The organism is Kitasatospora sp. NPDC096077 (assembly GCF_040303245.1).
Lineage (GTDB): Bacteria > Actinomycetota > Actinomycetes > Streptomycetales > Streptomycetaceae > Kitasatospora.
The window spans coordinates 1-112,479 of sequence record NZ_JBEOSV010000020.1 but is presented as its reverse complement, the minus strand read 5'-3'; the positions used below and the strand labels follow the sequence as shown (position 1 = coordinate 112,479).

Genomic DNA, 112,479 nt, shown 5'->3' with positions numbered 1-112,479 from the left:
GCTGGCCTGGCTGGTCCCCGCGTACGCGTTCGTGCTCGGGTACCTGGGGCCGCTGCTGAAGCTTCCCTCCGGCCTGGACCGGCTCTCCCCCTTCGGCCAGGTGCCCCGACTGCCGGCGGCCCCGATGGACTGGACGCCGCTCGCGGTGCTCACCCTGGTCGCGGCCGCGCTGATCGCCCTGGCCCTGGCCGGGTTCCGGCGCCGGGACGTCGACTAGGAGCTGTCCGGCGGTGCTCCGCGCACTGAGGGATCCACCGGTCGGATGTCTGACGTAGCCGCGGTCGGGGACCGAACGGGTCGACGACGCACCGTCTAGGGTCGCCTCGGAGCCGCTCCGACCCACGCTGGGGGACCACCATGCCCGAACAGCACGACGGAACACCGCCCGCCACCACCACCGCCGACGGCACCTTCAACGAACCCGCCGACATGCAGGGCTACATCGACACCCTCAAGGCGCAGAACGTCAGTGTCATCGAACTCGACACCCTGCTCTCCAACTGGCTCACCGACGCCGAGTTCGCCGCCCACATGGCCGATGTGAAGACCTTCACCGGACTCGCCCACGCGGCCGGCCTCAAGGTCGTCATGTACTACCCGTCGCTCGAACTGATCTCCCCCGGCGGGGAGAAGGGCCGCTCCTTCTACAAGAACGACCAGGGCGGCAGCTGGGTCCAGCGCGACCTCACCGGCAAGCCCAACGTGTTCTACGGCAGCGTGGTGGTCTGGGTCGACCCGGGCGACGAGAGCGTCTGGCTCAGCCCCAACTCGCCCTGGCGGGACTACTACCTGCGGCGGATCAAGGGCGTGGCCGCGACCGGGGTGGACGGCATCTGGCCGGACGTGCCGATCTACTTCGACGGCGTGCTCACCTGGTGCGACGCCTCCAGCTGGGGCGCGGCCGCGTTCAAGGCCGACACCGGCCTGGCGCTGCCGACCGCCGCCGACTGGACCGACCCGGTCTTCCGCCGCTACGTCGAGTGGCGCCACCACAACCTGCTCGGCTTCCAGCTCGACATCGCCGCCGCCGGACGCTCCGTCAACCCCGACCTGGTCACCTTCGTCGAGACGGTCTCGATGGACTACCGCTACGCCACCGCCATCGGCCTGGACGGCGGCTACCTGCGGACGGCCGAGGGCGCGGTCTCCCAGGTCTGGGAGGTGGACATCCTCGGCAACTACGACGGCATGCGGCACGCCACCGCCACCGACTGGACCTGCCTGATCTCGATGTACAAGTACGCCCGCGCCGCCAGCGGCGCCAAGCCCGCCTGGGCGTTCTCCTACGGTTGGCAGGCCGACGACGCCTCGCTGGTGCTGTCCCAGCTGATCGCCACCGGCTGCAACCCGTACGAGGTGAAGACCCCGTTCAAGAACGACACCGTGGACGGGGCGATGCGCGCCCGGATGTACCGCTTCGTCCAGGTCAACCAGCAGAAGCTCTACGACCCGGCCCCCGCCGCCCGGGTCGGCGTCTACCACTCCTCGCCGTCGCGGGACTACGTCTCCCCCGGCGAGGGCAACGGGATGTACGCCAACGCCACGGCCCCGGCCGGGATCGCCGACTGGTGGGGCGGCGACGACCCGCAGATGAGCTGCACCGCGCTGCCCTGGCTCGGCGAGTTCCGCGGCACCGTCAAGGCGCTGGTGTACGCCCACGTGCCCTTCGACACCGTGCCCAGCCCCGGACTGAGCGCCGCCGACCTGGCCCGCTTCGCGGTCCTGCTGCTGCCCAACCTCCAGGCGGTCTCGGACGCCGAGGCCGCCGTGCTGCGCGGCTTCGTCGCGGGCGGCGGGACGATCGTCATCACCGGACCGGCCCCCACCGCCCTGGACGAACTGGGCGGCCGGCGCAGCGAGTTCGCCCTCGCCGACGTCCTCGGCCTGCGCCTGGCCGACCCGCTGCCGGCCAGCAGCCGGAACACCTACGGCAACGGCACCTGCTGGTACGTCCGCGCGCTGCCGGGGCTCAGCTACCTGAGCAGCACCGACCAGGCCTCGGCCGACCAACTGCTCGGCCCGGTACGGCAGTCGGCGCCGCCGACGGTCACCCTGGCCGGGGACCGCCGGATCTTCCTGGACGCCCGGCAGCTCGGCGGCGACACCGTCGTCCACCTGGTGAACTTCACCAACTTCGACGACGCCCCGGCCGACTTCCGCACCACCCCCGCCGACTGCACGCTCTCCTACGCCCTCCCGGCCGGGACGGCCGTCACCGCCGTGACCGTCGCCAGCCCGGACGGCACCGACCCGGCCCCGCGGCCCGTCCCGTACACCGTCACCGGCGGGACGGTCAGCGTGCCGCTGACCGTCGTCCAGTACTCCGTGGTGACCGTCACCGTCGGCTAGGGCCGGCCGGTCCGGATCAGGCGTCGCCTTCCAGCAGGTGCTGGCGCACCTCCTGGAAGGCCCAGGCCCCGCCGGCCGGGCGGGAGAACACCCAGACCAGGTCGAAACGGTCCGGCCAACTGCTCGGCGCCCCGCTCCCGGCGGCGCCGAGCGCCTCGACGATCCGCGGGATCCGGGAGTGCTCCCAGCAGATCAGCACCGGCTGCGCCCCGGTGAGTGCGGCGCCGGCCAGTTCGGACTCCTGGGACTCGGCGTACGTGGTGTCCACGGTCAGCCCGAGCGCGGCGCCCAGCGGGGTGACGGTCTGCCGCATCCGGTGCGCCCCGGCCATCGGGCCCTGGTCGGTGGCGGCGTAGATCCGGGCGGGGGTGCGCAGTCCGGCCGCGGGCGGGCTGAACAGGGTGGGCAGGGCCTTGGCCCGGTCCCAGCCGCGCTGGGTGAGGGACTTGCCGTCGTGCTTGCCGTTCTCGTCCAGTCCGGGCTGGTCGCCGGTGGGCTTCTCGCCGTGCCGGACGATCATCACGAAGGCCGCGCCGCCCGGGTCGCTCGCCCGGGCCGCCGGGGCGTCGGTCTTGTTCTTCTTCTTGCCCGAGGAGCAGCCCGTCAGCGCCAGCGGGGCGGCCAGCATCCCGGTGAGCAGCAGGCGTCGGGTGGGTCGGACGGTCACTCGGCGCCCCGCTCCAGCCGGACCAGGGCGTCGATCGCGACGCCGGTCAGGGCGTTGCGGTGCCCTGGTTCGTCACCGACCGTCCGGTGGACGCGTTCGGCCCGCACGGTGCGCAGGTGGTGGTCGGCGAGGTCGGCGAGGACGTCCTCGGGGGTGAACAGCACGGCCGGGTCCTGCGGGCCGCCGACACCATCGGTGAGGTTGCTGAGATCGTGCCCGATCACCAGCAGGGTGCCGCCGGGGGCGAGGGCCTCGGCGGCGCGGCGCAGAGCCGCCCGGCGGTCCTGGGCGGGGAGTTGGAGGTAGGCGACCAGGACGAGGTCGTAGCCGGTGGCGGGGAGGTCGAAGGCGCGGGCGTCGCCGTGCCGCCAGGTGAGGCGGTCGGCGACCTCGTCGGGCAGTTCGGCGGTGAGCCGTTCGGCGCGTTCCAGGGCGACGGCGGAGAAGTCGAGACCGGTGACCTCCCAGCCCCGGGCGGCCAGCCAGATGGCGTTGCGGCCCTCGCCGGCGGCGAGGTCGAGGGCGTGGCCGGGGGCGCGCCCGGTCAGTTCGTCGACGACCCAGCGGTTGGGCGCGGCACCCCACACCAATTCGCTCGCGGCGTAGCGGTCGTCCCAGCCCTGACTGTCCATGCGCTCCTCCGTTCGGCGGGCCTGTTCCGTCCTGGTCAACCTACCGGTCCACCGCCGTTCCCGGCCCGGGGTGGTCCAGGAGGTGGACACCGCGGACCGGCACCCTTGACGGCGAATATTGGTCCAGTCCAATCTGTTCAGTCGTGACGCGCACGGAGCACCCGGCCGGTCGTGTCCACGCACGGCTCCCGTCCGTACCCGTCCACACCTGTCAACACCCGTCAGCACCGTTCGACCCGCCCGCGCGCCCCCACCGCGCCCGGGCCGGCTCCCCACGGCCCGTCCGGGCCACGCACCGCCGGAACCCCCACACATCCGGAGGACACCCCGCATGCACGACCGCGTCCTGCCCGCACGGCCCGAGCCCGCCGAGGGGCCCGCCGCCCGCCGGGCCACCCGGCGCAGACGGGCCACCGCACTGGCCCTGGCCGCCACGCTGACCACCAGCGGCGCCGCCCTCGCCCTCACCTTCGGCTCCGCCTCCGCCTCCCCCGTCAACCTGCTGGCCAACGGCGACTTCGAGACCGGCACCCTGGCCGGCTGGAGCTGCAGCAACGGCTCGGTCGTCACCACCCCGGTGCACGGCGGGAGTTACGCGCTCAGCGGCGCCGCCTCGGGTTCCGACACCGCGCAGTGCCAGCAGACCGTCGCCGTCCAGCCGAACACCACCTACACCCTGTCCGGTTGGGTGCAGGGCAGCTACGTCTACCTGGGCGCCACCGGGACCGGTGTCAACGCCTCCAGCTGGACGCCCGGCGGGACCGGCTGGAACCAGCTGAGCAGCACCTTCACCACCGGCGCCGGCACCAGCTCGGTCACCGTCTTCACCCACGGCTGGTACGGCACCGGCACCTACTACGCGGACGACCTCAGCCTGACCGGACCGGGCGGACCGACCTCCTCGGGCAGCCCGACGGCCTCGGGCAGTCCCACCGCCTCCACCAGCCCGACGGCCTCGGGCAGCCCGACCGCCACCGGCTCCCCCAGCGGCAGCCCGACCGGGTCCCCCAGCGGCAGCCCGACCGGCAGTCCGACCGGCAGTCCGACCGCGACCGCCACCGCGAGCGGCCCGGCCGGAGACGGCCAGGTCACCACCCCGACCGGCGTCACGGTCAGCAAGGTCACCTCCGGCGCCGTCGTGCTCAACTGGCAGCCCTCCACCCTGAACAGCGGGGACGGCCCGGTCGCCTACAAGGTGTGGTCCAACGGCCAGCTGGTCGCCACCTCGATGGGCACCTCGGTCGCGGTCAGCTCGCTGCTGCCCGGCCAGGGCTACACCTTCAGCGTCCAGGGCTACTCCGGCGGCCACGCCTCCGCCCAGTCCGCCCCGGTGAGCACCACCACCGCCGCCGCGCCCGCCCGACAGCCGGTCCGCGCGGCCTACTTCGACCAGTGGGGGATCTACGAGAACGCGTACTACCCGAAGAACGTCGACACCAGCGGCGCCGCGAACAAGCTGGACGTCGTCCACTACGCCTTCGCCAACATCGACCCCTCCAGGTTCACCTGCTTCCAGACGGTGAAGGCCTCGGACTCGGCCAACGACTCCGACCCCAACGCCGGCGACGGCGCGGGCGACGCCTACGCCGACTACCAGGACGGCTACACCTCCTCGAACAGCGTGGACGGCAGCACCGACGGCTGGGACCAGCCGCTCAAGGGCAACTTCAACCAGCTGCGCCAGCTCAAGGCCAAGTACCCGAACCTGCGCTTCACCATCTCGATCGGCGGCTGGACGTACTCCAAGTACTTCTCGGACGCGGCCGCCACCGACGCCTCCCGGAAGGCCTTCGCCTCCTCCTGCGTCGACATGTTCCTCAAGGGGAACCTGCCGACCGGCGTGGCCGGTGACGCCTCCGGCGGTCCGGCCTCGGCGGCGGGCATCTTCGACGGCATCGACATCGACTGGGAGTACCCGGGCTCGGCGGGCGGCCACACCGGCAACCACTACTCCCCCGCCGACAAGCAGAACTACACCCTGCTACTCAAGGAGTTCCGCACCCAGCTGGACGCGCTGGGCGCCGCCCAGGGCAAGCGCTACCTGCTGAGCGCCGCGCTGCCCAGCGGCCAGGACAAGATCGCCCAGCTGGAGACCGACAAGATCGGCGCCTACCTGGACTACGCCGACGTGATGTCCTACGACATGCACGGCTCCTGGGACGCCAAGGGCCCGACCAACCACCAGGACCCGCTGCACGACAGCCCGGCCGACCCGACCACGCCGATCGCGCCCGGCACCCGCAAGTACAACGTGGACACCACGCTCGCCGCGTACACCACCGGCCTGCCCGAGTACGGCATCCCCGGCGGCTTCCCGGCGAACAAGATCGTGCTCGGCATCCCGTTCTACTGGCGCGGCTGGACGGGCGTCCCGGCCGGCTCGAACTACGGCCTGTACCAGAGCGCGACCGGTCCCACGGCCGCCAAGCCGCTCAGCCAGGAGGCCGGGCTGGCCGCCTGGAAGGAGCTCAACCCGACCGCCGCGCAGACCCATTGGGACCCGGTGACGCAGAGCAGCTGGGTCTACGACGGCACCAACTTCTGGACCGGCGACACCCCGCAGGCCGTCCAGGCGCGCGGGTCCTACGCCAAGGACAAGGGGCTGGGCGGCCTGTTCGCCTTCTCCCTGGAGAACGACGACGCCGCCGGCACCATGCTCAACTCGATGGACGGCAGCCTGCGCTGACGGATCGTCAAGCTCGTGCGCCGGTGGCCCCGTTCGGGGCCACCGGCGCCACCCGTTCCACGGTCGCTCAGCTCTTGAGGTTGAGCGAGGGGAAGAGATCGGTGAACGGTTGGGTGGTGACCGAGACGCTCCGGGCGAACGGATCGTCGAAGTCCCAGATCATGAACAACAGGAAGGCGATCAGCAGGCTGAAGCAGGCCGCCAGGATCAACTCCCTCGGCGTGCACCGGATCTGCAGCGCGAACAGCATGCCGAGGGTCACCACCGCCCCGCCGATCAGCCCGAACCACACCACCCCCGGCATGGTCGGCCCGGCGTTCTGGCCGCGCTGGTTGCGGGCGTCGGAGGCCTGGCTGATCAGGTCGGTCATCGGCTGGTAGGCCTGGGACTCCAGGTCGGAGGCCGGCGGCCGACTGACCACCTCGTTCTGGATCTTGTCCAGCAACTCGGTGCCCTTGTCGGTGATCTCGCCGTGCTTGCCCATGTAGTCCCACTCGACGTTCACCACGTAGGTGACGTAGGCGTCGACATCGGCCCGGACCTGGTCGCGGAACTCGGCCGGGTAGACCACGGCCCGGTCGCTCACCTCCCGCAGCGACTGGGCCTCGCGGAACAGGTCGTCCTGGGCGGCGCCGCGCGCCTCCCAGACACCCGCGATGGCGAGACCGAGGACGATCGCGTAGACCACGCCGATCATCATCGTGATGTACTCGATGACGTCGGGCGTCTCGTCGACGTTCTCCTCGACGCCGGCCCGGCGCCGCAGCACCACCACCGCCAGCACGACGGCGCACGCGGCCAACAGCGCGATGATCAGCATCACCCACTCGGACATGGGAACTCCCTTCTCTGGCTTGGCTTGTGACGTGACAGGGGAAGCCCGTGGCTCGACCGGATCGTCGAGCCCGGGAATCGTCGGAACGTGCGGGCCCGCGAGGGCCCGGGGCCCGTCGGGACCCGGAGGCCGTCAGGACCCGGAACGACCGCGGCCTCGTCCGCCGCCGCGACCCGGGCGCAGCGCGGCCGCCGCGAGAACGCCGGGGACCATGATCAGCAGCAGCGTGGTGGTCGTCGAACCGCCGTGGTGGTGCTGCGCGACGGGCACCGGCTTGGTGGCATGGACCTTGAACACCGGCTGCGGCGCGGGGGTCGGCCAGAGCGGGCTCGGCCGGGCCGGGCTCGGCAGCACCGGACTGGGCGCCACCACCGCTGGGGCCGTGGGCGCGTCGGGCACCGCCGGGACCGGCACCACGGCGGGCGGCGGGGCCTGCGCGACCGGGGCCGCCGGTGCGGCGGGTGCCGGAACTGCGGGCGCTGCCGGGGCCGGGGCGGCCGGCGCGGGGGCGGGGGCCGGGGCTGGCGGCGGAGGTGCCTGCGGCGGTGCCGGGGGTGACGCGGGCGGACTGGGCGCCGGGGTCGGGCTGGGGGGCGCCACGGTCGGGGACGGCGTGGGGGTGGGCGTGGGGCTCGGACTCGGACTCGGACTGTGCGTAGGCGTCGGGGTGGGCGTAGGCGTTGGGGTGGGTGTGGGGCTGTGCGTGGGCGTCGGGGTGGGAGTCGGCGTGGGGCTGTGCGTAGGCGTAGGCGTCGGAGTGGGCGTAGGTGTCGGGGTGGGTGTGGGAGTCGGGGTGGGTGTGGGGCTCGGGCAGGGGTGCGGGTGGTGATGATGGTGGTGATGGTGGTGGTGCCCGCCGTGCTCCTCGTCCGGCCACCCCTCCTCCGGCCGGAGCCCGGCCGTGGCCGAGCCCGAGGGCGCCGCCGGCAGTGGCACCGCCGCGTCCCGGTGGTGGCACGGGTGGTGGTGCTCGTGCGGGGGCCTGGGCCCGTGGTGGCGGCCGATGTCGGGGGCGACGGTCACGCCGACCTGGACGTCCACGTCCACCCCGACGTCCACGTTCCCGCCCGGGCCGACCGTGGTCGACACGTCCGCATCGGTGCACACACAGGTGTCGACGGCCGTGCCGTGCGGCTGTCCGCCGGGGTGCTCGGCGCCGGAGGCGGTGGCGCCACCGACCAGGGCGCACATCGCCACCACACCGACCGCCGCGCCGATCAGCCGCACCCGCCGTCCGGGGGCCGCGCCCCCGCCGCCGTGCCGCGGTATCCGTCGGATTTGCCGGCGCTGCGGCATGGGCTCCACACACCTCTCGGGTCGCCTGGGGAGAGCGGACGGGACTCGGGCTGATCCGTCGACGGAAAGGGGCAACAGCGGTCGGGACCGGATCGGGACCGATCGGGTACGACCGTGTGCGTGCAGACGTGATCAGGCGGACGGCCCACCTGCGGGGGCGGGCCGTCCGTCATCAGGTGAAACGATCTTCGCGCCGCCCGGTTACGGCCTGCGCGCGTTGTTCTGCGGGCTCACGTACCGCACGCTACGGGCTCAAGTGCCGCCCGCGGCGGGCTCAGTGGCGGCGGTGCGCGATCTCGACGTTCTCCAGCACGCCGACCGCGTCCGGCACCAGGATCGCGCAGGAGTAGTAGGCGCTGACCAGGTAGGAGATGATCGCCTTCTCGTCGATCCCCATGAAGCGGACCGAGAGCGAGGGCTGGTACTCGTCCGGCAGCCCGGTCTGGTGCAGGCCGATGACGCCCTGGTTGTCCTCACCGGTACGGATCACCAGGATCGAGCTGGTGTTCTCCTTGGTGATCGGGATCTTGCTGCACGGCAGGATCGGGACGCCGCGCCAGGCCGGCACCTGCTGGCCGCCGAGGTCGACGTGCTGCGGGTAGATGCCCCGGGCGTTGAACTCGCGGCCCATCGCGGCGATGGCCTTGGGGTGGGCCAGCAGGTAGTCGGGGTCACGGCGGCGGTTGAGCAGCTCGTCCAGGTCGTCCGGGGTGGGCGGGCCGGAGTGGGTCTGGATCCGCTGGTCGAAGTCGGCGTTGTGGAGCAGGCCGAACTCCGGGTTGTTGATCATCTCGTGCTCCTGGCGCTCGCGCAGGGCCTCGATGGTCAACCGGAGCTGGTGCTCGGTCTGGTTCATCGGCTGGTTGTACAGGTCGGCGACGCGGGTGTGGATCTTGAGCACGGTCTGCGCGACGCTCAGCTCGTACTCACGCGGCTTGAGCTCGTAGTCCACGAAGGCGCCGGGCAGCTCGTACTCGCCGTGGTGGCCCGCCGACATGGCGATCTCGGCCTCACCGCGCTCGTTCTGCGCCTGCAGCGGCAGGGTCAGGAACTCCTCCAGGTGCGTCTGGAGGCTGGGGGCGTTCTCCCGGATGCGGTCGAAGTCGGCCCGGCTCAGGGTGAGGGCGACGCCGGAGGTGGCGGTCTTCGCGGTGTACTCCCAGACGGCGTCCGGGTTCAGCAGCGCGTCGTCGCCGAAGCGGTCGCCGTCACCGGCCACGCCGACCACGGTCTCGTCACCGTACTTGCCGGTGCCGATCTTGTTGATCTTGCCGTGGGCGATCAGGAAGATCCGGTCGGCCGCCTCGCCCGTGGTGGTGAGCACCTCGCCGGGGCCGAAGTCGCGCTGCTGGCAGCGGTCGGCGAGGGCGGTGAGCACCTCCTCGTCCTCGTAGCCGCGCAGCAGGGCGAGCTCACCCAGCTCCTGCGGGATGACGCGGACCTGGGAGCCGGTCTTGATGAACTCCACCACGCCGTTGCCGACGGTGTAGGTGAGCCGGCGGTTCACCCGGTACGCGCCACCGTGGGCCTCGACCCACGGGAGCACCTTGAGCAGCCAGCGGGAGGTGATCTCCTGCATCTGCGGGGCGGACTTGGTGGTGGTGGCAAGATTGCGGGCAGCTGCCGTCGCAAGGCTCTGCTGCCGGTCCTGCTGTGTCTCCGGGCTCGTGTCCACGGGCATCGGCAGGGTCTCCATTCGTGTGGTCGGATCGCGCGGACAGGGCCGTTCCGCTCCGCCCTGGGCGCGAGCCGCTACGGATCATCAGATCCGCGAACTGGTGGGGAAGTTGGCGAGTTTCGAGAACCGACCGCCATCGCCCGGCGGCCCATCCGGAACCCTAGATCACCAGAACCCGACCGAGGCCGTACGGCGGCCGACTACCCCCCGATAGGGTGAATCTCCGCCCATCCGCCCCCGCGCGCGCCTTCTCACCTGAACATCCGTTCGCGCCCGCCGGGCCGCCCCCGACGGCCTCCCCGACCCGTCGGCGGAACCACCGCCCCGGTCCGCCCTCGCGTCAACCCGCCGCACCGTCCAGCCGCGCAGCCACCGCCCCAGCCGTCGCAGCCGCGCGGCCGCCGCCCCGGCCGTCCCGGGACGCGGACATACGAAAAGGCCCGTCAGGTGCCGGTACGGGGGTGGCCGGCACCTGACGGGTGCATGGGGGCGGCGGCGGCCGGGGCCGCGCCGCGGGCGGGGTCGGCGGGTCAGCAGGCCACCTGGGGGCCGGCGATGCCGAGGATGCCGGAGTTGCTGGCCAGGCCGCCCTTGTACTCGTAGTACAGGTACGAGTACAGGTCGATCCGGACGCCGGGGCCGCAGGCGGAGTCGGGGGCCACGGTGTAGGTGACCGTGAAGCTGCTGCCGGCGCCGGGGGCGAGCGGGACGTCGTAACGGGCGATGCCGCCGTGCACGTTGTCGCTGCAGCCGTTGGTCTGGGTGCCGCAGGCGGTGGCGCTGAACTTGAGCCCCTGCTCCTGGCTGGTCCCGTAGGTCGGCTGGACACTCTGGTAGACGAACTGGATGGGGGTGTCGTACGGGTTGGTGAGCGTCAGGGTCAGCGTGAACTCACCGCCCCGGCCGATGGTCTGACGGTCGGAGACCGCCGTCAGGGGCAGCTGGCCGTCGGCCCGGGCGGGTGCCGCCGACAGCAGCAGGCCGGCGGCGAGGGCCGGGCACACGGCGAGCGCGGCCCGGCTCAGATGTGTTCTGCGCATGACCATGGAGCGTAGGGGTCGGCGCCGCCGGGGTTACCGGGCTCGGGCCCGAGCCGTACCGACACACGAGCGGCGGGCGGACGCCGGTGACCGATCGACCGCGTTCCGCGCCCGGCGGAACCTCCGCTGCCCTATCCTTCGCCCCCACGCGCGGCCGGACCCGCAGCCGGGCGACCGGACCCGCACCCCGCTCAGGCCGGCGGCGGCAGGATGTCGCACAGCGCCCGGATCGCCGCCGGGTAGCCGTGGTCCGGCGGCGTCGCGTAGCCGACCACCAGTCCGTCGACGGCGGGCATCGCCTCCGCGGTGATCGCCGGATGGCGGTAGTCCGCGAGGCCCTCCACGGCCAGACCCCGGTAGACGGCGGCCTTGAGCACGGAGCGTTCGGTGCCCGGGGCCAGCCGCAGCACGGCGTGCAGGCCGGCCGCGATGCCGGACACCTCGACCTGCGGGGCGTGCTCGGCCAGCGCGGCCACCAGCTGGTCCCGGCGGTCCCGGTAGCGGCGGCGCATCCGGCGCACGTGCCGGTCGTAGCCGCCGGAGTCGACGAACTCGGCGAGGGTCAGCTGGTCCAGGGCGCTGGCCCAGCCCTCGCGTTCGCCCTTGGCCGCGAGCACCCGGTCGACCAGGTGCTCCGGCAGCACCAGCCAGCCGAGGCGCAGCGCCGGGCTGAGGCTCTTGCTGGCGCTGCCGAGGTAGACGACCCGGTCGGGGTCCAGCCCCTGGACGGCGCCGACCGGCTGGCGGTCGTAGCGGAACTCCCCGTCGTAGTCGTCCTCCAGGACGAGTCCGCCGTGCCCGCGCGCCCAGTCGATCACGGCGGCGCGGCGCCCGGCGTGCAGCGGGCCGCCGGTCGGGAACTGGTGGGCGGGCGTGAGCAGGACCGTGCGCAGCTCCGGGTGGCGCGCCAACTCCTCGACCCGGGCGCCCTGTTCGTCGATCGGCAGCGGGACGGTCCGGACCCCGGCGGCGGCCAGCAGGCCGCGGTGGAAGCCCAGTCCGTAGGCCTCCACGGCCAGCGGCCCGCGCTCGGCGGGCGGCAGGACGGGCGCGGCGCCGTCGAAGAGCAGCCGCAGCCCGTGGGCGAAGCCGGAGCAGATCACGATCCGGTCGGGGTCGGTGCGCACCCCGCGGGCCCGGGCAAGGTAGTCGGCGAGGACGGTGCGCAGCTCGCGCCGGCCCTGGGGGTCGCCGGGTCCGAAGGCCTCGTTGGGGGCGGCGGTGAGGGCCCGGCGGGCGGCGGCCAGCCAGGCGGTGCGGGGGAAGGAGGAGGCGTCGGGCTGGCCCTGGCGCAGGTCGTGCACGGGTCCGGGCCGGGGCGCGGGGCGGCGGGCCCGGGCGGGCGGGACGGGTGCGGCGCGTTCGGCGACGGTGGTGCCGGAGCCCTGGCGGGCGGTGAGCCAGCCCTCGGCGACGAGTTCGGCGTAGGCCTCGGCGGCCGTGTTGCGGGCCAGGCCGAGGTCGGCGGCCAGGGTCCGGTACGGCGGCAGTCGGGTGCCGGGGGCCAGTCGGCCGCTGCGGATCGCCTCGCGCAGGGCGGCCATCAGCGCGGCGCGGCGGCCGCCGGTGGCGGGCAGGTCGAGGTGGAGGTCGTTGCCGGTCGGGTGGGGCGGCTCGGCGGGGTGCGCGCCCGGCGGTTCCGTCATGGTCACGCACCCTACCCGCCGCTCCGACGCCGCCCGGCGGGCGGGCCCTGGGCCCCTCACCGCCGCCGGGCCGCCGGACCCTACGGGACCACGGTGACCGGCCAGCGGCCCGCCTTGACCAGCCGGACCGCGACCGATCCGATCACCTTGTGCCCGGCCTGTTCGGAGACACCGACCACCACGGCGTCGGCCCGCAGCTCGTCGGCGAGCTTGGCGAGGCCTGTGTAGGGGTCGCCGCGCATGGTGAGGAAGCGCCATTCCACCCGCCAGACCTCGCGCACCCGCTCCTGGGCCTCGCGCAGCGCGGCCAGCAACTCGTCGGCGATCTCCTGGGTGGTCTCCTCCACCGCGGCCCCGGCCAGCGCGGTCGCGGCGCCGAGTATCGGCTGGACGTAGGCCACGGCCAGCACGGCGCCCTGTCGGCGGGCGAGGCCGGCGGCGTAGGCGGTGGCGCGCCAGGAGGAGTCGGAGCCGTCCAGTCCCGCCAGGACCACCTTGGGTCCGTCCGTCCCCAGTTCGAAGCCGGTCGGGGCGACGGCCGTCCCGTGGTCCCCGTCCCCCTGGTGCCACCCGGCCTGCGGGCGGCCCGCGTCGTCGACGGCCCCTGCGTCCGTCGCATCGCTCTCGTTGCTCATGGGCCGAAGGCTATGCCCGCCACCGGGGGTGGTGGCAGCGGGCACTCCGGGTGACGACTGTGGCGCGGGCCACCCGGGCGGGTGCGCGGGGCCGTCGTTCCGGCACCCGGGGTCGGGTGGACCGTCACGCGCTGTCGACGGTGTGCCCGGCCTCACAGCGCCTCCGGGGTGACGGGGGCCACTTCCCTGGGTGGTTTGATCTTGGAAAGAGGTGTAAATCAGGCGAAATTACCTTATTTTCGTGATCGCTACCTGCGGTAACAGGCCTCTGACGTGCACCGACCTGGGAATCCTTGAAACCGCCACGACCTCCCCCGTACCTTCGAACCCGTTGCACCGAGCGACTCCGCTCCGGCCGGGCCACACAGCCCCCGGACAGGAACGGTGCCTGACCACGCGAGCCACGCGTCCACGAAACCGACGGCCCTCCGAGGGCCTGGTTCCGCACGCTCGCAGACCCCCTCCGAAAGGAACCGCATGACCTTCCGTAACGAGACCGCCGCTGCCACCACCACTGCCACCCCGAAGCGCCGCAACCGCGTCCGGATGGCTCTGATGGCCGGGGCGGTCACCGCCCTCCCGGTGGCCGGCCTCGTCGCGGCCACCAGCGCCTCGGCCGCCCCGGCCACCGTCTGGGACAAGGTCGCCCAGTGCGAGGCCACCGGCAACTGGGCTGTGAACTCCGGCAACGGCTTCTACGGCGGCCTGCAGTTCACCTCCAGCACCTGGGCCGCCTTCGGCGGCACCGCCTTCGCCCCGCAGGCGCACCAGGCCTCCAAGGCCCAGCAGATCGCGATCGGCGAGAAGGTCCTCGCCGCCCAGGGCCCCGGCGCCTGGCCGATCTGCTCCGTCAAGGCCGGCCTGGGCAAGTAAGCCCCGCCGCACGCACGCACTCACGCACGAAGCCGCCGCACCCCGAGGGTGCGGCGGCTTCGTCGCGTCACCGGCCGCCCGGCACCGCCCGGATGCAGCTCGGGTACTGCTCGGGTACTGCTCAGGTGCTGCTCAGGTGCTGCTCAGGTGCTGCTCAGACGGCGACCGTACGGCCCAGATGGGCCAGCAGCCGCAGGTGCACCGGGGCGTCCTCGGGGACCAGGGCCTCCGGGCCGAAGACGCCGGGGACCCGGTAGGGCTCGACGCCCAGCTCCCGGATCGCGGCCAGCAGGCCCGCCAGCAGCTCGGGGTCCAGCAGGTTCTCCTGTCCGGTCGCCACCGCCAGGTCGGCGCCGTGCACCGCCAGCTCGGTCAGGTGCACGGTGGCGGCGAACTCCCCCGGCAGCTCACCGATCGCGACGGCGAGGGTGCGGTCGAGCGCCCCGGGCCGGCGCCAGGCCGCCAGGTCGGCCGCCGCCGCGGCCCGGTAGGCGGCCACCGGGTCGTCCCCCAACCAGTCGCCCCCGGGCGCCTTGCCGGGGTCGGTGCCGGTCAACTGGCCGACGTAGCGGCCGATCCCGCCCACCAGGTGGTTCACCAGGGCGGTGACGTCCCACTCCGCGCAGGGGGTGGGCAGCTTCCACTGCTCCGCCCCGATGCCCGCGATCACGACTCCGGTCGTGGCGGCGGCGCGCTCGATCTGCTCGACGACGGGGTGGCGCGGCATGGCGGCGATCTCCGTTTCCTTCTGACGGTCGGTCATGTCGCCGATGATGACAGCCTTTTAGGTCACCCCGTGCCCCGGCCCCGCATCCACCCCGAGGACGGCCGTCGGCCGGTCAGGCCGGTCAGGCCGGTCAGGCCGGTCAGGCCGGTCGATCCGGTCGATCCGGTCAGGCCGGTCGGTCCGGGAGCGGCAGCGGGAGGGCGGGCAGGCCGTCGATGCTGGTGCCCACGTACGGCTTGCGCTCGCAGTAGGCGTTGAACTCCTCCTCGCCCTTGCGGTCGAAGTACTGGGCGTGCAGGTCCCGGTCGGCGCGGTAGTCCATGAACGGCACCGCGTAGCCGCAGGAGTCGCTGACCCGCTCCGCGTGGACCAGCACGATCGCCCGCAGTCCGGCGCCGTCCGCGCCGGGCTCGAAGCGGGCGAACAGCTCGGCGAAGCGCGGGTCGTCGCGGAAGACCGGCTCGCCCCGGCCGTGCACCCGGACCACGGTGGGCGGGCCGTCGAAGGCGCACCACATCAGGGTGATCCGGCCGTTCTCCCGCAGGTGGGCGACGGTTTCGGCCTGTGAGCCGCCGAAGTCCAGGTAGGCGAGGGTGAGTTCGTCGAGGACGGCGAGGGTGCCGGAACGGCCCTTGGGCGACAGGTTGACGTGTCCGTCGGCGGCCAGCGGTGCGGTCGCCACGAAGTAGACGGGCTGGCGTTCGATGAACTGCCGCAGCCGGCCGTCGATGCTTTCGTACTGTTTCCCCATGTCCGCCATTGTGCCCCCGTCTCGCTGAGCGAGAAAGGGATTCCACCCACCGAGACGGACGCCACGCCCGGACGCCGGGCCCGGCCGCTCCGGAGAGGGGAGCCGCCGGGCCCGGCGGGCGCGTCACCGGCTCAGGTAGACGCTGTCCATGAACTCGATGATCTGCTGGTCCGTCAGCCGGTGGCCCTCACGGTGGCCCATCGCCAGGTCGGCCTCGCTGATCATGCCGACCAGCCGCTCGCCGTCGATCACCGGGATGCGCCGGATCTGGTGCTGCTCCATCTTCTTGAGCACCACCTCCATGCTGTCCTCGGCCCGCACGCAGTGCAGGTGCCCGGCCAGTTCGATGGCCGTCATCCGGGCCGGGTCCTTGCCCTCGGCGAGACAGCGCACCACGATGTCGCGGTCGGTGATGATGCCGTGCAGCTTCTGGTCGTCGCCGCAGATCGGCAGCGCGCCCACGTCCTTCTCGCGCATCATCCGCGCGGCCTCGTCCAGGGTCTGGTGGGCGCCGATGCACTGGGCGCCGGTGTGCATGATGTCTCGGGCAGTGGTCACGGGGACTCCTTCGTCGGTGTTACCCCCCGACGGTCCTCCCCCTCGCGGCGCACCGCGGCTGCGCGGGGTGACCGTGCCCTCACCATAGGCACCCGCGCTCCCGCCCGCGACCCCGGGCGCCGATACTGGACCACGTGACCACGCAAGCCACCGGGGCGGTCGACGAGGCCGTCCACGCCCGGCCCGCCGCGGCGCTGCGCCCGTACGTGGCCTGGTACTCGGGCTACCGGCAGCGCGGCCTGGCCCCCGCCGTGCACCGCGGCCTGCCGTCCCCGTACCTGACCTTCATCCTCACCCTGGACGAGCCGCTGGTGATCGTCGGCCACCCCGATCCGGCGCAGCCGCCGGGCAGTTACCCCACGCTGCTCAGCGGCCTGCACACCTCCCCCGCGCTGATCACCCACGAGGGCGCCCAGTCCGGGGTGCAGATCGCCGTGCACCCGCTCGCCGCCCGGGCGCTGTTCGGGCTGCCCGCCGGGGAGTTGGCCGGGATCGACCTCCCGGCGGAGCAGTTGCTCGGGCGGCTCGGCCCGCTCCTGCACGAGCGGCTCCGGGCGGCCGACGGCTGGGCGGAGCGGTTCGCGGTGCTGGACTCGGCGCTGCTGCGGACCGCTCGGCCGTCCGGGCGGGTGCCGCCGGAGGTGGACTGGGCCTGGCGGGCGCTGCGCCGCAGCGGCGGCGCGCTGCCGGTGGCGGAGCTGGCCCGGGAGACCGGGTGGAGCGCCCGGCACCTCCAGGAGCGGTTCCGCCGGGAGACCGGGCTCACCCCGAAGGCGGCCGCCCGGGTGATCCGCTTCGACCGGGCCCGGCACCTGCTCGCGGCCGGGTCGCCGCCGCCCCGGCTGGCGGAACTGGCCGCCCGCTGCGGCTACTTCGACCAGGCGCACCTGGCCCGGGAGTTCCGCGCGCTGGCCGGCGCCGCACCGAGCGCCTGGCTGGCGGCGGAGGGCCCGGAGGAGGGGAAGCTGTTCCCAAACGTCCAAGGCGGGACGGGCGCGGCCGCTGCAGAGTGGGAGGCGTGAGCACCCGAACCGAGGAGTGATCGTCATGGACACCGAGACCCCCGCACCGCAGGTCTGGCCCACCCTGCGCGCCACCGACGCCCGGGCCCTGATCCGCTTCCTGTCGGACGCCTTCGGCTTCCAGGAGGTGGTCAGCTACGGGGAGGGCGACTTCGTCTCCCACGCCGAGCTGGCCTGGCCGGAGGGCGGCGGCGTGATGCTCGGCTCGGTGCGCGAGACCGCGCCGGGCCAGTGGCGCGGCGAGCCGGGCGGCTTCAGCGCGTACGTGGTCACCGCCGACCCGGACGGCGTGCACGCCCGGGCGGTCGCCGCCGGGGCCCGGATCACCACCGGGCTGACCGAGACGGACTACGGCTCGCGGGACTTCGCGGCCACCGACCCGGAGGGCAACCACTGGTACTTCGGCACCTACCCGGGCGCGCCCCGGCCCGCCCCGGCGCCGTAACGCCCGGCCGCGCGCCGTAACGCCCGGCCCCGCGCCGGCCACCGGCCCCGGGGCGGCGAGCGCCGTCCCGGGGCAGACTGGCTGCGGGGGCCACCCCCGGGAGCCTTCGGAGGCCGCCGATGCCACAGCTGACGGTGGACGGACGCACCGTCGCCCTGTCCCACCTCGACAAGGTGTACTACCCGAGCATCGGCACCCCCAAGGGCGAGGTGCTGCGCTACTACGCCGCCGTGCACACCGCCCTGCTCCCCCACCTGCGCGACCGCCCGGTGTCCTTCCTGCGCTGCCCGGACGGCGTCGAGGCGGAGGTGTTCGTCGCCAAGAACGCGCCGCCCGGCACCCCCGACTGGGTGCGCACGGTGGACGTGCCGACCAGCGGCGAGCGGCTGCGCCAGGTGGTCCTGGAGGACGGCGCGGCGCTGCTCGCGCTCGCCAACCTGGGCTGCCTGGAGCTGCACGTCCCGCAGTGGCACGCCGCCGCGCCCGGCCTGGCCGACCGGCTGGTGCTGGACCTCGACCCGGGCGACGGCGCCACCGTCCTGACCTGCCGGGCGGTGGCGCTGCTGCTGCGCGAGCGGCTGGCCGCGGACGGGCTGTCGGCCTGGGTGAAGACCTCCGGTTCCAAGGGGCTGCACCTGCTGGTGCCGATCGAGCCCACGCCCAGCGCCGAGGTCTCCGGCTACGCCAAGGCGCTGGCCGCCGCCCTGGAGACGGCACACCCGGAGCTGGTGGTGCACACCATGGCCAAGGCCCGGCGCCGGGGCCGGGTGCTGGTCGACTGGTCGCAGAACAACGCCAGGAAGACCACCGCCGCCCCCTACACGCTGCGCGCCCGCCCGCTGCCGACGGTCTCCACCCCGCTGTCCTGGGCGGAGCTGGAACGGGCCCGCGGGGAGGCGGAACTGGTCTTCACGCTCGCCGAGTTGCCCGGCCGGCTGGCGGCGCACGGCGACCTGTTCGCACCGCTGCTGGACCCGGCCGAGGCCCGGCCGCTGCCGGCTCTGCCCTCCGCGCCGCCGCCGCTCCGTACCCAGCAGGCTCAGGTGCTGCGGCCACCCGTCGAGGTGATGCGCCCCGCCGCCGTGCACGCCGTCCCGCCCGTCGACGGGCTGGGCGGCGGCGGTGTGCAGTACGAGCTCAAGCTGGACGGCTTCCGCTGCCTCGCCTTCGCCCGCGGCGAGCGCCCGGCGTTCCTGCAAGCCCGCAGCGGCCGCGACCTCGCGCCCGAGTTCCCGCCGATCGCCGCCGCCGTCGCCCGGCTGCCCGAGGGGCTGGTGCTGGACGCCGAGCTGGTCGCCTGGCGGTCCGGCCGGTTCGCCTTCGAGGAACTGCTGCACAGCCGCCGGGCCCGGGCCGCCGCCCCGGACGTCGCACTCGGGCTGATCGCCTTCGACCTGCTCGCACTGCCCGGCCGGGACGTCCGGCGGCTGCCGCTCACCGACCGGCGCCGCCTGCTGCTAGCCGCCCTGGCCGACGTCCCACCGCCGATCCAGCCGGTCCTGGCCACCACCGATCGGGCGGAGGCGCTGGAGTGGATGGCGGGCCTGGCCGACACCGGCGTGGAGGGTCTGGTCTGCAAGGCCGCGGCCTCCCCCTACCGGGCGCAGGGCGCGGGCCGGGTCTGGGTCAAGTACCGGCGCAGCGACACCGTGGACGCCACCGTCCGCGCGCTCACCGGCCCGGCCGCCCGGCCGCACGCCCTGGTGCTCGGCCTGGACGACGGCCGGGTGCTGCTCACCACTCCACGGCTCACCCCGGTCCAGGCCCGCGAGGTCGCCCGGGCCGCCGGACCGCTGCTGGGCCCGCCCGCGGTCGACCCCGACCACGGCGAGGTGCACCCGCTCACCGGCCCGCTGCGCGCCGAGCTGACCCTCACCGGCCGGCCGCCCACGGCCACCTTCGTCCGCCTGCGCGGGGACTGAGCCGCCGGTCCGGGACTGCGGGGCCTGCGGGACGTTCCGGGTCCGCGGGACGTACCGGGTCCGCGGAGTCCGTCCGGCCCGAACGGCCGTGTCACCGCCGCCGCTTCGCCGCCGCGTGGGCGAACTCGGTGACCAGGGTGTCCTCGAACACCGGCAGGTCGGCCGGCCCGCGGCCGGTCACCAGCGGGCCCGGCCCGTCCCGGCAGACGTGCACCTCCTCGTCGACCCAGTGGGCGCCCGCGTTGAGCAGGTCGGTGCGCAGGCTCGGCCAGGAGGTGAGGGTGCGGCCGCGCAGGGCGCCGGCCTCGATCAGCGTCCAGGGCGCGTGGCAGATCGCCGCGACCGGGCGGCCGGCGGCGCAGCAGTCCCGTACGAAGGCGACGGCCGCCCCGTCCAGCCGCAGCAGGTCCGGATTGGCCACGCCGCCGGGCAGCACCAGCCCGTCGTACCCGGCCGGATCCGCCTCGGCGACCAGGCCGTCCACCGCGAAGGTGTCCCCGAGGGCGTGCTGCCGGACGGCCTGGACCCGCCCCGGGGCGGTGGAGAGCAGCCGCGGGGTGCCGCCGGACTCGGCCACCGCCTGCCAGGCCGAGGCCAGTTGGCGCTGCTCGGCGCCGTAGGGGGCGACCAGGAAGGCGATCGTCCGGCCGGTCAGGGTGGTGGACGGCCAGCCCATGGCTCAGTGCCGGCGGGGGACGGTGAGGTTCTCGGCCGACGGCGGGGCGGTGCCCAGCCGGGCCCGCGGGCAGTCCAGGTGGACGCTGCGGTCCAGGTGGTCGATCCGGGCGACCACGCCGACCGGGACGAGTACCCGGGCGCCCGGCACCCAGGGGGCGGCGTCGACCCGCAGGTGGTCGCCGGCATCCTGTTCGACCCGGCCGAGCGGGCCGTCGGTGCCGTGCACCTCGTACCCGACCAGGCTGAGGTCGGCGGCGGGATGGGAGCCCGGACGGTACTCCCACAGGTCAGTGCTCATCGGGTCACCTCACGCCTCCGGGCGGTCCCAGGGCCGACGTTCGCGGCCTTCGCCCCGGTCCTCGCGGCCATCGCCACGGTCCCGGCGCTCACGGCGTCCGGTCCGCCCGCCCGGCCCGCCGGGCTCGGGATCGATGCCGCCGGCGCCGCGCTCCCGGCGCCGCCGCAACAGCACCGCGGCCGCCACCGACGCCGCCACCGTGGCCGCCCAGACCACCCCGAGGGCGGTCAGCACGGCGGTGGTCGGGGTGCGCACGCCGATGGCCACGCACAGCGACGTCATCACCAGCGCGGTCAGCAGCACCCCCGCCGAGACCCGGTGCCCGACGCCGCGCAGCGCGGCCCGGAACCGGTTCGGCGGGTTCGCCCCCATCGTGCTCAACTTCCGGTCGAGACGCGTGTCCTGGCGCAGATCGGACTCGATCTCCTCAAGGAGCCGCCGCTCCCGTCCGCTCAACGCGGGTCCGTCCATCTCGGTCACCTCCGACACTTCGGGTGACGTGCTCGCACCCGGGCGGTTGCCCGGTACGGGCCGGCGTTAACCGTTCCGGGGGCCGCCGGTTGCGGCGGCCACGCGCCCGAAGGCCCGGGGACGGGCGAGCAGGCTGTCGTCCAGGACACGCAGCAGGGCGGCGGCGTCGCGGTGGACCTCCGCCGCGCCGGCCGCCCGCAGCTCCGGACCGGCGTCCCCGCCGGCCTCCAGGGCGACGCAGGGCACCCCGGCCCGGCGCGCCGCCCGTACCTCGCGCACGCTTCCGGCGACGGCCACGGCGTGCGAGGGCACGCCGTCCACCAGCGCCAGCGCGGCCCGTACCGGGTCGTCGCCGGGGGCGGTCACGGTCAGCGCGGGCGCCCCGGCCGGGCCGGGACCGGTCAGCACGACCGTCCAGCCCCGCGCGGCGCACTCGCGCAGCAGCTCGGCGCCGCCGGGCGGCCGGGGCCGCCAGTCGGTACCGAAGAGAGCCGCCGAGATCACCGTCATGGCCACCGCTCCCGCTTCCGTACTCGGGCCGGTGCGCCGCCCTCCGCGGGCCGCGCACCGGATGCGCCCTTCCAGGTTAGGTCGCCGCCCGGCCGGACGCGCTGCCTGCCGCGGACGGCCGCGCGACCGGGCGAAAACCGCTTGGCGGACGGTGCCCGGGCCGGAATACTCCGCTCGTCGATGGGCGGGGCCCGTCGCAGGGGGGAGGACGCGTGGCGGTGTTCGCGTGCGCCGGGTGCGGCGCGGAGCTGACGGCGCCGGTGACGGAGGCGGCCCTGCCGCCGCACGCCCACCGGCACGGCGGGGACCGCTACCTGCCGCCGCTGCTGGAGCCGGGGACCTTCGCCGTCGACCCCGAGCCCTCCGAGCGCCCCTGGCGGCCCTGGGCGGCGGTCACGGCCGCCGAGGCCGCCGCCCAGGGCGTGTACGCACCCGTCCAGGGGTTGTGGAGCGGCCCCGGCGGCGCGGTGCTGCTGGCCCCGGGCGACTCCCGCGGCACCGTGCTGCTGCCCGGGGAGTGCGAGGGCTGCTGCGCCGCGGCCGGCGGCCCGAACCTGGCCTGCCAGCGGTGCGGGCGCACGGTGGGTTCCCGGATCGACGACTGCTACCGGTGGCAGCAGGTGTGGCTCCACCCACGGGCCGTACGGCGTCTCCCGATCGAGGGCCCGGCCCGGCCGGCCGGGGACGGCTGGGCGGTTCCGCCGCTGCCGCCGGTCGAGCCGGACGGCTGGTGGAGCGACCGCTGGCGCGCTGCGGTCGGGACGGCCCTGGCCGAGGTGCTGGCCGCCTCCGGCGGGGAGCCGGTGGCCGTGGCCCCGGGCCTGCTCACCGAGACCTTCGGCCGCACCCTGCACCGGCTGCTCCCGGCCGGTCCCCCGGCCCGGGCCCTGCGCCTGGCCGGGCCTGGCCTCGCCCCCGTCCCGCCCACGGACCTCGCCCTGGTCCCCCGCCACCCGTGGACGGGCGCCGCCTGGCAGCCGCCCGCCGGGCCCGTCACCGTGCCGCTGGACGCCGGGGTGTGGGCGTACCTGGCGTTCCCGCCGCCCCGCCTGACGACCCGGCTGCCCGCCGGGGAGGAGCGCGACGACCCGCTGCCGCCGCACCCGTACCGGCTGTTCGAGCCCGCCCCCGACCTGCTGCTGCACCGCCTCGCCCGGCTCCCCGCCGTCCGGCGGCCCTGGCTGCGGGCGATCTACGATCGCCTCGGCAACCGCGATCACCAGGGCACCCCGGAGGACATCCGATGAGGATCAACCTGACCACCGTGTTCGTCGACGACCAGGACAAGGCGCTGCGCTTCTACACCGAGGTGCTCGGCTTCGTGAGGAAGGAGGACGTCCCGGTCGGCGAGTACCGCTGGCTCACCGTGGTCTCCCCCGAACAGCCCGACGGCACCGAGCTGTTGCTGGAGCCCGACCAGCACCGCGCCGTCGGCCCGTACAAGACGGCCCTGGTCGAGGACGGCATCCCGGCCGCCCAGTTCGCGGTGGACAACGTGCACGCCGAGTACGACCGGCTGCACCGCCTCGGTGTCCGCTTCGCCCAGGAGCCGACGGCCATGGGCCCGGTCACCGTCGCGGTACTGGACGACACCTGCGGCAACCTCATCCAACTCGCCCAGTACCACCGGTAGTCGCCAGAACGAACCAGCCGGGCCAGGCCCCTTCGGCGAGCTGCGGCAGCGCCGACGCGGCGGCCCGCAGCTCGTCCTGCGACGCGGCGAACGGCTCCGGCAGGCCGGCGCCGTGGCACTGCAGCCGCCAGGCGTCGAAGGTCACCCCGTCCGGCCCGGCGGTGTCCACGTCGACCTCGACCCCGTCCGGGCCGGTGAACCGGCAGCCCGCGCCGTGCACCCGGTACAGCCGGCCGCCGACCACCCCGGTCCGCGGGATCCGGCGGCTCCGGGCGAGGTGGAGCCAGTCGGCCAGGGAGGCGGCCGGCGGCCGGTGCCGGCCCAGATCGGCGAGGATCCCGTCGAGGTCCGCGAGGTAGCCGAGGACCAGTCCGCGGGCCGTGGTCACCGGGCGGCGCCGGGCGGCGAGCGCCGGGTCGGCGCCGAGCCGCCAGGCCTCCTCCAGTACCTCGGCGTCGAGTTGGGCCTCCGTGAGTTCGCCGAACTCGTTCTCGTAGTCGTAGTGGAGACCGTCGAAGGGTTCGACCAGCTCCAGCCGGTGCCCGAATGCCTCGTGCAGCAGCGTGGTGAAGCGGCGGGGGGCCAGTTGCCCGGACATCACCCGCCGGGCCAGCGCCCGGACGCCCGCCTCCTCGGTCGCCCGACCGTCCCGTACGGGCCGGGGCAGGCCGAGCTCGGCGCAGGCGGCGTCCAGCAGCTCCGGCAGCCGGTCATCGGCCTCGCCCCGTTCCAGCGCGGCCAGTTCGCCCAGCGCCGGGCCGTCGCGGCCGGCGGCCAGCGCCTCGACGGCGGCGTCGACCACGGCGGCGGCCGGGGCCAGCCGCGCACCCCAGAGGGCGACGGCCTCGTGGAGGTTCCACCAGGGCTGATCGGCAGCGGTCATCCGGTCATGATCGCCCGCCCCGGCACCGCCGTCACCCGGGTTTCCGGCCGCTCCTCAACGTCCGGGCGACGGCGACCAGTTCAGCAGCCGGGCCGGGTTGTCGACGGTGGCGGCGCACAGGGCCGCCGGGTCCAGGTGGGCGGCCGGCCAGGCGAGGCAGTCGGCGTAGGTCCGGCCGTCCTCGTGCCGGGTCCAGGGCCAGTCGCTGCCCCACAGCAGGCGCCGGTGGCCGGCCTCCGCCAGGACCAGGCGCAGCATCCGGGCGGCCCGGCCGGGGGCGCAGCGGTAGGGCGCGGAGACCTTGAGCCACACGTGGTCGCGCCCGGCCAGGTCCACGACCGTGCGGTCGGCCTCCTCGGAGGCCCCGGACGCGCCGGGCAGGCCGAGGTGGTCGATCACCACGGCGGACGGCCAGCTGCGCAGGGCGGGTGCGAGGGCCGTCCACTGGCCGCCCGCCGCGTGCACCTCCACGTGCCGGCCGCGGTCGGCCAGCTGCACGGCCAACTGCCGCCAGTGCGGCCCGGTCAGGTCGGGGACCGGTCGGCCGATCAGGTTGAGCCGGACGCCCGCGACGCCGTCGACGGCGAGCGGGGCGAGGGCCGCCGGGCGGTGCAACCGGTCCTGGTCCAGCACGACGACGGCGCGGAACCGGGTGGGGTGCCGGGCCAGGCAGTCGAGCAGGAAGTCGTTGCGCGCCCCCAGGAAGCTGGGCTGGACGAGGACCGCGCCGCCGATGCCGTGCCGGTCGAGCAGCGCCAGGTAGGCCGCCGGGAGGGCGTCGCGGTCCGGGAGGTAGCGGGGGCGGTCGACGCCCGGCAGGCCGCGGTGGAACACATGGGCGTGGAAGTCCACCGACTCGGCCGTTTCGCAGGTCACTCGGCGATGCTAAGGCCCGCCTGGACCCGCACCTGACGAAGTGTCATATTGGCCACATGTTCGCCGACATACTGACGTGCCCACGATCATATCTGCCAACTCCCGCCATCCGCCGCCCCATCGGCGCCAGGTGAGGAGCGGACATGCGCGAGTGGTACCGCTCGACCTCCCCCGCCGGCCGGCGGGCGTTCTGGACCACCTTCGGCGGCTGGGCGCTGGAGGGCGCCGACGCCCAGATCTACGGCCTGGTGCTGCCGACCCTCACCTCACTGTGGCATCTCACCGGCGGCCAGGGCGGGTTGGCGTCCTCGGCCACCCTGATCAGCACCGCGCTCGGCGGCTGGCTGGCCGGGGCGGCCTCCGACCGCTGGGACCGGGTGGCCGTGCTGCGCTTCACCATCGCCTGGTACGCGGTGGCGACCGCGCTGGTCGGCTTCGCCGACGACTTCCCGTCCCTGCTCACGCTGCGCTGCCTCCAGGGCCTCGGCTTCGGCGGTGAGTGGGCCGCGGGCACGGTGCTGATCAGCGAGTACGTGACCTCCCGGCACCGGGGCCGGGTGCTCGGGGCGGTGCAGAGCGGGTGGGCGGTCGGCTGGGCCTTCACCCTGGCCGCCTACTCGGTGCTGGTCGCCGTCCTGCCGGAGGCCTGGGCGTGGCGGGCGATGTTCTGGCTCGGCGTGCTGCCCGCGCTGCTGGTGCTCGCCCTGCGCCGCGGGATCCCCGACCCCACCGCCGAGCAACGGCGCCGGGAGCCGGCCTCACCGACCGCGATCTTCCGCCCCGGTCTGCTGCGGGTCACCGTGCTCGGCGCCCTGCTGGGGCTCGGCAGCCACGGCGGCTACTACGCCCTGACCACCTTCCTGCCGACCTACCTCCACACCACCCGGCACCTGTCGGTGATGAGCAGCGGCGGGCACCTCACGGTCTTCATCGCCGGCTCGTTCCTCGGCTACCTCGCCTCGGGCCGGCTCTCCGACCGGATCGGCCGCCGCCGCAACGTGCTGGTCTTCGCGGTCGGCTGCCTGGTGACCCTGCTGCCCTACCTGCTGCTGCCGCTCGGCGACCTGGGCACCCTGGTCGCGGGCGCGCCGCTCGGGTTCTTCTCGGCCGGCATCCCCGGCGGGCTGGGCGCGCTGTTCGCCGAGCTGTACCCGACCCGGGTCCGGGGCAGCGGGCAGGGGTTCTGCTACAACCTCGGCCGGGTGGTCAGCGCCGCGTTCCCCGCCCTGGTCGGCCAGCTCTCCGGACGGCTGGGCCTGGCGGCGAGTATCGCGCTGTTCGCCGGGTTCGCCTACGCCCTGGCGGCCGTCGCCGCCGCCTGCCTACCACCCGAGGGCCGGAACCCCGAACCATCCCTCACCCCGGCCCCCGTCGTCACCTCGGGCTGACCTACTTGGGGGCCGAGGCCATGGAGGCGACCGCCTCCGCGACGCTCGCGCGGTAGACGCCCATCTTCGGGTCCAGCACCTTCGCGCCGGCCGGGAGCGGGAAGTTCTGGGTGTTGGCGAGGGGCATGTTGGTGTCGTCGTCGTCGGCCAGCACGTTGACCTCGTTGATGCCGGGGACGGTTCCGGTGGTGGCGCCGCTCGGGTTGACGTCGATCGCCACGTAGGCGTTCTTGCCCGCCGCGACGGTGAACCGCTCGGTGCCGCTGGCCAGGATCGGCTTGAGGTTCTTGCTCTGGTCCTGGGCGGTGGAGTTGCCCAGGTTGACACCCGGGGTGGCGCTCAGGGTGCAGGCGCTGCCGCCGGTGTTCTTCACGTCGATCACGAACTGGGTGGGAGCCCCGGATCGGGGCGTCATGTGGATCGACAGGTTCTGGATGTCGCAGGGGCCGCCGGAGGCGCCGGTTCCACCGGTCGCGCCGCCGTTCCCGCCGGGGCGGCCGGTGCCGGAGGGCTTCGGCGCGTGGGTGGTGGGGTGCGAGCCCGCCGGGGCGCCCGTCGCCGCCGGTGCGGCGGAGGCCGCGCCGGTCGCGGAGGCCGTCGCCCCGGCGACCGGGTCGCTGTTGTCGGGCCCGCAAGCGGTCAGCGCGAGTCCGGCGCCGGCGACGAGGACGGCGGTGGCGAGCAGCGGGCGGCGGTGGCGGACGGACATGACGGCTCCTTGATGTCGACGGGTGAGAGCGGGTGTGGTCGGTGCGAACACACCACAGGACGGTGGACCGACGGGTTTCGGTGCCACCCGGGGCGTCACAATCGCCGGGACATGACAGGGACGGGACTGTGACATTGACTCAGCTTCCGGACCGGCCGGGGGCGGTGGCCGTGCGGGCGGTGGGTGCGGGGGTCGGTGTGTGGGTTACCAGGAGGTGGCGTCGTCCATGGACTGCTGCCAGTAGGTGACCTTGAGGGAGTCGTCGACGTAGACGCCCTTGGCGGGCAGGGCGGGGTGGGCTCCGGTGCCGACGCTCCCGCTCATGGCGGGGCCGGAGAAGTAGACGGTCAGCGAGGTGGCGGTGTAGCCGTGCCCGGCGTTGCCGCCGTCGGTGGAGGAGAGGTTGACGGAGGCGTAGCCGGACTCGCCGGGCTGGAGGGTGACGACGGCCTGGGGCTTGGAGTCGTCGATGACCGGGGGCACGGCCTGGGCCTCGCCGAAGCGCACCGCCGGGTAGCCGTACAGGAAGCACGCCCCGGTACCCGTATTGGTGACGGTCAGCAGCATGTGGTTGACCGGACGGTTCAACGGGGCGGCCGTGGTCTTGGTGTTGCCGCCTTCGCAGGTGCCCGGCTCGGCGGGCTTGGCGGGCTTGGGCGGCGCCGGGATGCGGGTCGGGGCCTTCGGGGCGGTGGTCGGGGCCTTGCCGGTGTCACCGGACGCGCCGTCCCCGGATGCGGCGGCGGACGGCGCGGGGGCCGTCGGTGCGGGGGCCGTCGGCGCGCCGGAGGAGGCGGCCTTGAGCGTCGGGCCGGTGGCCGTCGCGATGTCCCCGCTGTCGTTGTCGGTGCACGCGGTCAGCGAGAGGGCGGCGAGCGCGACGCCCGCGGCAACGGCCAGTCGGACGCGGGAGGTGCGGACGGACATGCGGGGTGCCCCTTTCGGCGGTCTCCCGGTCGGCGGCCCGACCGGATGACCGAAGCCTGCGGCGCGAGCCGTCCCGGCCACCACACCTGACGGCACGATGGGTAGGGTGGAACGGCGAAACGGGCTCTGACCAGTGGAAGTTGACGGGGCCTGGAACGCTGGAACGGGACGCGGGGGGAACGGAGGGGACGGGTGTCGGAGGACACGGGGACCACGGAGGCGGCGGAGTTCGCACGGCTGCTGAGCGAACTCAAGACCCGCTCGGGCCTGAGTTACGGGACGCTGGCCAAGCGGCTGCACATGAGTACGTCGACCTTGCACCGCTACTGCAGCGGCGCGGCGCTGCCCAACGAGTACCAGCCGGCGGAGCGCTTCGCCCAGGTGTGCCGGGCCACGCCGGACGAGCTGGTGGCGCTGCACCGCAGCTGGATCCTGGCGGACGCGGCCCGCGGCCGCCGGGCGGAGCGGGCGGAGCGGGCGGAGCGGGCGGAACCGGGCAGCGGACCGGTCGGCGCACCAACCGGGGCACCGGCCGTCGAACCGGTCGGAGCACCGGCCGTCGAACCGGTCACCGAACCGGAACGCGCCCGGCCGGCCACCGCCGACTCCGCCGAGGAGGACCCGGTGATCGAGGTGGGAGCGCCGACCGCCCCACCGCGGCGCCGCCGCGGAGTGCTGATCGCCTCCGCCGCGGGCGTCGTCCTGCTGACCGTCGCGCTGGTCGTGGCCCGCCCGGCCCGCTGGTGCGGCGGGACCGGCACGGGCGACCAGCAGCCCGCCGGCGCCACGGCGGCGGCCGGCAGCCCGACGGCCCCGGCGACGGACGGCGCGCCGGGCACGACGGCGGAGCTGGCGGTGGGCGGCGGCCCGGAACCGACGACGACGGACGCGCCCGCCGGGCCGGACCCGTCCGTCCCCGCTCCATCCCCCTCGGCCACCGCCCCGGCCGCTGCCGGGGTCACCGCCGGGGCGACCACCGGCACGGCGTCCCCGGGCCGGGCCGCCACGCCCACCCCGACCGGCAGCACCACCGCGCCGATCACCGTCGGCACCCGCCCGTACGTCTACGACGACCCGTGCAGCCAGCACTTCCTGGTCAACAGCGCGCCCGCCCAGGTCGGCCCGCCCGCAGCCGAGCGCGACGCCCCGCGCTGGGCCGCCGCCTACGGCGCGGTCTCCTCCGGCGAGCAGGAGGTCGCACTGACCGTCCAGGGCACCGGCACGGACACCGTCGTCCTGGAGGCACTGCACGTGCGGATCACCTCCAAGGGCGCGCCGCTGGCCTGGAACGACTACTCGATGGGGGTCGGCTGCGGCGGCGGGGTCGAGACCAAGTCCTTCGACATCGACCTCGACCGGGGCAGTCCGGTGATCACCGTCAAGGGCGGCCAGCGCGACTTCCCGTACAAGGTCAGCAAGACCGACCCCGAGGTCTTCTACGTCGTCGCGCACACCAAGGCGCACGACGTCCGGTGGGACCTCACGCTGGACTGGTCCAGCGGTGACCGCCACGGCAGCGTGAAGGCCGACAACGGCGGTACGCCGTTCCGGACCAGCGCGAACGTCGGCCGGCCCGGCTACGACTACCCGCTGGGCGGCGGCGAGTGGATCAAGCGCGAGGGCGGCTGAGCCGGGCCCCCTCCACCGGCCCGGGCCCCCTCCACCGGCCCGGGCCCGCCTTCGGCCCGGGCCCGCCGCCCGCTCAGGCGAGGCGCGGCTCCGGGTCGGTGGCCAGCCGGGCGTGCAGGTGCTCGTCGTGGTACGGGCCGTCGCCGTCGCGGTAGGAGGCCCGCAGGGTGCCCTCGTACGGGAAGCCGGCCCGGGCGGCGACCCGGCAGGACGGGGCGTTGTCGACGGCGTGGTACAGCTCGATCCGGCGCGCACCGGCGGTGCGCACGCCCCACCTGGTGACGGCGTCGGCGGTGCGGGTGGCCAGGCCCCGGCCGCGGGCGGCAGCGAGCAGCCAGTAGCCGACCATGGCGATGCCCTCGGCCCGGTCGGTCCACTTCAGGACGACGTTGCCGCACAGGGTGCCGTCGGCCGCGTCGGTGATGGCGAAGCAGGCGGTGCTGCCGTCCGCCCAGCGCTCGTCGGCGCGGTCGAGGTAGGCCTCGGCACCGGCCGGACGGGTGGCGTCGGTCAGCGGGTTCCAGCGGGCGACCTCCCGGTCCGCGGCGGCCGCCATCACAGCGGCGACCGTCCCCCCGGTCAGGTCGAGGGCACGGCCCCAGGGGCGCAGCCGGACGTCGCCGAGGTCGAGGACGGTGGGCTGGAAGAGGCTCCGGTCGGTCGCCGTGTCGCTGCTGGTCACCCTCCCTTCCTACGCCCGGTCCGGCCGCGGCCGCCACCGAATTTCCGGGCCGGACGGAGCGGGCGGAAGGGAAGAGCGCCCGGTGACCGGCCGGGGCGGGGCCGCCGGGCGCTCGTCGGAGCGTCAGATCCGCGCCAGGTAGCCGTTCTCGACCAGCCAGAGCACGTTCAGCTTGGCCGGCCCGCCGGGGAGCAGCGTCGCGTCGAGCTGGTACTGCAGGCCCCAGCCGGGCTGGTTGAACCAGGGCGCGATCGGTCCGGCGTGCACCGTGAAGGGCTTGACCACCTTGTAGTCGTGGTAGTTGCAGCCGGCCGCCGGGGTGCCGTCCAGGCTCTGCGGGGGTATCGCGCGGTTGGCGTACGGCAGGCCCTCGGGGGCGAGGAAGGCGCCGTACTCGCTGCCGTAGCGGTCGATGTTCTGGTTCGGGTACAGCGTGAGGTCGAACTCGACCGGGGAGCCGTCGGGCAGGGTGACGTAGCCGTCGGCCGGCGGGTACTTCCAGCCGCCCTTGCCGCCGTTGGCGCTCTGGTCGTAGTAGGTGGCGAGGAAGTCCTGTTCGCTGGCGCCGCCGGTGCGCTGGTAGCCGAGCAGCTGGCGGCCGACCGGGCCGCTGCTCGGAAGGTCCTGCGGGCCGAGCCGCGCGTCGTCCTGCCGGAAGGCCGCCGAGCACTGGTCGGCGGGGGTGCCGGTGGTCGTGGTGCCGGTGGTCGTGGCGCTCGTGGTCGTGGTGCCGCTGGTCGCGGCTCCGGTGCCAGGGGCGGCGAGCGCGGCGGGCGCGGTCACGGCGGTGAGGGCGGCGGCCGCGGCGAGCGGCGCGACGAGCAGGCGAAGGCGAAGGCGAAGGCGCACGGTGTCTCCGTCGATCGGGGGCATCGGAAATGGAGCCACGGAGGGGCGTTTCGCTCACCCTCCGTGGCCAGTTCGACACCAGGCAATCCGATCACCTGATCATCCGTCAATACGATGGAACTATGGGCCAGTCGCTCTCGCCATTTTCGGCCGAAGCCGGGACACCGGCCCCGCGCACCCGGGAGGATGGGCGGTCCGGCACCGGCCTCACCGCCCCGGGGCCACCCGCCCGAGCAGGTGGAGCAGCCGGTCCAGGGCGTCCTTGGAGTCGGGCTCGGTCAGGTTGACCATCAGCCGGAACGCCGCCTTCAGCAGCGCCGGATGGCCCAGCCCGGCGGCACCGGCGGCACCGAGCAGCCGGGGGCGGCCGAGCAGGTCGGCGGCCAGCCGGCCGAGCGCGAAGTAGCCCGCGTAGGCGGAGCGCAGCTTCTGCGGGTAGGCGCGCAGGGCGAGTTCACGGCCGCGGTCGGTGCGGCGGGCGTGCGCCTGGACGATGGTCTCGGCGGCGTAGCGGCCGGACTCCATCGCGTAGGCGATCCCCTCGCCGGTGCCGGGGCTGACCGTGCCGCCCGCGTCGCCGATCAGCAACAGGCCGTCGGCGTAGTGGGGTTGGCGATTGAGGCCCATCGGCAGGGCGGAGCCGCGGATCGGCTCGGTGACGGCCCCGGGGTGGTACTCGTAGCCGGGCGGGAGGTCGGCGCACCAGCGCCGCAGCAGTTCCCGCCAGTCGAGGTCGGTCTTCGCGGTGTCGAGGACGCCGAGGCCGACGTTGGCGGTGCCGTCACCCATGCCGAACACCCAGGCGTAGCCGGGCAGCACGCGGCGGGCGGGGTCGCCCGGGTCGCGCAGGTCGAGCCAGGCCTCCAGGTAGCGGTCGTCGTGGCGCGGGGTGGTGAAGTAGGTGCGGTAGGCCACGCCCATCGCGCGGTCGGTGCGCCGGTAGCGCTGCATGGCGACGGAGAGCCGGGTGGAGTTGCCGTCGGCGGCCACCACGATCGGGGCCCGGTACTCGACCGGCTCGCGACCCTCCCCCAGCCTGGCGCTGACGCCGGTGATCCGGCCGGTCCGCTCGTCCGTCAACGGGCCCGCCACATTGGCCCGTTCGATCAGGCGGGCGCCGGCCGCGGCGGCCCTGCGGGCGACCAGTTCGTCGAAGTCGGCGCGCCGGCGCACCAGTCCGTGGCCGGGGAAGGCGGAGAGCTCGGGCCAGTCGAACTCCAGCGAGCGGCGGCCGGTGATCAGCCGCAGGCCCTTGTTGTGCAGCCAGCCGGCGCCCTCGGAGACGTCGATGCCCATGTCGACCAGCTGTTTGACGGTACGCGGGGTGAGCCCGTCGCCGCAGACCTTCTCGCGCGGGAAGGCGGACTTCTCCAGCAGCAGGACGTCCAGGCCGGTGCGGGCGAGGTGGTAGGCGGCGGTGGCGCCGGCCGGTCCGGCGCCGACCACGATGACGTCGGCGCTGTCCTCGGCCCGGGCGGGCCCCTGCCGCTCCGTGCGCACCTGCTGCTCTGGGCCGGGCATCGGTCACTCCCCCTGGGTCGGATCGGTTGACGGCTCGACCGGCGGCTGACGCGGTCGGCCGCTCGCACAACGGAGACAGCGGACTGGGCGGTTCCAGACGGAGAGTAGAGAACCCCGCCCACGGCCCGCCGCCCCGACACGCGGACCCGGGCCGCGGACCGGCCAATACCGGCCACCCGCAGGGCCGCCGAGGTCACGGCCGAAGACGACGGAAGCCCCTGACCGCACGGGGGGACGTGCCAGGGGCTTCCATTCCTCTCGACGGCCGGGACCGCCTCAGTGGTTCACCGGCGTCACGGATTCACCGCCAGCACCACGAACTCCGCCAGCACCCCCAGGTGCAGCGCGCCCTGCAGCAGGGTCGCCCGGCGCGGGATGACGGTCAGGGTGCCGAGCACCACGGTGAGCGTCAGCAGCACCATGTGCGAGGGCTCCAAGCCGAGGACGAGCGGGCCGGAGAGCCAGGCGGAGGCGATCGCGACGGCCGGGATGGTCAGGCCGATGCTGGCCAGCGCCGAGCCGAGGGCCAGGTTGAGGCTGGTCTGCACCCGGTTGCGGGCGGCCGCCCGCAGCGCCGCGATGGTCTCCGGCAGCAGCACCATCAGGGCGATCACCACGCCGACCACGGCGTGCGGCAGCCCGGCGCTCTCCACCGCGGACTCGATGGTCGGCGAGACGCCCTTGGCCAGGCCCACCACCGAGACCAGCGCGACCGCGAGCAGCAGCAGGCTGAACCCGGCGGCCCGGACGGTGGGCGGGGTGGCGTGCTCGTCCTCCTCGTCCCGGCGGACCTTGCCCTCGGCGGTGACCGGCAGGAAGTAGTCCCGGTGCCGCAGCGTCTGGGTGGCCACGAACAGCCCGTACACCACGATCGAGGCGATCGCCGCGTAGGTCAGCTGGGTGGTGGAGAACTGCGGGCCGGGGGTGCTGGTGGTGAAGGTCGGCAGCACCATGCTGAGCGTGGCCAGGGTGGCGATGCAGGCGAGCGCGGTGCCGGTGCCCTCGGCGTTGAAGACGGCGGTGCGGTACTTGACCGCGGCCACGATGATCGACAGGCCCATGATCCCGTTGCAGGTGATCATCACGGCGGCGAACACGGTGTCCCGGGCGAGGGTCGAGGACTTGTCCCCGCCGTCGGCCATCAGCGTGACGATCAGCGCGACCTCGATCACGGTGACCGCCACCGCGAGCACCAGCGATCCGAACGGCTCCCCGGTCCAGTGCGCGATCACCTCCGCGTGGTGCACGGCCGCCAGGACCGCCCCGATCAGGAACGCGGCGACCACCCCGACCACCCAGCCGGGCAGGTCCTCGTGCCAGGTCAGGGCGAGGACGACGAACGCCGCCAGCGGGACGACGACGGTCCATTGCGCGGCGGCCGCGCGGAGCTTCGTGATCATGCGCCCGAGGATCCCAGACCGGAGGCCGGTCTTCCGGCTGCCCGCGCCGGATACAGAGGGATGTGGCACAACTCATCCCGATTTGCGCGATCACCCTCCGTATTCGGCCAGGTACCGGAGCACCTTGTCGACATGGGGCCGCACCCGGTCCGGGACGCCCCCGGCGGCCGCCACCGTCTTGTCGCTGGTCCTGTAGGCGGCGGTGACCAGGGCTGGCAGGTCCCGGGTGTAGCCGCGCCGCTTGAGCTGCTGGTCGAGCCAGCAGACGTAGTTGCCCATCGCGGCGATCGCGTCGCCCGGGTCCAGGTACGACTTCGGGCCGGGATGGTTGGCGGCCTTGGCCCAGGCGTCGAAGACCGCGGGCGTCCACATCGCGATGCCGTACTCGCCGGTCTCCGGGCGGGCCGCGTTCGGGTCGAAGCCGCTCTCCGCCTTGAGCATCGCGGCCAGCAGGATCGGGGTGATCTCCGGTTCGGGGCAGCGCCGGGCGGCGTCCTCGATCATGCCCCGGTAGGCGGTCGGGACGTCGGAGCCGGCCGGGATCGCGCCGGGCAGCGGCCGCGCCCGGTGGGGCGCCGACCCGACCGGCTCGGGGCCGCCGGTCAGCGCCAGCAGCACGGCCGCACCGGCCAGCAGGCCGACGCCGGCCCGCACCGCCCGGCGGCGCCCGGCCGGCCGGGCGGTGGCCCGGGCGACCAGCGCGGCGACGTCGGTGCGGGCCCGCTCGTCCCGGTCGGCGGCCAGACAGGCCGCCACCACGGGCCGCCAGCGGGACGGCAGCGCCTGGTCCGGCCGCAGCGGGGCCGCGCCGCGCGCGTACGCCTGGGCGGCCAGCGAGCGGGCCCGGGCGGTGGCGCCGAGGAAGGGGTGCAGCCCGCCGGTGAGCAGCTGGTGGGTGATCACGCCGAAGGCCCAGACGTCGGCGCTGGGGCGCACGGCGACCCCGCGCGCGCCGGTGCGCTGGGACCACCACTCGGGCGGGACGTGGTCGGGCGAGCCGAGCGGCGGGGCGTAGGCGTGGGTGCCCTCCAGCTCGGCGGCCAGTCCGAAGTCCGCGATCTTGGCGGTGCCGTCGGGCATCAGCAGGATGTTGGCCGGTTTGAGGTCCCCGTGCACCCAGCCGGACCGGTGCATGTGGACCAGTCCGGCACAGACCTCGGCGAGGATCCGCTCGGCGCCGGGCAGCGCCGTGCCGGGGCGGGCGGTGGCGAGCAGGTCCTGGAGGCTGCGGGCGGCGCGTTCCATCACCAGGGCGACGGCGCCGTCCAGTTCGGGGTGGCCGGGGTCGTCGACGGTGAGCACCGCGAGGGTGCGGATCAGGTGGGGGTGGTCGGCGCGGCGGCTGAAGCGCAGTTCGCCCGCGGCCATCTGGGCCAGGGTGCGGCGCTGACCGGGGCTGGAACAGGCCGGGCCGAGGAGCTTGACGGCGGCCGGGGTGCCGTCCGGGCCCTCCGCGGCGTAGACGCTGCCCCAGGCGCCCGCGCCGAGGAAGGCGCCGGTGCGGTAGCCGGCCAGCCGGTAGCCGTCGGGGAGCTCGAACGGCGGCCGCGCGTCCGGCCGGCCGGCGTCGCGGGCGCGCCGGGTCACGGTCGGACGGCCGGGCGCCGGGGCGGGAGCAGCGCGAGGTGCTCCTCCCGGACCAGGTCGAACCGCAGGGCGAGGGCGACGAGTTCCTCGCGCTTGCCGCCGGCCGGGCCCTCCTCGTACGGCTCGCGCAGCCGCAGTTTGGCGCCGACCAGGTAGTCGATGTGGTAGTTCACCGCCGAGCGGGTCAGCCCGTGGCAGGAGGGCAGGGCGCGCAGCCGGGACAGCACCTCGGTCGCCCCGGGGACGGCGGCGGTGGAGGGCGAGCGCAGTCGGGGCTCGCAGAGCGCCAGTAGGACCAGGAAGTACTTGGCGGTCGGGTCCAGGGCGAAGGGGCTGACGGTGCGTTCGCCGTCCGCGCCGCCGGGGTGGCCGTCCAGGTAGGCGTGCTGCGGGGCGAAGACCTTGAAGGTGGCGGGCTCGGCGAGGGCGGGCAGCAGGACCCGGGAGAGCTCGAACGGGACGGGCGCGCCGAGCCGGCCGGGGGCGACCTTGATGTGCTCCCCCGCCCCTTCGAGGTTCTCCACCACATAGGTGGCGGTGGTGGAGAAGTTGGACAGCCGCCAGTAGTCCTCGGCCGCGACCACCTCGCCCGCGCGGCGCGAGACGCCCTGGTCGGGCAGCGGGATGGCGGCCGGGCGGCCGGGTTCGCCGCGGCCGAACACCGCGGCCTCGCCCGGGCCCATCCGCAGCAGTCCGGGCGCCGCGCCGGGCGCCGGTTCCGGCCCCGGGCCGGGCAGTTGCACGATGACCGTGTCCACGCAGCACCTCCGTGGGATCGGCTCGATGGTATCCGTCCGTTTCGCCCCGGTGGCAAGGCGCCACCCGGACGAGTGACGGTGCGCGGCCAACAGTGGCCGGTCGGCGGGGAGTTGCCCTCCACCTCGGGGAGTACGGCGGCTCCGCCGCGGCGGCGACCGTACGGTCCGGACGGTCCGGCCCGCGGGCATCGACCGCACCAAGAGCGGTTCAAGAACCGGTCAAAGACGCCGGATCGGCGCACTGGACGCGGGGCATCAGGACCACCGGAACCCTCCCGGGCACCACGGGCACCGCCCTCGTCCGCCCAACTGCACGTCCAGGCCCGCCCCCTGAGCAGCGCCGTCGCATGTCAACGAACTGATCCATGAACTGATCATCCGTCAGGCCGTGACTTGTCCGTGTGCTGAACACCTGACGAACGATTGCAGCCAGTAGTTGAACCGTCACCATGGGTGTGACGCAACGCACACTTGCCAGTCCCACGATGTGTGCAAGACTCATCCCAAGGAGTGAGATTCCCTTTATTTCCAAGGAGGTTCGTATCATGCGCACTCGGATTGCAGCCGTGATGATGACGGTGGCAGGGATCGCAGGGCTCTCGGCCGCGCCTGCCATGGCCGCCACCACGGCCACGTCCGAGGCCGGCACCGTGGCCTGCGCCGCGGTGCTCAACCGCCCCTGCATCACGCACCAGGTCGACAGCGAGGGCATCGTCGGCATCGCCCAGGTCAGCGCGGACCCCACGCAGTTGACGATGGTTCATGTCGAGGTGCGCACCGAGCAGTACTGGGGCGCCCCGTGGGAGACGGTCGCCAGCGCGACGACCGTCCGACTCGGCTCGGCCCAGGCCGTCACCCCGAAGGTCACCGCCACCGCCCCCCGCGTCATCTGCGCCACCGCCGGCCCGGCGCTGGACGTCAGCAAGCAGGTGACCACCTGTACCAACCCGTTCTGATCCGGACCCCCTGACGATCGGGGTCCTCGGAACACCCCGACCGATCACCGGCAGGACACCCTCCGCACATCCGCAGGACAGGGCAGCCCGGGCGGACCGGGCGCACGGAGCCGGGGCCTTCGGGCCCCGGCTCCTCGCATTCCCGGCCACCCCGGCGGCCCGGCGGCCCCCACCAGGGAGAACGCACGGGCCGGAACCCGGCCCCGGGTGGACCTGGGGCCCCCGTTCACGGCAAACTGGTCTAGACCTCGCAGGTCTAGACCTCAGCCTCGCCTCAGAACGGTGGACCCAGTATGGAAATCGTGATCGTCCCTGACGCCACAGCGGCCGGCGATCTCATCGCCGCGGCGATCACCGATCTGCTGACCGACAAGCCCGAGGCCCTGCTCGGCGTCGCGACCGGCTCGACCCCGCTGCCGATCTACCAGGCCCTCGCCGAGCGGGTCCGGGACGGCCGCCTGGACGCCTCCCGGGCGCGGATCTGCCAGCTGGACGAGTACGTCGGCCTGCCGGCCGGCCACCCGGAGTCCTACCGCTCGGTGGTGCTGCGCGAGGTCGTGGAGCCGCTCGGCCTGACCGAGGACTCCTTCCTCGGCCCGGACGGCAACGCGGCCGACATCGCCGCGGCCGCCACCGCCTACGACCGCGCGCTGGCCGAGGCCGGCGGCGTGGACCTCCAGCTGCTCGGGATCGGCACGGACGGCCACATCGGCTTCAACGAGCCCTGCTCCTCGCTGTCCTCCCGGACCCGGATCAAGACCCTGACCCGGCAGACCCGGGTGGACAACGCCCGCTTCTTCGACAGCATCGACGAGGTCCCGCACCACGTCATCACCCAGGGCATCGGCACCATCCTGGAGGCCCGCCACCTGGTCCTGCTGGCCACCGGCGAGGCCAAGGCCGAGGCCGTCGCGCTGGCCGTGGAGGGCCCGCTGGCCGCAGTCGTCCCCGCCTCCGCGCTGCAGCTGCACCCGCACGCCACCGTGGTGGTGGACGAGGCCGCCGCCTCCCGGCTCAAGCTCGCCGACTACTTCCGCGACACCTACGCGGCGAAGCCGGCCTGGCAGAAGCTCTGACCGGTCGACGCGACGGAGCCGGGGCGCCCCCAGTGGGCACCCCGGCTCCCCGTGTCTTCCGGCCCGGTGACCGGTCGCGCCCGGCGGCGCCTCAGCGGGCTCGCCCGCATCGGCAGCACGCCCGCCCGCTCGACCAGCGCGGGAAAGGCCCCGCCCGGCGTGCGGGCGGGGCCTTTCGAGCCGGGCCGATCAGTGGCAGGTGATCAGCAGGCCGAGGACGGAGGTGCAGCCGCGGGTGTCGCGGCTGGTGGCGGGCGAGGGGTCGGCGGGGGCCCCGGCGGTGCGGGCCACCGTGACGTCCCAGGAGGAGACCAGGCTCAGCAGGCCGACGGCGGTCGAGAAGTGCCGGGTGGCGATGGCGCCCTTGGCCAGCGGGCCGGCCAGGGTGCAGCTGAGCTTGCCGGCGGCGACGGTGCAGTCGGTCGAGGTGGTGGTCAGGCCGGCGGGCAGGGCGGCCGAGACGGTGGCCGCGGTGATCGGGTCGGGGCCCTGGTTGGTCAGGGTGACGGTGTAGTCGACCCGGCTGCCGAACAGGCCGGTGACCGGGGTGGCGGCCAGCGCGACGCCCAGGTGGGCGCTGGGCGCGGTGTAGCCGAACCGGTCGGCGGCGACGGCCGCGCTGGTGCCGCCGGGCGTGGTGACCTGGACGTCCACCGGGCCGGTGACCGTGGTGGCCGGGGCGGTCGCGGTGCAGCTGGTCCTCGTGCAGCTGAACGACCTGGCCGGGCCGGCCGCGCCGAAGGTGACGGCGGTGGCGCCGTTCAGGTCGGTGCCGGTGACGGTCACCACCGTGCCGCCCACCCCGGAGCCGCCGTTCGGGCTGATCCCGGTCACCACCGGCACCGGCAGCGGGAAGTTCAGCACGTCGACGGCGTCGCCGGTGAAGTCGGCCAGGTAGCCGCGCCGCCCGTCGGCGCTCAGCGCCAGGGTGTACGGGCTGGCACCGACCGGGACGGTCGCGGTGACGGTGCGGCTCGCCGCGTCGATCACGCTCAGGGTGTTGTCGGCGTAGTTGGAGACGTACGCGGTGGAGCCGTCCGGGGCCAGGCTGACGGCGTACGGGCCGTTGCCGACGGTGACGGTGCCCAGCAGGGTGCCGGCGCCGGTGTCCAGCACGGCGGCCGTGGTGTCGTCGCCGTCGGCGGTCCACAGCCGGCTGCCGTCGGGGCTGAGCGCCAGGCCGAAGGCGCTGTGGCCGACCGCGACGGTGGCGCTCACCGTGCTGCCCACGGTGTCGACCACGTTCACCGCCTTCGCGCCGGAGGCCGCGACGTACAGCCGCTTGCCGTCCGGGGAGACGGCGAGCCCGTGCGGCTCGGCACCGACCGCGATGGTGGCCGTGACGGTGTCGGACGCGGTGTCCAGCACGCTCACGGTGCCGGCCCCGGCGTTGCTGACGTAGGCGCGGCTGCCGTCCGGCGACAGGGCCAGGCCCCAGGGCTGGGTGCCGACCGGGACGGTGGCGGTGACGGTGTTGGACGCGGTGTCCACCACGGTGACCGTGTTGTCCAGGTGGTGGGTGAGGTAGGCCCGGTGCCCGTCGGGCGAGACCGCGACGGCGTACGAGCCGGTGCCCGTGGTGAAGCTGCCGGTCACCGCCCGGCTCGCGGTGTCCAGGACGCTGACCGTGCCGCTGCTCTGGCTGGTCACGTAGGCGCGGGCGCCGTCCGGGGTGAGCGCCACACCGGCCGGGTAGGGCGCCACCGGCAGGTGCGCCGCCACGGTCGGCGGCGGCGCGGCGGCCTCGGCGGTGACGGGTTGGGAGAGCAGTGCGGCCGTGGCCGCGGATATCGCCGCCACGGCCGTCCAGGTGCGCCGGGGTGCACGACGTGATCTCACAGGATCTCCAGGGGGACGGGGTGATGTGAAGGGAGTGGCTCCGGAGCCGCACGAAGCGTAGAGGGCGTGTTGATGATGCGTCAGGAGTTGATCGTTAATGTCGCCAACTGTTCAGATTCGACCGGGATGCGACGCCGACCCCTGCAGCGACCACCGGGCCGTCGGTCGGGGTCGTCGGTCGGGGTCGTGCAGGAAATTGGAGTTGTGGAGTCGCATTCGCTAGCGTTTCGATCGTGAGGCTGACCAAGAGCACCGACATCGCCCTGCGCATCGCCATGCGGCTCGCCGTCCTCGGCGAGGGCGAGAACCCGACCACCCGCGAGGTGGCCGAGTCGGTCGGCGTGCCGTACACCCACGCGGCGAAGGTGGTCAGCAGGCTGCAGCACCTCGGGGTGGTGGAGGCCCGGCGCGGACGCGGCGGCGGGCTGATGATCACCTTCGCCGGTCGGACCGGCTCGCTCGGCCTGCTGCTGCGCGAGCTGGAGGGCGTCGGCGACGTGGTCGGCTGCGAGGACGACCCGCCCTGCCCGCTGCGCGCCGCCTGCCGACTGCGCGGGGTGCTGCGCACCGCCCAGGAGGCGTTCTTCGCCGCGCTCGACCCGCTCTGCATCGACGACCTGGTGGCCTCCCCCACCGGGCCGGTGCTGCTCAGCCTCACCGGCCGACCCGCCGACTGACCCCGCCCCCGGGGGGCCGGTCGGCGACCACAGCCTTTAATACGAATCTTAGATACCAGTTAGGAGCTCCTCTGATGCTGTCCGCGAAGTCCGCCGAGGTCGTCGAGGCCACCCTGCCCGTCGTGGGCGCCGCGATCGGTGACATCACCCCGCGCTTCTACGACCGGCTGTTCGCCGCGCACCCGGAGCTGCTGCGCGACCTGTTCAACCGGGGCAACCAGGCCAACGGCAGCCAGCGCGAGGCCCTGGCCGGCTCGATAGCCGCCTTCGCCTCCGCCCTGATCGCCCACCCCGACCAGCGGCCGGACGCGATGCTCGCCCGGATCGCCCACAAGCACGTCTCGGTCGGCATCGACAACGCGCAGTACAAGGTCGTCCACGAGCACCTGTTCGCCGCCATCGTCGAGGTGCTCGGCGCGGCCGTCACCCCCGAGGTCGCCGCCGCCTGGGACGAGGTCTACTGGCTGATGGCCAACGCCCTGATCGCGATCGAGGACCGGCTGCGCGCCGAGGTCGCGGTCGACGGCGACCCGGCCGACCTGTGGCGCCCGTACACCGTGGTCTCCCGCCACCAGGAGACCGACACCGTCACCAGCTACCTGGTCCGCCCGGCCGACGGCCGCCCCGCCCCGGCCTCCCGCCCCGGCCAGTACGTCTCGGTGCGCACCGAACTCCCCGACGGCGCCCACCAGATCCGCCAGTACAGCCTCTCCGGCCGCGCCGACGGCGCCCTGCGCTTCAGCGTCAAGCGCGAGCCCGGCGGCGAGGTCTCCGGCCACCTGCACGACCGCCTGCGCACCGGCGACACCGTCGAACTGGCGCCCCCGCTCGGCGACATCGTCCTCGCCGAGGGCGACGGCCCGGTGCTGCTCGCCTCGGCCGGCATCGGCAACACCCCGATGACCGCGATGCTCGACCACCTGGCCGCCGCCGGCTCCACCCGCCGGATCGTCTCGGTGCACGGCGACCGGGACCAGCTCAGCCACGCCTTCCGTGCCGACCTGGCGCGGCTGACCGCCGAACTCCCGGACGCCACCGCCCACGTCTTCTACGAGCGGCCGCTCGGCGACTGGCCGGCCGAGCACACCGGGCTGGTCGACCTGTCCACCGTGGAGGTCCCGGCCGGCACCACCGCCTACCTGTGCGGCCCGCTGCCCTTCCTGCGCGCCGTGCGCGGCCAGTTGCTCGCCGCGGGCGTGCCGGCCGCGGACATCCACTACGAGGTGTTCGGCCCGGACCTCTGGCTCGGCGCCTGACCCTCCCCACCCGTCCGGGTTCCTTCACCGGCGCCGGTCCGCCCGCTACGATCACGGGCGGGCCGGCGCCGTTCTCGACCTGTCGACGCCGTGCCGTTTCGCCGTTTCGCCGCTTGAGGTTCGAGGGTTCGAGGTTCGCCGTTCGACGTGAGGAGTTCGGATTGCGGGTCGCGCTGTTCGCCACCTGCGTCAACGACGCGCTGTTCCCCGCCACCGCGATCGCCACCGTGCGACTGCTGGAACGCCTCGGGGTGACGGTGGACTTCCCCGCCGGACAGACCTGCTGCGGGCAGCCGCAGTACAACACCGGCTACCGCCGGGCCTGCGAGCCGCTGGTGCGGCGCACCGCCCGGGCCTTCGCCGGGTACGACCACGTGGTGACGCCCTCCGGCTCCTGCGTGGCGATGGTCCGGGACAACTACCCGCGGATCGGCGCCCGGGCCGCCGCCGAGGGACGGGGCGGTGAACTCACCGATGCCGCGCTCGCCTTGGCCCCGCGGGTGGTCGAGCTGACCGAGTTCCTGGTCGACGTGCTCGGCGTCGAGGACGTCGGCGCGCACTTCCCGTACCGGGTCACCTACCACCCCTCCTGCCACGGACTGCGGCTGCTCGGGCTCGGCGAGCGGCCGCTGCGCCTGCTGCGCGCCGTCCGGGGCCTGGAGCTGGTGGAGCTGCCGGGCGCGGAGGAGTGCTGCGGCTTCGGCGGGACCTTCGCCGTCAAGAACCCGGCGGTGTCGGCCGCGATGGCCGAGGACAAGCTCGCCCACGCCCTCGACACGGACGCCCAGGTCCTGTGCGGTGCCGACAACTCCTGCCTGCTACACCTCGGCGGCACCCTGCGCCGCCGGGGCGAGCCGCTGCGGCCGCTGCACCTCGCGGAGATCCTGGCCAGCACCGAGGAGCACCCCTGGAGGCCGTCGTGAGTTCCGGCACCTTCCTCGGCATGCCCGCCTTCCCGGCGGCCGCCGCCCGCGCGGTCGCCGACGACCAGCTGCGCGCCAACCTGCGGCACGCCACCCACACCATCCGGGACAAGCGCGCCCGGGCGGTCGCCGAACTCCCCGACTGGGCCGAGCTCCGGGCCGCGGGCAAGGCCATCAAGGACCACACGCTGCGCCATCTGGACCGCTACCTGGTGCAGTTGGAGGAGGCCGTCACCGCGGCCGGTGGCACCGTGCACTGGGCGGCGGACGCCGACCAGGCCAACCGGATCGTCACCGAGCTGGTCCGGGCCACCGGAGAGGCCGAAGTCGTCAAGGTCAAGTCGATGGCCACCCAGGAGATCGGGCTGAACGAGGCGCTGGCCACCGAGGGCATCACCGCCTACGAGACCGATCTCGCCGAGCTGATCGTGCAGTTGGGCGACGACCGGCCCTCGCACATCCTGGTGCCCGCGATCCACCGCAACCGCGCCGAGATCCGGGAGATCTTCGCCGACCGGATGGCCGCCTGGGGCCGACCCGCCCCCGAGGGCCTGACCGACTCCCCCGCCGAACTCGCCGAGGCCGCCCGGCTGCACCTGCGGGAGAAGTTCCTCCGGGCCCGAGTGGCCGTCTCCGGGGCCAACTTCATGGTCGCCGAGACCGGCACCCTGGTGGTGGTCGAGTCCGAGGGCAACGGCCGGATGTGCCTCACCCTGCCGCGCACCCTGATCTCCGTGGTCGGCATCGAGAAGGTGGTGCCCACCTGGCGGGACCTGGAGGTCTTCCTCCAGCTGCTCCCGCGCTCCTCCACCGCCGAGCGGATGAACCCGTACACCTCGCTGTGGACCGGGACGACCGAGGGCGACGGCCCCGCCGACTTCCACCTGGTGCTGCTGGACAACGGACGCACCACCGCCCTCGCCGACCAGGTCGGCCGCCAGGCGCTGCGCTGCATCCGCTGCTCGGCCTGCCTGAACGTCTGCCCGGTGTACGAGCGGGCCGGCGGGCACGCGTACGGCTCGGTCTACCCGGGCCCGATCGGCGCCATCCTGACCCCCCAACTGCGTGGCACGGCCGGCCCGGTGGACGCCTCGCTGCCGTACGCCTCCTCGCTCTGCGGGGCCTGCTACGAGGTGTGCCCGGTGGCGATCGACATCCCGGAGGTGCTGGTGCACCTGCGCGAACGGGTCGCCGAGCAGGGCGGGCACCCGGTGGAGCGGGCCGCGATGGCCGCCGCCGGGTACCTGCTGGACCACCCGGCGGCACTGGCGGCCGCCGAACGGCTGGCCGGGCGCACCCGGGCACTGCACCCGCGCCGGCTGCCCGGGCCCGGGCGGGCCTGGACCGACAGCCGGGACCTGCCCGAGGTGCCGGCCGAGCCGTTCCGCGACTGGTGGCGGAGGAACCGGACGTGAACCCACCTGCGAACGCACGGGAGTTGATCCTCGGCCGGATCCGGGCCGCGCTCGGCGACACCGCCGGGGTGGCGGAACAGCCGCTCGAACGCCGGTACGCGACCGCGCACGCCCCGGTCGACGATCCGGCGGCGCTGCTGGACCTGCTGCAGCACAACCTGGCCGACTACCGGGCCCTGGTGCACCGCTGCACCGAGGCGGAACTCCCGGACCGGATCGGCCGGTTGCTGGCCGACCGGGGCAGCCGTACGGTCGCCGTGCCGGCCGGACTGCCGGCCGGCTGGCTCGCCGCGGCCCCCGGCGTGACGCCGGTGCCGGACGACGGGGGCCTCACCGCCGACCGGCTGGACGCCGTGGACAGCGTGCTCACCGGCTGCGCGCTGGCGATCGCCGAGACCGGGACCATCGTGCTGGACGCCGGGCCCGGTCAGGGGCGGCGGCTCCTGTCGCTCGTCCCGGACCACCACCTGTGCGTGGTCCGGGCACCGGCACAGGTGGTCGCCTCGGTGCCGCTGGCACTGCCCCGGCTCGACCCGGCGCGGCCGCAGACCTGGATCTCCGGGCCGTCGGCGACCAGCGACATCGAGCTGGACCGGGTCGAGGGGGTGCACGGGCCGCGCACCCTGGAGGTGCTGCTGGTCACGGACTGACCGGCCCGGCCGCACGGCGGTCACGGCCGGAAGGCCCGGGCCGCGCGGCGGTCACGGCCTGAGTTCGAGGGTGCAGCACTTCGCCCCGCCGCCGCCCTTGAGCAGTTCGGAGACGTCCACCGGGATCGGCTCGTAGCCGTGCTCGACGAGCCGGCCCGCCAGGTTCTTGGCCGCCTCCGGGAGCAGCACCCGGCGGCCGTCCGAGACCGCGTTGAGCCCGAACACCTCGGCGTCGGCCCGGTCGGCGAGGATCGCGTCCGGGTAGAGGGCGCGCAGCACGGCACGGCTGTGGGCGTCGAAGGCCTCCGGGTAGTACATGACGTGGTCGTCGGCGAGGACGGCGAGCGCGGTGTCCAGGTGGTAGAAGCGCGGGTCGACCAGGGTCAGGGTGGTCACCGGCACCCCGAACAGCTCCTGCGCCTCCGCGTGCGCCGCCCGTGAGCTGCGGAAACCCGTCCCGGCGAGCACCCGGCGGCCGACCACCAGGTGGTCGCCCTCGCCCTCGTTGACGTGCCCGGCGCGGCGCACCGCGCGGTAGCCGTGCAGCCGGAACCAGGACTGGTAGGCGTCGGACTCGGCGGCCCGCTCGGGGTGGCGGAAGGTCGCCACCAGGGCCCGGCCGTCCAGCACGGTCGCACCGTTGGCGGCGTAGACCATGTCGGGCAGCCCGGGCACCGGGTCGATCAGCTCCACGGTGTGGCCTAGACGGCGGTAGGTGCGGTGCAGCCGCTCCCACTGGCGGACGGCGAGCGCGGTGTCGGTGGGCTGGGTGGGGTCCATCCACGGATTGATCGCGTAGTCCACCGTGAAGTAGGTCGGCCGGCACATCAGATAGCGCCGGGGGCGCGCCGTACGTGCCGGGGTGTGCGTGGGCATGGCTCAACCGTCCTCGGATCGCCGGGAGTTGGTGCGCTGGTACGGGTCGTACCTGAGGCGGCTGCCCCGCTGCCCCCGTTCGCACACCCGCGCGGGCGCCCCCGGCGGGCGCAACCCCCCGCGCACCCGGCGCGAGCCCCGGCGCACGGCACTACCGGCGCGCGGTCACCGGCGCACGGGACCAACAGCGTCCGCTCACCAGCGCACGGCGGCGAAGTCGACCGGCTCGGTGCGCAGGGCCCGGGCGCGGACGGCGAGAGCCCGCAGTCGGCGGTCGGCCTCCTCGGCGGGCATCCGCTGCTTGTCACCGTGGCCGGGCAGCAGCCACTCGAAGCGCAGCGCGTCCAGGCAGCGGTCCAACGAGGCGGACTGCTCCTCGATGGAGTACCAGGTGACCGCCTCCTGCACCTCGATGTCCCGGCTGGTGCGGGACCAGTACAGGCTGTCGCCGCTGAAGCAGTACCGGTGGTCGGCCACGAAGAGCACACTGCCCAGGGTGTGGCCGGGGAAGGGGTGGGCGACCAGGCCGGGCGAGATCTCCACCGGGTCGGTGCCGCGCAGCACCTCGTCGGCGTCCGGCGCGGCGGCGAGGTCGCCCTCGTGGATCCAGAGCCGGGCACCCAGCCGGTCGGCGTAGGCGCGGCCGTGCGCCGCGTGGTCGCGGTGGGTGAGCAGCACGTCGGTGACCGGGCCGAGGGCCTGGTAGCGGGCGGCCAGGGCCTCGCTGTAGCGGGGCGTGTCGATCATCACCCAGCCGGCGGGGCGGCGGCAGAGGTAGGAGTTGGCGCCCGCGGTGCGCCGGGAGTTGTGGCCGAGCAGCAGCACCTCGTCGGCCTCGTCCAGGGCGAGCGGGAACGGATCGCCGGCCGGGTCGAGCCGGCCGGTGCCGGGGCGGATCGAGCGGGTCGGGCAGGCGTGGGCGGCGGCGAGCAGCTGCCGCCGCTCGGCCTCGTCGCGCGGCTGGCGGATCAGCTCGGACTTGCGGTCGCGCTCGCGGATCAGCTCGGGCGCGAGCTGCCGGGCGACGTCGCAGTTGGTGCAGCGGTCGTCGACGGTCCAGCTCTCGGTTTCGGGCAGGTTCATGGTCGGTGTGTCCCCCAGGAAGAAGGGCGGCCGGAGCGGGGCGCCGTCCTTCGAGGATCGTCCGGGCGGGGCGAAAAGGGGAAGGGGGCGCGGCCCTTGTGGTTTCCGGGGCACGGCGCTCTGCGCGGAGCGGGTCGGCGGGGCCGAGCAGCGTACGTGGCCGATCTCACGTGCCGCCAGGGGCACCTACGGTGGCGTAGGTCACTTGAATGGGTGAACTATCTCCTTCATGCCGAACCTCCAGGAGACCCTTGACCTCAGTTCGTACGCCGCCCTCGGGGACAGCTTCACCGAGGGCCTGAACGACCCCGGTGCCGACGGCGCCTTCGCCGGCTGGGCCGACCGCCTGGCCGGTCTGCTCGCCGACGGGCGGCCGCCGGGCGGGTTCCGCTACGCCAACCTGGCGGTGCGCGGACGGCTGCTGGACCAGATCGTGGCCGAGCAGGTGCCGCAGGTCCGTCGGCTCCAGCCCGACCTGGTCACCTTCTGCGCCGGCGGCAACGACATCCTGCGCCCCGGCAGCGACCCGGACGAGGTGGCCGGGCGCTTCGAGGCCGCCGTCGCCCAACTCGCCGAGAACGCCGGGACGGTGCTGATCTGCACCGGCTTCGACACCCGCGAGGTGCCGCTGCTCAAGCACCTGCGCGGCAAGATCGCCACCTACAACAACCACATGCGGGCGGTCGCCGACCGCTACGACTGCAAGGTGGCCGACCTGTGGTCGCTGCGCGCGGTCCAGGACCGCCGGGCCTGGAGCGAGGACCGGCTGCACCTGTCCCCCGAGGGGCACCAGCGGGTCGCCCTGCTGGCCGCCCGCTCGCTGGGCCTGCGCACCCAGGAGGACCCGGAGGCCCCGTGGCCGACCGGCCGGGAGCTCTCCCCCGCCGACCAGCGGCGGGAGAACCTCCAGTGGGCGCGGGAGTTCCTGATCCCCTGGGTCGGCCGTCGCCTGCGCGGGGAGTCCTCGGGCGACCACGTCGAGGCCAAGCGGCCGGAGCTGCTGCCGCTCTGCCGCTCCGCCGGTTCCTGACGGAATGATCCTGACGGATCATCAGTTTCTGATGGAACGTCAGGTCGGCGGAGCCTGAGGGCCCGTCACCGTGCCACACCGGGTGCTGCCGACCGACCGGTCCGCAGCGCCCGGTGCACCAGGGCGGCAACGGCCGCGCCGACCAGGTACCAGGCGAGGTCCGGCGGGTTGAAGGTCGAACCGAGCACCAGGTGCACCAGCCCGCTGTGCCGCCCCCATTCGTCCGGCAGTCCGGTGGCCTGGAACAGCTCCACCAGCCAGCTCAGCCCGGCGGCCACCAGGGCGGCCCGGCTCGGCCGCACCTCCGGCGCGACCGTCACCACCAGGGCGTACACCAGGACGGTGTACAGCGCGTCGCCGGCGTACTTGGCCGGGTCGCCGGGCAGCACGGCCCGCACCCCCAACCCGACCGCCACGGTCAGCACGGCGGCCGCGGCCGCGGGCCACCGCGCGACCAGTCCGCTTCGAAGATCCCTCATCCGGCCCAGGCTACGGCCCGGCCCCGCGGATCCGCACACCCGCCCAGGAACCACCGCGCGACGCCGGACGTCACTCCCCCTGATGAGCCATCCGTGCAGGTCACGGGCGGGAGTTCGAGCAAGGCGAGCGGGTGGGCGACAGTGGCGGACCAAGCAGCAGTGACGGACCAGGCAGCAGGGGCGGACCAGGGAGCAGGGGCGGGGACCAGCGCGGCGCGGCGGCAGTTCGCCGTCCCCGGATTCGCGACCGGGCCGGACGGCCGGGCGCAGCGGGCCCGCGAACAGGGCAAGGCGCTGCGCCTGCGGGTCCCCCGGGAGCGGCACGCGGAGTTCGCGCCCGCGGCCGACCGGCCGACCGCGGTGGCTGCCCTGGAGGCGTCCAACGCGGGCCGGATCCCCGGCCTGGTGCCGATCCGGGTGGGCCGGATGGCCGCCACCCCGTTCGCCTTCCTGCGCGGCTCGGCCGGGCTGATGGCCGCCGACCTCGCGGGCACCCCGGTGACCGGCGTCAGCGCGCAGCTGTGCGGCGACGCGCACGCCGCCAACTTCGGCCTGTACGGCGACGCCCGCGGCCAACTGGTCATGGACATCAACGACTTCGACGAGACGGTGCCCGGCCCCTGGGAGTGGGACCTCAAGCGGCTCGCCACCAGTCTGGTGCTGGCCGGGCGGGAGACCGGGGCGAGCGAGACCACCGCCCGGGCGGCCGCCCAGCACGCGGCCGGCTCCTACCGCCGGACCATCCGCACCCTGGCCAAGCTGCCCGCCCTGGACGCCTGGAACGCCGTCGCGGACGAGCAGTTGGTGTCCTTCACCGAGGCGCACGACCTCGCCGAGGTGCTGCGGAAGGTCGAGACGAAGGCGCTCGGCAACACCAGTGCCCGGTTCGCCGCCCGCAGCACCACCCGGACCGCGGACGGCGGCCGGCGGTTCACGGCGGCTCCGCCGGTGCTCACCGAGGTCACCGACGCCACCGCCCGGGCGGTGGCCGAGGCGCTCGGCCCGTACGTGGCGACGGTCCCCGCCGAGGTGCGCACCCTGCTGTCCCGCTACCGGGTGCAGGACGTGGCCTTCCGGGTGGTCGGCACGGGCAGCGTCGGCACCCGCTCGTACGTCGTACTGCTCACCGACCACCGGGACCAGCCGCTGGTGCTGCAGGTGAAGGAGGCCCGGCCGTCCGCGCTGCTGCCGTACCTGGACGGCGCCGGGCGGCGGCCGGAGGAGCACGAGGGCCGCCGGGTGGTGCTCGGCCAGAAGCACATGCAGGTGGTCAGCGACACCCTGCTCGGCTGGACGACCGTCGACGGACTGCCCTACCAGGTACGGCAGTTCCGCAACCGCAAGGGCAGCGTGGACCCGGCCGCGCTGCTGCCGGCCCAGCTGGACGACTACGCCCGGATCACCGGCGCGCTGCTCGCCCGGGCGCACGCCCACACCGCCGACCCGGGCCTGCTGGCCGGGTACTGCGGCAAGAGCGAGGCCCTGGACGAGGCCGTCGCCGCCTTCGCCGTCGGCTACGCGGACCGCACCGAGGCCGACCACGCCGAGCTGCTGACGGCGGTGCGCAGCGGGCGGCTGCCCGCCGAACCGGGGGTCTGAGCGGAACTGTCGTACCGCGCCGCTAGATTGGCGACCATGGGACTGTCGATCAGTGTGGGGGCGCTCAGTACCCCCGAGTGGCGGGGCGCGGCCGAGGTGCTGCACCGGGCGCTGGAGGCCGAGGGGGTGGCCTGGCGGGAGCCGGCCCGGCCGGCCGGGGAGGGCGAGGCCTTCTCGGCCGGCTTCCCGTACAGCTACCTGTCCGGGCTGCGCCGGGTGTACGTGCTGCACCGGGTGGGCGAGCCGGTCACCGCGGCGCGCGGGGTCAGCCCGGAGCAGTACGAGGAGGAGCGGGAGCTGGTCGACGACGAGACGGTGATGTTCGACTCGCACCTGCTCTGCCACTCCGACTGCGAGGGCTACTACATACCGGCGGACTTCGAGGACGAGGACCCGCTGTTCCTGCCCCAGGAGTCCGGGGTGCCCGGCGGCGCCATGGTGGGTTCCACGGCCGGCCTGCTCGCCGAGCTCCAGGGGTTCGCCGCCGCCCTCGGGATCCGGCTGGAGGCGGACGGCTCGCTCGCCCCGGCGGAGGAGGCCCGGCTGGCCGCGCTGCCGGAGGACGACCCGTTCGAGGCCGAGGTCTTCACCTGGCACCGGCTGTACCTGGCCTGCCGGGCCAGCCTGGCCACCGGGCGGGCGATCGTCTTCGGCTGACGGCGCCGGGCCGCCGCCCGGTCGGACGGCCGCCCGGTCAGACCGCCAGGAACGGCGCCACGGCGGCCACGTACTCGGCCGGCCGGGAACTGTGCACCAGGTGCCCGGCCTCGATGGTGACCAGGCGGCAGTCCGGGATCAGCCGGGCGAGTTCGGCGATCCGCTCCTGCGGGACGTAGCTGGCGGCCCCGCCCGCGACGGCCAGGGTGCGGGCGGTGATCCGGGTCAGGCCCTCCCGCCAGGCCGGGTCGGGGTCGTCGAACTGCGCCTTGAGGGCCCGGACCATCGCCCAGTCGAAGTGCGCCGGCTCCTCCGCCCCCTCGGGCGGCACGCTGGCCGGGCGCGGGTACAGCGCCGGGATCTCCTCCAGGACGAGCCGGTCGACCCGCTCCGGGGCGGCCTGGGCGAGCAGGTGGGCGACGGCGCCGCCCATCGAGTGGCCGACCAGGTCGACCCGGGCCAGGCCGAGCGCGTCGAGGAAGGCGAGCACGTCCCCGCGCATCCGCTCCAGGCCGTACTCGGCGGTGCGGCCGCTGTCGCCGTGGCCGCGCAGGTCGAGCGCGTACACGTGGTGGTCGGGGGCGAGGTCGGGCAGCACCACGTCCCAGTCGGCGGCGCGCTCGCCGAGGGCGTGCAGCAGCACCAGCGGCGGGCCGTCGGGGCGGCCGCTCTCGCGGTAGGCGAGCGTGACCTCGGGCAACTGCACCGTCCGTACTGTCGTCATGCCCGCCACCGTACGCGCCGACCTGCCGTCACCAGGCACATGTTCGCCCTCGGCACGCGCCCGCCCGCACGCCCGCACGCCCGCACGCACGCCCGCCGCCACCGCCGGAGCCGGGACTCAGCGGACGGCCGTACGGCCCCGGCTCACCGCGACCGGCTCGGCGGGGCTCCGCTCGCGGGCGGTCGCCCGGCCGGCGAACACCGAGGCCAGGACGGCGAGTCCGGCCACCGCCGCGCAGACCAGGCTGGCCGCCAGGTAGGCGGAGCGGTGGCCGCCACCCCCGGCCGTCTCCCGCAGGTAGACCCCGGACAGCGCGGAGACCGCGACGGCCGCCGCGATCCGCTGGGCCATCTGCAGGATCGCGCCGCTGACCCCGGCCGCCTCGGCGGGCGCGTGGCGCAGCACATAGGCCTGGTTGGTGGAGCCCATCAGGCCGACCGAGGCACCGCTGAGCAGTTGGAGCAGGGCGAGCAGCCAGGGCAGCACCGCGACCGGCGCCCAGTGCGCGACCAGTCCGCTGAGCAGCATGGCCAGCGTCGAGCCGACCATCCCGAGGGTGACGGTGCGTCGGCCGATCCGTTGCACCACCCGCCAGGCGAGCGCGGAGGAGGCCCCCATGGCCAGCGCCGAGGGCAGCGAGACCAGCGCGGCACCCATCGGGGACAGGCCCAGCCCGTCCTGGAGGAACATGGTGAGGACGAGCGAGGCGGCCAGCGAGGAGCCGAACTGGGCCATCGCGGTGGCCGTGCCCAGCGCGTACGGCGCGGAGCGGGTGAGCGCGGGATGGATCAGCGGGTGTCCGCCGCTGCGGGCGTAGCGGCGCTGCCAGTGGACGAGCGCGCCGAGCAGCGCCAGTGCGCCGGCCGCGAAGGCCGACCAGCCGGCCCAGCCGGGCGGTTGGACGAAGGGCAGCATCAGGACGAGGGTGAGGGCGCCGACCAGCAGCAGGCCGAGCAGGTCGAGATCGGTCTGCCGGGTGGCCGGGCGGGGCTTGGGCAGGTGGCGCACGGCGAGGGCGAGGGTGGCCAGGCCGAACGGGACGTTGAGCAGGAAGGTGATCCGCCAGCCGAGTTCGGGGCCGGCCGCCGCCAGCACCAGTCCGCCGATCGGCGGGCCGAGGGCGAAGGCCAGGCTGCCGGTGACGGCGTACATGCCGAGGGCGCGGGCGCGCAGCTGGCCGTCGAAGACGTCCTGGAGGGTGCCGATCATCTGGGAGTTGACCAGGCCGGCGCCGGCGCCCTGGAGCAGCCGGGCGGCGATCAGCACGGTCGGGTCGGTGGCGGTCGCGGAGACCAGGCTGACCAGGGTGAACAGGGCGAGGCCGGTGACGAAGAACCACTTGCGGCCCTTGACGTCGCCGAGCCGCCCGCCGGGGATCAGCGCGAGGCCGAAGGCGAGCGAGTAGCCGGCCACGATCCACTGCAGGTGGGCGGGGTGGGCGTGCAGGCTCTCGCGCAGGGCGGGGACGGAGGTGTTGAGGACGGACTGGTCGAGCAGGGTGGTGAAGCCGCCCGCGACGCAGACCAGCAGGACGCGGCGCCCGGCGGCGTCGAAGCGCTCCTTCCGCCGGGACGGGTTCGTCTCGGGGATCGGGTCCGCCACCGGCATCGGCTCCGGTGTCGGATTCGGTGTCGGATTCGGGTTCGGGTTCGGCTCCGGCAGCGGGCCGGGCTCCGGTATCGGCCCGCCCGGTCCGTCGGCGGCGCTCACGGCTCGACCACCACGAGGGCGTAGCGGGCCTCGCCCGGGCCCAGGCTGCGGAAGCGGCTGGTGCCGGAGCCGTAGCGCAGGCAGTCGCCGGGGCCGAGCAGGTGCGGCTCGCCGTCCAGGGTCAGCTCCAACCGCCCTTCGAACAGCCAGAGGTGGTGTTCCAGGCCGGGCAGGCAGGGGCGGTCGTAGGCGATGTCGGCCCCGGCGGGGAGCCGGCCCTCGATGATCTCGGCGTGCAGCGAGCCGTGCGGCGGGGAGATCGAGCGGCGGACGAAGCCGGTCGCCCCGTCCTGCCAGAGCTGCTGCTCCTCGGCCCGGACCAGCCGGGCCGGGCCGGACTCCACCTCGGCGAGCAGCCGGGACATCGTCCGCCCGTAGACGGCGCAGAGCCGCCCGAGCAGTGCGGCGGTCGGGCTGACCTCGGCCCGCTCGACCCGGGACAGGGTGGACCGGCTGACGTCGGCGCGTTGTGCCAACTCCTCCAGGGTCCAGCCGCGTTCGACCCGCAACTCGGCGAGCCGTTGTGCCAGCCGCTCGTCGGCGGCGGTGTCGATTCCCATATTCGTGATGCTATCCCGGATGTGAGATCACCGTTCCGGGTTCTGGCGGACCTGGTGAAGGTCTGACGGCGGCTCGGCCTCGAACCGGCCGACGCCGACGTTCGACCAAACCGGTGATCATATGATGTGCGCCGACAAAGCGGCCGGTCAGCGGCCATTCGCGCAACGGGGGGACCACGATCGTGTTCGGCATCATCAGACCGTGCAGGCACAAGCTGTCCGAGCGCCTCCAGGCCTCCTGGATGGCGCACCTGTGCGGGCTCTGCCTCGCCCTGCGGGACGACCACGGGCAGCTGGCCCGGACCGCCACCAACTACGACGGCCTGATCATCTCCGTCCTGGTCGAGGCCCAGGCCGCCCGGGAGGACTCCTCCTGGCGCCGCACCGCCGGGCCGTGCCCGCTGCGCGGGATGCGGACCGCCTCGGTCGCCAAGGGTGAGGGCGCCCGGCTGGCGGCGGCCGTCTCGCTGGCGCTCGCCTCGGTGAAGATCCGCGACCACGTCGAGGACCGGGACGGCGTCTTCGCCCGCCGCCCGGTCGCCGCCGGGGCCCGCGCGGTGACCCGGCGCTGGGACCGGCAGAGCGCCGGCAGCGCCTCCACGGTCGGCTTCGACACCGCCGTGCTGCTCGACGCCGCCTCCCGCCAGGGCGAGTTGGAGCGATCACTGCTGCCCGGCAGCTCCGTGCTGCTGGTCACCGAGCCCACCGAGACCGCCACCTCGGCCGCCTTCGCGCACACCGCCGTGATCGCCGGCCGCCCCGGCAACGCCGCCCCGCTGGCCGAGGCCGGACGGCTGTTCGGCCGACTCGCCCACCTCCTGGACGCGGCCGAGGACCAGACCGCCGACGCCGCCTCGGGCGCCTGGAACCCGCTCACCGCCACCGGCACCGACCGCGCCGAGGCCGAACGGCTGTGCCGGGACGCGGTGCACGGCATCCGGCTCGCGCTGCGCGAGGTGGAACTGTCCGACCGGTCACTGGTGCACGTGCTGCTCGGGCACGAGACCCAGAGCGCGGTGGACCGGGTCTTCGGCCGGACCGGACACGCGGCGAACTGCCGCACCGGCGGGGCCGGGGGCGCGGAGCACCCGCAGGACGCGCCGCCGCGCCAGGTCCCGCCCGGCTACCCCGGCGGCCCGTACCCCGGCCAGGACCCGAACCAGGCGCCGGTACCCCCGTGGGTGCCCCAGGGGCCCGGCTTCGGCCCGCCGCCCGGCGGCAAGCCGCCGCACCCGCGCAACCTGCTCGCCGGGTGCGCGGTGTGGGCGCTGATGGCCTGCACCTGCCAGTTGCTCTGCTGCGAGCACAACGACCCGTTCAGCCGGGAGCGCCGCAAGGGCTTCTGCGAGCGGCACGACTGCTGCGACTGCTGCGACTGCGATCCCGGCTGCGGCGACTGCTGCAACTGCTGTGACTGCTGCAGCAAGTGCGGCTGCGACAACTGCGGTTGCGACGGGTGCGACTGCGGCTGCGACTGCTGACGGATCGTCAGATCACGGTCGAACCGACGGCCTGCCGGATCTGCTCCGGCGTGAGCGCCGGCTGATCGAACGCCACCAGCCCGGGGTGCCCCCGCAGCACCCCGGGCCGGTCCGCGTCCGCGACCTGCTCGGCTCTTCGCCAGAGCGGCACCACCACCGGGCACGGCTCGACGGCCTGCTCAGGCCTCACGCCCCGCCACCTCCCGGTCCGCCGCCAGCGAGCTCTCCAGCCCGGCCAGCAACTGCCGGAACCGCTCGGTGTCCTGCTCCGTGATCCGCCCCTCGGGCGCCGTCCCCGGCCGCTCGGCCGTCCTCTCGTTCATGGGGGCGACGCTAGGCGGCGGTGATCAACAGGCAATAAACGAGGCCTTGGCACGGCCACCGGTTGGTGGTTCAATGCGACTCGCACTCGTCAGGAAGCTTTCCTAATAGTCGCCGACACCTGAGTACGACCTCCCCGGCTCCTCCCCCGCATCGAGAGGACGACTTCCCCATGGGTCGCACCACCGTCAGGACACTCGTCACCGGGGCCGCGCTCGCCGCCCTCCTGCTGCCGCTCGCCGCCGCCCCCGCCGACGCCGCCGAGCCCGCCGCCAGGCCCGCCGCAGCCGCCTTCCAGCACCCCGGCGTGCTGGTCGGATCGCAGCAACTCGCCTTCGTCAAGAGCAAGTTGGCCGACGGAGCGGAGCCCTGGACCGCCGCCTTCGCCGACCTGAAGGCCAGCAAGTACGCCTCGCTCGACTGGCAGCCCAAGCCGCGCGCCACCGTCGAGTGCGGCTCCAGCTCGCACCCCAACAACGGCTGCTCGGACGAGCGCGACGACTCGATGGCCGCCTACGCGCACGCCCTGCAGTGGGCGCTCACCGGCGACCAGCGGTACGCCGACAAGGCGATCGCCATCATGGACGCCTGGTCCGGCGTGATCCAGGAGCACACCAACACCAACGCCCAGCTGCAGACCGGCTGGTCCGGCAACAACTGGGCCCGCGCCGCCGAGCTGATCCGCTACACCGGCGCCGGCTGGTCGGCGGACTCGATCGACCGCTTCGCCACCATGCTGCGCACCGCCTACGTGCCGGAGCTGGCCCCCGGCAGCCCGCGCAAGAACGGCAACTGGGAGCTGATCGAGACCGACGCCCTGATGGGCATCGCGGTGTTCCTGGACGACCACGGGCTGTTCGACCGGGCCACCGAGCTCTGGCGGCACCGCCTGCCCGCGTACGTCTACCTCTCCTCCGACGGCGACCTGCCGGTGGCGCCGGCGAACTCCGGGATCCAGGGCCGGTCCGCGCTGGTCAAGTACTGGAACGGCCAGTCCAGCTTCGCGGACGGGCTGGCCCAGGAGACCTGCCGGGACTTCGGCCACACCGGCTGGGGCCTGGAGGCCGCCGCCCAGACCGCCGAGACGGCCCGGCTGCAGGGCCTCGACCTGTGGAGCGAGGGCCGCGAACGCCTGGTCAAGGCACTGGAGTTCCACACCGCCTACGACAACGGCGCGGACGCGCCGGACTGGCTGTGCGAGGGTTCGGTGAACACCGGCCTGGGCCCGGCCGTACAACTCGCGTACAACGAGTACCACCTGCGCGAGGGCATCCCGATGCCGCAGACCGAGCAGTACGTGGCCGCGCACAGCCCGTTCGGGGCGAACTACTTCATCGGCTGGGAGACCCTCACCCACACCGACGCGCCCTGATCCCGGGCGCCCCGGACGCGGCGGGCGGGGCCCTGGGAGCCCCGCCCGCCGCACCCACGCCTCAGCCCGCCGGGAACAGTCGCTCCAGGACCTCCGCCACCCCGTCCTCGTCATTGCCGCCGATCACGTGGTCCACCGCCGCCAGCACCTCGGGGTGGGCGTTGGCCACGCCGTAGGAGGTGCCCGCCCAGGCCATCATCGGCAGGTCGTTGGGCATGTCGCCGAACGCCACCGCCTGCTCCGGCGCTATCCCGTGCCGCCGCGCCAGTTCACCGAGCGCGGCGGCCTTGCTCACGCCCTGGGCCACCGCCTCGACCAGCCGCTCGCCGTTGGCGTGGTAGACGGTGACCAGCCCGCCGATCGCCGGGCGGACCAGCGCCAGCAGCTCGTCCGCCGACAGCGTCGGGTGCCGACCCACCAGTTTGGGTGCCGGCCGACCGAACAGCCGCGCGTCGTCGAGGCGTTCGACGGTGATGTCGGTGTCCCAGGCACCCGCCTCGTAGTGCGCGTCCGCGGCCAGCTCCTGGGCGTACTCGACCGCCAGCCCGATGCCCGGGGCGGCCGTGCGCAGCCGCCGGGCGGTCTCGGCGAGCACCTCGGACGGGATCGGCCGCTCGGCGACCACGGTCCGGGTGCGCAGGTCGTAGCCGAAGGCGCCGTTGGAGCAGATCGCCGTGCCCCGGTGCCCGAAGGCCGCCGCGATCTCGCCCATCAGGCGCGGTGGTCGACCGGTGACCAGGACGACCTGCCCGCCGGCCCGTTCGACCCGGGCGAAGGCGGCCACGGTGCGGGCGGAGACGGTGCCGTCGCCGCGCACGATCGTTCCGTCGAGGTCGGTGGCCACCAACCGGGGCGGCCGGCGCAGCGGGGTGACGGTGGAACGGGGAGCGGCAGGGATGCTCATCGGAGGGGGCTCTCTGCTGGTCGGGTTCGGTCGGGTCCCCCGGGTGCGCGCCCGACCGCCCCGGACAGCGGGGAGTGCGGTTCCCTGGACGGGTGAGGTGCGTGCGGACCGCGGAGGGCGGCGGTGCGGCGGTGCAGGAGTCCGTGGACCGGGACCGGCGACGGCCGGGGCGCCCGGCCGCCAGACGGTCGGACGGTATCACCGGCCCGGCCCGCTCGGCGACGACCGCAGGCCGCCGCCGGGGCCGTGCGGATCCTTACGCAATTTTATTAGGAAAGTTTCCTTACCTTATGGACCACCGCTCGCTCCGGCCCCTACTCTGCTGCCGCGAGCTCGCGCCCTTCCCCCCACGGTGCCGCCCTGACCAGCGGGCCGCGCCACCCCCACTGCCTCCGGCGGTCGCACCCCCGGAGATCGGAGCACCCCATGCGAGTTTCCCGGAGCCACCGGCTCGCCGTCGCCCTCGCGACGGTCGCCCTGACCACCGGCACCGCCTGCGCCGCCGACGCGGCGCAGGCGACGGCGGACGGCCCGACCACCGTCGCCACCGCTACCGGCACGACCGGCGCGACCGCTACGGCCGGCACGCGGGTCACCGCCGGCGGCCTCACCCCCGACCAGCGCCGCCGGGCCGACCAGTTGGTCAGCGTCTTCGAGAACAGCACGACCGAGATCCAGTACGGCTATGCGGAGAACATCAACGACGGCCGCGGCGTCACCGCCGGCCGGGCCGGGTTCACCACCAACGACGGCGACGCCCTCAAGGTGGTCCGCGCGTACACCGCCGTCTCCCCCGACAACCCGCTCGCCCGCTTCGTCCCCGAGCTGGAACGCCTGGCCGCGTCCGGCAGCGGCGACACCAGCGGCCTGCCCGAGGCCGACTACATCGCCGCCTGGAAGCAGGCCGCCCAGGACCCGGTCTTCCGGCAGGTCCAGGACGACCAGGTCGACCGGCGCTACTTCACCCCGGCCATGGACCAGGCCGACCGGCTCGGCCTCGGCACCGCCCTGGCCCGCGCCGAGCTCTACGACGCCTCCATCCAGCACGGCAACGGCGGCGAGTACGACGCCCTGCCCGCACTGATCGGCCGGACCGTCGCCAAGGTCGGATCGCCCTCGGCCGCCGGTGAACGCGCCTGGCTGGACGCCTTCTTCGACGTCCGGATCGACGACCTGAACAACCCCGCCAACTCCTCCACGGCCGACGAGTGGCGCAAGTCCGTCGACCGGGTCGAGTGCCTGCGCCGGATCGCCGCCGCCGGCAACTACGACCTGGACGGCCCGTTCACCATCACCGCCTTCGGCTCCGGCTACACCATCGCCTGAGCCGCGCGCCCGGGGTCCGGGAGTGTGGGCCCGGACCCCGGCCCCCACCCGGCCCCTACCCGACCCCTCGGGCCGCCGGGGCGGCGGCGTCGAGCAGCACCCCGGCCGCCGCCCGGGCGTCCGCGGCGGCGCTCGGGTCCCCGTGCACGGCCGCGACGGTGATCGCGCCCTCCGCGAGCAGGGCGAGCTGCCCGGCGGTGGCGGGCGGGGCGCCGACGGCCTCGACCAGGCCGGCCAGGAAACCGGCGAACTCCTCCTTGTGGTGCCGGGCGGCGGCCGCCACGGCCGGGCTGGTGGCGCCCAGCTCGCCGAAGGAGTTCACGAACGCGCAACCGCGGAAGCCCGGCTCGGCGAACCACCGGCCGAGCCAGTCGAAGACCGACAGCAGCTGGTCCCGGGGCGTGCCGCCGGCCCGCGCCACGTGCACGGCCAGGCTCGCCCGCCAGCGCGCGTCCCGGCGCAGCAGATAGGCCTCGACCAGCTCGTTCTTGGACGGGAAGTGCTGGTAGACGCGGCGCAGGGTCAGCCCGGAGGCGGCCCGGACGGCGTCCATCCCGACCGCCTGGACGCCCTGTCCGTAGAACAGCTCCTCGGCCGCGTCGAGGATCCGGGTCCGCGGGTCCGGTTGCTCCATCTGCTCCGCCCTTCCTCGGGGTCTTTTTGCATGAGAACGCTCGTTCTCCTAGAGTACCAACCAGAGCGAGAACGATCGTTCTCGCCCGTGGAATGCCCGTTCCCGAGGAGTAGCCCCGTGCCCGAACAGCGCCCTCCCGTCCCGCCGTTCACCGAGCAGAGCGCCCACCGCAAGGTCCGCGCCGCCGAGGACGCCTGGAACACCCGCGACCCGCAGCGCGTCGCCCTCGCGTACACACCCGACAGCCGCTGGCGCAACCGCGCCGAGTTCCTCACCGGCCGGGAGCAGATCGCCGCCTTCCTCACCCGCAAGTGGCAGCGCGAGCTCGACTACCGCCTGATCAAGGAGCTCTGGGCGTACGACGGCCACCGGATCGCGGTCCGCTTCGCCTACGAGTGGCACGACGAGCACGGCGGCTGGCACCGCGCGTACGGCAACGAGAACTGGGAGTTCGACGAGCACGGGCTGATGGCCCGGCGGCTGGCCTCGATCAACGACCTGCCGATCACCGCCGGGGAACGGCTGCTGCACTGGCCGCTCGGCCGCCGCCCCGACGACCACCCGGGCCTCACCGAACTCGGGCTCTGAGCAGCCCCGGCCCGTGCGGCGCAGGCCTACTGACGCCGCATCGGGCCGCGCTGTTCCACGGCTGTGACACGGCGCGCACCGACCGCTGACCTCGGACTGGGAACCTCCTTGTCGAACACACCGAACCCGTCGCAGCTCGACGACGGCGAACGTCAGCACCATCCAAGGGGGACCCGGAAATGTCCGTGCGCAACCGATTCGGCACCGCCGCCGCGATCGCTCTGATGACGACCGCGAGCGCGGTCCTGCTGTCCGCCTGCGGCCCCGACAACAGCGACCCCGGCTCCGCCGCCCCCGGCGCGACCGGCTCGGCGGCTCCGGGCAGTGCGGCACCGGGCGGCGGATCGCACGCGGGCAGCCCCGCACCGGGCGGCAAGGAGGTCAACGGCACCTCCGCGGCCAACCACCTGACCATCAGCACGGGCACCAAGACCGTCGCGATGAACGGCGCCACCGTGGACTTCGGCACGGTGGTCCGCGACCTCGCCTGGTCCCCCGACGGCAAGAAGGTCGTCTTCGTCGACGGCGACGGCAACCTGGTCACCGCCGACCCGGACGGCAGCGCCAAGTCCACCCTCGCCAAGGCCCCCAGCGGCGACGCCTGGTCCCACCCGACCTGGCAGCACGCCACCAAGGAGCTCAACGGGGACGGCGTGCCCGGCGGCGCCGAGCGCTTCAACAACATCGTGTTCGCCTCCAGCAAGGGCGGCGTGCTGCAGCTGGAGAGCATCCCGGCCAAGGGCGGCACCCCGCAGGTGATCACCCCGAGCAGCTCCGAGGGCGGCACCGACAACGGCATCCCGCAGCCGCCGAAGACCGGCAACACCTGGGCCAACGCGGGCGGCCGGCAGGGCAGCATCGCCTACGCCAACACCCCGGCGAACGAGGTGTACGTCTACGACGACTACATCCGCCCGAACACCCACGACATCGGCAAGGGCTCCCAGCCGGCCCTGTCCCCGGACGGCGACCACATCGTCTTCGTCCGCTCGGTGAACGGCCACGACCACCTGTTCAGCCGGTCCACCGACTACACCCAGAAGGCCGAGAAGGACCTCACCCCCTCGGCCACCACGGACTACACCGAGCCGGCCTGGTCCCCCGACGGCAAGACCCTCGCGGCCCGCACCCCGGACGGCGTCAGCACCGTGCCGGCCGACGGCTCGGCGGCACCGACCCAGGTCTCCACCATCAAGGGCCTGCCCTCCTACCGGCCGTGAGTCACGGCTGCTCCGCTCCGGCCGCCCGGGCCAACTCGGCACGCAGCTCGGCGAGGTGCTCGTCCGCCGACTCGTGCGGCAGGAACTCGACCAGGTCGAGGAAGCGGAACAGCACCCGGGTCCCGGTGACCGCGTACTCGTAGTCGCCGAACCCGACCACCGCCCCCGTCCCGCCGCGCGCCGCGCCACGGACGGCGGCGGCGGTCAGCCCGTCCGGCGCCTCGGCGGCGGTCACCTTCCGGCGCGCGTTGGGCCGGGCCAGGTACGGGCACACCATCGCGGCGTAGAGCATGCAGGCGCGGTGCCCCGGCCCCTCCAGGGTCGGGGCACCGTTGCGGTACGGGCGCCCCGCCGCCAGCGCCTCCGCCATCGCGGCGCTCTCGGACGGCCCGACCACCCGCCACACCGGGCCGCGCGGCATGAACCCCCCGCACACCGAGCACTTGCGCTCCAACGCGCAGTCGGCGCTGCGCCCGTGGTCGGTCAGCGCGAACTGCGGCTGCCCGTCCTGCCAGGGGGTGATCGCCGGCACCGGGTAGCCGCGCTCATCCCGGGGGCGTTCCCCCACCTCGTCCGGCATCGGCACCAGTTCGAATCGCACGCCCCTATCGATACCAGTCGGGCGCCCTCCCGGTCGAGCGCCGGATCACGACAACGGGCGACGGACGGCGGGCGGCGCTACCGCTCGGCTCCGGGGCTCGCCGCCGTCCCGGAATGCCGGAGCAGGGACCGCAGCGCGGGCCGGACCTTCGGGCCGTGCCGGCGCCACCAGGCCCGCACCCACAGGCCCTGGGTGGCGACCAGGGCGACGACCGTGGCGACCGCGTCGGCGAGGGAGAGCGGGTCGGCCGGACCGCCGAGGGTGTGCAGGGCCCGGGTGAGGAGCACCAGGGTCACCTCGGCGAAGACCAGGTAGCCGAGCAGCAGCGAGCCGAGGGTGCCCAGCACCATCAGCACCGCGTACCCGCGCACGATGCGCCGCTCCCTCGGCCGCAGGGCGGCCAGCGGGTCGGGGCCGGGCCGGCCCAGACAGCGGGCCGCGAGGTGGCGGCAGTAGGCCCCCGCGTCCCGGTAGAGGTTGCGGCAGGAGAGCAGGTCCTGGAGCAGGAAGTAGACGTCGGTCCGCATGAAGACCATCAACTCGACGGCCACCGCGAGCAGTTTGCTGAGCGCGAGCAGGGACAGCAGCCGGTTCGGGCCGGTGCCGGCCTGGATCAGCACACAGCCGCCCGCGGTCGCGAGGTCCAGGACCATGCCGGAGAGGTAGACCGTGCAGCGCACCCGCCGGGTGCACTGCCAGATGCCGGAGACGTCGGTCTGCATCACCAGGAACTGCAGCCGGGTGCCCAGCCGGATCGTCCCCGGCACCCCGGCCGCGCGGGCGGTCAGCAGATGGGACAGCTCGTGGACGTAGAGCAGTGCCCAGGTGAGCGCGGCCTGTCCGGCGAGCACGAAGGTGCCGCGGTCGCTCCAGACCAGGTCGTGCCAGCTCGGCCGCAGTTCCGGCCGCACGGCCAGCACCACGGCGGCCGCCGCCGCGACCGCGAGCAGGAGCACCGGGACGACCGGGCTGAGCAGCCAGCGGACGTGCTCGGTGCGGATCCACGGCAGGCTGGACCGCACCGGCGGGGCGGAGTCCACCGCACGGCCGTCCACCGAGCGGACGAAGCCCAGCGCCGTCAGGGAGGTCACGAAGGAGGCGACCGCCAGCCGGCGTCCGGTGTCCCGGCGGATCCGCGCGGCCGTCTCGGCCACCGTCAGCCCGGACCGGAGCAGGCGGATCGCCTGGACGCCCTCGGACGGCAGCGCCACGAAGTCGCCGGTGTCGGCCCGGCCGACGATCCACTCCCCGGCGTCCTCGCGCATGCCGAGCGGGTGGAAGACCACCCGGGCGTCGTCCCGGACCGCCTCAGTCACGGCAGTTTGGGCAGTCGGGCCGGCGCTCGTGGCGGACCAGCGGCTGGTCGTCCGGGGCGATCAGGTTGACCGTCCGCATGTAGCCCGGGGCCAGTCGGGAGGTCCCGGTGAGCAGGGCGATCACCTCGTAGGCGACGAGGTTGCCGGAGATCCCGGCGGAGGCCGAGAGCACGCCCTCGCCGCCGAGTCTGGGCGGCGGTCCGGCCGACAGCTTGGCCTCCTCGCCGGCGGCGACGCACTGGAAGCAGGGACCCTCCCGGGTGAAGGTGCCCACGGAGACGAACGGGCCGTTGTAGCCGCCGCCGACCCAGGGGACGCCGGTCTCGGCGCAGACCTCGGAGGCCCAGCCCCGGATGGTCTCGCTGTCCGGCTCGTCCGCGCACAGGGCGAGGGCGTCGTGGCCGGTGACCAGGTCGGCGAGCGCGGCCCGACCGTCCACCGTGCGGAGGTCGTGGGTGACCTCGATGCCGGAGTTGACGGCGCGCAGCCGCTCGGCGGCGACCTCCGCCTTGGGGCGGCCGAGGTCGGCCTCGGTGTACAGGACCTGACGGGTCAGGTTGGAGACCTCGACCCGGTCCGGGTCGACGCAGTGCAGCCGGCCGACCCCGGCCGCGGCGAGCGCCCAGGCGGCGTGGCTGCCGGTGCCGCCGACGCCGAGCACCAGCACGCTCGCGGCCTTGAGCTTCAGTTGGGCGTCCCACTGGTTCTCCCGGGGCCGGAGGTCGGTCCGGCGGAAGAAGGCCTGGTTCCTGGCGTACCGGTCCTGTTCGGCGGCGCTGAGCAGGTCGGTACCGGTGCCGGCCGCGTCCTCGACGTAGCCGGTGCCGATCAGTCCGCGGACCAGTCGGGCCGCCTCGGCGGGCGTCAACGTGCGGTGTTCGGCGCACAGTTCGGCGACGATCCGCTCCATGCCGCGGGTGCCGTCGAGCAGGCCGAGGGCCGTCCAGACCCAGCCGTGCGGGTCGCGGATCTCGGCCCCGAGGCCGTAGAGCTCGCCGCCGATCCGCACCGAGCCGTCCTCGGTGCGGTAGGGCAGGTGGTCGAACTTGACCTGTGGCAGTCTCATCAGGGCGGCTCTCCCCGGGAGTTCGGTGGACGGGCGGTGCGGGCGCAGGGGGCGGCGGTGCTCGGACGGTCGGCGGCGGCGCGGACGGTCGGCGGTGACGCGGAGGTGCCGGCGGGGGAAGCCCCCGCCGGCACCGGGTACCGCTGGGTGTCGAAGCTCAGCCCTGGGCGGACTTGAGGCCGATGGTCTCGATCCGGTCGAGCATGCGGATCTCGATGGCGGCGACCTCGTCCTCGACCTGGACCTGGACGTCGAGCTCGGTGATGTCGTTCTGCATGATCGTCTCCTTGGGGTGAGTCACGTGCCGGACCGAAGTGGCCCGTCAGACCTGCCGGGTCGGGCCCGGCGGGGCTGTGTCCACCATCCTCAGCGGTCCCCCTACTCGCCGGCTCTCCATCGACTACCCGCCCGCCCCACCCGTCACGGCCTGCGGCTTTCCCGCGCCCCGCGCGGTCAGGCGGACTCCGCGAGCCGCGCCCGGACGGCCCGTTCGAGGAACCCCTCGTCCTCCGGCACCGGGCGACCCAGCGCCGCGAGGCACAACCGGTGGGCGGTCCCGTTGTCCAGGTCGCCGAGATACAGCCAGGTGCCGGCCGCGCGGCGCAGGTCGCCGAGGGCGAGGAAGCCGTTGACGGCCCGCAGCAGGTACCTGCGGGCCCGGGCGTCCCGCCGGATCGCGAAGGCGATGCCCAGGCTGCTCGCCAGCGCGGCGGCGGCCGGGCCGTGGCCCGCCAGGACGGCCGCGTGCTCGCCGAGTTGCTGGGTCTCCACCAGGGCGTCGAGTCCGTGGCCGCCGATCAGGTGGTTCTGCTGCACCACGGCCAGCTGCCAGGTCGTGCGGTGGTCGCCGAGCGAGGCGGCGAGCCGGGTGAGGGCGAGCAGGGTGCCGGCCTCCGCCCGGAACCAGGCCCGGGCCGCGATCGCGTCCTCGAACGGGTACGGGCCGGCCCAGGGGTGGCGCGGTTCGGCCGGGACGTGCGGCCCGGCCGGGGCGACCAGCCGCCGGGCGGCGTCGGCGACCGTGACGTACCAGTCGAACATCCGCTCCCGGGCGGCCGCCGAGGACGCCGGGTCCTCGGCGGCGAGCTGACGCCCGTACAGCCGGACCAGGTCGTGCATCCGGTAGCGGCCGTCGGCGGCCGGCTCGATCAGGTGAAGCGACTCCAGGATCCGCAGCAGCGGCCGGACGGCCGCCCCGGAGGCGCCGAGCGGGGCGTCCGGCCCGCCGGACAGGGCGGCCGCGACGGGTTCCGCGACGGACTCGGCCGGGTGCAGGCCGAGCAGCCGCAGCAGCCGGCCGGCGTCCGGGCCGAGCCGGCGGTAGCTGTGCTCCAGCACCCGGGAGACGGCCAGGTCGCCGTCCGGCAGGCTGAGCGCGGTGAGCCGCTCGTCCTCGGGGGCGAGTTCCGCGGCGAGGCCGGAGAGCGGCAGTTCGGGCCGCTCGGCGAGCCGGACCGCCGAGATCCGCAGGGCCAGCGGCAGTCCGCCGCAGAGCCGGGCGAGCTCCCCGGCGGCCTCCGGCGCGTCGGCGACCCGGTCCCGTCCGGCGATCCGGCCGAGCACCTCGACCGAGTCCACGGGCGACAGGACGCCGAGCCGCAGCGGTACCGCGCCCGTGGTCGCGACCAGGCCGCCGAGCTTGCCCCGGCTGGTGACCACGGTGAAGCTCTGCGGCGAGTTGGGCAGCAGCGGGCGGACGTGCTCGTGGTCCCGGGCGTCGTCCAGCACCACCAGCAGGCGGCGGCCGGCCACCGTCGAGCGGTAGAGGTCCTCGCGCAGCGCCTCGTCGTGCGGGATCAGCGGGCCGGGGACGCCGAGGGCGAGCAGCAGGCGTTCCAGCACCCCGGCGGGCGACTCGTGCTCGTCCCGGTCGTAGCCGTGCAGGTCGACGAAGATCTGGCCGTCCGGGTACTGGGCGGCCAGCTCCCGGGCCGAGCGCAGCACCAGCGAGGTCTTGCCGACCCCGGCCGGACCGGTGACCGCCACGATCCGGCTGGTGTCACAACCGGCCGCGGACAGCTCGGCCAGCCGGTCGATCTCCTCCCGCCGGCCGACGAACCCCGAGGTGACCTGCGGCAGTTGGGCCGGGGTCGGCGGGGCCGGCGGTCGCTCGGGGTGGTCCGGGAGGTCCGGGAGGTCCGGTCCGGCGCCGTCGGCCCGGGTGGGCCGGCCGACCGGCGGATCGGCGGGCGGGTCGACCGGCAGCTCGTGCCGCAGGATCGCGCGTTCCAGCTCCAGCAGCCGCTCACCGGGGTCGAGCCCGTACTCCTCGGCCAGCACCCGCCGGGTGGCCCGGACGACCGCGAGCGCGTCGGCCTGCCGGCCGCAGCGGTAGAGCGCGCCGGCGGCCCGTTCGGCGATCGACTCGCGGGCCGGGAACTCGCCCGCGAGCGCGGTCAGTTCCGGCACCAGCTCACGGTGCCGCCCGCGGGCCAGTTCCAGATCGGCCAGCAACTCGTAGGCGGTGAACCGCGCTTCGTCCAGGCGGGCCCGGGCCGCGGCGGCGAACGGGGCGTCGATGCCGCTCAGCGCCTCGCCGCGCCACAGGGCCAGCGCCTGCCGGAGCCGGTCGGCCGCCTCCTCCGGGCGGCCCTGGTCGGCCAGTCGCCGGGCCCGGGCCAACGCGGCGCCGAACTCCGCCGTGTCCAGGTCCTCGTCGCGGACGGCGAGGCGGTAGCCGGCCGGGTCCAGGGTGAGGGCCTGCGCGGCCGGCGGCGGGAGCGCCCGGCGGAGCGTGGAGACGACGGTGTGCACCTGCGCGCGGGCCGTCCGCGGCGGGGCGTCGCCCCAGAGGGCGTCCACCATCCGGTCGATGCTGACCGGATGGTTGGCATGGAGCAGCAGCAGGGCCAGGCCCGCGCGCTGGCGCGGGCGCGGCACCGTCACCGCCGCCCCGTCGAAGCGGACCTCGAACGGCCCCAGGATCCCGTACCGCACCATGCGACGTCCTCTCCCCCGTGCCCGGCCCGTCCGCGGCCGGTCGGGCCGCGGTGTCGGACCGTGGCGTCCCCGTCCGGGCCGGTGACCGGGCGGGGTGCCGATCCTCGTGCGCGGGTCAACGCACCCGGGGGCCAGGGCGTTCCGGGTTCGGCGGTGGCCGAATGGTCGGCGGAGACGGTGCGGGAGGCCGGGTGCGGACGGGCGTCGGCGGGACGGCCGCGCGAGGCGGGGAAGCGGTACGTGTACGGGGGATGACCGGCGACCGCGCGGCGGCAGCCGGTCGGTGCGACCGGCTGCCGCCGGGAGGTCAGTTCCAGATGCCCGTGATGTCCGTCACACCGGCCGCGTTGCCCGCGTGGCCGCTCGCCCCGGCGAGGTCCTCCAGGGTGCGCAGCACGTTGTAGTGGTTGTAGCGGGTGGCCGAGGTCGCGCCCGGGGTGACGTGGGCGCCGTAGACCAGGGTCGGGATCCGGTTGCCGGAGAGGCTGTTGTCCTCGTCGAAGGTGACCAGCAGCAGGCTGTTGTGGCTCTGCGCCCAGGTGGCGTACGCCCCGAGGTTGTTCTTGATCCAGGTGTCGCCGGTGCTCACCGAGCAGTCGTGCATGTCGCTGCACAGGTTCGGCACCACGAAGGACACCGTGGGCAGGGTGCTGTAGTCGCCCGGGAACTGGGCGAAGGTCAGGGCGGTGTTGAGCGGCACGTTCCCGAAGCCGAACCAGGGGTTGTGCTTCTGGGCGTACTTGCCGCTGCTGCACACGGTGCTGCCCTGGCTCGGCAGCGACTCGTTGTAGCTCGCCCAGGTCTTCCCGGCGGCGGTCACCTCGGAGGCCAGGTTCGGGGCCTGGAAGCCGCCGACCGTCACGCAGCCGTCGTCGACGGTGCCCTGGGTGGAGCCGGAGAACAGCGCGTAGTAGTTGGGCTCGCTGGGGTGGGTGATGGCGTAGGACTGGGTGAGGGTGGCGCCGCCCGCCGCCAGCGTCTTGTTGAGGTACGGGGCGCTGCTGCTGCCGATGATCTGGCTGTAGGCGTGGTTCTCCAGCACCACGACCACGACGTGGTCGGGCGTGGGCAGTCCGGCCGCCTGGGCGGTGCCGGCGGCCGCCCAGAGTCCGACGGAACCGGCGAGCAGGGCGACGGCCGAACCGATCGCGAGCGCGGTGCGGCGCGAGCGGGGCCGGGCGGCGGCGGGGCGGGCGTCGTTCAGGGGCTTCGCGGACGCGGTCATGACCATTCCTCGGGTGGAGGGCGGCCCCGGTGTCGGGGCCGCCCGGAACGAGAGGTGCCGGAGCCGGAGGGGCTCGGTAAGGGGCCTAGGGCCGGACAGGGCCTAGTAGGGCGCGCCGTTGGAGAAGTCGGTGGCGAAGGTCGTCTCGATGGTGTTGAGCACCCCGGAGTCGGAGACGATCAGGCCCAGCTCGCGGTTGTTGTTCAGCGAGTTGTCGGAGAAGTTCTCCGAGCCGGCGAACACCTTGGCGGTGGAGGTGCCGTAGTCGGCGACGATGGCCTTGGCGTGGATGTACAGGCCGGTGGTCGAGGAGTACGTGACGACCTTGGCGCCGGCCGCGGTGACCTGGTCGAACTGGCTGCCGTAGGAGCTCGGGTTCATGCCGACGACACGCACGGTGACGCCGCGGTTGGCGGCGGCGGTGAGGGCGTCGACCAGGGCCGGGTCGCCGAACTCCAGCTCCTGGACGTCCAGGGAGGTCTGGGCGCCGTTGATCAGCGCGAGCAGGCGGTCCTGGGAGTCGGTGGGCGACCAGACCAGGTTGTCGCCGTCCGAGGGGGTGATCGAGGTCTGGGCGTAGTCGGCGGCGAAGACCTGCTCGATCGCGGCGACGTCGTTGGCGTCGGTGTCGAAGACGCCGTAGTCGCGGCTGCTGTCGTAGTAGGTGGAGTCCAGGTTCCCGGTCAGGATCAGGGACTTGGCGCCGTCCACCGTGACGGTCTTCTGGTGGGTGTAGACGAAGGCCGAGGAGGAGTAGGTCACGCCCACGCCGGCCGCGCTCAGGGCCTTGTAGGCGGCGCCGTTGACCGAGGTGTGCTTGCGGTCCAGGATCACCCGGACCTGCACACCGGCCTGCTGACGGGCGATCAGGGCCTTGACGGCGGTGGTGTCGCGCAGCTCGTACATCGTCACATCGACCGAGCTGGTGGCCGAGTTGATGAAGCTGACGACCAGGCTGTGGCTCTGGTCCGGGAAGACGACCGTCGAGAAGGTGCCGGTGACGGCGTCGGCCTGCGCGGTGCCGGTGGCGGATATCAGGCCGGCGCCGGCGAGCAGCAGCGCGCCGGCACGGCGCGCGAGGGTGGCCAGGGTCATGGGGGACTCCATGGTCGATGAAGGGGGGAAGTCGGGCGCCTCGCACCGGGGCCGCACGATGCGGACGGGACGGGCGAAAGCGCTCGAACAGCATGCGGGCGCGGCAGTCAACGCGGGTAGACCACGGGAGGTAAAACCTTGCCCCCGAGCCGGGAAACGAATGGTGCGCATGACAAAACGGCCGGTCAACGGAGGATGCGGGCGATCCGGTTCACATTGCCACCGACCGCCCGAAGCGGAGATAGTGATCTTCGACCGAGGTGATCCGACACCGCGTCAGCCCGAGAGAGAACCGAGGAACATGGCGAAGACCAGCCTTCTGCGTCCGCTCGCGGTGGCCGCAGCCGCCGTCGTCCTGGCGGCTTCCGGGGCCGTGCCCGCCCTGGCCGCCGACCGTGACGGCGCGGCTCTGCCCACCCCCGACACCGCCGGCGTGCAGAGCGCGCTTCAAGCCACCACCGCCGCAGGCGCCCCCGGCGCCTTCGCGGTCATCCGCGACCACGGCGACGACGGCAACGGCGACCGGACCCGCTCGCTGACCGTCGGCAAGGCCGACCTGGACGGGACCCCGATGAACTCCTCGTGGAGGTTCCGGGTCGGCAGCAACAGCAAGATGTTCGCGGCCGTTCTCGTGATGCAGCTGGCGCAGGAGGGCCGGATCGACCTCGACAAGCCGATCCGCGACTACCTCCCGGCCGGCACCCTCCCGGACAGCTGGACGATGACCGGCCGCCAGGTGATGGAGCACCGGGCCGGCATCTACGACCACACCAACGACCTGCTGGAGCAGGCCGGCGAGGAGACCACCAGCGCCTTCGAGGCCCGGATCCGCAACACGGTCTACGCGCCGGCCGACCTGGTCGCGATGTCCGTCAAGCACGGGCAGCAGTACACCCCGGGCAGCCGCTACTCCTACTCCAACACCGACTTCGTGCTGATGGGCCTCGCGATCGAGAACCTCACCGGCCGCCCCTACCAGGACGTGCTGCGGGACCGGATCATCGAGCCGCTCGGCCTGGAGCAGACCTCCTTCGTCGTCCCCGACCAGCGGATCGCCGGCGCGCACATCACCGGCTACCTCACCAACGACGACCGCAGCAAGCCGCTGCTGGACTCCACCGAGCAGAACGGCTCCTGGGTGTGGAGCGCCGGGGCGGTCATCTCCACCTCCGGGGACCTCGACACCTTCCTCACCGCGCTGATGGCCGGCAGCCAGGGCGGGCTGGTCTCGGACGACTCGCTGCACCAGATGGAGGCCGCGCTGCCCACCCCGACCGCCAAGATCTCCTACGGGCTGGGCCTGCGCCGCATCTCGCTCTCCTGCGGGGACGTGTACGGGCACGGCGGCATCGTCCAGGGCTACCAGACCCAGTCCTTCACCACCCCGGACGGGCGGCGCTCGGTGGTGGCCTTCGCCAACGCCTCCAACAACGGCTCGGTCACCCAGGGCCTGATGAACACCCTGGAGCCGGCCTTCTGCGGCAAGAAGCCGGCCGCCGCGCCGCGCAACGGCTTCGCGCCGGCCGCCCGGGACTTCCAGGGCACCCAGGGCAACCAGAACGGCCAGGGGCTGCCGGTCGTGGAGGACACCCGGATCTGACGCCGCACCGGGCCGGGTCACGCTGTTACGGCGTGGCCCGGCCCGGGTCGTTACGGCGCAGCCCGGCCCGGACGGCCGTCCGCGCTCAGATCGGTGAGCGCCTCGGTGAGGATCTCCCGGGCCTCGTCGGCCCGCCCCTGCTCGATCAGCGCGGTGCCGAGCTCGGTCAGCGTCTTGGTCATGCTGTCCGGGCGCCCGATCGCCTCGTAGTGGAACAGCGCCTGCCGGAACGCCTTCTCGGCGGCCGGCCAGCGCTGCAACGCCGCCCGGTCCTGGCCGAGTTCGTGCGCCGTCATGGCCGCCAGCAGGTGCATCAGCGGTGAGGACCAGTGCTCCACCAGCTCCAGCGCGCCGGCCAGCGCCCGGCGGCGGGAGTCCGCCGCCTCGTCGGCCCGGCCGAGCTCGCGCAGACAGGTCGCCGCGCCGCGCAGGGTCACCAGCCGGCCGATCATCGCGGCCCGGTTGTCGACCTCGCCGAAGGCCTCCGCCGCCCGCTGGTAGCTCTCGCTCGCCTCCCGGTGGCGCTGCAGGTGCCGCAGCCCGGAGCCGAGGTAGGTGAGCGCCCAGCCCTGCTGCTCGTGGTCGCCCAGGTCCCGGGCCAACCGCAGTCCCTCACCGGCCAGTTCGATGCCGCGCTGGTAGCGGTGCAGACAGGTGACGTACGTCCAGGCCAGGTAGTTCACGTGCACCGCCTCGGCCCGCCGGTCGCCGCACGCCCGGGCCGCGTCCACCGACAGCTGGAACACCTCGCCCCAGAGGTCCCAGCTCAGCAGCCGGTCGGAGAACCAGTGCATGGCCTCGGCGGTGTCGATCACCTCCCGGTGCCGGCCCTCCAGTTGTGCCCGGTACAGCGCGGCCAGCCACTCCGGGTGCTCGTCCTCCAGCCAGCGCGCCGCCTCGGCGAGCGACTCCGGCGAACCGTCGGCGCCCGCGGCCGCGACATGGTCCGGGTCGAACCGCAGGCCGTACCCCGCCGCCTCGCCCAGCAGTCCGCGCCCGGCCTCGGTCCGGGCCCCGGCCACCGCCCCGGCCGGTTCGTCGTGCCCGAGGCGCTCCCCCACGTACAGCCGCACCAGGTCGTGCAGCCGGTAGCGCTCCGGGGTGGCCGGCTGCACCAGGCCGACGTCGACCAGCCGTTCCAGGACCAGTTCGGTGCGCGCCGCCGACAGCCCCGCGTAGCGGGCCAGCACGGCCGCGGTGAAGTCCTGCCCGGCGGTCAACGCGCAGCGCCGCAGCACCAGTCGGGCCTCGGCGGGCAGTCGGCGGTAGGACAGTTCGAAGGCCGGGCGGACCCCGAGGTCCCCGGTCTCCAGCAGGTCCAGGCGGTTCTCCTCGGCGGCGAGCTGACGCACCAGCTGGGCCACCGGCTGCTGCGGCCGGGCCACCAGCCGCTGCCCGGCGATCCGCAGCGCCAGCGGCAGGTAGCCGCAGAGCCGGGCCAGTTCGGCGGTGGCGTCCGGCGCGGCCTGGACCCGCTCGGGCCCGGCGATCCGGGCCAGCAGGGCGGCGGCCTCGCCCGGGGAGAGCACGTCCAGCCGTAGCCGGTGCACCGCCTCCAGGCCGGGCAGCGCGTGCCGGCTGGTCACGATGGTCACGGCCGGGCCGGCCCCGGGCAGCAGCGGGCGCACCTGGCCCTCGTCGGCGGCGTTGTCCAGCACCAGGACCAGCCGGCGCTCGCGCACCAGGGCCCGGAACAGTCCGGCCCGCTCCTCCGTCCCCGCGGGCACCGCCTGGTCCGCGACCCCGAGGGCGCGCAGCACCTGGCCGAGCGCCTCCCGGGCGGACAGCGGGGTGGCCGCCGTGCCGCCGAGGTCGAGGGAGAGCTGACCGTCCGGGAAGCCCTCGGCCAGGGCATGGGCGGCGTGCAGGGCGAAGGCGGTCTTGCCGAGGCCGGGCTGACCGCTGACCAGCACCACCCGGGGGTGGGCGGGGTGCTGTTCCGCGGTGAGCGCGGCGAGGTCGGCGAAGGCCTGCTCACGGGCGGTGAAGTCGGCGAGGTCGCGCGGGAGGGCGAGGGCGCCGGGCGGTGCCGGGTCGGCCTCCGGTTCCGGCTCCGTGCCCGCCTCCGCGGCCGGCTGCGGCGGGTCGGACTCCTGGCCGAACGGCCGGACGGCCGGGACCTGGGGCGGCACCCGGCGGACGCCCCGGGGGCGGCCGGACTGCGCGGCCCGCTCCAGCCCGGCGGTCTGCGCGCCGTCCAGGCCCAGTGCGGCGGCCAGCGCCTGGACGGTGCGCCGCTGCGGGCCCCGGGTCCGGCCGCGCTCCATGTCGCCGAGGGCGCGCAGGCTGACCCCGGCCGCGGCGGACAGGTCCTCCTGGGTCAGGCCCGCCGCCACCCGGTGCCCGGCCAGCAGGTGGCCGAACTCCCCCGTACCGCTCGCCACCGTCATCTCTCCGCCCCGCCCTGGTTCGCGCCGCCGCGGTTCTGCCGCGGTTCCGTCGCAGTTCTGCCGGACGACGCGCCCGGACAGATACCCGCAGGCAGAAGTATGCCCCGGCGGAAGTGCCACCGGCACCCGCCCGCCGCCTGGCGGGACACCGGGGACGCCGGCGGACGGTGGGCGGTTCCGCCTGGCGGAACCGCCGGTAGTTCCGCCTGCGGCGTGCGGAACGGCAGGCGGTTGTGTTCGCGGGCCTTGACGTCCGGCGGATCCGCGGCGCCACCCGCGCCCACCGGCGGCGGCGCCCCGCGTGCCACCGGGCCGGCTCCCGCCCCCGGCGCTGCACGGCCTGGGAGCGCTGCACGGCCCGGGGGCGCTGCACGGCCCGGGGCGCTACCGCTCCCCCGCGGCGGCCAGCGCGCGACCCCGACTCCTGGCCTCCGCCGCCTCGGTGTTGCGGCCGAGCTCGGACAGCAGGTCGGCCAGCAGTCCGTGCGAGCGGGCCTCCACGGCGGGGTCGCCGACGGTGCGGCCGAGGGCGACGGCGAGGCGGGCCGAGGACAGGGCGGCGTCCCGGCGGCCGAGGGCGTGCAGGGCGCGGGCCCGGCCGTGGGTGGCGAGCACCGCCCCGATGCCGCCCGGGCGGTGGGTGCCGGTGGGGGTGGTGGCGATCCGGACCGCCTCGTCGGCGTGGGTGAGCGCGCGGTCCGGGGTGCCGGCCAGCACCAGGGCCTCGGCGAGGTCGGTGAGCGCCCGCACCAGCAGGTGGTCGGCAGCCGGGGTGCGGGCGGCGGTGACCAGGTCGGTGAGCAGCGGCAGCGCCCGGTCGTACTGTCCGGCCCGGACCAGGGCGGCGGCCACCCGGCGCCGGCAGTGGTGGCGCAGCAGGGTGTCCCCGGCCCGGTCGGCGGCCGCGACCGCCGCGTCCAGGTGGTCCAGGGCGGTGCGGTGGGCGGAGCGGCGGACGTGCAGGACGGCGAGGTCGGTGCCCAGCCGGGCGAGGGCCGGGTCGTCCTGGTCGGTGTGCGCGGCGCGCAGCCCGATCTCGGCGACGGCCCGCCAGTCGGTCCGGTCGTGGCCGCCGCCCTCCTCCGCCAGCTCGTACAGCAGGCTGGTGCGGTGGGCGAGTTGCCAGGCGGCGCCGGTGCGGCCGTACTGTTCGGCGCTGAGCACCACGGCGCGCAGGGCGCTCTCCTCCCGGCGGAACCAGGCCCCCGGCGGGGTGGCGCCGCCGGCGTCGTCGGTGTCGGCCCACCGGGCGGTGAGGTCCAGGTAGTGGGCGATCAGCCGGTCGAGGGCGCCGAAGCGCTCGTCGCAGTCCAGTTCGGCGGCCTGTCCGGCGGCGTAGCGGCGGACCAGCTCGCGGCGGGCGTAGTGGCCGGGGGTGGTCTCGGCCAGCAGGTGGACGGCGTCGAGCGAGGTCAGCAGGGTGCGGGCGGCGGCGGGCCGGAGGTCGGCGAGGGCGGCGGCGGTGGCGGTGTCGATCACCCCGCCGGGGTGCAGTCCCAGCAGGGTGAACAGCCGGGCGGCGGCGGGCGGCAGGGCTCGGTGGGTGCGGTCCAGGGTGGCGGCGACGCCGATCGGGCCGCGGGCGGTGCCGGGGCCGGCCAGGGCGGCGAGGCCGGTCTGCTCGTCGGCGAGTTCGGCGGCGAGGTCGGCCGGTGACCAGTCGGGGCGGGCGGCCAGCCGGGCGGCGGCCAGGCGCAGGGCGAGCGGGAGGCGGTCGCAGTGCTCGGCGAGGGCGGCGATGGCGTCGGCGGTCTCCGGGTCGGCGGCCGGGCGGTCGGGGCCGAGGGCGCGGGCGAGCAGCGCGTGGGCGTCCGCCGGGTCGAGCGGGTCGAGCGGGAGGGCGATCGCGTCCTCGTGGAGCAGCAGTTCGCGCAGCCGGTTGCGGCTGGTGACGACGGCGACCGGACCCAGGGCGGTGCTCGCCGCCGGGTGCCGGCCGGGCAGCAGCGGGGCGAGCTGGCGGTAGGAGGCGGCATCGTCCAGCAGGATCAGGATCCGGCGGTCGACGAGCAGTTCGCGGTAGCGGGCGGCGCGTTCCTCGGGTTCGGCGGGGACGGCCTCGGGGGCGACGCCGAGTTCGGTGAGGAATCCGGTCAGCACGTCGGCGCTGTCCAGCGGCCCGGCCGGGTCGGTGCCGCGCAGGTCGGCCTGGAGGACGCCCTCGGGGAAGCGCTGGGCGGCCCAGTGCTGGACCAGGCCGGTCTTGCCGACCCCGGCCGGGCCGGTGACCAGGATCGGGCCGCCGGTCCGGGCCGCGACGCCGAGCGCCTCGTGCAGCCGGGCGAGTTCGGCAGCGCGGCCGACGAAGCGCCGGTCGGTCGGCGCGTGGCGCGCCAACTGCTCGCCCGCCAGCCGTAGTTCGGGGCCGGGCGGGGTGGACAGCCGGGCCACCACATGCTCGTACCGGGCCCGGGCCTCCGGTCCGCGGCCGGCCAGTTCCAGGCACTGGACCAGCCGGGCGGCGAGCGGCTGCCGGTCCGGGTGGGCGTCGGCCGCCGCGGTGAGTTCGGCCACCAGCTCGCCGCCGCGGCCGGCCAGCAGCAGCCTCTGGGCCAGCCGGTCCAGGGCGCGCAGCCGCAGGTCGGTCAGGTGCGGGAGGGTGCGCCCGCGCAGCAGCTCGGATCCGCAGTCGGCGAGCGCGGGCCCCTGCCACAGGCCGAGGGCCGTACGCAGCAGGGCGACGGTGGGGTCGTCGGTCCCCGGCGGGGCGGCGACCGCGGGCAGCAGGACCCCGGCCCGGTCGCAGAGCCCCCCGAAGCGCAGCAGGTCGACCCGGTCCGGGTCGCCCTCCAGGACGTACCCGCCGCCCCGGGTGCCCAGGGGCGGCCGGGGGTCGCCCAGTTGCTGGCGCAGCGCGGCGACGTGCCCCTGGAGGGCGGCCCGCGCGGTCGGCGGCGCGGCGCCGTCCCAGACCAGCTCGATCAGTTCCTCGGCGGCCACCGGCTCGTTCAGCCGGACGGCCAGCGCGGCCAGCAGCGCGCGCCGTTTCGGGGCGGAGGGCGTGACCACCGTGCCGTCCGCCCGCCGGACCGTCATCGGCCCGAGCAGCTCGATCTCCATGTTCCCCTTCCCGGGTCCGCACCGCCGTGGCCCGTCACTGGAGAGGACGACGGGCCCGGCGGCGGGGGTTCACTTCGCGGACCGGCTCGCCGTCCGGTCCGGGCGGCGGACGGGGTCGGACCAGACCGGCGGCGTCCGGTGGTCCGGGCCGTCGACGACCAGCACGTCGAACGGCGCGTGGTCGTCGCCGCGGTCCCGGACGGTGAAGCCGGCCGCCGACAGGACCTCGGTCACCGCCGTGGCCATCGCCGCCTGGACCCGGCCGCCCTGGACGGCCGCCGCGGTGGGCTCGCCGCCCGGCTCGCGGTCCGCCGCCGCGCTGCTCCGCAGCAGGGCGCTCGGGTACCAGCTGACCAGCACCTCCGGGTCCTCCCCGAAGTGCTGGTTCCAGGCGCTGATCCGGACCGCCGCACCGACGGCCAGCCCGTCGTCCAGGCCGGCCGGCACCACCGGCAGCCCGGCGGCGGCGAGTTCGTCGCGGGCCCGCTGGGCCAGCCGCTCGTACCGGGCGTTCACGTGTCGCCCGAGAGTGTCGTCCATGCCCGAACGCTATCCGGCCGGTCCGGCGGCGCGACAGCCAACCTTCCCCGCCGGGGCCCGCCGTCCCGGACCTGCCCCGTTCTTCCGCAGCCGCCTTTCCGGACCCAGGCAACCAACCCGGACCGCTCCGGACTCTGTAGGGGTGGCGGCCCGACCGGGCGCGGGCGTTCGATCACGAACCGGACATGTGTGGGTATTACACTTGCTCGCCCCCGACGACCGCCGTCAGGTCGCGGGTGTGGGCGAGGTGGGGGTACGGGGTGCGGATTCGGCTGCTCGGGCCGGTGGAGCTGCAGGTCGCGGCGGGTGGGCTGGCCACGCTGGCCGGGTCCCAGCGGCGGGCCGTCCTGGCGCTGCCCGCGCTGCAGCTGGGGCAGGTGGTCAGCATGGACCAGTTCTGCGAGCTGCTGTGGGGGGACCGGCCGCCGGCCAGTGCCCGGGCGGCGGTGCAGGGGCACGTCGCGGCGCTGCGCAAGGTGCTCGCCGACACCCCGTTCGAGCTGCACACCCGGGCCTGCGGCTACCTGTTGAGCGGGCCGGCCGAGGAGGTGGACGCGCTGCGCTTCACCCGGCTGGCGGGGCTGGCCGGCGAGCGCGCGGAGCGCGGTGCCGACGGGGAGGCGATCGCCCTGCTGGAGGAGGCGCTGCGGCTGTGGCGCGGCGACGCCCTGGCCGATCTGCCCGACACCCCGCTGCGGGCCGCCACGGAGGACCACCTGAAGCAGTCCGCCCTGGCCGCACTGCTGCGGTGGGCCGGGCTGCGGCTGCGGCAGGGCACCGGCGCGGCGGCGGTGCCGGTGCTGGAGCAGCGGGTCCGGCGGGACGGGCTGCGCGAGGAGCTGGTGGCGCTGCTGATGCGCTGTCTGCACCAGGCCGGGCGCCCCGCGGACGCGCTGAACGCCTACCACCGGACCCGGCTGCGGCTGGACCGCGAACTGGGCATCCGGCCGGGCGCCGCGCTGCGGGCGGCGTTCGCCGAGGTGCTGGCGGAGGACGGGGCGGAGGCGCCGGGGGCGGCCGTCCCGGTGTCCGGTGCCGCCTCCGCCGGGGCCGCTCCGGTCGGTGCCGCTTCGGCCGGTGCCGCTCCGGTCGGTGCCGCTCCGGTCGGTGCGACGTCGGCCGGTGACCGTCCGGCCGCTGCCACGACCGCCGTCCGACCATCTGCAGAACCGTTTCGCCAAACTCCCAGGCTGCTCCCCCGGCAAGGAATCCGGTTGATCGGCCGCACCGCCGAGACCCGGTGGCTGGACCGCGCCTGCGCCCCCGACCGGCCCTCCGACGGACCGGCCCTGGTGGTCGGCCCGGCCGGCGCCGGGAAGAGCGCCCTGGTCACCGCCTGGGCCCACCGGGCCGCCGAGCGCTACCCGGACGGCCAGCTCCACGCCGACCTGCGCGGCCTCGACCCGGCCGGCCCGGCCGACCCCGCCGCCGTCCTCGGCCGCTTCCTGCGCGCCCTCGGCGTCCCCGCCGACGCCCTCCCGGCCGACCGGGCCGCCCGCGCCGCGCTCTACCGCGAACACACCAGGGGCCGCCGACTGCTGGTGGTCCTGGACGACGCCGCCGACGCCGACCAGCTCACCGACCTGCTCCCCGAGGGGCCGGACTGCGCCGCCGTGGTCACCGCGCGCGGCTCCCTGGAGAAGCTGGTCGCCACCGACGACGCCACCCTGCTGCGGCTCACCGCGCTGCCCGAGACCGACGCCCTGGCCCTGCTGGAGCACCTGCTCACCCCCGGACGGCTGCAGGCCGAACCGGAGGCCGCCGGCCTGCTCGTCCAGCTCTGCGAACACCTGCCGTACGCCCTGCGGATCGCCGCCGCCCGACTGGCCGCCCACCCGGACTGGGCACTCGCCGAACTGGTCGCCGAACTCGCCGACGAACACACCCGGTTGGCCGCCCTGGAACTGGACGACGACACCGGCCTGCGGCACCAGCTGATGCTGACGTACCGTCAACTCCCCTCGACGGCAGCCGACCTGCTCGCCCTGCTGGCCCTCCACCCGGGCCGCGAGGTGGACGGCCACGCCGCCGCCGCACTGCTCGACGGCGACGTCGCGACCGCCCACCGGGCGCTCGGCGAGCTGGCCGCCCGCCAGCTGCTCACCGGCGCCGCCCCCGGCCGGTACCACCGCACCGACCTGGTCCGGCTGTTCGGCGCCGACCTGCTCGCCGAACGGCCCGAGCGGGACCGGGAGGACGCCCTCACCCGGCTGCTGGACCACTACCGGGCCGCGCTCCGGCACTGCGGCGGCCATCTCGACCCCGGACAGGAGGACGCCCCGGCGCCCGCCCGACCGGACCGGGCCGCCCCGACCGCCGTCGAGGTCCGCACCGCGCCCGCCACGGACATCCGCACCGCGCTCGACTGGTTCCACGCCGAGGAGCCCGCGATCCGGGTGCTGATCGACCGGGCCGCCGTCAGCCACCCCGACCGGGCCTGGCGGCTCGCCCTGACCACCGGTGCGCTCTACTACGGCGCCAGCCGCTTCACCGACTGGCTGGCCCGCGCCGAGGCCGGTCTCGCGGCGGCCGAGCGCTGCGCCGACCCGGTCGCGACCGCCTTCCTGCACAACTGCCGGGCGCAGGCACTGGTCGCCCTGGAACGCCGCCACGAGGCGGCCGAGGCGGCCCGCCGGGCGGTGGCCGCCGCCGAGTCCGCCGACGGGCCCGCCGCCGACTCGGCCCGGGTGCGGGCCCTGGCCACCCTCGGCCTGGTCACCGCGATGCTCGGGGACACCACCGAGGCGCGCAGGCTGGCGGCCGCCGCCGCGACGCTCGCCGTGGCCTCGGGCAACCGGAAGCGGCTGGTCGACGCCCTGGTCCACCAGGGCTGGGTCTGTCTGGCGGCCGGCGATCCGGCGGGCGCGCAGCGGCTGTCCCGGGAGGCCCGCGAACTGCTGCCGCCCCGCCCGGTCACCCAGGTGCACCTGTGGTCACTGCTGACCGAGGCGCAGGCCATGCCGCCGACCGTCCGGGACCACACCGCGGACCTCGCCTGGCACCGGGTGCTGGCCGCCTGCGAGGAGGCGGGCCTGCTCTACCTGCACGCCGTCGCCGAACAGTCCTACGCGGCCCACCTGGTGGCGCGCGGCCGGGCGCCGGAGATGCGCCGGCGGCTGCTCTCGGCGCTGGAACGCTTCCGTCGGCACGAGCAACTCGCCGGCTACCGCAGCGAGCTGACCGCCGGCCTGGAGGCCTCGCTCAGCCTGCGCACCGCCGACCGGCCGACCGACAACTGGTGACGGACGCCCGGCCACCGGCTCCGGCCGCCGCGGCCGGGCCCGGCGGCCGGAGCGCCGCCCGCACGACCCCGCTCAACCGGTGACCGGCGCGTACCCGTGTTCCGCCGCCAGCACCGGCCGCATCGCCCGGACCGCGTAGAAGTTGCGGGACTTGACCGTGCCCGGCGGCACCCCCAGCTCGACCGAGGCCTCCAGCACCGAGCGGTCCTTCAGGTGCAGCTCGACCAGCACCTCGCGGTGGTGCTTCTGCACCCGCCGCAGCGCCAGCGCGATGTCCCGGGCGACCACCACCTGCTCGTACGGGTCGTCGACCAGCGGGCGGTCCTCGACCTGCTCGCCGATCACCTCCTTGGCCCGGGCGGCGGCCATCCGGTAGTGGTCGATCGCGATCCGCCGGGCGACGGTGAACAGCCACGGGCGGCTCGCCTCCGGACCGGCGGCCAGCGCCTCGGGGTGCTGCCAGGCGCGCAGCAGGGTCTCCTGGAGGATGTCCTCGGCCTTGCCGTAGTCACCCCGGGTGGCCCGGATCAGGGCGCGCAGCAGGTAGCCGCCGTGCAGGCGGTGGATCTCGGCCAGGGTGTCGGGGTCGAGGGTCGGTCGGGCCGGGGCCCGCTCCGGGGTCACCGCGGGGGCGGCCGGCGGAGCGGCGGGCGGCTGGACGACGGGCGTGGGCTGAGCGACGGACTGCTTCGACACGCGCTACCTCTCAGGTCGGGCAAGGGCACACGGCAGGGCTTCCGCCGGACCTCCCCCGTGGCGGCAACAGCAGCCTGCCGGGCGCCGCCAAGGACCTGCCAACAATCCGCCAACGCCCGCCCACCCGGCACCCGACCGACCGTCGGGTGCCACTCCGGTACCGCCCCGGCGCCGTCCCGGTACCGCCCCGGCGCCGCCCCGCGGCTCAGTCGCCGTTGAGCGCCCGCACCAGCTCCTCCACCCCGTCCTCGCCCCGGTGCTCGATCAGCACCGCGACCCACCCGGCCAGCCGCTCCCGCTCCGCCACCGTCCACCCCGGCGCGGACGGGTGCTCGTCCACCACCAGCGACCGCGCCACCGCCAGCAGGCCCGGCGTCGGCTCCGTCCGGTGCCGCCGGTCCGGCAGCACCGCCATCGCCAGCCGCCGGGCGACGGCCGTCACCCCGTCCGCGGTGCCCGCCGGCACCGCCAGCCCGGACGGACCCGGCACCACCGGCGCCCCCATCCCCACCAGCGCCGCGATGTACGCCCGCACATCGGACTCGTCGTCCGCTTCCATCCCGCGTTTTCCCCCGTCCCGTCCCGTCCCGCTCAACGTGGCTCCCGCCGAGCGGGGTTCAGCCGCGGCCCGCGGGCGTTACCCGACGGTACGGGCGTGGTCGGAACCGCGCCGCCCACGACGACGCCCGGCCGGGCCAGTCCCCAGTGTCGTGGTTCGCCCCGAAGATCACGAACTGGGCCCCGGACCGGCGGGCCACGACCCCTCGGGAGGGTCCGTCCGACGGGAGCGTAACCGGGCCCACCGACAGCCGGCCCGCACCTACGGGGCCGTCAGACCGACGGGCACCGAACCGACGGCGGCCGGCCGGGGGCGGGTGCCCCCGGCCGGCCGCCGGTCGTGGTGCGGGCTACTTCCCGGTCTGCGCCACCGGGGTCTGGAACGGGTGGTGGTGGGTGCCGCCGACGTGCAGCTCCTCGTCCGGCTTGCCGGCGAGCCTGGGCAGCACATGGGTGCCGAACGGGTCGGTCACGGTCACCGAGGTGCCGCTGCGCTTCACCTCGTGCGGCGAGCCGACCGCGTACGAGGCCAGCGCGAGCCCGGTGCTCGGGGTCGGGCTGGCGCCGCTGGTGGCGGTGCCGAACAGGGCGCTGGCCACGGTGAGGCCGGTCGGCGCGCTGCCCAGCGTGGTGTAGGCGGACTGCTCGCCGCCGTACGTGGTGCCGAAGGCGGCGCCGCCGGTCACGGTGGTGCCGGTGGGCACGGTGACCGGGACGGTGGTGCCGGACGGGCCCTGCACGGTGACCACGCCGCCCTGGACGTAGCCGCTGACCCCGCCGGAGTTCTCGGTCTGCTGCCAGGCGGTCTGCTGCTGCAGGGTGGTGCCCGCGTCGGTGAGCGTCTGGTTCACCATCGGGGTGTCCGCCGTGTACCAACCGCGGTACGTCGACAGGATGCCGGTCAGCGTCTGCAGGGCGAGCCGGTCGTCCGTCAGGTTCGACTGGTGCATGAAGAACGGCCGCGGGTCGTTGCTGAGCACGTACCCGAGGGTGATCTTCTCCTGCATCGGCAGCACGTACGACGCCCAGCCGGCGTTGAGGTCCAGCGGCGAGATGCAGGTGGTGGTGGCGGGATTGGCCTCGCAGTTGCCGCTGCCGCCGTTGGCCTTGGAGGTGTAGAGCCAGTTGTACTCGCTCACCTCGTCGGACTGGGTGGAGACGTTGTAGAAGACGTTGATCGGGTGCCGCGGCACGCCGAGCGCCGAGGCGATCTGCCGCTGGCCGGTCTCCCGGGAGGCGTCCACACCGAGCCACTGGATGTTGTTCTGGCTGAGCGCGGCGAGGAAGTTCGGGCTGTCGCTGGGCTGCTGCGGCAGCATCACGGTGCCGGAGTGCTCACCGGCGACCAGCTCGCCCGGCCGGAACGGCAGCCCGTTGGCCTGGCCGAACTGGATGTTCTGCTGGATCTGGCTGCTGACCGTGGCCTGGTCGACGTACTGGATCGCGCCGGTCGAGTCGGTCTGGCACTTCCACGGGATCACGGTGAAGTTCTGCACGCAGCCCAGGAACGGGTGCTGGTAGGTGTGGTTGAGCCACATGAAGCTGCTCTTGTTCGCCAGCAGGGCGGTGGTCAGCGGGTCGGTGCCGCCGTTGGCCTGCGCGTAGTCCAGGCTCGGGCCGCCGTTGAACAGGAAGTCCAGCGTGTAGTTGTTCTGCTGCTCCCAGGCGACGGTCGCGGTGACGTCCGCGGGCGTCATCCGGATCGCCTGGGTCGCCGGGACGGTGCCGACGCAGTCGCCCTCGCCGGGGGTGCAGTGGCCGCTCTGGCTCCACCGGGAGTTGGCGTTGAACAGGTCGTCGATGTGGGCGGAGAAGTAGTTGCGCCAGTAGCCGAGGTGGACGCCCTTGGTGACCCAGTCCACGATGCCGTGCGCCAGCAGCCGGAACTGCTGCTGGTAGTAGTTGTAGGCGAAGGTCATCACCAACTGCTGGCGGCCGCCCGAGGTGTAGACCCCGGCGAGGGTGCCCTGGGTGGTGGTGCCGGGGATCGTCTCGGTCAGGAACGGCTCGAAGTGCGAGCCGGTGGCCGGGTTGTCGGGCAGCGGGGTGGGCAGGTAGCCGTACGAGCCGCTGCCGCCGGCGGTGCCCTCGAAGGCCACCGGGCCGTTCAGGTAGTGGAAGGCGTCGCCCCGGGCGGAGGCGGTCGCGGTGGCGGTGGTGGCGTCGAAGGAGCCGGACCAGGTCGGCGCGGTCAGGCCGGTGTTGGCGCCGGGCCAGACGTAGGAGTCCACCTGGCGGACCTGGTAGGTCTGCTCGTACCCGGCCAGGGTGCTCAGCTCGGTCGCGGAGAGCTGGGTCGGCGCGTCGTTGGGCAGGACGACACCCTCGAAGTGCCCGTGCGGGGTGCCGTCGGCGAGGGTGTCGGCCAGGAAGGCGGCGGTGATGGTGGCCCGGCTGCTGTTGGTCAGGTCGATGACGGTGGTCGGCACGCCCTCGGCGGAGAGCTGCTGCCGGATCCCCTCGACCCAGGGATTGCCGTCGGTGACCACCAGGACGTTCAGGTCCACCCGCGAGCTGGTGGCCGAGGCCGGCACGACGGTGGCCAACCCGATCACCGCGGTGGCGACGGCCAGCGCGACGACGGGGAGGAAGCGGAAGGCCTTCACGCGAAAGCCCCCTGCGGTATTGCGGTGAGTCGACTCATGGGAGCCGATAATGCCCGGCCGGATCGGCCCGCGCAGCCGCCTGGGAACAAGATTTACCAAGGGCTGGGGAATTACTGGTGGAAGCCCGTTCCGCGGCCGACTCCCCCTCAATGGACGTGGCGTGAACGGCATTTGATGACAGCATGATCAGACGGCCACCACCAGGCACTTCACCCTCTGGACCGCCTTCCGGGCGGCCGCATCCTACGGTTCCGACCGGCGCCCGACAATGCCTTCCCACCGCCCCCCGCCCCGGCCATTTCCCGCCGCCGCAGGAATACCGGTCGGGTCAATTCCGGGAGGAGCGGCCCCGGCCCGGCGGAGACCGGACGGACCACCGGGGCGCCGCCCGGCCGTCAGGGCCTCGTCAGCAAGGCGTCAGCAGCCCGTCAATGCCCCGCCGGAGCCGCCCGGAACGGCGCAAGCTGAGGGCCGTACCTGCAGGTCCGCAGGTCCTTCCGGAGGTGAGTCGCATGTCCGTAGTCGCCGCGTTCCATTCCGTCGTGCCCGATGCGCGCCACCGGGGCCACGGGCTGCGCGCCGCCTTCTCCCAGGTGCTGGAGCGGCTGACCGCCAGCCCGCTGGACAGCTCCGTGCTCGGGGCGATGGGCGCGCCCCGCTCGACCGACCGGCCGGCCGGGCTGCACGCCCACTGGCACACCGTCACCCGCGAGGACGGCAGCACCGCGCTCGAAGCGGACTGGCACCCCGGCCGCTGAGCCCGGGGAGCCGGGGACCGGGCAACCCAACGGCCGTACCGCCGAAGGCCGTCCGGGGCACCCCGGGCCCGCCGTCGCCACGCGACAGGCCGGGCCCGGGGTCCTTGCCCTCCCGGACCGGGGACCGGTAGACACGGTCCCGACACCGTGCGTGACGGCACGGTGCGGAACAGGGAGGTTCCCCGCCATGAGCGTGACGAGTCGGTACCGGGAAGCCTGGGAGGGCTTCTGGCGCGAGGCACCCGAAGCGCCCGGCGAAGTGGTCTGGGACGCCGAACCGGCCATCACCGCGGAGCCCCACCTCGCGCTCTTCCGGCCCCACCTGGCCGACCCCCGGCTGCCCCTGGTCGACCTGGGCTGCGGCAACGGCCGGCAGACCCGCTACCTCGCCGAGCACTTCGGCCGGGTCCTCGGTGTCGACCTGTCGGAGACCGCCGTCGAGCTCGCCCGGCGCCAGGAACCGGCGCAGCGGGCCGAGTTCGCCCAGCTGGACGCCACCGACGCGGACGCCGTCCGCGCCCTGCACGAGCGCCTGGGCGACGCCAACGTCTACGTCCGCGGCCTGATCCACCAGAGCGATCCGGCCGACCGCGGCCCGGTCGCCGAGGCCGTCGCCGTCCTGGTCGGGGCGCGCGGCCGGGCCTTCGTGGTCGAGCCGACCGAGTCGGCCAAGGACGTCCTGAAGGAACTGGTCCAGGACCCGGCCGGGCCGCCGCCGAAGCTGCGCCCGGTCTTCGCCCACGGTCTCGCGCCCGCCCAGGTGGCCGACGCGGCCTTCGACCGGCTGTTCCGCACGGTCGGCCTCACCGTCCTCGCCACCGGCGAACGTCCGCTCTCGCTCACCGAGTTCGCCCCCGGGGGCGAGCGGATCGAGCTGCCGGCCCGGTGGTTGGCGGTCGGTCCGGACGGGGCTCGGCAAGGTCGGCGCTGAACCCGTTGACGCGGCGGGCCCGTTCGAGGAGTGTCGGGGCTGACAACCGTCGATCGTCACAGCCACGCGCGGGGCAGAGGGAGCCGGACCATGGGCGTCGCACGTCGTGATCTTCTCAGATGGAGTGCCGGAGCCGTCGGTGCGGCCGCCGCCGGGGGCCTGTTCGGGACGGCCTCCGCCCGGGCCGCGGGCCGCTCGACCACCCCGGGCGGGCAGGCCACCGAGAGCTGGATGGGCCGGCTGGACGGCGGCCTCTCCCTGCTCGACCTCACCGTGCCGGGAACGCACGACTCCTGCTGCCAGAACCCCTGGTACGGCACCGAGTGGTCGCACACCCAGAACTGGGGCATCCCCCAGCAGTTGCAGGAGGGCGTCCGCTTCCTCGACATCCGCTGCAACGGCCTGGAGGGGGCGCCGGACGAGCTCGGGATCTACCACTCCGACGCCTACCAGCACATCCGGCTCCAGGACGTGCTCGACCAGTGCCGGTCCTTCCTGCGGGCGCAGCCCGGCGAAACGGTCCTGATGCGGCTGAAGAACGAGCACGCCGGCGGACAGGCCCTGGACGACACGGAGTTCCAGCGACGGGTGAACCACTACCTGGACGGCCTCGGCTACCGCGACCTGTTCCACTTCTACGGCTGGCCCACCCTGGGCGCGGCCCGCGGCAAGGTCGTCCTGCTCGCCGACTTCGCCAACCCGTGGGGCCTGATCGACTGGTCCAGCGGGCAGAACGACTGGTTCGACACCCAGGACGTCTGGCAGATCGGCGGTCTGGACGCGCTGAACGAGAAGGGCCGGGACATCGTCGCCCAGTTCGACAAGGCCTACCTCAACCCGGGCTACCCGAAGATGTTCGTGAACTTCCTCAGCTATGCGGGCGGTTACTGGCCGAAGACCAGCTCGCAGACCCTGATGGACCGTGCCGTCTACCCGTATCTGAGCGCCCGGACCGGGCAGCGGGCCCGGTTCGGGATCGTCCCGATGGACTTCCCGGACTTCCACGTGAACGTGCTGCAGATGCTCGTCGACAAGAACTTCGTCTGAGGCGGGCCCGTTGGACGAGCGGACGACGACCGGATGACCGGGTGGCCGGGCGACGGCCCGACCACCCGGGTCCGCTCAGGGGGTCGGGGTCGCAGCCGCCGTGCTCGGGGCGGCGGAGGTCGCCGAGGCGCCCCAGGCGGCGGGGTTGGTGACCAGACCGGTGCAGCCGTCGCCCTCCTGCTGGTGGCCGCACACCCGCAGGGCGATGCCCGGTGCGCCGGCGTCGACCATCTTCGAGTAGTTGTCGTAGCCCCAGTTGATCACCGTGCCCTCCTGCCTGCCGGTGCTGGTGGTGATGGTGGCGGTGTCCCCGGGGGCGCCGTCGGTGATGCCCGCCCAGGCCGCCCGGCAGCGCGGGCTGTAGTGGACGTACAGGACGACCTTGCCGATGTTGCCGGTCAGCAGGGTGCGGTCGTCGGCCTCGCAGCCCATGGTCGTCGGGTCCTTGCCGACGCAACCGACATCCCGGCAGAGCGGGGCGGGCAGGACCTCCATGGTGTCCACGGTCGGTACCGCGGTCGGGGCCGGGGGTTTGCCGGTCGCCGCCTCGGCGCTGCCCCCGACGCTCAGGCCGTGCAGGTAGAGGCTCACGGTCAGGACGAACACGGCGACGACCGCGACGGCGAGCAGGGCCTGCGGCCGGCGCCACCCGGCGGCGCGGGCGAGGGCGGCCGGGAGGTCGGCCCGTGGGACGGCCTGTGGGACGGCCTGCGGGACAGGGACGGCGGCGGGGACGGCAACGGGCTCGGGCGCGGGCTCGGTGGGGGCCTCGACCGCGGGGGCCTCGGCCGCGGGCGGAGCCGCGGCCTCCGGTACCCCGCCCGCGTCGCGGGCGGCCGCCTCGGCCTCCCGCAGCAGGGAGGTCAGCAGCTCCGCGTCGCAGTCGAACGCGGCGGTCAGGCCGGCCAGCGCCTGGGCGGTGATCAGGCGCTTCCCGTTCAGCCAGCGCTCCCAGGAGGCCTTGCTGAGGTAGGTCCGCTTGCCGAGTTCGGCGAGCGAGATCCCGTGCGCGTCCTTGACCGCGCGCAGTTCTTCGGCGAGCCGCCGCGCGGGGTCCGAAAGGTCCCCGGGAAGCGGCTTCCAGGACTGACTCATCGTGGGGGGCACCTCTGGGGGTCAACGGCAGACACGGACCGATCCTCTTTCGGGTGATCAGTTTAATCGCGTCCCGCGCCGGTCCCGTTCCGTCCCCCCGCCGCCCGGGTCCGCTGTCTCAACCGTGGCCCGCCCGTCGTCCCAAGTCGCAGCTCAGCGGCCCTGGGACGGGGCGGGTCGTCTCAGATCCCGCGTAGGTGGTCGAAGATCCGTGCACGTTCGCGCAGAGTTGGGCGCGCCGGGTAGCCCCGAGGTCAACACCGGTTCAGGTCCGGGTAAAGACCTCGACGGGGTGGGAGCAGCCGAGGGCGCCCGGTGCACCACGGAGCACCACAACGGTCATCTCAGAGGAAGTTCGGGGAAATACCTCATGGGCCGCCACCACGCGTCCGAGATCACAACGCCGTCACCCGCCGACCGCCTGGCCGGCGAACTGCAGTCACTGAAGTCCGGATCGGGCCTCACCTACGCCCGGCTCAGTGAGCGCACCCACTACGCGAAGTCCTCGTGGGAGCGCTGGGTCAACGGCAAGCAGTTCCCTCCGCGCGACGCGGTGCAGAGCATCGCGTCGGTCTGCGGGGGCGATGCCGAACAGCTGTTGGAACTGTGGCAACTCGCCGAGAGCCGCCGCATCGTGCTCACCCTGCCGGGCGCCCCCACGCCCGGTGTCGGCGCGGCCGGCGCAGCCCCGGACGACGGGCAGCCGTCCGACGGCGCACCGGGCCACCCGGAGGGATCCGGCGGGGCGCACGCCGACTGTCCGCACCGCCGGGAGGCCGTCCGGCTGCGGGGGCTGGTCCTGTTCACGCTGGCCGTCGGGGCGGGCGGGGTGCTGGCCGCCGCCGGCCGGCGGACGCTGCGCCGGGAGATCTGACCGGTCGTACCGGAACTCCCGGCGGTACCCGGCGGGAATCCGATCGGAAGGACGAGGAGGGACGGAAAAAAGGCACCGCGCCCCGTGGGGAGGGCGCGGTGCCCGTCCGTGTGCGGCCACGACACGGTGTAGGTCACCGGTCCGGGGACCGCCACCGGTCACGGCCCCGCACGGGGCCCGTCAGTACCAGTTGTGGGCCTGCCAGAAGCTCCAGGCCGAGCACGGGTCGCCGTAGCGGCCCTTGATGTAGTCCAGGCCCCACTGGAGCTGAGTGGCCGGGTTGGTCTGCCAGTCGGATCCGGCGCTGGCCATCTTGTCGCCGGGCAGCGACTGCGGGATGCCGTACGCACCGGAGGAGGGGTTGGTGGCGTAGACCTTCCAGCCGCTCTCGTGCACGTAGATCTGGTCCAGGCAGCCGAACTGGCCGCTGACGCTCCAGCCGTGGGCGGGGAACTTCCACTGGGCGGTGATCTGCACGGTGCGGGCGACGTGCATCGCGTCCATGGTGGCCGGGCCGGCGATGCCGTCGGCGCTCAGGTTGTGGTTGCGCTGCCAGTCGCCGACCGAGCTCGTGGTGCCGGAGCCGTAGGCGCCGTCCGCGCCCGTGCCGGCCGCCCGCTGAACCTCGGCGACCTTGTTGTGCAGGGCGAGTTCGGTGCGGGCGCCGTAGACGCCGTCCTCGTCGAGGCCGTTGTCGTGCTGGAAGCTGCGGACGGCGGCGGTGGTCTGCGGGCCGTACGAGCCGTCGACGCCGCTGGCGGCCAGGTAGCCGATGCCCACCAGGTTGCGCTGGACCCAGGTCGTGCTGTCGGTCGCCTGGGCCTGGGCCGGCAGCAGGGCCAGTGCGACGAAGGCGAGCACGGCCGCGGCGAGTCCGCGCAGGGCCGAGGTTTTCTTCACGGTCATCCCATCCCCTCAGATGCCTGTCGGGTGATCAGGCGGTGCCGCCCACTCTCGGGGCCGTCCGGCCGTCCCACAGGGGGTTCGGCGGCAGCGGGGACGTCCGGGGACGCCGTGGGACGGGCCCGGCGGGCCGCCCCGGCAGGCCGTCGGAGGACCGGGAGGAGGACGGTGGGAGGACGGTGCGGAACGGCCGGTGACCGGCCCGCCCCGGTGGGACGGGCCGGTCACCGGCGGGTGGTTCAGCCGAGCAGCCGGCTCCAGGTGCGGGCGTCCACCACGCCGTCGGCGGGCAGCCCGGCCGAGGACTGGAAGCTCGTCACCCCGGCCTGAGTCCCCGGGCCGAAGGCGCCGTCCACGCTCACCTGGATGCCGTGCGCCACCAGCTGGCTCTGCACACCCTGCACCGCGCTGCCGGAGGCGCCGCGGGACAGCGGCGCCACCGCCTGGCTCCAGGTCTGGTTGCCCGCGACGCCGTCGGCCGAGGCGTGGGTGGTGTTCTGGAAGGCCGTGACGGCGGCCTGGGTGGCGGGCCCGTACGCGCCGTCCACGGTCAGCGACTGGCCGCGCTGGACCAGCAGGTACTGCAGGGTCTTCACGTTCTCGCCCGAGGCGCCGCTGCTGAGCACCGGCCAGACCGGGCCGGTCGGGTCCCCGCCGATCCGGGCCGCGACGTCCCGGCGGATCTGCGGGATCAGCGCGTAGAGGCGGTCACCGGGGCACTCGGTGGTGTTGAAGTCCCGGTGGCCGTAGACCTGGTAGGCGCGCAGTCCGTACTGCTGGCAGATGTAGGTGATCAGGTCGATCAGCGCCGCGTACTGCTCGCTGCGCGGGTCGACGGTGGTGTAGGTGCCCTCGTTCTCGATGCCGATCGCCACCGTGTTCTGCGCGGTGCAGTGGGCCGACTCGACGTGCTGGGTGCCGCCCCGCAGGGTGGCCAGGCTGCTGTGCCGGCCCTCCGTGATGTAGGCGCCGCGGCTGACGGTGAAGTGCTGGCCGGTGTCGATCCAGTGCTCGCTGTCCATCTGGTAGGCCTGCATCGACCGGGCCAGCGAGAAGGCGGCGGCCTGCGAGTAGTCCGTCACGTTGGGCGTCGCGGTGTGGTGCACGATCACCTTGTCCGGCGCACCCGCCACGAAGTTGAGCGGGCTGCTCGCGGGCCGGGCGCCCCAGGCGCCGGTGTCGGCGATCACCGGGCCGGTGGCGGCGGCGGCCACCCCGGTGGTCAGCGCGGAGCCGAACAGGGCACCGGTGCCGACGGCGAGGGCGCCGGCCAGGAAGGTGCGGCGGCCGGGGCCGACGGAGGCGGCGGCGGGGTCAACGGCGTTCATACGGGATCACCTGGTCCTTAGGGGCCGGGAGGGAACGGACCGGCCCCTGCCCCCGGGCGGGTTGACGGCGCGGGGGCAGGGGCCGGCAGGGGTGCGCGGCTTGCGGGCGGACACCCGGTCCGGAGCCGCCGGACCGGGCGTTCGCCACGCTAGGAGCGCGATGCGGCCGTCCACCACGCTTCACCGTCCCCGCCGCGTCCCACCGCCCGTCCCGGGACGGCGGTACGGACCCCGGACCCGTCGTCGGACTCCCGTCCCGGGACGGTGGTGCGGGCCACGGGCCCTGTCCCCGGACGGGCTTCAGGCCCGGCGCACCCGGACGCCGCTCTCGGCGATCGCCTGCTCCTGGGCGTCCGGCAGTCCGGCGTCCGTCACCAGGTCGTGGACCTCGGAGAGCGGGCAGATCGAGGCGAAGGTGACCCGGCCGACCTTGGTCCGGTCGGCGAGCACGACGGAGTGGGCGCTGCTGCGCAGGAAGGCCCGGTCGGTCTGCGCCTCCATCTCGTCGTGGGTGGTGCAGCCCTGCTGCACGGTCAGGCCGTCCACCCCGATGAAGGCCAGGTCGAGGTGGTACTGCTCCAGCATCCGGTCGGCGGCCGGGCCGACCAGTTCGTAGCTGGCCGAGCGGGCGAGGCCGCCGATCACCACCAACCGGACCTCGGGGCGCACGATCAGCTCCGCGGCGATGTTGACGGCGTTGGTGACCACGGTGAGGTTGCCGCGCTCGGCCAGCACCCGGGCCAGTTCGGTGGTGGTGGTGCCACCGGTGAGGCCCACCACGGCACCGTCCGGCACCAGTTCGGCGGCGGCCCGGGCGATCCGGCGCTTCTCCTCCTGCTGCTGGTCGCCGCGGTGCCGCAGCGGGATCTCCAGGTTGATCGCGCCGGTCACCGCGCCGCCGCGGGTGCGCTGGAGCAGCCCCTGGTCCTGCAGTTCCTGCAAGTCCCGGCGCACGGTCGCGTCCGACACCCCGAGCAGGTCGGAGAGCGTGTGCACGTCCGCGCTCCCCGCCTCGGCGATGTGCGACACGATCCTGGCGGCGCGATCAGCTTTGAGCATGGACGGAGTGTAGTTCAGCCCGGATCGACGACCGGCCGGTCGACGGACGCCCGCCGGGGCGGGTCAGGGCTGGTCCAGCACGATCGAGCGGGTGAGGTGGCGGGGCCGGTCCGGGTCGAGGCCGCGCCGCACGGCGAGGCCGACGGCCAGCCGCTGGACCCGGATCAGTTCGGCCAGCGGGTCGAGCCGCGGCACGCTGACCGCGGCGCCGGTCGCCTCGGCCTGCCGGACCAGTCCGTCCGGCGGCTCGCCGAGGAACCAGACCAGCCCGTCCGGGCCGCTGACGCTGATCGGGCCGTGCCGGTACTCCATGGCCGGGTAGGCCTCGGTCCAGGAGCCGGAGGCCTCCCGGACCTTGAGCGCGGCCTCGTTCGCCACCCCGCAGCTCCAGCCCGTCCCGAGGAAGGTGAACTGCCGGGCCTCCAGTCCCGCGCCGGGCAGCGGCGCGGCGAGCGCGGCCCGGGCCTGGTCGGGCAGGTCGGCCGGCGCGCCGCCCAGGTGGGCGCGGAGCAGGGCGAGGGCGGTGGTGGCGAACCTGGTCTGGACGACGGACCGCTCGTCGGCGAACTCCAGCGCCACCAGGTGGCGGGCGGCGGCGCCGATCGGGGTGCGCGGGTCGGCGGTGATCGCCACCGTCTCGGCGGCCCTGGTCCGGGCGAGGGCGTCCAGCACCTCGGTGGTGGTGCCGGAGCGGGAGAGCGCGACCACCCGGTCGTAGCGGCGGGCGGCCGGGAACTCCGAGGCCGGGTAGGCGTCCGTCTCGCCGAGTCCGAGGGATTCGCGCAGGGCCGCGTAGGCCTGGGCGATGTAGAACGAGGTGCCGCAGCCGATCACAGCGATCCGTTCGTCGGGCTCGGGCAGGTGACGCGGGGACAGTTCCAGGGCGCGCTGCCAGCATTCGGGCTGGCTGGCGATCTCTTCGTCGACGTGGGCCATCAGGTCCTCCTGCGCGGGACTGCACGAACATGCGTGGCGCTGATCGATTTATAGTTGAGCCTTCGCAGATTGCACAAGAGTGCGCAGATTCGATCAGCTTCGAGCAGCCCGTCGCTCCCCTACCGCTCCCCCGACGCCCGGCCCGCCCATCCCGCCGTACCGCCCGTCACCTGCGGCCGGACGGCGAACTTCCCGGTCAGGCAAAGGAGTGGTGAAGATCATCACGCTATTCACTAGTCCGAGCTATTCCGGCCTTGCCGTGTATCCAGCAAAAGCTAAGCTCCCCGTACTGTGACTGAACGTCAGACAAACCGAACAGTCGAGGAAACCGCCGATGTCGTCATCCTCGGCGCCGGCCCGGCCGGACTCACCCTCGGGAACCTCCTGCACGCCGCCGGGATCGACTGCGTCGTCCTCGAACGCGCCGACCGCGCCCATGTGCAGACCAGGGCCCGGGCCGGGTTCCTGGCCGCCAACACCGTCCGGGTGCTCGACCGCCACGGCCTGGCCGCAGGCCTGCACCGGCGCGGACAGCCGCACGGCACCTGCGAGTTCCGCACCGAGAACGGCAGCTTCAGACTCGACTACGGCGCCCTCGGCCGCCGCGAACTGCACACCGTCTACCCCCAACAGGACCTGGTCGACGACCTCCTGACCCACTACCTGGAGGCCGGTGGCCGGATCGCCTTCGGGACGGAGGCGCAGTCCGTGCGGGACGCCGCCGGCCCGAACCCCACCGTCGACGTGCGGGACACCGAGGGCCGCCCCGGCCGATGGCGGGCCCGGTACGTGGCCGGCTGCGACGGCCGCCACGGCGCCGCCCGGCGCTCCCTCCCGGCCGGCACCCTGCGGCACCAGCGCGACCACGGCGTCAGCTGGCTCGGCCTGATCGCCGAGGCGCCCCCGAGCCTGGACGCCGTCGGCTACGCGATGCACCCCGACGGCTTCGCCGGCCACATGGCCCGCACCGCCGACATCACCCGCTACTACCTCCAGTGCGAGCGCGGCACCCCCGCCGACGCCTGGTCCGAGGACCGGATCTGGGCGGCCCTCGACCGCCGGATGGGCGCCGCCGAACACGGGCCGCTGCGCCACGGCCGGATCCTCCAACGCTCCGTCATAGACCTGGAGTCCGATGTGATCGAGCCGCTGCGGCACGGCTCGCTCCTGCTCGCCGGGGACGCCGCCAGCCTGCCCGCGCCCGCCGCCGCCAAGGGCGCCAACCTCGCCGTCCTGGAGGCCGAGCTCCTCGCCGAGGCACTGGTCGACGAGCTCACCCACGGCGACTCCCGGGCCCTGGACCGCTACTCCGAGCGCTGCCTCCAGCACATCTGGCGGGCCCAGGAGTTCGCCCACTGGATGATCCAACTCCTGCACTCCCCGCTGCTGAACCCCACCGTCGGACCGGCAGAGGAATCGTTCTTCCACGAATCCATGCGGCGCTCCCGCGTCGAATCCCTGCGCACCTCGCGCACCCACCAGGACTGGTTCGCCGAGAACTACGTCGGCATCTGACCGCCCTGCCCACCGGAACGAGGACTCCCTCCCCATGACCACGACCCCCCTCGACGACACCGCCCGCCTGCGCGCGACGGCCGACTTCGTCAGGGAGCACGACACCGCGAGCCTGCTCCCGCTCCTGCTGCCCGGCCTCGACGGCCCGGACCGCCGGGCCCTGGCCGACAGCTGCCGCTTCTCGCACGCCGCCCTGCTCGTGCTGCCCCCGGACCGCGCCACCCTGCACGCCCAACTCGACTCCGCCGGACTGCACTTCGGCGCGGAACCGCAGCCCAGCGTGGTGGTCCGCGGCCGACTCGCCCGCCGGCACGGCCGCGCCGAGGCCGAACTCGACGTCACCATCCTGCGTCCGACGGTGCCCGGACCGCGGGGCGGGCGCACCGTCGAGGTGTTCGCCCTGATCGTGCCGCCCGGCTCCGACCTGGAGGCCCTCGCCGCCCACGAACGCGCCCACCAGCACGAGGCGCACCTCGCCTTCGAGCTCACCCACCCCGAGCCGCTGGCGCTGCGCGGCCTGTGCGCCCTGCTCACCCGGCACGGCGCTACCCCCGACGGCGGCGGGTACAACCCCCACGAGGACTCCACCGTCCTCTACTTCACCGCCCCGGCCGGATCCCGCACCGGCTACCGGCGGGTCGAACTGTTCGCCCACGGCGACCACCGCGCGGTGCTCGCCGACCACCTCGGACAGGACCCGGCCGGGCAGCCCGCCGAAGCCCTGCTGACCCAGCTCACCGGCGCCTGGACCACCCAGGCCCTGGCCGTCGCCGCCCGGTTGGGCCTGCCCGACGCCCTGGACACCCGCACCTCGACGGCCCCGGACGTCCTGGCCCGCGACCTCGGTGCCGACCCGCAGAGCCTCGCCACCCTGCTGCGCTACCTCACCATGCTGGGCGCCGTCGCCCAACACCCGGACGGCTACCGGCTCACCGCGACCGGCGCCCTGCTGCGCGCCGACGCCCCGGGCTCGATGCGGCCGCTGGCGCTGATGTACGGCGGCCCGTTCTACCGCTCCTTCGGGGAGCTGGAGCACACCGTCCGCACCGGGCAGGCCGCCTTCGACCACCTCTTCGGCGAGAACCACTTCGACCACTTCGCCAAGGACCCCGAGCTCGCCGAGCTCTTCGACCTGTCCATGGCCGCCAGCGCCCGGATGTTCGACCCGCTGCCGGACCACCCGGTCGTGGCCTCGGCCGGCTCCGGGACGGTCGTCGACATCGCCGGCGGCAACGGCGAACTGCTCGGCCGGCTGCTGACCGCCCACCCGCGGCTGCACGGGCTCCTGCTGGAGCGCCCGCACGCCGTCGAGGCGGCGCGCCGCCAGCTGGACGCCGCCGGTCTGGGCGCGCGCTGCGGCTACCTGGCGGGCGACTTCGCGGACGTCCCGGCGGACGCGGACGTCTACCTGCTGTCCCGGGTGCTGCACGACTGGGAGGACGAGCGCTGCCGGGAGATCCTGCACCACATCGCCCGCGCCATGCCCGCCCACGCCGACCTGCTGATCGTCGAACGGCTGCTGCCCGCCGACGGCTCGACCTCGCTGGCCACCGCGTGGGACCTGCACATGAGGTGCAACACCGGCGGCCGCGAACGCACCGCCGAGCACTACGCCCGCCTGCTCGCCGACGCCGGGCTGCACCTGCTGGACCACTCCCCGCTCCCGCTGGGCGCCGCCGTCCTGCACGCCCGCAGGGCCGCCGTCCCGGCCCCGACCGAGCCGGCCCTCCGCACCCCGGCCCACGCCGGGAGGTAGTTCGGCCGCTCCCCCGCCGGTCCCGCCGCCGGGCGCTACGGTGCCGGGCGGCGGGATGCCCGGGCCGGGCGGCGGGACTCGACGTAGTCGACGAGCTGCATCATGCCGAGGTCCTCGTGCTGGAGCTGGTGGCAGTGGGCGACGGCCCGGCCGGTGAAGTCCTCGTAGCGGACCAGGAAGGTGACGGTGTCACCGGGCTTGCCGCCGGCCAGGTCGACGGTGTCCTGCCAGACCGGTGGGTCGAGCGGCTCGCCGTTGCGGTGGGTGACCAGGACGTGGTTGGTGTGCAGGTGGAAGGGGTGGTGGAAGGCCGCCTTGGTCTCGTCGGTGCGCAGCGTCCAGCGTTCGACGGTGTCCAGCTCCAGGACGTGGTTGACGAAGCCGGGGTCGAACAGGCCGTGCGCCCGGTCCCGGGCGGGGTCGCCGTCCGGGTCGGCCGCCGGGGTCGCCTGGGTGCCCAGCATCCGGAAGGCGTTGGGGAACGGCCCGGTGAACACCCCGGGGTCGACGTGGAAGACCACCTCGCGGTCGGCGTCCGGGTCGGTGAGGTCGTCCTCGTCCAGGAAGGGCTTGCCGGCCGGCAGTGCGCTCGGCAGGTCCATCGGCGGTTCGACCGGCTCGCCCGTCACCTCGACCGTCATCAGCGGCTCGGCCACGCCCTCGGCGCGCAGCCGGTAGCGGCCGGGGTCGCCGCCCCGGACCAGCACGTCGGCCCGGTTGCCCATCGCCAGCCGGACCGTGTCGGTGGCGACCACGGCCGGGAAGGTCACGCCGTCCTGGGCGATCTGGTGGAAGGTGAGGTCCGACCCGTCCCCGGTGAGCCGCAGCGGCAGCGCGGTGAACGCCGTCGCGCAGACCAGCCGCCAGCGCTGCACCTCGCCCGGGCGCAGCGTCAGGGTGGGGTTGACCGCGCCGTTCACGGTCAGGGTGGGCGGGACGGCGGCCAGGGCGCCGCCGGAGGCGAAGTCGGGGACCTTGCCGTCCTTGAGCCGCAGTTCGTTGACGCAGACCACCAGGTCGGCGGCGGCCGCGATCTCGGGCACCTCGTCGACGTCGCCCTCGACGATCAGGACCCCGGCCATCCCGCCGACGATCTGCACCGAGGTGGCCCCGTGCAGGTGCGGGTGGTACCAGTGGGTGCCGGCCGGGTGGTCCTCCGGGATGTCGATGACGGTCAGGTACCGCGGCTCGGGCGCGCCCGCGTCGACCTCCTCGGCGGTGCGCGGGGCGAACACCCGGAGCACGTTGTCGGCGTCCCCGGAGGGGTCGACGTGCAGGCCGTGGGTGTGCAGGTTGAAGCTGTTGAAGCCGTGCGGCCGGTTGTGGCCGCCGTCGTGGGGGCCGTTCGGCGGCAGGCCGTTGACCTGGGTCAGCCGTAGGGTGTCCCCGCCGCGCAGCCGCAGGGTCGGGCCGGGGACGGTGCCGTTGTAGGTCCGGGTGGTGGCCGTCCCGTAGCCGGGGACGACGGTGTCCGTGAACCGCACGTCGAGCGTCTGCTCCAGCAGCGACCGCCGGGCGGTGTGGACGGCCGGCTGCGGGAAGGCCGTGGGCGCCGCGGCCGCGTGCTGCGGGGAGCGGATCCCGTCGGCCGTCGCCACCAGGACGGCGGCGGGAAGCACCTTGAGCATCGATCGACGACTGATTCCGACATTTTCGGTCATGGTCGGGCAATCTAGATCAGCTCGCCAGGGGCGCCCGGAAAGCACACCGCGCGCCCCGCAGGACATTGCCGATTCATGACCCTCGGGCCCGGGACCGGCACTTCAGGGCGTTCGGACTCAGGACGCCTTTCCGGTCGCCCAGACCGTCACCGTGGCCTCCAACTGGTAGTCCGCCGGGGCGATGGAGTCGATCTTGATCAGCGCGGTGCGCCCGCCGGGCGTCTTCAGGCAGACCGTCGTGCCGACGTTGACGTGCGCCGAGTCACCCGGATGGCTGGCCGCCCAGTCCGCGCAGGCCGCGCCGGAGGGCGGCGCCTGGCCGGTCCAGATGCCGAAACTGTCGTGCTCCGGCTGGATCTCCTCCCGCAGCACGGCCGTGGTGTCGGTGAACCCGGTCGCGTAGATGCCCTGGGGGAAGCCGGGGTGACGCCCCGGCGGGGTGAGGTCGAAGTCGGCCCCGCCCTCCATCGTGATGGCGACCTGGCCGCTCCAGGCCACCGCCGGCTCGGTCGAGCTCGGCGTGGCCGGGTTCGCGGGCGGCGGGTTCTGGGTGGCCGGGTTCTGGGTGGCCGGTACGGACACCGGCTGGTTCGACCCGCCGCCGACGGTCGACCCGGACGCCACCGTGCCCGCCGCCGGGGTCGAGGGCTCGCCCCCGCTCGGCTTGATGGCCGTCCCCAGGATCAGCGCCAGCACCCCGACCGCGACCACCCCGACCCGGGCTCCCCCGCTCTTCGGGCCGGGCAGACTGATCCCCGCCCCGCTCGCGGCCTCCTTCGCGAAGGCCACGACGAAGCAGAGCAGTCCGAACACCCATAACGTGATGGTTCCCGCCACGGCCCCGCACCCCTGTCCCCGTACGCCCGGCCCGCACGGCCGAGTCCGAACGCGCAGATGTTACAAGGAACCTGACGTTCGAGCAGGTCGTTTCGGTGCGGGCCGTTCGTGGGTCCGGGTACGGCGCGGACAGAGGACGGTCCGGGGAGGACTGATCCGCACCCGCTCCGGCCCCGACGGAGATCCCGTCGGGGCCGGAGCGGCAACCGGGAGTGCCGACAGGCTAGTTGGCCAGGCTGAAGTCCCCGCCCACCGGAGCCGCGATCTTGTCCACGCCGGTCAGCGCGGTGAGCGAGGTCACCGGAGTGCTGCTGTCCGTCGTGGTGCCGTTGCCGAGCTGACCGGAGCCGTTGTTGCCCCAGGACTGCACCGAGTTGTTGCCGAGCAGGGCGATGGTGTGCTCGCGCCCACCGGCCACCAGCTGGACGCCGGTGACCCCCGGGACGGGCACCGGGGTGATCCGGTAGTCGGTCGTGCCGTCGCCGATCTGGCCGGAGGTGTTCTGCCCCCAGGCCTTCAGCTTGTTGTCGCTGTCGGTGACCGCCAGGCTGTGGTTGCAGCCGGCCGCGATCTGGGAGACCCCGCCGAGCCAGATGCCCTGGGTGTCGACCGGGGTGTAGCGGTTGATGGTGCTGTTGTCGCCGAGCTGGCCGGTGGCGTTGTAGCCCCAGGCCTTCACCGCGTTGCCGCTGGTGGGCTTGGCGGGGCCGCTCGGCGGGCCGACCAGCGCCAGGTTGTGGTTGCAGCCGGCCGCGATCCGGGTCACCCCGGTCAGGTTGCTGACCGGGGACGGCACATTACGGCTGGCCGAAGTGCCGTCGCCCAGCTGGCCGTTGATGTTGTAGCCCCAGGCCCAGACGGTGCCGTCCTCGCGCAGCGCGATGCTGTGGTTGAGGCCCGCCGCGATCGCGATCACCTTGTTGAGGCCTTCGACCCGGACCGGCACGCTGCTGTCGGTGTTGGTGCCGTTGCCGAGCTGGCCGTAGTTGTTCCGGCCCCAGGCGACCACGGTCTGGTCGGCCAGCAGGGCCAGGCTGTGCTGGCCGCCGGCCGCGATGTCGGTGGCGTTGTTGAGGTTGACCACCTGGCCGGGCGCGTTGTGGCTGAACACCGTGCCGTCGCCGAGCTGGCCGGAGCTGTTGGCGCCCCAGGACTGGACCGTACGGTCGGTCAGCAGCGCCAGCCCGTGGCCGATGGTGGGGCTGGACCCACCGGCGGCGATCTTCACCACCTCGGCGCTGGTCAGCCCCAGGACCGAGGTGGCGGTGGTGCGGAAGTCGGTCCAGGTGCCGTCGCCGAGCTGGCCGGAGCGGTTGTTGCCCCAGGACTTGAGCCGCTTCTCCTGGGCGTGCGCGGTGCCGGCCGGCATCGCCGCCAGGCCGAGCGCGGTCAGCGCGGCGACAGTCGCGGCGAGCGCCGGGCGCAGCCGACTGCGGCGCGCGGTACGGGGGTTCGTCATGTGCTGCCTTCCTGAAGGAGGAGGGGGAGGTCAGCGCGCCAGGCTGAAGCTGCCGTTGGAGGGCGCCGCGACCATGGAGACGCTGCCGGACTTGGCCAGCACCTGCACCGGGGTGGGGCGCTGGGTGGTGGTGCCGTCGCCCAGCTGGCCCTTGTCGTTGAGGCCCCAGGACTGGACGGTGCCGTCGGAGAGCACCGCGAGGTTGTGGTTGGCACCGGAGGCGACGCCGATCGCCGCCGTCACACCCGGGATCGGCACGCTGGTGTTGCGCTGGGTCAGGGTGCCGTCGCCGACCTGGCCGTTGGCGTTGTTGCCCCACCCGCGCAGGGTGCGGTCCTGGAGCAGGGCGATGCTGTGCGAGGCTCCCGCGGACAGGCCGGTGACGTTCTTGAGCTCCAGCACCGGCACCGGGTAGGGCTTGTTGACCACGCTGTCGTCGCCGAGCTGGCCCTTGTCGTTGAGACCCCAGGACATCACGGTGCCGTCCGCGAGCAGCGCCAGGGCGTGCGAGGCGCCGGCGGTGATGCCCTTGACGGTGGTCAGCTCGGGCACCGCGATGGCGCTGGTGCGGGTGGCCGGGGTCGGGGCGGGCGGGGCGGTGGTCGAGCTGGCCGGCTTGGCGGTGATGCCGAGCTGGCCCTTGTCGTTGTTGCCCCAGGTCTTCACCGTGCCGTCCTTCAGCAGCGCCATGCTGAAGGCGTCACCGGCGGCGATCGCCTTGACGTCGGCGAGCCCGGCGACGACCACCGGGAGGTTGGCGTTGGTCGTGGTGCCGTCGCCCAGCTGGCCCTTGTCGTTGAGGCCCCAGGACATCACGGTGCCGTCCTTGAGCAGCGCGAGGGCGTGCGCGCCGCCCGCGGCGACCGCGTCCACCCCGCCCAGCCCGGCGACCAGGCTGGGCACCGCCCACTCGTCGGTGGTGCTGTTGACCCCGTTGCCGAGCTGGCCCTTGTCGTTCTTGCCCCAGGACTCGACGGTGCCGTTGGCGAGCAGCGCGAGGCCGAAGCCGGAGCCGGTGGAGCCGCCGGTGCCCCCGGCGGCGACGGCGGTGAGCTCGGCGCCCGAGAGTCCCACCACCGAGGTCGGGGTGAGCCGCTGGGTCTTGGTGCCGTCGCCCAGCTGGCCGCTGGTGTTCAGCCCCCAGGAGCGCAGCCGCAGGTCGTACGCGGAGGCGGCGGAGGTGGGCAGGGCGACGGAGCCGAGCAGGGTCAGGCTGGCGACCAGGGCGGGGACGGCGGTCGCGGGCACACGACGGAGCTTGCGGGGCAGCAGGAGCATCTCTTCCTCACGTTCGGGTGGGGAGGGGCATGGGAATGCCCGGCAGCGGCAGGCCGGTGCCGCTGTTCGGGGGATGGCGAGGCGTCAGAGGCAGGGCCGCGCCGGGCTGCGGCGGACCGGTCCGCCCACGACCTGGGCGGGTGGCGGCAACGGCCGGTGGTGGGCGTGCTGGGTACCGTCGGCGCAGGGCGCCATCGGGCGCGGGCCGACGGGGGCGGCCACGGCGGCCGAGCAGGTGGCGAGCAGCGGCAGGGCCAGCAGCAGGACAGCGGCCCGAAGGGCGCGGGCCGATCCGGAGTGGGATGACATGGTGTCCCTCGTGCGTGCGGGCCGTACGGCAGCATGACCGCACGGCCCTGACGGGTCATAAAAATAGGATCATCTGCATATCTGCCCCATGATCAGCACGCTCGTGCGCTTTCGAACACCCTTCCACCTTGTTGGCCCAGCCGGATCGTTCGCCGTCGCCCTATCGGACCGTCAGTTGTTGCGGACCGTGACCAGGCCCCGAAGCATGGACCGCCGGGGCCGGTGATCACCGAGGACCGCCGATCGCAACTACCCGCCAAGTCCGCCGACTTCTGTGGAGAGACCGTGCTGCGAGCGCAACGAGCCAGACTTCTAGCCGTCACCCTCAGTGGCGCCATCGCCCTGGCGGCCCCGACCCCGGCGGGGGCGGAGGACACCGAACCGGCGGTGGTGCCGAACGGGACGTTCTCCTCGCCCACGGTGCCCGCCGGCCAGACCTACGCCGGACGCATCGACGACTGGAACGGCGGCGGTATCGCCTCCGCCGACCGCGCCGGTCACCCGAAGGGCTTCCAGGCGGCCATCACCGCCAAGAAGAACGAGCCGTTCCCCCTCAGTACCCGGGTGCGCGGCGTCCGGGCCGGCGCCACGGTGACCCTCAGCTGGGACGACAACCCCGACATCTGCGTGAAGCAGGGAGACCCCAAGCGCACCTACACCGTGACGGTCGCCGGTGACGCCAACAAGGCCGGCAGCTACAGCACCAACGACCCCACCGGCAAGCCGAACTGGTTCATCGGCCGGACGTACTCCTTCACCGCCGCCGAGGACGCCCCCCAGATCACCTTCACCTCGACCACCACCAACACCCCGAACTGCGGCCCGCTGATCACCAACGTCGCCGCCCTGCAGACCGCCCCGCCGCTGGGCCCGCCGCAGCCGTCCAAGGACAACGACCCCTGCGCCGGTGACGCCGCGAGCAGCCCCTCCTGCAAGGACGTCGCCGACAACAAGAACCAGATCGACAAGTGCCCGCCCACCAACAAGGACTGCCTGGCGAGCGTCGCCGGTGACGGCAAGGCGCAGAACGACGGCATCGCCAAGGAGACCCAGGCGATGGAGGACTTCAACAAGGTCCCCCGCGACGAGGACCCGAACAAGGCCGCCTCCGACCTGTGCACCCTGCCCAACGCGCTGACCGACGGGGTCAAACCCGGCGACACGGTCGTCCCTCCGCACGACTGGTGGCTCTGCTGATGCGGCGGGCCCTCCTACTCCGCGCCGGATGCCCCCTGCTGGCAGCGGGCCTGGCCCTGGCCGCCGCCCCGCCCGCGCGGGCCGCCGACACCGTGGACGTCCCCGTCGTCAACGGCACCTTCGCCGATCCCAAGGCCCCCGACAACGGCACCGCCGCAGGGCACGCCGGCTGGTCGCCGGAGAACAACGCGGTGGTCTTCGGCAAGGCCCTCGCCCAGCACCCGGCCGGGTACCAGGCCGTCTCGCTCAACTGGAACGGCGCCGCGCTCGCCCTGCGCACCCGGCTGTGGGGTGTGAAGGCCGGCTCCCACGTCACCCTGAGCTGGGACGACAGCCCGGGCGTGGACCGCCGCTGCACGGCCGAACAGCTCAAGGACGGCCAGCAGTACAACGTCTCGCTGATCGCCCCGGGCAACCCGCCCGATCCGCAGATCACCACCAAGGGCAGCGACACCGTCGGCACCGCCAACTGGACCACCGGACGGACCTTCGGCTTCGACGCCCCCGAGGACAACCCGATGGTCTCCTTCGACTCCGCCGAGAAGCGCGACTCACTCTCCTGCGGCCCGCTGATCACCAACGTGACCGCCAAGCAGACCCCGGCGCCGGTGGACCAGAAGGTCCGCAAGGAGCAACTGCCCGGCCCCAAGGCCTACAAGGGCAACGAGCCGCTGGAGCCGGGCATCGCGGTGGACGACTGCGAGGGCTCCGCGACCAACTGCACCTTCACCGTGGACAAGGGCTCCTCCTACCAGTACTACGGCCAGACCCGGATCGTCGGCGAGGTCTACATCAACTGCAGCCGCAACGCGGTGGTCGACGACCGCAGGTTGGAGGTCACCGAGCCCCCGTACGACAACCTCACCCAGTACTACGCGCTCAAGGGCGCCCCGCTCACCCCCAGCCGCTCCGACCTCTCGCAGAGCCGCCCCAACCTGGCCGCCCAGGCCGCCGCCGGGTTCAGCGCGGCGGGTGGCAACACCGCGGCCGTCTCCACCAGCAACCCGCTCACCTGGAGCCGCACCGCCACCAAGGGGGTCAATCCCACCATCCAGCCCGGCGAGGTGAGTTGGCTGGAGGTGCAGCCGGCCCGGGAGCGGGTGGTGGGCAGCTTCAGCAACGCCCGCAACAAGTACCGGCTGGACGCGACCTTCGACGTCCCGGCGGTCTCCCTGCCGGACCGCTGGTACCAGCGCACCGGCCCGCTCACCGACGTCGAGCTCCAGCGCTGCGGCTCCGCCCGACCGACCGCCGGCACCCCCGACAACGGCGCCGGCCCGGACAAGCGCCTGCTGGCCGTCGACGCCCCGCCCGCCGGGGTGCCGACCAGGACGGTCCCGCTCAACTCCTGAACCGTCCCCTTACCTTCGAACGGCCTTCGCTCGCAAGCGGGATCGCGAATTCCGGTCCGGAAACCACGGTTCCCCCGATCCACCGCCCCGGGCCGCCTAGAGTCCGGACCGGACGGCCCTCCTCCGGTGGAGGGCCCGGGCGGTTTCGGGGGTCGCGGTGGAGCAGGACGTCGTACGGGAGACCGCGCGGGCGGGCCGGGTGGTGCTCTGGGAGGAATCGGCCCGGGACGGCGCCCAGGCCAAGACCCTGATGTCGGCCGCGTTCCGGGTCCGGCTGGCGCGCGGACAGGGGCGGATGTTCGGCACCGACGGACCCCGGCACGTGGTGTTCGCCGCCGGGTTCCCGGCGGTGTGCCGCGAGGAGTTCGAGGCGGTGCGCCGGGTCGCGGTGGAGGCCGAGGGCGCGGTCAGCGTCGCCGCCGTGTGCCGGGGCCGGGCGGAGGACGTCCGACAGGCGGTCGATTCGGTCCGGGGCACCGCGCACGCCCGGGTCATGGTGGTGGTCCCCGGCTCCGAGCCGATGGCCCGGACCATGACCCACCGTCCGGCCCGCGAAGCCCTGGAGTCGGCGGCGGCCCTGATCCGGGAGGCCCGCGGGCTGGACGACCGGATCGCCGTCGACATCTGCCTGGCCGACGCCTCCCGCGCCGACCACGGCCTGCTGGCCGACGGCGCGAGCGCCCTCACCGCCGCCGGGGCCGGTACGATCGTGCTGGCCGACACGGTCGGCTGCCAACTCCCCTTCGAGGCGGACGCGTTGTTCGGACGAATACGGGCGACGGCCGACCCCGGGGTGGTGCTGGTCTCCCACCTGCACAACGACCTCGGCCTGGGCCTGGCCAACACCCTGGAGGCGCTGCGGGCCGGCGTCCGGGTGGTGGCCGCCTCCTGGCTGGGCATCGCCGAACGCAGCGGCATGGCCGCGACCGAGCAACTGCTGTTCCTGCTCGCCCACGACCCGGCCCGGACGGCCCGACTGCTGGGCACCGACGCTCCCGCCTGGTGGACCGCCCCGGACCTCACCGCGCTGCCCCGGCTCGCCCGGCTGGTCGCCGAGGAGACCGGCGTCCCGCTGACCGTGACCACTCCCCTGGTGGGCACCGGAGTCGGCACCATCTCCACCGGCACCCCGTTCGTCCACCCGCAGCTGTTCCAGCCCTTCGACCCCGAGGAACTGCTCGGCATCGCCCCGAGCGTGGTGCTCACCCACCTCGCCAGCGTCCGGGTGGTCCGGGCCGTCGCCGCGGGGCTCGGCCATGAGCTGGACGAACGGCAGGCGCGGGCCGCGCTGGCCTGGGTGAAGACGCGGGCCTACCGCACCGGCCGGGCGGTGGTCGACGAGGCGGCCTTCGCCGCCTACCTCACCGGGCTGCGCGCCTGCCCGACGGCGGTCTCGGCGTGATCACCGATCTCGAAGGGGCGAGGGCCGCCCTGCGGCGCGGCACCGCGGTGGTGCTGCCCAACCCGGCGCCGCTCACCCATGTGGTCGCCGGCCCCGACCCGCGCGCCGTCAACACCGCCAAGGGCCGCCCCGCCGACCAGGCCGTCGCCCTCTGGGCCCACCACCCCGGCACCCTCACCGACCTCGACCCCGTCCTCGACCTCTCCCCCGCCCTGACCGCCGCCGCCCACCGGCTGCTCACCGAGGAGCGGGTGACCCTGCTGCTCCCGCTGCGCCCCGGCGCCGCACCGCCCGACTGGCTGGCCCCGGCCACCCGGGACGGCTGGACCCTGCTCTTCGGCGCCCGCTGGACGCCGCTGCTGCCGCTGCTCGCGGACCACCCGGTGCTGTACGTGAGCAGCGCCAACCGCACCGGCCGGCCGCCCGCGGCGACGGCGGCCGAGGCGGTCGCGATGTTCCCGGCGGCCGTGCCCGTCCTCGGCACCGCCCCCGAGCCCGACGGCCCGCCCCGGGCGGCCACCACGACCCTGCGGCTGCACCCGGACGGCCGGGTCGACCTGCACCGGCCCGGGGCCCAGGACCGGCCGTACCAGGACCCCGACGGCTACCTGGAGCACGTCCGCGCCGCCTACCTACCGTGAACGGGCCTCGCCCCCGACCCGTGCCTCGGGTCGGGGGCGACGGCGGGTTCAGGTCAGCGGCGCCCAGGTCCGCTCGGGCGTCAGCCGGTAGCGGGCGGTGGGCCGGTCGCCGCCGTGGCCCGGCGGCACCTCGACCAGGCCGCCTTCGGCACCGCCTGCCGCCGTACGGTTCCCCGGGCCCGGGCTGGGGCTGGGGGCCGGAGCCGGGGTGAAGCCCGGGCGCACCGTGAGGCAGTAGTTCAGGGCGCTGAAGGTCTGCGCCACGACCGTGCTGACGTTCACCGTGGACGGGCTGTCCACCACGATGTTCTTGACCAGCTTGCCGGTCCCGTCGACGCTCAACTCGCCCACCGTGCGGGTCATCGCGTTCAGCACCCCGAACTGCAGCTCGTCGCCGGACTTCACGGTGAACTTCACCTGCGTCGTCTCGCTGACGCTCCGCTTCCAGGTGTGCGAGTACTTCGCCTGGAAGGCCAGCGCGAAGCTGGCCCGGGCGCTGAGCTTGAGCTCGGCGGAGCCGGAGACCGTGCCGCCGACGTTCACCGCGGCACCGTTGACGGTGTCCGTGGTGGGGCCCTTGTCCGCCTGCGGGCCGTGGTCGGTGTGGGTGACGTCGGTGGTGTTGCTGACGCCGGCGCTGCCCTCGACCTTGGTGGTGTTGTCCACGGTGCCCTCCAGCGTCGCGCTGCCGGAGATCTCACCCGCGATGTTGTCGGTGGTGCTGGACTCCAGCGCCACCGAACGCGTCACCGTCATCGGCTTGTTGGTGCAGTTGATCACCGCGTTCCCGGCCGAGACCACCGCCGTGGTGCGCTCCTTGGTCAGCCCCGGGAGGATCCGGAACGAGCAGCCGTAGTCCTTCCCGCAGCCGCGCGCGACACCGGGCGCGTCCGGCAGCGGGGTGTCCCCGTCGAAGGCCTGGGCCACGCCCTGGGCGTCGGCTCCGTCGTCGGCGAGGGCCACGGGCCCGGCGGACGTCAGCAGGGCGGCCAGCGCCGCCGACAGGACCAGCGGCCGGTGCGACACGGCGTACCCCGTCCGGCGCTTCATCGCCGCTCCCAAGTGCCGTGCGCCGTCCGGACGTAGACGGCGTCCGGCACCCGCCCGGCCGGCTCCGGCGCGGTCTCGACCAGCCCGCCGCCGAGCGAGCGGTTGCCCGGCCCCGGGTTGCCCCCGTTGCCCGAACCCGGGCGCAGCGAGAGGCACTTGTCCGGCCGGGCGAAGGTCTGCGCGACCACCGAGCTGACGTTGACGGTGGAGGGGCTGTCCACGGTCACGTTCTTGATCAGCTTGCCGCTGTCGTTCACCTTCAGCTCCCCGACCGTCCGGGCCGCCGCGTTCAGCACCCCGAACTGCAGCTCGTCACCCGGGCTGACGGTGAAGGTCACCTGGGTGGTCTCGGTGCTCTGGACCTGCCACTCGCGCGAGAAGGAGGCCTTGAAGGCGGCGGCGAAGGTCGCCTTGGCGCCCAGGTGCAGCGCGTTGGAGCCGCCGACGGTGACCGGGAACTCGACGGTGTTCCCGGTCTTGTCCTCGGTGTACGGGCCCGTGTCCTTGTTCGGGCCGACCTGGTTCACGCTGTTGTTCATGCTCGGCTTCACATTGGCGGCGACCGCGGCCGTGACCGTGGTGTCCACCCCGCCCTCCAGGGTGGCCGTGCCGGAGATCTCGCCGCTGATGTTGTCGGTACTGCTGGTCACGAAGGTGACGGTGCGGTCGATCTCCATGTCGGAGTCCGTGCAGTTGATCGCCGCGTTGCCGACGGAGAGCACGGCGCTGGCGAACTCGCGCGGCGCCCGGTCGTACATCCGGAAGCTGCACGCCGTGGCGGACTTGGCACACAGGGCGGTCACCTCCTGGACGGAGGCCAGCGGTTTGTCCCCGTCGAAGGCCTGGGCCACCGGCAGCTTCGGCGGCGTGCCGTCCGCGGCGGCGCCGCCGCCCTCGCCGTCGGCGGCGCTGCTCGGCGCGGCGAACGGGACCAGGAGCGCTATCGCGACCCCGGGGACCAGCAGGGCGAACCGGGCACCGCGCCACCATCTCGGCGGGCCTGCGAACACGACCACGGAGGCTCTCCTCATTCGTCGGGTGGGTGCCTCCGGGTCTGACGTCCCGGCACAGCGGGAGGCCCGTCGGCCTCCCCATCCTCGGCGAGAGTCCCATCGCGGGCGAACGGTCGGCCGGTGACCGTGCGCCATTCGATGCGCCGTCAACCCGACCTGCGGACGTTTCGGGTGGGTCAGCCGCCGGACGGCGGGCGCGGGGCGTCGATCTCGGCCCAGACCGTCTTGCCGTCGTCGTGCGGCACCGCGCCCCAGCGGCTGGCGGCCCGCTGCACGATGAACAGCCCGTGCCCGCCGGGCAGGCCGGGGCGGTGCGGTCGGCGCGGCTCGGGCAGCATGGTCGAGCGGTCGCCGACCTCGATCCGCAGCCGGGTCTCGGAGGCGTCGAGGACGAGGTCCAGCGGGCCGCCGGCGTGCAGCAGCGCGTTGGCGACGAGTTCGGCGACCAGCAGCACGATGTCGTCCCCGGTGCCGGCCCCCGTCGGCCAGGACCAGTCGGCGACGGCCTGCGCGGTGTACGCCCGGGCGCGGGCGACCGGCTTCGGCAGCCCGGCCAGGTGCAGCCGCCGGCGCTGCCCGCCGGGCGGCAGGGTGGGGCCGGTGCCCGGCCGATCGCCGTCCAGGGTGGCCCGGCTGGTCGTCATGTGCGGGTTCCCCTCGGTTTCGGTGCGGTTCCGGTGCGCTTCCGGCGCTGTGTTCCGCTTCGTTCGGCTTCGATCGGCTTCGTTCCGCTGTCGTCTGCTCGGTTTCCCGACCACTGCCGAATTATGCGTGCCGTCGCCCGGCCGCGGCGCTCACCGGGGTGCGGCGGACGCGGCTTCGACGGTCGGGTGCAGCGAGAAGACGCTGTCCGTGCAGGTCAGTTCCAGCAGCCGCTGCACCGTGGCGGACGGCGCGGCGAGCCGGAAGCCCACGTCCGCCGCAGCGGCCGCCATCCGGGTCTGCAGCAGCAGGTTGAGGCCGGAGGAGTCGCAGAAGCCGACCTGGGCGAGGTCGACGACGAGCAGCGGCGGGCGCTCCGCCAGCAGTCGGTCGAGCGTGCTCCGGGCCGGCGCCAGGGTCTCGATGTCGAGGTCGCCCGCCAGGGCGCAGACGGCCGCCCGGCTGTCGGTGTAGGTGTGCACGGCCAGGTCGGGCCCGGACGGAACGCCCGTCCAGGAGGGGTCGGAGGGTGCGGTGGTCGGCGGCACGGTCACGGACTCGTTCTCTGCGGGCATCGTCTTCTCGGCTGGCATCGTCGTCGTGTTCCCTCCACGGGTGTGCTCCACGAGCGTACGCACGCCACCCGGCGCGGGACCAGGCCGGGGGCGGCCCGGCGGCAGGACGGCGGGTGGCGTGCGCGGCGGTGCGGATGCTCCCGGTGGCCGGGCGGCGCTCAGGTGGCGGTGAGGTCCGCGCGCAGGTGCTTCAGGGTGCGACTGAGGAGACGGGAGACGTGCATCTGGGACAGCCCGAGGCGGGCGCCGATCTGCGACTGGGTCAGCTCCTCGCCGAAGCGCATCGACAGGATCTGCCGGTCGCGTTCCGGCAGGGCGGCGACCAGCGGCTTGAGGACGATCAGGTTCTCGACCGTGTCGTAGCGCGGATCCTCCGCGCCGAGCCGCTGGGCGAGCGGGCCCGGGTCCTCCTCGCTCTCGGTCACCGGGGCGTCCAGCGAGCCGGCGGTGTGGCCGTTGGCGGCGGCGAGCCCCTCGATCACCTCCTCCTGCGAGAGGTCGAGGTGCGCGGCCAGTTCGGCCACCGTCGGCGCCCGGCCGAGCCGTTGGAACAGCACGTCCCGGGCCTTGGCCAGGGTGATGCGCAGTTCCTGGAGGCGGCGCGGCACGTGCACGGCCCAGGTGGCGTCCCGGAAGTGGCGGCGGATCTCGCCGAGGATGGTCGGCAGCGCGAAGGTGACGAACTCCGCGCCGTGGTCCGGGTCGTAGCGGTCGATCGCCTTGATCAGGCCGACCGAGCCGACCTGGATCAGGTCCTCCTCGGGCTCCCGGCGGTTGCCGACCCGGCGGATCGCGAACCGCACCAGCGACAGGTTGAGTTCGATCAGCGTGGCCCGTACGTACGAGTACGCCCGGGTGCCCTCCTCCAGGGTCGCCAGCCGGGCCAGCAGCGTCCGGGTCAGCTCGCGCGCGTCCTCCGGCGCGACCCGGCGCGGGTCCTCGACGCCGGCGAGTTCGGGCAGGCCCGGGTGGGCGGCGGGCTCCGGGACGGCGGTGCGGTGGGCGGTGCGGGCTGCGCGGTGGGCGGCCGGCACGTCGACCGTCGCGGCCTCGTCCGGGCCCGGGGCTGTCACGCAGTGGAGGAGTTCGTCACTGGTCGTGGCCATGTCGGTCCTTTCCCCTCGGCGTACGGTCCGTCCCCGGGTACCCGCCGTGACCGGTTCCATGCCGGTTGCCGTTGTGAGGATTGCGTGAACGAACGACCCGTACGCCGGGCCGGACCCCGAGCCGGACCCCGACCGGAAGGCGCGTCGGACCCCGGAGCGGTGCCGCCGGGCGCCGTCCGCGCATGCCCGGCCGGGATCGGGGCACCCGGACCGGGTGCAGGACCACGGACCGAGGAGGAGCAGGAGGACCGGACGACGGGCAGAACACCGATCCGGAGGCATGAGCGCCCGCATCGGGGGCAGCCGAACCGCTACCGGTGACGCGCCGGACGGCCGGCCCCGACGGGCCGACCGACAACCACCGACGAACGGACCGGGACGGCCCGCGGCCGCCCCGTCCGGAACCACCCGGGAAAGGGGAACCCTTCGATGGAACGTCTCACCACCCGGATCACCATGCGACTGCTGACCGGCGACGAGCGCAGCCGGGACCTGGACGTCGACTGGTCCTACCGGGACACCGAACCCCACGCGGCCGAGCTGGACTTCACCTCCTACCAGCCGGACGCGGTGTGGTCGCTCTCCCGCGACCTGCTGCTGGCCGGCCTGCACGCGCCCGTCGGCGAGGGGGACGTGCACGTCGCGCCGTTCGACGACACCCGCGTGCTGATCGCGCTGGCCGGCGCCGAGGGCGTCGCCCTGCTCGCGGTGCCCTCGGCGGCCGTGGCCGGCTTCCTGGCCGAGACCGTCCGGCTCGTCCCGCCGGGGCAGGAACACGACCGGATCGACTGGGACCGCGGTCTCCAGGACCTGTTGACCGCCTGAACCGGGCCCCGGGGGGGGGGGCGGGGGGGGCCCCCCGCCCCCCGCGCGGGGCGGGGGCGGCGGCCCCGGTCGGCCCCG

At 74.5% G+C, this 112,479-nt stretch carries 102 protein-coding genes and 1 pseudogene (1 of these 103 only partly in view); 40 read left to right on the top strand and 63 right to left on the bottom strand.

From position 1 onward, the window contains the following. On the top strand, positions 1-217 hold the 3' end of the coding sequence (locus ABTZ03_RS19400) for an ABC transporter permease (protein WP_350514228.1). 1,436 nt of this gene lie to the left of the window's left edge; 217 of the gene's 1,653 nt are visible here — the last part of the coding sequence; the start codon falls outside the window, past its left edge; it ends in the stop codon at positions 215-217. A gap of 140 nt (positions 218-357) precedes the next feature. Beyond that, positions 358-2,349 carry a type 1 glutamine amidotransferase family protein gene (locus tag ABTZ03_RS19395; protein ID WP_350514227.1) on the top strand — a complete coding sequence of 664 codons (1,992 nt, stop codon included), beginning with the start codon at positions 358-360 and terminating at the stop codon, positions 2,347-2,349. A 16-nt stretch (positions 2,350-2,365) separates the two neighbouring features. Here ABTZ03_RS19395 and ABTZ03_RS19390 read toward each other — a convergent pair whose 3' ends face one another. Together ABTZ03_RS19390 and ABTZ03_RS19385 are read right to left on the bottom strand one after the other, a co-directional pair. Then, entirely contained in the window at positions 2,366-3,016 is a 651-nt protein-coding gene (locus ABTZ03_RS19390) for a hypothetical protein (RefSeq protein ID WP_350514226.1), read from the bottom strand. Then, a complete protein-coding gene (locus tag ABTZ03_RS19385; protein ID WP_350514225.1) occupies positions 3,013-3,648 on the bottom strand; it encodes a class I SAM-dependent methyltransferase in 636 nt (211 codons plus the stop codon). Before ABTZ03_RS19385 ends, ABTZ03_RS19390 begins: the two co-directional genes overlap by 4 nt. Positions 3,649-3,979: 331 nt before the next feature. Between ABTZ03_RS19385 and ABTZ03_RS19380 the strand changes: the two genes are divergently transcribed. Beyond that, a complete protein-coding gene (locus tag ABTZ03_RS19380; protein ID WP_350514224.1) occupies positions 3,980-6,334 on the top strand; it encodes a glycosyl hydrolase family 18 protein in 2,355 nt (784 codons plus the stop codon). A gap of 67 nt (positions 6,335-6,401) precedes the next feature. On the opposite strand, the gene ABTZ03_RS19375 is transcribed toward ABTZ03_RS19380, so the two are convergent. The 6 genes from ABTZ03_RS19375 to ABTZ03_RS19350 all read right to left on the bottom strand — a co-directional run bounded on the left by ABTZ03_RS19375 (position 6,402) and on the right by ABTZ03_RS19350 (position 13,464). Next, the gene (locus ABTZ03_RS19375; protein ID WP_350514223.1) at positions 6,402-7,169 is read right to left on the bottom strand and encodes a bestrophin-like domain; all 768 of its coding nucleotides are present in this window, start codon (positions 7,167-7,169) and stop codon (positions 6,402-6,404) included. Positions 7,170-7,301: 132 nt separating this feature from the next. Continuing rightward, on the bottom strand, positions 7,302-7,541 hold the full coding sequence (locus tag ABTZ03_RS19370) for a hypothetical protein (RefSeq protein ID WP_350514222.1): 240 nt from the start codon (positions 7,539-7,541) through the stop codon (positions 7,302-7,304). A gap of 1,198 nt (positions 7,542-8,739) precedes the next feature. After that, positions 8,740-10,146 (bottom strand): family 2B encapsulin nanocompartment shell protein, encoded by a 1,407-nt coding sequence (locus ABTZ03_RS19365; RefSeq protein ID WP_350514221.1) that lies wholly within the window; start codon positions 10,144-10,146, stop codon positions 8,740-8,742. Positions 10,147-10,673: 527 nt separating this feature from the next. Continuing rightward, positions 10,674-11,183, bottom strand: coding sequence for a hypothetical protein (locus tag ABTZ03_RS19360; RefSeq protein WP_350514220.1), 510 nt, complete (start codon positions 11,181-11,183; stop codon positions 10,674-10,676). Between the two features lie 191 nt (positions 11,184-11,374). After that, the gene (pdxR, locus tag ABTZ03_RS19355; RefSeq protein ID WP_350514219.1) at positions 11,375-12,829 is read right to left on the bottom strand and encodes a MocR-like pyridoxine biosynthesis transcription factor PdxR; all 1,455 of its coding nucleotides are present in this window, start codon (positions 12,827-12,829) and stop codon (positions 11,375-11,377) included. 80 nt (positions 12,830-12,909) lie between these two features. Next, complete coding sequence (locus ABTZ03_RS19350; RefSeq protein ID WP_350514218.1) at positions 12,910-13,464, bottom strand: universal stress protein; 555 nt, start codon at positions 13,462-13,464, stop codon at positions 12,910-12,912. Between the two features lie 477 nt (positions 13,465-13,941). Here ABTZ03_RS19350 and ABTZ03_RS19345 point away from each other — a divergent pair, with 477 nt between their 5' ends. Next, entirely contained in the window at positions 13,942-14,337 is a 396-nt protein-coding gene (locus tag ABTZ03_RS19345) for a transglycosylase family protein (RefSeq protein WP_350514217.1), read from the top strand. 154 nt (positions 14,338-14,491) lie between these two features. Here the strand turns inward: ABTZ03_RS19345 and ABTZ03_RS19340 are convergent, their stop codons facing one another. The 3 genes from ABTZ03_RS19340 to ABTZ03_RS19330 all read right to left on the bottom strand — a co-directional run bounded on the left by ABTZ03_RS19340 (position 14,492) and on the right by ABTZ03_RS19330 (position 16,373). Beyond that, positions 14,492-15,100, bottom strand: a complete 609-nt coding sequence (locus ABTZ03_RS19340) for a TIGR03086 family metal-binding protein (RefSeq protein ID WP_350514216.1) — start codon at positions 15,098-15,100, stop codon at positions 14,492-14,494. Positions 15,101-15,230: 130 nt separating this feature from the next. Further along, positions 15,231-15,815, bottom strand: coding sequence for a pyridoxamine 5'-phosphate oxidase family protein (locus ABTZ03_RS19335; RefSeq protein WP_350514215.1), 585 nt, complete (start codon positions 15,813-15,815; stop codon positions 15,231-15,233). A gap of 123 nt (positions 15,816-15,938) precedes the next feature. Next, on the bottom strand, positions 15,939-16,373 hold the full coding sequence (locus ABTZ03_RS19330) for a CBS domain-containing protein (RefSeq protein ID WP_350514214.1): 435 nt from the start codon (positions 16,371-16,373) through the stop codon (positions 15,939-15,941). Between the two features lie 134 nt (positions 16,374-16,507). Here ABTZ03_RS19330 and ABTZ03_RS19325 point away from each other — a divergent pair, with 134 nt between their 5' ends. From ABTZ03_RS19325 to ABTZ03_RS19310, 4 genes and pseudogenes are all read left to right on the top strand, one after another. After that, complete coding sequence (locus tag ABTZ03_RS19325) at positions 16,508-17,395, top strand: helix-turn-helix domain-containing protein (RefSeq protein ID WP_350514213.1); 888 nt, start codon at positions 16,508-16,510, stop codon at positions 17,393-17,395. Between the two features lie 25 nt (positions 17,396-17,420). Then, positions 17,421-17,840: a VOC family protein gene (locus tag ABTZ03_RS19320; RefSeq protein WP_350514212.1), complete on the top strand. Its 420-nt coding sequence runs from the start codon at positions 17,421-17,423 to the stop codon at positions 17,838-17,840. Positions 17,841-17,959: 119 nt separating this feature from the next. Beyond that, positions 17,960-18,838, top strand: a pseudogene (gene ligD / locus ABTZ03_RS19315) (non-homologous end-joining DNA ligase); the annotation flags it as partial. A 69-nt stretch (positions 18,839-18,907) separates the two neighbouring features. Continuing rightward, a complete protein-coding gene (locus ABTZ03_RS19310) occupies positions 18,908-19,762 on the top strand; it encodes an ATP-dependent DNA ligase (RefSeq protein WP_350514252.1) in 855 nt (284 codons plus the stop codon). Positions 19,763-19,853: 91 nt separating this feature from the next. Here ABTZ03_RS19310 and ABTZ03_RS19305 read toward each other — a convergent pair whose 3' ends face one another. The 4 genes from ABTZ03_RS19305 to ABTZ03_RS19290 all read right to left on the bottom strand — a co-directional run bounded on the left by ABTZ03_RS19305 (position 19,854) and on the right by ABTZ03_RS19290 (position 21,719). Next, positions 19,854-20,438: a DJ-1/PfpI family protein gene (locus tag ABTZ03_RS19305; RefSeq protein WP_350514211.1), complete on the bottom strand. Its 585-nt coding sequence runs from the start codon at positions 20,436-20,438 to the stop codon at positions 19,854-19,856. Positions 20,439-20,441: 3 nt separating this feature from the next. Next, the gene (locus ABTZ03_RS19300) at positions 20,442-20,738 is read right to left on the bottom strand and encodes a PRC-barrel domain containing protein (RefSeq protein WP_350514210.1); all 297 of its coding nucleotides are present in this window, start codon (positions 20,736-20,738) and stop codon (positions 20,442-20,444) included. 9 nt (positions 20,739-20,747) lie between these two features. Then, complete coding sequence (locus ABTZ03_RS19295; protein ID WP_350514209.1) at positions 20,748-21,209, bottom strand: hypothetical protein; 462 nt, start codon at positions 21,207-21,209, stop codon at positions 20,748-20,750. A gap of 66 nt (positions 21,210-21,275) precedes the next feature. Beyond that, a complete protein-coding gene (locus ABTZ03_RS19290) occupies positions 21,276-21,719 on the bottom strand; it encodes an HAD family hydrolase (RefSeq protein WP_350514208.1) in 444 nt (147 codons plus the stop codon). A gap of 212 nt (positions 21,720-21,931) precedes the next feature. Between ABTZ03_RS19290 and ABTZ03_RS19285 the strand changes: the two genes are divergently transcribed. Together ABTZ03_RS19285 and ABTZ03_RS19280 are read left to right on the top strand one after the other, a co-directional pair. Beyond that, on the top strand, positions 21,932-22,966 hold the full coding sequence (locus ABTZ03_RS19285; protein ID WP_350514207.1) for a hypothetical protein: 1,035 nt from the start codon (positions 21,932-21,934) through the stop codon (positions 22,964-22,966). Beyond that, complete coding sequence (locus tag ABTZ03_RS19280) at positions 22,963-23,352, top strand: VOC family protein (RefSeq protein WP_350514206.1); 390 nt, start codon at positions 22,963-22,965, stop codon at positions 23,350-23,352. The genes ABTZ03_RS19285 and ABTZ03_RS19280 overlap by 4 nt, the downstream gene beginning before the upstream one ends. Here ABTZ03_RS19280 and ABTZ03_RS19275 read toward each other — a convergent pair. Continuing rightward, positions 23,324-24,235, bottom strand: a complete 912-nt coding sequence (locus ABTZ03_RS19275; protein ID WP_350514205.1) for a DUF6896 domain-containing protein — start codon at positions 24,233-24,235, stop codon at positions 23,324-23,326. The genes ABTZ03_RS19280 and ABTZ03_RS19275 overlap by 29 nt on opposite strands. A gap of 54 nt (positions 24,236-24,289) precedes the next feature. After that, positions 24,290-25,111, bottom strand: a complete 822-nt coding sequence (locus ABTZ03_RS19270; RefSeq protein ID WP_350514204.1) for an amidohydrolase family protein — start codon at positions 25,109-25,111, stop codon at positions 24,290-24,292. A 143-nt stretch (positions 25,112-25,254) separates the two neighbouring features. Between ABTZ03_RS19270 and ABTZ03_RS19265 the strand changes: the two genes are divergently transcribed. Then, positions 25,255-26,499 carry an MFS transporter gene (locus ABTZ03_RS19265; protein WP_350514203.1) on the top strand — a complete coding sequence of 415 codons (1,245 nt, stop codon included), beginning with the start codon at positions 25,255-25,257 and terminating at the stop codon, positions 26,497-26,499. A gap of 1 nt (position 26,500) precedes the next feature. On the opposite strand, the gene ABTZ03_RS19260 is transcribed toward ABTZ03_RS19265, so the two are convergent. Further along, entirely contained in the window at positions 26,501-27,208 is a 708-nt protein-coding gene (locus ABTZ03_RS19260; RefSeq protein ID WP_350514202.1) for a DUF4232 domain-containing protein, read from the bottom strand. 204 nt (positions 27,209-27,412) lie between these two features. After that, the gene (locus ABTZ03_RS19255; protein ID WP_350514201.1) at positions 27,413-28,135 is read right to left on the bottom strand and encodes a DUF4232 domain-containing protein; all 723 of its coding nucleotides are present in this window, start codon (positions 28,133-28,135) and stop codon (positions 27,413-27,415) included. A 192-nt stretch (positions 28,136-28,327) separates the two neighbouring features. Here ABTZ03_RS19255 and ABTZ03_RS19250 point away from each other — a divergent pair, with 192 nt between their 5' ends. Further along, positions 28,328-29,764, top strand: a complete 1,437-nt coding sequence (locus tag ABTZ03_RS19250) for a helix-turn-helix domain-containing protein (protein ID WP_350514200.1) — start codon at positions 28,328-28,330, stop codon at positions 29,762-29,764. Between the two features lie 73 nt (positions 29,765-29,837). Here the strand turns inward: ABTZ03_RS19250 and ABTZ03_RS19245 are convergent, their stop codons facing one another. The 6 genes from ABTZ03_RS19245 to ABTZ03_RS19220 form a co-directional block, all read right to left on the bottom strand. Further along, positions 29,838-30,446, bottom strand: coding sequence for a GNAT family N-acetyltransferase (locus ABTZ03_RS19245; protein WP_350514199.1), 609 nt, complete (start codon positions 30,444-30,446; stop codon positions 29,838-29,840). Between the two features lie 123 nt (positions 30,447-30,569). Then, complete coding sequence (locus ABTZ03_RS19240) at positions 30,570-31,295, bottom strand: TNT domain-containing protein (RefSeq protein ID WP_350514198.1); 726 nt, start codon at positions 31,293-31,295, stop codon at positions 30,570-30,572. A 207-nt stretch (positions 31,296-31,502) separates the two neighbouring features. Beyond that, positions 31,503-32,816, bottom strand: a complete 1,314-nt coding sequence (locus ABTZ03_RS19235; protein ID WP_350514197.1) for a geranylgeranyl reductase family protein — start codon at positions 32,814-32,816, stop codon at positions 31,503-31,505. 293 nt (positions 32,817-33,109) lie between these two features. After that, positions 33,110-34,216 carry a calcium:cation antiporter gene (locus ABTZ03_RS19230; protein WP_350514196.1) on the bottom strand — a complete coding sequence of 369 codons (1,107 nt, stop codon included), beginning with the start codon at positions 34,214-34,216 and terminating at the stop codon, positions 33,110-33,112. A gap of 90 nt (positions 34,217-34,306) precedes the next feature. After that, complete coding sequence (locus ABTZ03_RS19225) at positions 34,307-35,803, bottom strand: serine/threonine-protein kinase (RefSeq protein ID WP_350514195.1); 1,497 nt, start codon at positions 35,801-35,803, stop codon at positions 34,307-34,309. Further along, positions 35,800-36,561 (bottom strand): serine/threonine protein kinase, encoded by a 762-nt coding sequence (locus tag ABTZ03_RS19220; RefSeq protein WP_350514194.1) that lies wholly within the window; start codon positions 36,559-36,561, stop codon positions 35,800-35,802. Before ABTZ03_RS19220 ends, ABTZ03_RS19225 begins: the two co-directional genes overlap by 4 nt. Positions 36,562-37,106: 545 nt before the next feature. On the opposite strand from ABTZ03_RS19220, the gene ABTZ03_RS19215 reads away from it, so the two are divergent. Together ABTZ03_RS19215 and nagB are read left to right on the top strand one after the other, a co-directional pair. Continuing rightward, a complete protein-coding gene (locus ABTZ03_RS19215) occupies positions 37,107-37,517 on the top strand; it encodes a hypothetical protein (protein WP_350514193.1) in 411 nt (136 codons plus the stop codon). A 293-nt stretch (positions 37,518-37,810) separates the two neighbouring features. Next, positions 37,811-38,593 carry a glucosamine-6-phosphate deaminase gene (nagB, locus tag ABTZ03_RS19210; RefSeq protein WP_350514192.1) on the top strand — a complete coding sequence of 261 codons (783 nt, stop codon included), beginning with the start codon at positions 37,811-37,813 and terminating at the stop codon, positions 38,591-38,593. 189 nt (positions 38,594-38,782) lie between these two features. On the opposite strand, the gene ABTZ03_RS19205 is transcribed toward nagB, so the two are convergent. After that, on the bottom strand, positions 38,783-40,393 hold the full coding sequence (locus ABTZ03_RS19205; protein WP_350514191.1) for a choice-of-anchor I domain-containing protein: 1,611 nt from the start codon (positions 40,391-40,393) through the stop codon (positions 38,783-38,785). A gap of 272 nt (positions 40,394-40,665) precedes the next feature. Here ABTZ03_RS19205 and ABTZ03_RS19200 point away from each other — a divergent pair, with 272 nt between their 5' ends. The 5 genes from ABTZ03_RS19200 (at position 40,666) to ABTZ03_RS19180 (ending at position 45,353) form a co-directional block, all read left to right on the top strand. After that, positions 40,666-41,109: an RrF2 family transcriptional regulator gene (locus ABTZ03_RS19200; protein WP_350514190.1), complete on the top strand. Its 444-nt coding sequence runs from the start codon at positions 40,666-40,668 to the stop codon at positions 41,107-41,109. Positions 41,110-41,183: 74 nt separating this feature from the next. Then, entirely contained in the window at positions 41,184-42,365 is a 1,182-nt protein-coding gene (locus ABTZ03_RS19195) for a globin domain-containing protein (protein ID WP_350514189.1), read from the top strand. Positions 42,366-42,526: 161 nt separating this feature from the next. After that, entirely contained in the window at positions 42,527-43,288 is a 762-nt protein-coding gene (locus ABTZ03_RS19190; protein ID WP_350514188.1) for a (Fe-S)-binding protein, read from the top strand. Positions 43,289-43,308: 20 nt separating this feature from the next. Next, the gene (locus ABTZ03_RS19185; RefSeq protein WP_350514251.1) at positions 43,309-44,703 is read left to right on the top strand and encodes a lactate utilization protein B; all 1,395 of its coding nucleotides are present in this window, start codon (positions 43,309-43,311) and stop codon (positions 44,701-44,703) included. Next, complete coding sequence (locus ABTZ03_RS19180; RefSeq protein ID WP_350514187.1) at positions 44,700-45,353, top strand: LutC/YkgG family protein; 654 nt, start codon at positions 44,700-44,702, stop codon at positions 45,351-45,353. The genes ABTZ03_RS19185 and ABTZ03_RS19180 overlap by 4 nt, the downstream gene beginning before the upstream one ends. Before the next feature lie 51 nt (positions 45,354-45,404). Here the strand turns inward: ABTZ03_RS19180 and ddaH are convergent, their stop codons facing one another. Both ddaH and ABTZ03_RS19170 read right to left on the bottom strand, forming a co-directional pair. Continuing rightward, positions 45,405-46,229: a dimethylargininase gene (gene ddaH, locus ABTZ03_RS19175; RefSeq protein ID WP_350514186.1), complete on the bottom strand. Its 825-nt coding sequence runs from the start codon at positions 46,227-46,229 to the stop codon at positions 45,405-45,407. A 195-nt stretch (positions 46,230-46,424) separates the two neighbouring features. Beyond that, positions 46,425-47,312, bottom strand: coding sequence for an MBL fold metallo-hydrolase (locus ABTZ03_RS19170; protein WP_350514185.1), 888 nt, complete (start codon positions 47,310-47,312; stop codon positions 46,425-46,427). A 229-nt stretch (positions 47,313-47,541) separates the two neighbouring features. Here ABTZ03_RS19170 and ABTZ03_RS19165 point away from each other — a divergent pair, with 229 nt between their 5' ends. Further along, entirely contained in the window at positions 47,542-48,342 is an 801-nt protein-coding gene (locus ABTZ03_RS19165; RefSeq protein ID WP_350514184.1) for an SGNH/GDSL hydrolase family protein, read from the top strand. 65 nt (positions 48,343-48,407) lie between these two features. Here the strand turns inward: ABTZ03_RS19165 and ABTZ03_RS19160 are convergent, their stop codons facing one another. Then, a complete protein-coding gene (locus ABTZ03_RS19160) occupies positions 48,408-48,821 on the bottom strand; it encodes a ribosomal maturation YjgA family protein (RefSeq protein ID WP_350514183.1) in 414 nt (137 codons plus the stop codon). Positions 48,822-48,980: 159 nt separating this feature from the next. Between ABTZ03_RS19160 and ABTZ03_RS19155 the strand changes: the two genes are divergently transcribed. Both ABTZ03_RS19155 and ABTZ03_RS19150 read left to right on the top strand, forming a co-directional pair. After that, positions 48,981-50,420 (top strand): DUF2252 domain-containing protein, encoded by a 1,440-nt coding sequence (locus ABTZ03_RS19155; RefSeq protein WP_350514182.1) that lies wholly within the window; start codon positions 48,981-48,983, stop codon positions 50,418-50,420. A gap of 36 nt (positions 50,421-50,456) precedes the next feature. Beyond that, on the top strand, positions 50,457-51,077 hold the full coding sequence (locus ABTZ03_RS19150; protein ID WP_350514181.1) for a putative DNA-mimic protein: 621 nt from the start codon (positions 50,457-50,459) through the stop codon (positions 51,075-51,077). A gap of 37 nt (positions 51,078-51,114) precedes the next feature. Here the strand turns inward: ABTZ03_RS19150 and ABTZ03_RS19145 are convergent, their stop codons facing one another. The 3 genes from ABTZ03_RS19145 to ABTZ03_RS19135 all read right to left on the bottom strand — a co-directional run bounded on the left by ABTZ03_RS19145 (position 51,115) and on the right by ABTZ03_RS19135 (position 54,071). Further along, positions 51,115-51,801 (bottom strand): alpha/beta fold hydrolase, encoded by a 687-nt coding sequence (locus ABTZ03_RS19145; protein WP_350514180.1) that lies wholly within the window; start codon positions 51,799-51,801, stop codon positions 51,115-51,117. 117 nt (positions 51,802-51,918) lie between these two features. Next, positions 51,919-53,403, bottom strand: coding sequence for an MFS transporter (locus ABTZ03_RS19140; RefSeq protein WP_350514179.1), 1,485 nt, complete (start codon positions 53,401-53,403; stop codon positions 51,919-51,921). Between the two features lie 104 nt (positions 53,404-53,507). Further along, a complete protein-coding gene (locus tag ABTZ03_RS19135) occupies positions 53,508-54,071 on the bottom strand; it encodes a helix-turn-helix domain-containing protein (protein WP_350514178.1) in 564 nt (187 codons plus the stop codon). 182 nt (positions 54,072-54,253) lie between these two features. Between ABTZ03_RS19135 and ABTZ03_RS19130 the strand changes: the two genes are divergently transcribed. Next, complete coding sequence (locus ABTZ03_RS19130; RefSeq protein ID WP_350514177.1) at positions 54,254-55,552, top strand: DUF5685 family protein; 1,299 nt, start codon at positions 54,254-54,256, stop codon at positions 55,550-55,552. A gap of 7 nt (positions 55,553-55,559) precedes the next feature. Here the strand turns inward: ABTZ03_RS19130 and ABTZ03_RS19125 are convergent, their stop codons facing one another. Then, entirely contained in the window at positions 55,560-55,742 is a 183-nt protein-coding gene (locus tag ABTZ03_RS19125; RefSeq protein ID WP_350514176.1) for a hypothetical protein, read from the bottom strand. Further along, a complete protein-coding gene (locus ABTZ03_RS19120) occupies positions 55,732-55,875 on the bottom strand; it encodes a hypothetical protein (protein WP_350514175.1) in 144 nt (47 codons plus the stop codon). The genes ABTZ03_RS19125 and ABTZ03_RS19120 overlap by 11 nt, the downstream gene beginning before the upstream one ends. Before the next feature lie 170 nt (positions 55,876-56,045). Between ABTZ03_RS19120 and ABTZ03_RS19115 the strand changes: the two genes are divergently transcribed. Next, the gene (locus tag ABTZ03_RS19115; RefSeq protein ID WP_350514174.1) at positions 56,046-57,245 is read left to right on the top strand and encodes an alginate lyase family protein; all 1,200 of its coding nucleotides are present in this window, start codon (positions 56,046-56,048) and stop codon (positions 57,243-57,245) included. A 61-nt stretch (positions 57,246-57,306) separates the two neighbouring features. Here the strand turns inward: ABTZ03_RS19115 and ABTZ03_RS19110 are convergent, their stop codons facing one another. Further along, complete coding sequence (locus ABTZ03_RS19110) at positions 57,307-58,149, bottom strand: HAD family hydrolase (protein ID WP_350514173.1); 843 nt, start codon at positions 58,147-58,149, stop codon at positions 57,307-57,309. Positions 58,150-58,575: 426 nt separating this feature from the next. Here ABTZ03_RS19110 and ABTZ03_RS19105 point away from each other — a divergent pair, with 426 nt between their 5' ends. Further along, positions 58,576-59,475 (top strand): chitosanase, encoded by a 900-nt coding sequence (locus ABTZ03_RS19105; protein ID WP_350514172.1) that lies wholly within the window; start codon positions 58,576-58,578, stop codon positions 59,473-59,475. 55 nt (positions 59,476-59,530) lie between these two features. Here the strand turns inward: ABTZ03_RS19105 and ABTZ03_RS19100 are convergent, their stop codons facing one another. After that, a complete protein-coding gene (locus ABTZ03_RS19100; protein WP_350514171.1) occupies positions 59,531-60,109 on the bottom strand; it encodes a TetR/AcrR family transcriptional regulator in 579 nt (192 codons plus the stop codon). 117 nt (positions 60,110-60,226) lie between these two features. On the opposite strand from ABTZ03_RS19100, the gene ABTZ03_RS19095 reads away from it, so the two are divergent. Then, the gene (locus ABTZ03_RS19095; RefSeq protein WP_350514170.1) at positions 60,227-60,697 is read left to right on the top strand and encodes a nuclear transport factor 2 family protein; all 471 of its coding nucleotides are present in this window, start codon (positions 60,227-60,229) and stop codon (positions 60,695-60,697) included. Positions 60,698-60,876: 179 nt separating this feature from the next. Then, positions 60,877-61,917, top strand: coding sequence for a TolB family protein (locus ABTZ03_RS19090; RefSeq protein WP_350514169.1), 1,041 nt, complete (start codon positions 60,877-60,879; stop codon positions 61,915-61,917). A 1-nt stretch (position 61,918) separates the two neighbouring features. Here ABTZ03_RS19090 and ABTZ03_RS19085 read toward each other — a convergent pair whose 3' ends face one another. From ABTZ03_RS19085 to ABTZ03_RS19060, 6 genes are all read right to left on the bottom strand, one after another. Then, entirely contained in the window at positions 61,919-62,518 is a 600-nt protein-coding gene (locus ABTZ03_RS19085; protein ID WP_350514168.1) for a hypothetical protein, read from the bottom strand. A gap of 77 nt (positions 62,519-62,595) precedes the next feature. Then, on the bottom strand, positions 62,596-63,834 hold the full coding sequence (locus ABTZ03_RS19080) for a hypothetical protein (protein WP_350514167.1): 1,239 nt from the start codon (positions 63,832-63,834) through the stop codon (positions 62,596-62,598). Continuing rightward, on the bottom strand, positions 63,827-64,900 hold the full coding sequence (locus tag ABTZ03_RS19075) for a HesA/MoeB/ThiF family protein (RefSeq protein WP_350514166.1): 1,074 nt from the start codon (positions 64,898-64,900) through the stop codon (positions 63,827-63,829). The genes ABTZ03_RS19080 and ABTZ03_RS19075 overlap by 8 nt, the downstream gene beginning before the upstream one ends. Positions 64,901-65,353: 453 nt before the next feature. Then, a complete protein-coding gene (locus tag ABTZ03_RS19070) occupies positions 65,354-67,840 on the bottom strand; it encodes an AfsR/SARP family transcriptional regulator (protein WP_350514165.1) in 2,487 nt (828 codons plus the stop codon). Positions 67,841-68,147: 307 nt separating this feature from the next. Further along, positions 68,148-69,065, bottom strand: coding sequence for an alkaline phosphatase family protein (locus ABTZ03_RS19065; RefSeq protein WP_350514164.1), 918 nt, complete (start codon positions 69,063-69,065; stop codon positions 68,148-68,150). A gap of 102 nt (positions 69,066-69,167) precedes the next feature. Then, complete coding sequence (locus ABTZ03_RS19060; RefSeq protein ID WP_350514163.1) at positions 69,168-70,160, bottom strand: phospholipase D-like domain-containing protein; 993 nt, start codon at positions 70,158-70,160, stop codon at positions 69,168-69,170. 301 nt (positions 70,161-70,461) lie between these two features. On the opposite strand from ABTZ03_RS19060, the gene ABTZ03_RS19055 reads away from it, so the two are divergent. Continuing rightward, entirely contained in the window at positions 70,462-71,760 is a 1,299-nt protein-coding gene (locus tag ABTZ03_RS19055) for a serine hydrolase domain-containing protein (protein WP_350514162.1), read from the top strand. A gap of 50 nt (positions 71,761-71,810) precedes the next feature. On the opposite strand, the gene ABTZ03_RS19050 is transcribed toward ABTZ03_RS19055, so the two are convergent. From ABTZ03_RS19050 to ABTZ03_RS19040, 3 genes are all read right to left on the bottom strand, one after another. Beyond that, complete coding sequence (locus ABTZ03_RS19050; RefSeq protein ID WP_350514161.1) at positions 71,811-74,150, bottom strand: ATP-binding protein; 2,340 nt, start codon at positions 74,148-74,150, stop codon at positions 71,811-71,813. 384 nt (positions 74,151-74,534) lie between these two features. Further along, positions 74,535-77,210: an AfsR/SARP family transcriptional regulator gene (locus ABTZ03_RS19045; protein WP_350514160.1), complete on the bottom strand. Its 2,676-nt coding sequence runs from the start codon at positions 77,208-77,210 to the stop codon at positions 74,535-74,537. 69 nt (positions 77,211-77,279) lie between these two features. Then, on the bottom strand, positions 77,280-77,750 hold the full coding sequence (locus tag ABTZ03_RS19040) for a hypothetical protein (RefSeq protein ID WP_350514159.1): 471 nt from the start codon (positions 77,748-77,750) through the stop codon (positions 77,280-77,282). Between the two features lie 260 nt (positions 77,751-78,010). On the opposite strand from ABTZ03_RS19040, the gene ABTZ03_RS19035 reads away from it, so the two are divergent. Next, on the top strand, positions 78,011-80,992 hold the full coding sequence (locus tag ABTZ03_RS19035; RefSeq protein ID WP_350514158.1) for an AfsR/SARP family transcriptional regulator: 2,982 nt from the start codon (positions 78,011-78,013) through the stop codon (positions 80,990-80,992). A gap of 72 nt (positions 80,993-81,064) precedes the next feature. Here ABTZ03_RS19035 and ABTZ03_RS19030 read toward each other — a convergent pair whose 3' ends face one another. The 3 genes from ABTZ03_RS19030 to ABTZ03_RS19020 all read right to left on the bottom strand — a co-directional run bounded on the left by ABTZ03_RS19030 (position 81,065) and on the right by ABTZ03_RS19020 (position 84,852). Beyond that, positions 81,065-81,688 (bottom strand): sigma-70 family RNA polymerase sigma factor, encoded by a 624-nt coding sequence (locus tag ABTZ03_RS19030; RefSeq protein ID WP_350514157.1) that lies wholly within the window; start codon positions 81,686-81,688, stop codon positions 81,065-81,067. A gap of 205 nt (positions 81,689-81,893) precedes the next feature. Beyond that, positions 81,894-82,247 (bottom strand): hypothetical protein, encoded by a 354-nt coding sequence (locus ABTZ03_RS19025; RefSeq protein WP_350514156.1) that lies wholly within the window; start codon positions 82,245-82,247, stop codon positions 81,894-81,896. A 349-nt stretch (positions 82,248-82,596) separates the two neighbouring features. Continuing rightward, positions 82,597-84,852 carry a hypothetical protein gene (locus ABTZ03_RS19020; protein ID WP_350514155.1) on the bottom strand — a complete coding sequence of 752 codons (2,256 nt, stop codon included), beginning with the start codon at positions 84,850-84,852 and terminating at the stop codon, positions 82,597-82,599. 512 nt (positions 84,853-85,364) lie between these two features. Between ABTZ03_RS19020 and ABTZ03_RS19015 the strand changes: the two genes are divergently transcribed. The 3 genes from ABTZ03_RS19015 to ABTZ03_RS19005 all read left to right on the top strand — a co-directional run bounded on the left by ABTZ03_RS19015 (position 85,365) and on the right by ABTZ03_RS19005 (position 87,588). Continuing rightward, complete coding sequence (locus tag ABTZ03_RS19015; RefSeq protein ID WP_350514154.1) at positions 85,365-85,610, top strand: hypothetical protein; 246 nt, start codon at positions 85,365-85,367, stop codon at positions 85,608-85,610. Positions 85,611-85,797: 187 nt separating this feature from the next. Beyond that, positions 85,798-86,541 (top strand): class I SAM-dependent methyltransferase, encoded by a 744-nt coding sequence (locus ABTZ03_RS19010; RefSeq protein WP_350514153.1) that lies wholly within the window; start codon positions 85,798-85,800, stop codon positions 86,539-86,541. Positions 86,542-86,631: 90 nt separating this feature from the next. Next, positions 86,632-87,588 (top strand): phosphatidylinositol-specific phospholipase C, encoded by a 957-nt coding sequence (locus tag ABTZ03_RS19005; protein ID WP_350514152.1) that lies wholly within the window; start codon positions 86,632-86,634, stop codon positions 87,586-87,588. 75 nt (positions 87,589-87,663) lie between these two features. On the opposite strand, the gene ABTZ03_RS19000 is transcribed toward ABTZ03_RS19005, so the two are convergent. Continuing rightward, entirely contained in the window at positions 87,664-88,683 is a 1,020-nt protein-coding gene (locus ABTZ03_RS19000; protein WP_350514151.1) for a DUF2690 domain-containing protein, read from the bottom strand. Positions 88,684-89,053: 370 nt separating this feature from the next. On the opposite strand from ABTZ03_RS19000, the gene ABTZ03_RS18995 reads away from it, so the two are divergent. Then, positions 89,054-89,557, top strand: a complete 504-nt coding sequence (locus ABTZ03_RS18995; RefSeq protein ID WP_350514150.1) for a helix-turn-helix domain-containing protein — start codon at positions 89,054-89,056, stop codon at positions 89,555-89,557. Between the two features lie 180 nt (positions 89,558-89,737). On the opposite strand, the gene ABTZ03_RS18990 is transcribed toward ABTZ03_RS18995, so the two are convergent. From ABTZ03_RS18990 to ABTZ03_RS18975, 4 genes are all read right to left on the bottom strand, one after another. Further along, on the bottom strand, positions 89,738-90,463 hold the full coding sequence (locus ABTZ03_RS18990) for a peptidoglycan-binding domain-containing protein (protein WP_350514149.1): 726 nt from the start codon (positions 90,461-90,463) through the stop codon (positions 89,738-89,740). A gap of 236 nt (positions 90,464-90,699) precedes the next feature. Beyond that, positions 90,700-91,788: a peptidoglycan recognition protein family protein gene (locus ABTZ03_RS18985; RefSeq protein WP_350514148.1), complete on the bottom strand. Its 1,089-nt coding sequence runs from the start codon at positions 91,786-91,788 to the stop codon at positions 90,700-90,702. 300 nt (positions 91,789-92,088) lie between these two features. Further along, positions 92,089-92,847: a DeoR/GlpR family DNA-binding transcription regulator gene (locus ABTZ03_RS18980; protein WP_350514147.1), complete on the bottom strand. Its 759-nt coding sequence runs from the start codon at positions 92,845-92,847 to the stop codon at positions 92,089-92,091. A 63-nt stretch (positions 92,848-92,910) separates the two neighbouring features. Next, a complete protein-coding gene (locus ABTZ03_RS18975; protein ID WP_350514146.1) occupies positions 92,911-93,783 on the bottom strand; it encodes an SIS domain-containing protein in 873 nt (290 codons plus the stop codon). Positions 93,784-94,074: 291 nt separating this feature from the next. Between ABTZ03_RS18975 and ABTZ03_RS18970 the strand changes: the two genes are divergently transcribed. Both ABTZ03_RS18970 and ABTZ03_RS18965 read left to right on the top strand, forming a co-directional pair. Beyond that, on the top strand, positions 94,075-95,298 hold the full coding sequence (locus ABTZ03_RS18970) for a 4-hydroxybenzoate 3-monooxygenase (RefSeq protein ID WP_350514145.1): 1,224 nt from the start codon (positions 94,075-94,077) through the stop codon (positions 95,296-95,298). Between the two features lie 34 nt (positions 95,299-95,332). Next, positions 95,333-97,054: a methyltransferase gene (locus ABTZ03_RS18965; RefSeq protein ID WP_350514144.1), complete on the top strand. Its 1,722-nt coding sequence runs from the start codon at positions 95,333-95,335 to the stop codon at positions 97,052-97,054. A gap of 35 nt (positions 97,055-97,089) precedes the next feature. Here the strand turns inward: ABTZ03_RS18965 and ABTZ03_RS18960 are convergent, their stop codons facing one another. The 5 genes from ABTZ03_RS18960 to ABTZ03_RS18940 form a co-directional block, all read right to left on the bottom strand. Further along, entirely contained in the window at positions 97,090-98,715 is a 1,626-nt protein-coding gene (locus ABTZ03_RS18960) for a multicopper oxidase family protein (RefSeq protein WP_350514143.1), read from the bottom strand. Positions 98,716-98,832: 117 nt separating this feature from the next. Next, positions 98,833-99,552 (bottom strand): hypothetical protein, encoded by a 720-nt coding sequence (locus ABTZ03_RS18955; RefSeq protein ID WP_350514142.1) that lies wholly within the window; start codon positions 99,550-99,552, stop codon positions 98,833-98,835. A 223-nt stretch (positions 99,553-99,775) separates the two neighbouring features. Then, positions 99,776-101,011 (bottom strand): RCC1-like domain-containing protein, encoded by a 1,236-nt coding sequence (locus ABTZ03_RS18950; protein ID WP_350514141.1) that lies wholly within the window; start codon positions 101,009-101,011, stop codon positions 99,776-99,778. Positions 101,012-101,041: 30 nt separating this feature from the next. Next, positions 101,042-102,289: an RCC1 domain-containing protein gene (locus tag ABTZ03_RS18945; RefSeq protein ID WP_350514140.1), complete on the bottom strand. Its 1,248-nt coding sequence runs from the start codon at positions 102,287-102,289 to the stop codon at positions 101,042-101,044. An 84-nt stretch (positions 102,290-102,373) separates the two neighbouring features. After that, positions 102,374-102,598, bottom strand: a complete 225-nt coding sequence (locus ABTZ03_RS18940; RefSeq protein WP_350514139.1) for a hypothetical protein — start codon at positions 102,596-102,598, stop codon at positions 102,374-102,376. A 285-nt stretch (positions 102,599-102,883) separates the two neighbouring features. Between ABTZ03_RS18940 and ABTZ03_RS18935 the strand changes: the two genes are divergently transcribed. The 4 genes from ABTZ03_RS18935 (at position 102,884) to ABTZ03_RS18920 (ending at position 107,190) form a co-directional block, all read left to right on the top strand. Next, positions 102,884-103,795 (top strand): hypothetical protein, encoded by a 912-nt coding sequence (locus ABTZ03_RS18935; protein WP_350514138.1) that lies wholly within the window; start codon positions 102,884-102,886, stop codon positions 103,793-103,795. Beyond that, positions 103,783-105,147 (top strand): hypothetical protein, encoded by a 1,365-nt coding sequence (locus ABTZ03_RS18930; RefSeq protein WP_350514137.1) that lies wholly within the window; start codon positions 103,783-103,785, stop codon positions 105,145-105,147. The genes ABTZ03_RS18935 and ABTZ03_RS18930 overlap by 13 nt, the downstream gene beginning before the upstream one ends. Before the next feature lie 157 nt (positions 105,148-105,304). Next, positions 105,305-106,549 carry a hydroxymethylglutaryl-CoA lyase-like TIM-barrel protein gene (locus tag ABTZ03_RS18925; RefSeq protein WP_350514136.1) on the top strand — a complete coding sequence of 415 codons (1,245 nt, stop codon included), beginning with the start codon at positions 105,305-105,307 and terminating at the stop codon, positions 106,547-106,549. Continuing rightward, positions 106,546-107,190, top strand: a complete 645-nt coding sequence (locus tag ABTZ03_RS18920) for a hypothetical protein (RefSeq protein WP_350514135.1) — start codon at positions 106,546-106,548, stop codon at positions 107,188-107,190. The genes ABTZ03_RS18925 and ABTZ03_RS18920 overlap by 4 nt, the downstream gene beginning before the upstream one ends. Positions 107,191-107,238: 48 nt before the next feature. On the opposite strand, the gene ABTZ03_RS18915 is transcribed toward ABTZ03_RS18920, so the two are convergent. The 5 genes from ABTZ03_RS18915 to ABTZ03_RS18895 all read right to left on the bottom strand — a co-directional run bounded on the left by ABTZ03_RS18915 (position 107,239) and on the right by ABTZ03_RS18895 (position 111,576). Beyond that, positions 107,239-108,240, bottom strand: coding sequence for a hypothetical protein (locus ABTZ03_RS18915; RefSeq protein WP_350514134.1), 1,002 nt, complete (start codon positions 108,238-108,240; stop codon positions 107,239-107,241). Further along, on the bottom strand, positions 108,237-109,256 hold the full coding sequence (locus ABTZ03_RS18910; protein ID WP_350514133.1) for a hypothetical protein: 1,020 nt from the start codon (positions 109,254-109,256) through the stop codon (positions 108,237-108,239). Before ABTZ03_RS18910 ends, ABTZ03_RS18915 begins: the two co-directional genes overlap by 4 nt. Positions 109,257-109,429: 173 nt before the next feature. Continuing rightward, positions 109,430-109,897, bottom strand: a complete 468-nt coding sequence (locus ABTZ03_RS18905) for an ATP-binding protein (protein WP_350514132.1) — start codon at positions 109,895-109,897, stop codon at positions 109,430-109,432. 150 nt (positions 109,898-110,047) lie between these two features. Further along, complete coding sequence (locus tag ABTZ03_RS18900; protein ID WP_350514131.1) at positions 110,048-110,488, bottom strand: STAS domain-containing protein; 441 nt, start codon at positions 110,486-110,488, stop codon at positions 110,048-110,050. Between the two features lie 140 nt (positions 110,489-110,628). Further along, positions 110,629-111,576, bottom strand: coding sequence for an RNA polymerase sigma factor SigF (locus tag ABTZ03_RS18895; protein ID WP_350514130.1), 948 nt, complete (start codon positions 111,574-111,576; stop codon positions 110,629-110,631). A gap of 429 nt (positions 111,577-112,005) precedes the next feature. Between ABTZ03_RS18895 and ABTZ03_RS18890 the strand changes: the two genes are divergently transcribed. Further along, the gene (locus tag ABTZ03_RS18890) at positions 112,006-112,401 is read left to right on the top strand and encodes an SsgA family sporulation/cell division regulator (protein WP_350514129.1); all 396 of its coding nucleotides are present in this window, start codon (positions 112,006-112,008) and stop codon (positions 112,399-112,401) included. Positions 112,402-112,479 lie beyond the last annotated feature (78 nt).

Coding starts and splice junctions, on each gene's coding strand:
- ABTZ03_RS19060 (WP_350514163.1), bottom strand. CDS start 70,160: ATGACCCTGGCCACCCTCGCGCGCCGTGCCGGCGCGCTGCTGCTCGCC.
- ABTZ03_RS19110 (WP_350514173.1), bottom strand. CDS start 58,149: ATGAGCATCCCTGCCGCTCCCCGTTCCACCGTCACCCCGCTGCGCCGG.
- ABTZ03_RS19340 (WP_350514216.1), bottom strand. CDS start 15,100: ATGACCGACCGTCAGAAGGAAACGGAGATCGCCGCCATGCCGCGCCAC.
- ABTZ03_RS18890 (WP_350514129.1), top strand. CDS start 112,006: ATGGAACGTCTCACCACCCGGATCACCATGCGACTGCTGACCGGCGAC.
- ABTZ03_RS19375 (WP_350514223.1), bottom strand. CDS start 7,169: ATGTCCGAGTGGGTGATGCTGATCATCGCGCTGTTGGCCGCGTGCGCC.
- ABTZ03_RS19005 (WP_350514152.1), top strand. CDS start 86,632: ATGGGCGTCGCACGTCGTGATCTTCTCAGATGGAGTGCCGGAGCCGTC.
- ABTZ03_RS19290 (WP_350514208.1), bottom strand. CDS start 21,719: ATGACGGTGATCTCGGCGGCTCTCTTCGGTACCGACTGGCGGCCCCGG.
- ABTZ03_RS19260 (WP_350514202.1), bottom strand. CDS start 27,208: ATGTCCGTCCGCCACCGCCGCCCGCTGCTCGCCACCGCCGTCCTCGTC.
- ABTZ03_RS19295 (WP_350514209.1), bottom strand. CDS start 21,209: ATGGACGGACCCGCGTTGAGCGGACGGGAGCGGCGGCTCCTTGAGGAG.
- ABTZ03_RS19280 (WP_350514206.1), top strand. CDS start 22,963: ATGAGGATCAACCTGACCACCGTGTTCGTCGACGACCAGGACAAGGCG.
- ABTZ03_RS19345 (WP_350514217.1), top strand. CDS start 13,942: ATGACCTTCCGTAACGAGACCGCCGCTGCCACCACCACTGCCACCCCG.
- ABTZ03_RS18965 (WP_350514144.1), top strand. CDS start 95,333: ATGACCACGACCCCCCTCGACGACACCGCCCGCCTGCGCGCGACGGCC.
- ABTZ03_RS19230 (WP_350514196.1), bottom strand. CDS start 34,216: ATGATCACGAAGCTCCGCGCGGCCGCCGCGCAATGGACCGTCGTCGTC.
- ABTZ03_RS19185 (WP_350514251.1), top strand. CDS start 43,309: ATGCCCGCCTTCCCGGCGGCCGCCGCCCGCGCGGTCGCCGACGACCAG.
- ABTZ03_RS19265 (WP_350514203.1), top strand. CDS start 25,255: ATGCGCGAGTGGTACCGCTCGACCTCCCCCGCCGGCCGGCGGGCGTTC.
- ABTZ03_RS19105 (WP_350514172.1), top strand. CDS start 58,576: ATGCGAGTTTCCCGGAGCCACCGGCTCGCCGTCGCCCTCGCGACGGTC.
- ABTZ03_RS19015 (WP_350514154.1), top strand. CDS start 85,365: ATGTCCGTAGTCGCCGCGTTCCATTCCGTCGTGCCCGATGCGCGCCAC.
- ABTZ03_RS19050 (WP_350514161.1), bottom strand. CDS start 74,150: ATGACGGTGGCGAGCGGTACGGGGGAGTTCGGCCACCTGCTGGCCGGG.
- ABTZ03_RS19310 (WP_350514252.1), top strand. CDS start 18,908: ATGCGCCCCGCCGCCGTGCACGCCGTCCCGCCCGTCGACGGGCTGGGC.
- ABTZ03_RS19235 (WP_350514197.1), bottom strand. CDS start 32,816: ATGCCCGGCCCAGAGCAGCAGGTGCGCACGGAGCGGCAGGGGCCCGCC.
- ABTZ03_RS19255 (WP_350514201.1), bottom strand. CDS start 28,135: ATGTCCGTCCGCACCTCCCGCGTCCGACTGGCCGTTGCCGCGGGCGTC.
- ABTZ03_RS18985 (WP_350514148.1), bottom strand. CDS start 91,788: ATGAACGCCGTTGACCCCGCCGCCGCCTCCGTCGGCCCCGGCCGCCGC.
- ABTZ03_RS18900 (WP_350514131.1), bottom strand. CDS start 110,488: ATGCCAGCCGAGAAGACGATGCCCGCAGAGAACGAGTCCGTGACCGTG.
- ABTZ03_RS19195 (WP_350514189.1), top strand. CDS start 41,184: ATGCTGTCCGCGAAGTCCGCCGAGGTCGTCGAGGCCACCCTGCCCGTC.
- ABTZ03_RS19150 (WP_350514181.1), top strand. CDS start 50,457: ATGGGACTGTCGATCAGTGTGGGGGCGCTCAGTACCCCCGAGTGGCGG.
- ABTZ03_RS19000 (WP_350514151.1), bottom strand. CDS start 88,683: ATGAGTCAGTCCTGGAAGCCGCTTCCCGGGGACCTTTCGGACCCCGCG.
- ABTZ03_RS19100 (WP_350514171.1), bottom strand. CDS start 60,109: ATGGAGCAACCGGACCCGCGGACCCGGATCCTCGACGCGGCCGAGGAG.
- ABTZ03_RS19040 (WP_350514159.1), bottom strand. CDS start 77,750: ATGGACGACACTCTCGGGCGACACGTGAACGCCCGGTACGAGCGGCTG.
- ABTZ03_RS18975 (WP_350514146.1), bottom strand. CDS start 93,783: ATGGCCCACGTCGACGAAGAGATCGCCAGCCAGCCCGAATGCTGGCAG.
- ABTZ03_RS19090 (WP_350514169.1), top strand. CDS start 60,877: ATGTCCGTGCGCAACCGATTCGGCACCGCCGCCGCGATCGCTCTGATG.
- ABTZ03_RS18895 (WP_350514130.1), bottom strand. CDS start 111,576: ATGGCCACGACCAGTGACGAACTCCTCCACTGCGTGACAGCCCCGGGC.
- ABTZ03_RS19300 (WP_350514210.1), bottom strand. CDS start 20,738: ATGAGCACTGACCTGTGGGAGTACCGTCCGGGCTCCCATCCCGCCGCC.
- ABTZ03_RS18995 (WP_350514150.1), top strand. CDS start 89,054: ATGGGCCGCCACCACGCGTCCGAGATCACAACGCCGTCACCCGCCGAC.
- ABTZ03_RS19320 (WP_350514212.1), top strand. CDS start 17,421: ATGGACACCGAGACCCCCGCACCGCAGGTCTGGCCCACCCTGCGCGCC.
- ABTZ03_RS19135 (WP_350514178.1), bottom strand. CDS start 54,071: ATGGGAATCGACACCGCCGCCGACGAGCGGCTGGCACAACGGCTCGCC.
- ABTZ03_RS19380 (WP_350514224.1), top strand. CDS start 3,980: ATGCACGACCGCGTCCTGCCCGCACGGCCCGAGCCCGCCGAGGGGCCC.
- ABTZ03_RS19385 (WP_350514225.1), bottom strand. CDS start 3,648: ATGGACAGTCAGGGCTGGGACGACCGCTACGCCGCGAGCGAATTGGTG.
- ABTZ03_RS19045 (WP_350514160.1), bottom strand. CDS start 77,210: ATGGAGATCGAGCTGCTCGGGCCGATGACGGTCCGGCGGGCGGACGGC.
- ABTZ03_RS19075 (WP_350514166.1), bottom strand. CDS start 64,900: ATGAGACTGCCACAGGTCAAGTTCGACCACCTGCCCTACCGCACCGAG.
- ABTZ03_RS18950 (WP_350514141.1), bottom strand. CDS start 101,011: ATGACGAACCCCCGTACCGCGCGCCGCAGTCGGCTGCGCCCGGCGCTC.
- ABTZ03_RS19335 (WP_350514215.1), bottom strand. CDS start 15,815: ATGGGGAAACAGTACGAAAGCATCGACGGCCGGCTGCGGCAGTTCATC.
- ABTZ03_RS19365 (WP_350514221.1), bottom strand. CDS start 10,146: ATGCCCGTGGACACGAGCCCGGAGACACAGCAGGACCGGCAGCAGAGC.
- ABTZ03_RS18960 (WP_350514143.1), bottom strand. CDS start 98,715: ATGACCGAAAATGTCGGAATCAGTCGTCGATCGATGCTCAAGGTGCTT.
- ABTZ03_RS19360 (WP_350514220.1), bottom strand. CDS start 11,183: ATGCGCAGAACACATCTGAGCCGGGCCGCGCTCGCCGTGTGCCCGGCC.
- ABTZ03_RS18940 (WP_350514139.1), bottom strand. CDS start 102,598: ATGTCATCCCACTCCGGATCGGCCCGCGCCCTTCGGGCCGCTGTCCTG.
- ABTZ03_RS19305 (WP_350514211.1), bottom strand. CDS start 20,438: ATGGGCTGGCCGTCCACCACCCTGACCGGCCGGACGATCGCCTTCCTG.
- ABTZ03_RS19055 (WP_350514162.1), top strand. CDS start 70,462: ATGGCGAAGACCAGCCTTCTGCGTCCGCTCGCGGTGGCCGCAGCCGCC.
- ABTZ03_RS19025 (WP_350514156.1), bottom strand. CDS start 82,247: ATGGAAGCGGACGACGAGTCCGATGTGCGGGCGTACATCGCGGCGCTG.
- ABTZ03_RS18990 (WP_350514149.1), bottom strand. CDS start 90,463: ATGACCGTGAAGAAAACCTCGGCCCTGCGCGGACTCGCCGCGGCCGTG.
- ABTZ03_RS19350 (WP_350514218.1), bottom strand. CDS start 13,464: ATGAGCAACGAGAGCGATGCGACGGACGCAGGGGCCGTCGACGACGCG.
- ABTZ03_RS19010 (WP_350514153.1), top strand. CDS start 85,798: ATGAGCGTGACGAGTCGGTACCGGGAAGCCTGGGAGGGCTTCTGGCGC.
- ABTZ03_RS19275 (WP_350514205.1), bottom strand. CDS start 24,235: ATGACCGCTGCCGATCAGCCCTGGTGGAACCTCCACGAGGCCGTCGCC.
- ABTZ03_RS19145 (WP_350514180.1), bottom strand. CDS start 51,801: ATGACGACAGTACGGACGGTGCAGTTGCCCGAGGTCACGCTCGCCTAC.
- ABTZ03_RS18905 (WP_350514132.1), bottom strand. CDS start 109,897: ATGACGACCAGCCGGGCCACCCTGGACGGCGATCGGCCGGGCACCGGC.
- ABTZ03_RS19160 (WP_350514183.1), bottom strand. CDS start 48,821: ATGAGGGATCTTCGAAGCGGACTGGTCGCGCGGTGGCCCGCGGCCGCG.
- nagB (WP_350514192.1), top strand. CDS start 37,811: ATGGAAATCGTGATCGTCCCTGACGCCACAGCGGCCGGCGATCTCATC.
- ABTZ03_RS19115 (WP_350514174.1), top strand. CDS start 56,046: ATGGGTCGCACCACCGTCAGGACACTCGTCACCGGGGCCGCGCTCGCC.
- ABTZ03_RS18980 (WP_350514147.1), bottom strand. CDS start 92,847: ATGCTCAAAGCTGATCGCGCCGCCAGGATCGTGTCGCACATCGCCGAG.
- ddaH (WP_350514186.1), bottom strand. CDS start 46,229: ATGCCCACGCACACCCCGGCACGTACGGCGCGCCCCCGGCGCTATCTG.
- ABTZ03_RS19395 (WP_350514227.1), top strand. CDS start 358: ATGCCCGAACAGCACGACGGAACACCGCCCGCCACCACCACCGCCGAC.
- pdxR (WP_350514219.1), bottom strand. CDS start 12,829: ATGACGGAACCGCCGGGCGCGCACCCCGCCGAGCCGCCCCACCCGACC.
- ABTZ03_RS19165 (WP_350514184.1), top strand. CDS start 47,542: ATGCCGAACCTCCAGGAGACCCTTGACCTCAGTTCGTACGCCGCCCTC.
- ABTZ03_RS18915 (WP_350514134.1), bottom strand. CDS start 108,240: ATGAAGCGCCGGACGGGGTACGCCGTGTCGCACCGGCCGCTGGTCCTG.
- ABTZ03_RS19215 (WP_350514193.1), top strand. CDS start 37,107: ATGCGCACTCGGATTGCAGCCGTGATGATGACGGTGGCAGGGATCGCA.
- ABTZ03_RS19070 (WP_350514165.1), bottom strand. CDS start 67,840: ATGGTGCGGTACGGGATCCTGGGGCCGTTCGAGGTCCGCTTCGACGGG.
- ABTZ03_RS18945 (WP_350514140.1), bottom strand. CDS start 102,289: ATGCTCCTGCTGCCCCGCAAGCTCCGTCGTGTGCCCGCGACCGCCGTC.
- ABTZ03_RS19170 (WP_350514185.1), bottom strand. CDS start 47,312: ATGAACCTGCCCGAAACCGAGAGCTGGACCGTCGACGACCGCTGCACC.
- ABTZ03_RS19065 (WP_350514164.1), bottom strand. CDS start 69,065: ATGACCGCGTCCGCGAAGCCCCTGAACGACGCCCGCCCCGCCGCCGCC.
- ABTZ03_RS19120 (WP_350514175.1), bottom strand. CDS start 55,875: ATGAACGAGAGGACGGCCGAGCGGCCGGGGACGGCGCCCGAGGGGCGG.